This is a genomic window from Methylosinus sp. DMC45 (genome assembly GCF_056313885.1).
Map to the genome: position 1 here is coordinate 1 of NZ_JBQUZK010000055.1, position 103,553 is coordinate 103,553.

84 protein-coding genes and 5 pseudogenes are annotated in these 103,553 nt (G+C 61.5%); 38 read left to right on the top strand and 51 right to left on the bottom strand.

What is annotated here, in order from left to right:
• Positions 1-151: 151 nt before the first annotated feature.
• Positions 152-865, bottom strand: coding sequence for a helix-turn-helix domain-containing protein (locus ACT53T_RS18685; protein WP_476162375.1), 714 nt, complete (start codon positions 863-865; stop codon positions 152-154).
• Positions 866-1,022: 157 nt separating this feature from the next.
• On the opposite strand from ACT53T_RS18685, the gene ACT53T_RS18690 reads away from it, so the two are divergent.
• A complete protein-coding gene (locus ACT53T_RS18690) occupies positions 1,023-2,102 on the top strand; it encodes a bifunctional nicotinamide-nucleotide adenylyltransferase/Nudix hydroxylase (RefSeq protein WP_476162376.1) in 1,080 nt (359 codons plus the stop codon).
• A 61-nt stretch (positions 2,103-2,163) separates the two neighbouring features.
• Positions 2,164-3,549 (top strand): nicotinate phosphoribosyltransferase, encoded by a 1,386-nt coding sequence (locus tag ACT53T_RS18695; RefSeq protein WP_476162377.1) that lies wholly within the window; start codon positions 2,164-2,166, stop codon positions 3,547-3,549.
• 61 nt (positions 3,550-3,610) lie between these two features.
• On the opposite strand, the gene ACT53T_RS18700 is transcribed toward ACT53T_RS18695, so the two are convergent.
• From ACT53T_RS18700 to ACT53T_RS18840, 29 genes are all read right to left on the bottom strand, one after another.
• Positions 3,611-4,693 carry a Gfo/Idh/MocA family protein gene (locus ACT53T_RS18700; protein ID WP_476162378.1) on the bottom strand — a complete coding sequence of 361 codons (1,083 nt, stop codon included), beginning with the start codon at positions 4,691-4,693 and terminating at the stop codon, positions 3,611-3,613.
• A 2-nt stretch (positions 4,694-4,695) separates the two neighbouring features.
• Positions 4,696-5,709 carry a zinc-binding dehydrogenase gene (locus ACT53T_RS18705; protein WP_476162379.1) on the bottom strand — a complete coding sequence of 338 codons (1,014 nt, stop codon included), beginning with the start codon at positions 5,707-5,709 and terminating at the stop codon, positions 4,696-4,698.
• A gap of 39 nt (positions 5,710-5,748) precedes the next feature.
• Positions 5,749-7,023 carry a hypothetical protein gene (locus ACT53T_RS18710; RefSeq protein WP_476162380.1) on the bottom strand — a complete coding sequence of 425 codons (1,275 nt, stop codon included), beginning with the start codon at positions 7,021-7,023 and terminating at the stop codon, positions 5,749-5,751.
• Positions 7,024-7,065: 42 nt separating this feature from the next.
• Positions 7,066-8,415: an amidase gene (locus ACT53T_RS18715; protein ID WP_476162381.1), complete on the bottom strand. Its 1,350-nt coding sequence runs from the start codon at positions 8,413-8,415 to the stop codon at positions 7,066-7,068.
• Between the two features lie 4 nt (positions 8,416-8,419).
• Positions 8,420-9,622: an N-acetyl sugar amidotransferase gene (locus ACT53T_RS18720; RefSeq protein WP_476162382.1), complete on the bottom strand. Its 1,203-nt coding sequence runs from the start codon at positions 9,620-9,622 to the stop codon at positions 8,420-8,422.
• Positions 9,623-9,672: 50 nt separating this feature from the next.
• Positions 9,673-10,554, bottom strand: coding sequence for a hypothetical protein (locus ACT53T_RS18725; RefSeq protein ID WP_476162383.1), 882 nt, complete (start codon positions 10,552-10,554; stop codon positions 9,673-9,675).
• Positions 10,532-11,098 carry a GNAT family N-acetyltransferase gene (locus tag ACT53T_RS18730; protein ID WP_400770546.1) on the bottom strand — a complete coding sequence of 189 codons (567 nt, stop codon included), beginning with the start codon at positions 11,096-11,098 and terminating at the stop codon, positions 10,532-10,534. Before ACT53T_RS18730 ends, ACT53T_RS18725 begins: the two co-directional genes overlap by 23 nt.
• 644 nt (positions 11,099-11,742) lie before the next feature.
• A complete protein-coding gene (locus ACT53T_RS18735; protein ID WP_476162384.1) occupies positions 11,743-12,450 on the bottom strand; it encodes a sugar transferase in 708 nt (235 codons plus the stop codon).
• A complete protein-coding gene (locus tag ACT53T_RS18740) occupies positions 12,447-13,265 on the bottom strand; it encodes an aldolase/citrate lyase family protein (RefSeq protein WP_476162385.1) in 819 nt (272 codons plus the stop codon). The genes ACT53T_RS18735 and ACT53T_RS18740 overlap by 4 nt, the downstream gene beginning before the upstream one ends.
• Positions 13,266-13,375: 110 nt before the next feature.
• A complete protein-coding gene (locus ACT53T_RS18745) occupies positions 13,376-14,620 on the bottom strand; it encodes an alanine racemase (protein ID WP_476162386.1) in 1,245 nt (414 codons plus the stop codon).
• Positions 14,617-15,579, bottom strand: a complete 963-nt coding sequence (gene ilvE, locus ACT53T_RS18750; RefSeq protein ID WP_476162387.1) for a branched-chain-amino-acid transaminase — start codon at positions 15,577-15,579, stop codon at positions 14,617-14,619. The genes ACT53T_RS18745 and ilvE overlap by 4 nt, the downstream gene beginning before the upstream one ends.
• Before the next feature lie 84 nt (positions 15,580-15,663).
• Positions 15,664-16,467, bottom strand: a complete 804-nt coding sequence (locus tag ACT53T_RS18755; RefSeq protein ID WP_476162388.1) for a class I SAM-dependent methyltransferase — start codon at positions 16,465-16,467, stop codon at positions 15,664-15,666.
• A 15-nt stretch (positions 16,468-16,482) separates the two neighbouring features.
• Positions 16,483-17,142 (bottom strand): SAM-dependent methyltransferase, encoded by a 660-nt coding sequence (locus ACT53T_RS18760; protein ID WP_476162389.1) that lies wholly within the window; start codon positions 17,140-17,142, stop codon positions 16,483-16,485.
• A gap of 108 nt (positions 17,143-17,250) precedes the next feature.
• Positions 17,251-18,018 (bottom strand): glycosyltransferase family 2 protein, encoded by a 768-nt coding sequence (locus ACT53T_RS18765; protein WP_476162390.1) that lies wholly within the window; start codon positions 18,016-18,018, stop codon positions 17,251-17,253.
• A 16-nt stretch (positions 18,019-18,034) separates the two neighbouring features.
• Complete coding sequence (locus ACT53T_RS18770) at positions 18,035-19,255, bottom strand: hypothetical protein (RefSeq protein ID WP_476162391.1); 1,221 nt, start codon at positions 19,253-19,255, stop codon at positions 18,035-18,037.
• Between the two features lie 137 nt (positions 19,256-19,392).
• Complete coding sequence (locus tag ACT53T_RS18775; protein ID WP_476162392.1) at positions 19,393-20,481, bottom strand: hypothetical protein; 1,089 nt, start codon at positions 20,479-20,481, stop codon at positions 19,393-19,395.
• Between the two features lie 670 nt (positions 20,482-21,151).
• Positions 21,152-22,471, bottom strand: coding sequence for a DegT/DnrJ/EryC1/StrS family aminotransferase (locus ACT53T_RS18780; protein WP_476162393.1), 1,320 nt, complete (start codon positions 22,469-22,471; stop codon positions 21,152-21,154).
• Positions 22,461-23,471 carry a Gfo/Idh/MocA family protein gene (locus ACT53T_RS18785; protein WP_476162450.1) on the bottom strand — a complete coding sequence of 337 codons (1,011 nt, stop codon included), beginning with the start codon at positions 23,469-23,471 and terminating at the stop codon, positions 22,461-22,463. Before ACT53T_RS18785 ends, ACT53T_RS18780 begins: the two co-directional genes overlap by 11 nt.
• A 23-nt stretch (positions 23,472-23,494) precedes the next feature.
• A complete protein-coding gene (pseI, locus tag ACT53T_RS18790; protein WP_476162394.1) occupies positions 23,495-24,532 on the bottom strand; it encodes a pseudaminic acid synthase in 1,038 nt (345 codons plus the stop codon).
• A gap of 39 nt (positions 24,533-24,571) precedes the next feature.
• The gene (pseG, locus tag ACT53T_RS18795; protein ID WP_476162395.1) at positions 24,572-26,023 is read right to left on the bottom strand and encodes a UDP-2,4-diacetamido-2,4,6-trideoxy-beta-L-altropyranose hydrolase; all 1,452 of its coding nucleotides are present in this window, start codon (positions 26,021-26,023) and stop codon (positions 24,572-24,574) included.
• The gene (gene pseF, locus ACT53T_RS18800) at positions 26,020-26,715 is read right to left on the bottom strand and encodes a pseudaminic acid cytidylyltransferase (RefSeq protein ID WP_476162396.1); all 696 of its coding nucleotides are present in this window, start codon (positions 26,713-26,715) and stop codon (positions 26,020-26,022) included. Before pseF ends, pseG begins: the two co-directional genes overlap by 4 nt.
• Positions 26,712-27,869, bottom strand: a complete 1,158-nt coding sequence (pseC, locus tag ACT53T_RS18805) for a UDP-4-amino-4,6-dideoxy-N-acetyl-beta-L-altrosamine transaminase (protein ID WP_476162397.1) — start codon at positions 27,867-27,869, stop codon at positions 26,712-26,714. Before pseC ends, pseF begins: the two co-directional genes overlap by 4 nt.
• A gap of 4 nt (positions 27,870-27,873) precedes the next feature.
• Positions 27,874-28,878 (bottom strand): UDP-N-acetylglucosamine 4,6-dehydratase (inverting), encoded by a 1,005-nt coding sequence (pseB, locus tag ACT53T_RS18810; protein ID WP_476162398.1) that lies wholly within the window; start codon positions 28,876-28,878, stop codon positions 27,874-27,876.
• A gap of 40 nt (positions 28,879-28,918) precedes the next feature.
• On the bottom strand, positions 28,919-29,641 hold the full coding sequence (locus ACT53T_RS18815; RefSeq protein WP_476162399.1) for a phytanoyl-CoA dioxygenase family protein: 723 nt from the start codon (positions 29,639-29,641) through the stop codon (positions 28,919-28,921).
• Between the two features lie 191 nt (positions 29,642-29,832).
• Entirely contained in the window at positions 29,833-31,020 is a 1,188-nt protein-coding gene (locus tag ACT53T_RS18820) for a UDP-N-acetylglucosamine 4,6-dehydratase (protein ID WP_476162400.1), read from the bottom strand.
• Positions 31,021-32,097: 1,077 nt separating this feature from the next.
• Positions 32,098-35,397: an autotransporter outer membrane beta-barrel domain-containing protein gene (locus tag ACT53T_RS18825; protein ID WP_476162401.1), complete on the bottom strand. Its 3,300-nt coding sequence runs from the start codon at positions 35,395-35,397 to the stop codon at positions 32,098-32,100.
• 151 nt (positions 35,398-35,548) lie between these two features.
• Positions 35,549-35,911 (bottom strand): MmcQ/YjbR family DNA-binding protein, encoded by a 363-nt coding sequence (locus tag ACT53T_RS18830; RefSeq protein ID WP_400770514.1) that lies wholly within the window; start codon positions 35,909-35,911, stop codon positions 35,549-35,551.
• 20 nt (positions 35,912-35,931) lie between these two features.
• Positions 35,932-37,296: a sensor histidine kinase gene (locus tag ACT53T_RS18835; RefSeq protein ID WP_476162402.1), complete on the bottom strand. Its 1,365-nt coding sequence runs from the start codon at positions 37,294-37,296 to the stop codon at positions 35,932-35,934.
• Entirely contained in the window at positions 37,293-37,982 is a 690-nt protein-coding gene (locus ACT53T_RS18840) for a response regulator transcription factor (protein ID WP_476162403.1), read from the bottom strand. Before ACT53T_RS18840 ends, ACT53T_RS18835 begins: the two co-directional genes overlap by 4 nt.
• Before the next feature lie 222 nt (positions 37,983-38,204).
• Here ACT53T_RS18840 and ACT53T_RS18845 point away from each other — a divergent pair, with 222 nt between their 5' ends.
• From ACT53T_RS18845 to ACT53T_RS18855, 3 genes are all read left to right on the top strand, one after another.
• A complete protein-coding gene (locus ACT53T_RS18845) occupies positions 38,205-38,609 on the top strand; it encodes a hypothetical protein (RefSeq protein ID WP_476162404.1) in 405 nt (134 codons plus the stop codon).
• A gap of 81 nt (positions 38,610-38,690) precedes the next feature.
• Positions 38,691-40,952 (top strand): TonB-dependent siderophore receptor, encoded by a 2,262-nt coding sequence (locus ACT53T_RS18850; RefSeq protein ID WP_476162405.1) that lies wholly within the window; start codon positions 38,691-38,693, stop codon positions 40,950-40,952.
• A gap of 55 nt (positions 40,953-41,007) precedes the next feature.
• Positions 41,008-42,258: a PepSY-associated TM helix domain-containing protein gene (locus tag ACT53T_RS18855; protein ID WP_476162406.1), complete on the top strand. Its 1,251-nt coding sequence runs from the start codon at positions 41,008-41,010 to the stop codon at positions 42,256-42,258.
• A 135-nt stretch (positions 42,259-42,393) separates the two neighbouring features.
• On the opposite strand, the gene ACT53T_RS18860 is transcribed toward ACT53T_RS18855, so the two are convergent.
• Positions 42,394-43,029, bottom strand: coding sequence for a GntR family transcriptional regulator (locus ACT53T_RS18860; protein WP_476162451.1), 636 nt, complete (start codon positions 43,027-43,029; stop codon positions 42,394-42,396).
• A gap of 271 nt (positions 43,030-43,300) precedes the next feature.
• On the opposite strand from ACT53T_RS18860, the gene ACT53T_RS18865 reads away from it, so the two are divergent.
• Genes ACT53T_RS18865 through atzF form a run of 8 tightly spaced genes read left to right on the top strand, consistent with a single transcriptional unit; the run spans position 43,301 to position 51,555 of the window.
• Positions 43,301-44,413 carry a BMP family ABC transporter substrate-binding protein gene (locus ACT53T_RS18865; protein WP_476162407.1) on the top strand — a complete coding sequence of 371 codons (1,113 nt, stop codon included), beginning with the start codon at positions 43,301-43,303 and terminating at the stop codon, positions 44,411-44,413.
• Between the two features lie 31 nt (positions 44,414-44,444).
• Positions 44,445-45,566, top strand: a complete 1,122-nt coding sequence (locus ACT53T_RS18870; protein ID WP_476162408.1) for an ABC transporter permease — start codon at positions 44,445-44,447, stop codon at positions 45,564-45,566.
• Positions 45,567-45,570: 4 nt separating this feature from the next.
• Positions 45,571-46,497, top strand: a complete 927-nt coding sequence (locus tag ACT53T_RS18875; protein WP_476162409.1) for an ABC transporter permease — start codon at positions 45,571-45,573, stop codon at positions 46,495-46,497.
• A 15-nt stretch (positions 46,498-46,512) separates the two neighbouring features.
• The gene (biuH, locus tag ACT53T_RS18880; RefSeq protein ID WP_476162410.1) at positions 46,513-47,211 is read left to right on the top strand and encodes a biuret amidohydrolase; all 699 of its coding nucleotides are present in this window, start codon (positions 46,513-46,515) and stop codon (positions 47,209-47,211) included.
• A gap of 7 nt (positions 47,212-47,218) precedes the next feature.
• Positions 47,219-48,754 (top strand): ABC transporter ATP-binding protein, encoded by a 1,536-nt coding sequence (locus ACT53T_RS18885; protein ID WP_476162411.1) that lies wholly within the window; start codon positions 47,219-47,221, stop codon positions 48,752-48,754.
• Positions 48,754-49,422: a cysteine hydrolase family protein gene (locus tag ACT53T_RS18890; RefSeq protein ID WP_476162412.1), complete on the top strand. Its 669-nt coding sequence runs from the start codon at positions 48,754-48,756 to the stop codon at positions 49,420-49,422. Before ACT53T_RS18885 ends, ACT53T_RS18890 begins: the two co-directional genes overlap by 1 nt.
• On the top strand, positions 49,415-49,768 hold the full coding sequence (locus ACT53T_RS18895; protein ID WP_476162413.1) for a cupin domain-containing protein: 354 nt from the start codon (positions 49,415-49,417) through the stop codon (positions 49,766-49,768). The genes ACT53T_RS18890 and ACT53T_RS18895 overlap by 8 nt, the downstream gene beginning before the upstream one ends.
• Positions 49,765-51,555, top strand: a complete 1,791-nt coding sequence (gene atzF, locus ACT53T_RS18900; RefSeq protein ID WP_476162414.1) for an allophanate hydrolase — start codon at positions 49,765-49,767, stop codon at positions 51,553-51,555. The genes ACT53T_RS18895 and atzF overlap by 4 nt, the downstream gene beginning before the upstream one ends.
• 9 nt (positions 51,556-51,564) lie before the next feature.
• Here atzF and ACT53T_RS18905 read toward each other — a convergent pair whose 3' ends face one another.
• Positions 51,565-52,467, bottom strand: coding sequence for a response regulator (locus tag ACT53T_RS18905; protein ID WP_476162415.1), 903 nt, complete (start codon positions 52,465-52,467; stop codon positions 51,565-51,567).
• Positions 52,457-55,852 (bottom strand): hybrid sensor histidine kinase/response regulator, encoded by a 3,396-nt coding sequence (locus ACT53T_RS18910; protein WP_476162416.1) that lies wholly within the window; start codon positions 55,850-55,852, stop codon positions 52,457-52,459. The genes ACT53T_RS18905 and ACT53T_RS18910 overlap by 11 nt, the downstream gene beginning before the upstream one ends.
• 312 nt (positions 55,853-56,164) lie before the next feature.
• Between ACT53T_RS18910 and urtA the strand changes: the two genes are divergently transcribed.
• The 7 genes from urtA to ACT53T_RS18945 all read left to right on the top strand — a co-directional run bounded on the left by urtA (position 56,165) and on the right by ACT53T_RS18945 (position 62,535).
• Positions 56,165-57,364, top strand: a complete 1,200-nt coding sequence (gene urtA, locus ACT53T_RS18915) for an urea ABC transporter substrate-binding protein (RefSeq protein ID WP_476162452.1) — start codon at positions 56,165-56,167, stop codon at positions 57,362-57,364.
• Positions 57,365-57,435: 71 nt separating this feature from the next.
• Entirely contained in the window at positions 57,436-58,362 is a 927-nt protein-coding gene (gene urtB / locus ACT53T_RS18920; RefSeq protein ID WP_476162417.1) for an urea ABC transporter permease subunit UrtB, read from the top strand.
• Positions 58,359-59,507: an urea ABC transporter permease subunit UrtC gene (urtC, locus tag ACT53T_RS18925; protein ID WP_476162418.1), complete on the top strand. Its 1,149-nt coding sequence runs from the start codon at positions 58,359-58,361 to the stop codon at positions 59,505-59,507. Before urtB ends, urtC begins: the two co-directional genes overlap by 4 nt.
• A 5-nt stretch (positions 59,508-59,512) precedes the next feature.
• Positions 59,513-60,259: an urea ABC transporter ATP-binding protein UrtD gene (gene urtD / locus ACT53T_RS18930; protein ID WP_476162419.1), complete on the top strand. Its 747-nt coding sequence runs from the start codon at positions 59,513-59,515 to the stop codon at positions 60,257-60,259.
• An 8-nt stretch (positions 60,260-60,267) separates the two neighbouring features.
• A complete protein-coding gene (gene urtE, locus ACT53T_RS18935) occupies positions 60,268-60,957 on the top strand; it encodes an urea ABC transporter ATP-binding subunit UrtE (protein WP_476162420.1) in 690 nt (229 codons plus the stop codon).
• A gap of 26 nt (positions 60,958-60,983) precedes the next feature.
• Complete coding sequence (gene fmdA, locus ACT53T_RS18940) at positions 60,984-62,213, top strand: formamidase (RefSeq protein ID WP_476162421.1); 1,230 nt, start codon at positions 60,984-60,986, stop codon at positions 62,211-62,213.
• A 7-nt stretch (positions 62,214-62,220) separates the two neighbouring features.
• Positions 62,221-62,535, top strand: a complete 315-nt coding sequence (locus ACT53T_RS18945) for an FmdB family zinc ribbon protein (RefSeq protein ID WP_400770470.1) — start codon at positions 62,221-62,223, stop codon at positions 62,533-62,535.
• Between the two features lie 164 nt (positions 62,536-62,699).
• On the opposite strand, the pseudogene ACT53T_RS18950 reads toward ACT53T_RS18945, so the two are convergent.
• Positions 62,700-63,103, bottom strand: a pseudogene (locus ACT53T_RS18950) (transposase); the annotation flags it as partial.
• 207 nt (positions 63,104-63,310) lie between these two features.
• On the opposite strand from ACT53T_RS18950, the gene ACT53T_RS18955 reads away from it, so the two are divergent.
• Positions 63,311-65,437 carry a DUF6165 family protein gene (locus ACT53T_RS18955; protein ID WP_476162422.1) on the top strand — a complete coding sequence of 709 codons (2,127 nt, stop codon included), beginning with the start codon at positions 63,311-63,313 and terminating at the stop codon, positions 65,435-65,437.
• A 62-nt stretch (positions 65,438-65,499) separates the two neighbouring features.
• Here ACT53T_RS18955 and ACT53T_RS18960 read toward each other — a convergent pair whose 3' ends face one another.
• Genes ACT53T_RS18960 through ACT53T_RS18970 form a run of 3 tightly spaced genes read right to left on the bottom strand, consistent with a single transcriptional unit; the run spans position 65,500 to position 70,252 of the window.
• Positions 65,500-66,003: a hypothetical protein gene (locus ACT53T_RS18960; RefSeq protein ID WP_476162423.1), complete on the bottom strand. Its 504-nt coding sequence runs from the start codon at positions 66,001-66,003 to the stop codon at positions 65,500-65,502.
• On the bottom strand, positions 65,975-69,223 hold the full coding sequence (locus tag ACT53T_RS18965) for an efflux RND transporter permease subunit (protein WP_476162424.1): 3,249 nt from the start codon (positions 69,221-69,223) through the stop codon (positions 65,975-65,977). The genes ACT53T_RS18960 and ACT53T_RS18965 overlap by 29 nt, the downstream gene beginning before the upstream one ends.
• Before the next feature lie 30 nt (positions 69,224-69,253).
• Entirely contained in the window at positions 69,254-70,252 is a 999-nt protein-coding gene (locus ACT53T_RS18970) for an efflux RND transporter periplasmic adaptor subunit (protein ID WP_476162425.1), read from the bottom strand.
• 441 nt (positions 70,253-70,693) lie between these two features.
• Between ACT53T_RS18970 and ACT53T_RS18975 the strand changes: the two genes are divergently transcribed.
• The 3 genes from ACT53T_RS18975 (at position 70,694) to ACT53T_RS18985 (ending at position 74,808) form a co-directional block, all read left to right on the top strand.
• Complete coding sequence (locus tag ACT53T_RS18975; protein ID WP_476162426.1) at positions 70,694-72,307, top strand: efflux transporter outer membrane subunit; 1,614 nt, start codon at positions 70,694-70,696, stop codon at positions 72,305-72,307.
• Positions 72,308-72,633: 326 nt separating this feature from the next.
• The gene (locus tag ACT53T_RS18980) at positions 72,634-73,248 is read left to right on the top strand and encodes a response regulator (protein WP_476162427.1); all 615 of its coding nucleotides are present in this window, start codon (positions 72,634-72,636) and stop codon (positions 73,246-73,248) included.
• 6 nt (positions 73,249-73,254) lie between these two features.
• Positions 73,255-74,808, top strand: coding sequence for a sensor histidine kinase (locus tag ACT53T_RS18985; RefSeq protein ID WP_476162428.1), 1,554 nt, complete (start codon positions 73,255-73,257; stop codon positions 74,806-74,808).
• A 221-nt stretch (positions 74,809-75,029) separates the two neighbouring features.
• Here the strand turns inward: ACT53T_RS18985 and ACT53T_RS18990 are convergent, their stop codons facing one another.
• The 5 genes and pseudogenes from ACT53T_RS18990 to ACT53T_RS19010 form a co-directional block, all read right to left on the bottom strand.
• Positions 75,030-75,575 carry an efflux RND transporter periplasmic adaptor subunit gene (locus ACT53T_RS18990; protein ID WP_476162453.1) on the bottom strand — a complete coding sequence of 182 codons (546 nt, stop codon included), beginning with the start codon at positions 75,573-75,575 and terminating at the stop codon, positions 75,030-75,032.
• Between the two features lie 426 nt (positions 75,576-76,001).
• A pseudogene (locus ACT53T_RS18995) lies at positions 76,002-78,293 on the bottom strand (heavy metal translocating P-type ATPase); the annotation flags it as partial.
• 60 nt (positions 78,294-78,353) lie between these two features.
• Positions 78,354-79,409, bottom strand: coding sequence for a DMT family transporter (locus tag ACT53T_RS19000; protein ID WP_476162429.1), 1,056 nt, complete (start codon positions 79,407-79,409; stop codon positions 78,354-78,356).
• Positions 79,410-79,424: 15 nt separating this feature from the next.
• Positions 79,425-81,065 carry an NRAMP family divalent metal transporter gene (locus ACT53T_RS19005; protein WP_476162430.1) on the bottom strand — a complete coding sequence of 547 codons (1,641 nt, stop codon included), beginning with the start codon at positions 81,063-81,065 and terminating at the stop codon, positions 79,425-79,427.
• A 175-nt stretch (positions 81,066-81,240) separates the two neighbouring features.
• On the bottom strand, positions 81,241-81,477 hold the full coding sequence (locus tag ACT53T_RS19010) for a hypothetical protein (RefSeq protein WP_476162431.1): 237 nt from the start codon (positions 81,475-81,477) through the stop codon (positions 81,241-81,243).
• 469 nt (positions 81,478-81,946) lie between these two features.
• On the opposite strand from ACT53T_RS19010, the gene ACT53T_RS19015 reads away from it, so the two are divergent.
• Both ACT53T_RS19015 and ACT53T_RS19020 read left to right on the top strand, forming a co-directional pair.
• A complete protein-coding gene (locus ACT53T_RS19015; protein WP_476162432.1) occupies positions 81,947-82,588 on the top strand; it encodes a methyltransferase family protein in 642 nt (213 codons plus the stop codon).
• Between the two features lie 935 nt (positions 82,589-83,523).
• Positions 83,524-83,931, top strand: coding sequence for a hypothetical protein (locus ACT53T_RS19020; RefSeq protein ID WP_476162433.1), 408 nt, complete (start codon positions 83,524-83,526; stop codon positions 83,929-83,931).
• Positions 83,932-83,968: 37 nt separating this feature from the next.
• Here ACT53T_RS19020 and ACT53T_RS19025 read toward each other — a convergent pair whose 3' ends face one another.
• From ACT53T_RS19025 to ACT53T_RS19035, 3 genes are all read right to left on the bottom strand, one after another.
• Positions 83,969-84,691, bottom strand: coding sequence for a hypothetical protein (locus ACT53T_RS19025; RefSeq protein WP_476162434.1), 723 nt, complete (start codon positions 84,689-84,691; stop codon positions 83,969-83,971).
• 215 nt (positions 84,692-84,906) lie between these two features.
• A complete protein-coding gene (locus tag ACT53T_RS19030) occupies positions 84,907-85,566 on the bottom strand; it encodes a TIGR02117 family protein (RefSeq protein ID WP_476162435.1) in 660 nt (219 codons plus the stop codon).
• A 153-nt stretch (positions 85,567-85,719) separates the two neighbouring features.
• The gene (locus ACT53T_RS19035) at positions 85,720-86,625 is read right to left on the bottom strand and encodes a LysR family transcriptional regulator (protein WP_476162436.1); all 906 of its coding nucleotides are present in this window, start codon (positions 86,623-86,625) and stop codon (positions 85,720-85,722) included.
• 179 nt (positions 86,626-86,804) lie between these two features.
• Between ACT53T_RS19035 and ACT53T_RS19040 the strand changes: the two genes are divergently transcribed.
• Genes ACT53T_RS19040 through ACT53T_RS19050 form a run of 3 tightly spaced genes read left to right on the top strand, consistent with a single transcriptional unit; the run spans position 86,805 to position 88,575 of the window.
• On the top strand, positions 86,805-87,146 hold the full coding sequence (locus ACT53T_RS19040) for a 4Fe-4S binding protein (protein WP_400770436.1): 342 nt from the start codon (positions 86,805-86,807) through the stop codon (positions 87,144-87,146).
• Between the two features lie 51 nt (positions 87,147-87,197).
• Positions 87,198-88,085 carry a pirin family protein gene (locus tag ACT53T_RS19045; protein WP_476162437.1) on the top strand — a complete coding sequence of 296 codons (888 nt, stop codon included), beginning with the start codon at positions 87,198-87,200 and terminating at the stop codon, positions 88,083-88,085.
• Between the two features lie 52 nt (positions 88,086-88,137).
• Positions 88,138-88,575 (top strand): DoxX family protein, encoded by a 438-nt coding sequence (locus tag ACT53T_RS19050; RefSeq protein ID WP_476162438.1) that lies wholly within the window; start codon positions 88,138-88,140, stop codon positions 88,573-88,575.
• Positions 88,576-88,774: 199 nt separating this feature from the next.
• Here the strand turns inward: ACT53T_RS19050 and ACT53T_RS19055 are convergent, their stop codons facing one another.
• A complete protein-coding gene (locus ACT53T_RS19055; protein WP_476162439.1) occupies positions 88,775-89,422 on the bottom strand; it encodes a TetR/AcrR family transcriptional regulator in 648 nt (215 codons plus the stop codon).
• 310 nt (positions 89,423-89,732) lie between these two features.
• Between ACT53T_RS19055 and ACT53T_RS19060 the strand changes: the two genes are divergently transcribed.
• On the top strand, positions 89,733-90,149 hold the full coding sequence (locus ACT53T_RS19060) for a hypothetical protein (protein ID WP_476162440.1): 417 nt from the start codon (positions 89,733-89,735) through the stop codon (positions 90,147-90,149).
• On the opposite strand, the gene ACT53T_RS19065 is transcribed toward ACT53T_RS19060, so the two are convergent.
• Positions 90,134-91,078, bottom strand: coding sequence for an IS630 family transposase (locus ACT53T_RS19065; RefSeq protein ID WP_476162441.1), 945 nt, complete (start codon positions 91,076-91,078; stop codon positions 90,134-90,136). The two genes, ACT53T_RS19060 and ACT53T_RS19065, sit on opposite strands and share 16 nt — an antisense overlap.
• A gap of 122 nt (positions 91,079-91,200) precedes the next feature.
• Between ACT53T_RS19065 and ACT53T_RS19070 the strand changes: the two genes are divergently transcribed.
• From ACT53T_RS19070 to ACT53T_RS19085, 4 genes and pseudogenes are all read left to right on the top strand, one after another.
• Complete coding sequence (locus ACT53T_RS19070; protein WP_476162442.1) at positions 91,201-91,518, top strand: cobaltochelatase subunit CobN; 318 nt, start codon at positions 91,201-91,203, stop codon at positions 91,516-91,518.
• A gap of 239 nt (positions 91,519-91,757) precedes the next feature.
• Positions 91,758-92,516, top strand: a pseudogene (locus tag ACT53T_RS19075) (efflux RND transporter permease subunit); the annotation flags it as partial.
• Positions 92,503-93,702 (top strand): efflux RND transporter periplasmic adaptor subunit, encoded by a 1,200-nt coding sequence (locus ACT53T_RS19080; RefSeq protein ID WP_476162443.1) that lies wholly within the window; start codon positions 92,503-92,505, stop codon positions 93,700-93,702. The pseudogene ACT53T_RS19075 and the gene ACT53T_RS19080, both read left to right, overlap by 14 nt.
• Positions 93,703-93,725: 23 nt before the next feature.
• Entirely contained in the window at positions 93,726-95,291 is a 1,566-nt protein-coding gene (locus ACT53T_RS19085; RefSeq protein WP_476162444.1) for an efflux transporter outer membrane subunit, read from the top strand.
• 100 nt (positions 95,292-95,391) lie between these two features.
• Here the strand turns inward: ACT53T_RS19085 and ACT53T_RS19090 are convergent.
• The 4 genes and pseudogenes from ACT53T_RS19090 to ACT53T_RS19105 all read right to left on the bottom strand — a co-directional run bounded on the left by ACT53T_RS19090 (position 95,392) and on the right by ACT53T_RS19105 (position 101,379).
• Positions 95,392-96,415: pseudogene (locus tag ACT53T_RS19090) on the bottom strand (c-type cytochrome).
• 652 nt (positions 96,416-97,067) lie between these two features.
• Positions 97,068-99,719, bottom strand: a complete 2,652-nt coding sequence (locus ACT53T_RS19095) for a TonB-dependent siderophore receptor (RefSeq protein ID WP_476162445.1) — start codon at positions 99,717-99,719, stop codon at positions 97,068-97,070.
• Positions 99,720-99,830: 111 nt separating this feature from the next.
• Positions 99,831-100,784: a FecR family protein gene (locus tag ACT53T_RS19100; RefSeq protein WP_476162446.1), complete on the bottom strand. Its 954-nt coding sequence runs from the start codon at positions 100,782-100,784 to the stop codon at positions 99,831-99,833.
• A 94-nt stretch (positions 100,785-100,878) separates the two neighbouring features.
• Positions 100,879-101,379: an RNA polymerase sigma factor gene (locus ACT53T_RS19105; protein ID WP_476162447.1), complete on the bottom strand. Its 501-nt coding sequence runs from the start codon at positions 101,377-101,379 to the stop codon at positions 100,879-100,881.
• A 617-nt stretch (positions 101,380-101,996) separates the two neighbouring features.
• Between ACT53T_RS19105 and ACT53T_RS19110 the strand changes: the two are divergent.
• From ACT53T_RS19110 to ACT53T_RS19125, 4 genes and pseudogenes are all read left to right on the top strand, one after another.
• Positions 101,997-102,156: pseudogene (locus ACT53T_RS19110) on the top strand (transposase); the annotation flags it as partial.
• A 515-nt stretch (positions 102,157-102,671) separates the two neighbouring features.
• Positions 102,672-103,097: a putative toxin-antitoxin system toxin component, PIN family gene (locus ACT53T_RS19115; protein ID WP_476162448.1), complete on the top strand. Its 426-nt coding sequence runs from the start codon at positions 102,672-102,674 to the stop codon at positions 103,095-103,097.
• Entirely contained in the window at positions 103,094-103,357 is a 264-nt protein-coding gene (locus ACT53T_RS19120) for a toxin-antitoxin system HicB family antitoxin (protein ID WP_476162449.1), read from the top strand. The genes ACT53T_RS19115 and ACT53T_RS19120 overlap by 4 nt, the downstream gene beginning before the upstream one ends.
• Before the next feature lie 44 nt (positions 103,358-103,401).
• On the top strand, positions 103,402-103,553 hold a 152-nt coding region (locus tag ACT53T_RS19125), incomplete at its 3' end, for a recombinase family protein (protein WP_476162454.1).

Here is a 103,553-nt window from a genome sequence, read left to right on the forward strand (position 1 = left end):
TTGTAGCTCACGGGCAACGGTCTCATGGCTTGAAGATCGCCCCACTTGGCTTACCCACCCGTTAATGTGACATCGCCCTCGATCGGTAGCGCTGCTGTGGCAAGAGTAGCCGCCGGGAAAGCCGCGACGCCCGAAGGGCCTCGGACCGGGCTCACGCGAAGCCGTCGCCTTGTTCGACCCGGGCGAGACGTTCCAGCTCCGGCGTCAGTCCCTCACGTCGTAGCCTCTGCATCGGCGTCTCGTTTCCGAGAACTTCGTCGGGCGTCAACAAAAAATCCATCGCGACCCAAGGACCGGCTTCGGCGAAGACGTCGAGAAGCTTCGGCAGCCCGGCGACGACCGTCCCCTTGGCTTCGTCGAACTGGCAACGCGGATAGCGCCAATCGCCGCCTATGCGCACCGCCAGCAACGTATTGGCGCGACGGCGCTTTTCGATCGCTTGCCGGCTGACTCCGAGCTGTTGCGCGGCCTCGGTCGAGGAAAACGTGCCTCCCGCCGCGTCGAGGATCTGGACGCGATGTTCCGCATTCCGCGCCACGAGCGGGGCCAGCGGGTCCAGATCGACAAGCGCGGCTTCGGTGGTCGCGGTGTCCGCCAGCACGCGCGCGAGGGCTCCGAAACCGGTCGAGGCGGCAAGCGCTTCAGAAAGTATTTTCAGATCGGCATGCGCGGCAATCCGCGTGATCGTATCCATGGAGCGACGGAGAAACGCCTCGCGCAAAGGGTCGGCGTTCGTGGCGTAGCGGAAGGCGCTCTCGTGCGGGGCTTTCATCGGCGTCTCGGTTGTCTTCAGGAGAATATAGCGCGATGCATACGTCGTCGACCACGGCTCGACCGACAACGGCGGGCCATGATGTGTCGACAATGGAATTCATTCTCCAGAACTGGACCGTCGCTTTGCCGCGCGTCATCGAGCCGAGGGGCTAGTCGAGACAAGGCCATTGACCGCCGCCCTAGTTTGCGCTAAGTCCAGCATGTTTCGGGGAGTCCGAGACCCCAAATCTTTCAGGGGAGACCTGAATATGAGCGCATCGGCGCAAAAGCACGATTATCTCGTGTTCATCGGGCGTTTTCAGCCCCTTCACAATGGCCATCTCCATGTCATGCGCCGGGCGCTCGCCGCCGGGCGCAAGCTCATCGTGCTGGTCGGCTCGTCGAATGCGGCGCGGTCTCCGCGCAACCCTTTCACCTATGAGGAGCGGCACGACACGATCCTGGCCGCCCGCGGCGCGATCGAGGCTGCGCCCGATCGCATTCTCGTGCGGCCGCTGCCAGATTTTCTCTACAATGACCGCGCCTGGATCGCCCATGTCCAGCGCAGCGTCGACGAGGCCATCGCCGAGGACGGCGGCTCGGAACGCGCTTCGGTCGGCCTCATCGGCCACAGCAAGGACAAGTCCTCCTATTATCTGCGCATGTTTCCCAATTGGGATGCGGTCGATGTGCGGACGCAGCATGGCACGCTCAATTCGACCGATCTGCGCGAGGATTATTTGCGCCGCGCGCCGCGCATTCCCGACGCGCCGCTCTGTCCTGCGGAGACCAGCGAGTTTCTAGCCCGCTTCATGCTGACCGACGCCTTCAAATGGCTGGTCGGGGAGACGGAGTTCTATCGCGATTACAAGGCCGCATGGGGCAAGACGCCCTACCCTGTCTTCATCAATTGCGTCGATGCGGTCGTCGTTCAGTCGGGCCATATTCTCCTGGTGGAGCGCGCTCGCCGTCCCGGCGCCGGGCTGCTCGCCCTGCCCGGCGGCCATGTCGATCCCAATGAGAGCTTTCGCGACGCGGCTGTGCGCGAATTGAAGGAGGAGACCAAAATCTCCGACCAGAAGGGCGAAATCCCTCCGGCCATGCTAGCCTCCTTCATCGACGAGACCAAGACGCGGCTATTCGACCATCCCGACCGCTCCGAGCGCGGCCGCGTCGTGACCCAGGCCTTTCTCTTCGACCTTCCGGCGCGCAAGCCCATGTTCTCGGTGCGCGGCGACGACGATGCGGCGAGCGCGTCCTGGCATGAGCTGGGCCGTTTGAGCGCCGACCAGTTTTTCGAGGACCACGCCGCCATCATCCGCGAGATGACGGGCGCGTTGATCGACTGATTTTTTACTTTGGCGTCCGGGGAGTCCGGGCGCCCGTTTCGAGCTGGAGGAGATTCCAGACATGACTCGCATCAGCAGAATTCTCGACGCCGATAGCTACAAAGCCAGCCATTTTCTGCAATATCCGCCCGGGACGGAATATGTCTCGAGCTATATCGAATCGCGCGGCGGCGAATTTGCGCAGAGCTTGTTCTTCGGCTTGCAGATCTTTCTGAAAGATGTGCTGACGCAGCCGATCACGCGCGCCGATGTAGACGAGGCGGAAGAGATGCTGCTCGCGCACGGCGAGCCTTTCAACCGCGCCGGCTGGGACCATGTGCTGAACGCCCATGGCGGCCATATGCCGGTGCGCATCGAGGCGGTCCGCGAGGGCACAGTGCTGCCGACCGGCAATGCGCTCGTGCAGATCGTCAACACGGACCCGCGCGTTCCTTGGATCGTCTCCTATCTCGAGACCGCGCTTTTGCGCGCCGTCTGGTATCCGACGACGGTGGCGACGCGCTCTTGGCATTTGAAGAAGATCATCGACGCCGCCTGGCGCGAGACGTCGGACGCTCCGTTGGAGCGCCTGGCCTTCGCGCTGCACGACTTCGGTGCGCGCGGCGCTTCGAGCAGCGAGAGCGCCTCGATCGGCGGCCTCGCGCATCTCGTCAATTTTCGTGGCACGGACACGCTCGCGGCGCTCGCTTTGGCGCGGCGCGTCTATCACGAGCCCATGGCCGGATTCTCTATCCCGGCCGCCGAGCATTCGACGATCACCTCCTGGGGCCGCGAGCGCGAGACGCAGGCCTACGCCAATATGCTGCGCAATTTCGGAGGAGCCGGAAAAACGCTGGCCGTCGTCTCCGACAGCTATGACGTCTATCGCGCGACAGCGGAGATTTGGGGCGGCAGCCTCGCCTCGCAGGTTCGCGAAATGGGCGGAACGCTGGTGGTGCGGCCCGACTCCGGCGATCCGACCACGACTCCGGTGGAGATCGCCGAGATACTCGCCGAGAAATTCGGCGCCGCGACCAACTCCAAAGGGTTTCGCGTGCTGCCGGATTGCGTCCGCGTCATTCAGGGCGACGGCGTCGACGAAGTCTCGATCGCGGCCATCCTCGCCAATCTGCGCGCGAAAGGTTTCGCGGCCGACAATATCGCTTTCGGCATGGGCGGCGCGCTGCTGCAGAAGCTCGATCGCGACACGCTGAAATTCGCGATGAAGACGAGCGCCGTCCGCAGCGGCGGAGAGTGGGTCGACGTGTTCAAGCAGCCGATCGGCGATCCCGGCAAAGCTTCGAAAAAGGGCCGTCTCGCTCTGGTTCTCAGAGACGGCGCGCCGCGCACCATTCGCGCGGAAGAGCGCCGCGAGGGCGAGGAAAATCTGCTCGAGGAAGTTTTCGTTGACGGTCATTTGATTCGTGACGAATGCCTCGAGGACATTCGTCGGCGATCCTGGCGGTGAACTCGGAACAGCTCATGGATGTTGCGAGCTAGCAACATCCATGAGCCCGCCCCTCGGCAAATTAGGCGCATCTTCCTGCAGTTTTCGCGAAGATAATTATGTTGGGATCGATAGAGCCTATGTTTATAAGTTTAGACTCTTGAATATGAGACTGCAGCATCGCAAATGTGATCAGCTGAGCATCAATTATATCTTGCTTTAGCAGGGTATTTTCATGAATACTTTTCTCTTCTCCTTCCAGGCAGTGAACCAATTGCCGGATGGGACTGAGCGACCCCTGTGGACGCTCGACTGGCTCGAGTTCCAAATCCGCGAAGCTCGCATATACGCCGCCATCTTTAACCGAATAAACATCCAGCCCCGCACCATTGGCGCGAACTGTGATTTCGCCATGCTCGCAGGAAAGGATGAAATCGTGACCCAACGCCTGGGTGATATGACCGACCAAGCCTCCTTCGAAATATACGCTCGCTGAAATCACCCGAGGATCGGACGTCACCGACGTGGCAGGTCCGTCTCTTACCACATTGTCCAGCACGGCGTGAACTCCAGCGACTCGGCGACCGAAAGCGGCGAACAGCAATAGATCTACGGAATGAGAGTGAGTCCAATAGAGCGGCGCCGAGCCGAAAGTGACCCGCACCTCCCGCAAGGCTCCGTATCGCCCTGACCTCGCCAGCGCCAAGGCTTGTCTGTAGACGTCAAGATGCCGCCGGATCGCTCCCCAGGTTACGAAAAGCTCCTTCGATGCAAACAGCGTCCGTAACTTCTCGAGTTCAGCCATGCTGTTGCAAAGCGGTTTTTCCGCGTGAATCGCTCTGGTTCCCGCATCCACGGCCTCGTGGATCAAAGCCGCCCGCCCGAATGTTCGCGTGGCGAGGCCAAGCAGAGCGGGTTTTTCTGCTTTGAGCAAGTCACTGGGATTAGCGTAGCGACGCTGCACGCCGAACTTCTCGCCGGCCCGGTTCAGGGCCTCGAGGCTGGTGTCGCACAAGGCCTTTAGCTTCAAGCGAGGGTGGGACAAAATGGCTTCCGCATGGCTCAGCGGAAGCCAGCAGGGCGGCCCGTGCGCAATCATGGTTTCACTGGTAAAGGCGCCCATGCGCCCGCATCCAATAACCGCGGCGTCGAAGTAATGCTCCATTTTCAGACGGCGCTCCATCGTAGAAGATACGTGGTCGGAGACGAGCGTCGGGAATCCAAGTCTCGGTATGCCGAACGGATATCCAAACCTTCATAGGCGCCCGACACAAGTAGCGAAGACCTCAAGTGGCCGCTCGCGATTTGTCTCGCCAAATAGTCCAGATTGGATCTTACGTTGAACCGACTGAAGCCTCGACTGTCGGGATGCTCAGGAGATAGGCCAACAGCTTCGATGCGAAGCTGCTTCATGTAAAAGTACTGACTAGCCAACGGATTGATGGTGGGTGCAGGCTCTCCGCGGCCCGGAAATCCCAAGACGCCGATAATCCCCATTTTTCCAGCCGCCGCTAGCGCCGTCTCCCAATCATTCCATCCGTTGGTGGTCGAAACGACCAAATCCGCCAGATCTGACCCGAGCGCCTCGATCATTGCGGCGCGATCATGTCGAGCAAAGACTGCCTCCGCCCCGAATTCTCGGGCGATCGCCGCCGGTCCGCCTTGATCGGACAAAGCGTAGACCTGCGCTCCCGCCACCGAAGCCATCGCGACCGTAGTCAAGCCCAAAGGGCCAAGTCCGATGACCAAGACACGACTTCCGGCCCGCGCATTCCCTCTCAGCACCGCATTGTAGCCCAAGTGGAACAAATAAGCGCAAACAATGTCATCCGCCGACGCCGATTCGGGTAACCGATAGAGAACCTCGTCTTCCGCGACAACAAAGGCGCTGCGATGCGACGTGAATGTGAGCACGCGGTCGCCGGTTCTGAAGCGGGTCACGTGGTTTCCCGTCTCGAGCACTCGAGCGACATTGCAGTAACCGACCAAGCGCGGATAGTTCGGCCCAGAGCGCAGCGCTGGCAGCCCTTTATACGCAGCGAGTTCGGTGCCCGGGGAGATTGCGGAAACAATCGTTTGACAAAGCAAATCCTTGTCGTCTGGCGCTCTCAAGGCTTCGGTCCGTATTTCCAGTTCGCCGGGAGCGTTGACCCAAACCACCGAGGCTTCAGCGGGCGTCATGTCGGATTTCCCTCGCCGATTGCGATACACTCATATCGGTTACGATTGTTCAATTCTGTCGACGCGTGAAGATCGACACATCGCCTCCGGGCTTTTCCAAATAAATGTCTTCGATTCATGTTGAAGTGATATCCCTGGGCCTCGGTAGGCGTCGCCATCGACAATGACGTCGGACGCCTCCGTCGCCAAGAATTCGAGAAGAGATGCATTATCGAGAGTCACATTAGCGGAATCGAACATTTCTGAAACGAAGTAGTCTGGCAGAATGCGCAATGCCGTCTTGAACATAAATATCTTCTTTCCAAAAAGATGAGCGACGAATATGGCCGTGCTGTAGTGGCCTACCAACACCCTGCAGGAGTTCACATGCTCTCGAAAACGTCCTATTTGAATATCGTACGGAATACGACTCGACGCCTCTGAGTAAATATCTGGGTGCGGACAATATACAGCATGAATATTGTTAGATTTACAAAACTCTATCAAAGCCTTGTCTTCGATAAAATGTTCAGTATCCCAGTAGCTTTTACCCGCGACCGCGCTCCCGACGATCAGCACATCTGTTCTTTTTTCTTCAGAGGGCGGGCTCCACGGCGCCTCATTCTGATAGAAAACCTCCAACGAATTGTGCCATAGAAGATGATCACGGATAATGGCCGGTTGCGGCAGTTTTGGCACCATATTCACGTAGCTAGCTTGTCCATCTGCTGCCATACTGTGTAATAATAAATAGTAACTCGAAAAAATATCTGAACATATTCCGTGCAAATATTCAGTAATTTGTAGGCCTTCTGCAATAGCTGCGATTCGCAATAACTCAATCGAGCGGCTGTTGGATGAGAACAGTTCCAGCTTCGTAATCTCATGCACGCGAAACATAGTTTGATAGACGCTTATCAATCCGGCAGCGAGGCATCGACCAGACAACAGCCCCGACACGAAACTTGGAAAGTGTTTCAGGATCCAAATCAACGTCGTGCGACGGAGCGAAAACCGATTTCCAGCATATCTGTCGATCCTAACGTCCGCGAAGATGAAACGGCTTGCCGACACGTCTTCTCCCGTGAGAAAATGCCGCCGCATCGACACGGAGCGAAGGATATCCGTGTCGGCCAATCGGCCTGAATTAAATACGGCTAGCAGATTGCCGGAGACAGACGTGTAAGCCGCGGGCTTCAGAGACACGAGCGTCGCCGCCAGGGCGCTCGTGTCGACCGACTTTCCACGTTGGATTTCCACATAGGCGTTCCAAAAATCGCGATAGACTTTAGCGCTCATCTTTTCAATTCGCTTGTCTAGCTTGCCATCCGGCATGCGCGCCACAACCACCTGGTAGGAGGAACGGGGCCGCGTCGTTTACCAGAACGACAGCAGAGGAGACGGACCGGCCGGCGCCACGCCGCTCATCCAAAGATCGTCGATCAAGTTCAGCAGCAGATGATCATTGTATTTTCTAGCCGCGATCTGAAGACCGAACGGCGCGCCTTGTGGCGACTGGAAGGCGGGAACGCTGATGGCGGGGAGATGCGTCAACGTCCACATCAGAGCCGGATCGGGCTCCTCGAGCACGTGACGCTTGGGGGCGGCGCCAGCCGTGGACAAGGAGATAATGGCATCGGTATCCGACAGGAATCGATCCATCTCAGCGATCAGTCTATTCTGCATTTCGAGCGCTGCATGAAATTGACCGCCCGTGATTTGCTCACCTCTGGCGATCATATTCCGCATAACTTCCGATATACGGCCCAGAGTTTTATACTCTTCCCTGAAGTAGTAAGATAGGCACTTATCGTAAATGACCGAATGAACCTGATGAGCCTGCTCCATTTCGGCTGGAAGCTCCCGTTCGAACATATGCACTCCGTGCTCGCCCAACTTCGTGGCGAAGCTCAGTAGAGCGTCTTTGGCGTAATCTGGGGCATGCCGCCATGTATGCGTCTTTACCAAAGCCACACGCCACGGTCGCTCCTTGGGCTTGTTTTGCCTTTTGTCGTCTTTGAGCGCGGAATAGCTGAACGGGAAGTTCGGGCCGTGCACCCGGGAGACTTCCAACACGCGCCGAAGATCAGACGGGTGCGACACGAAGAATCCGATCGTGTCGAGACTGTCCGTCGTTTTCAAGGCCCCAGTCCTGGGAAGCAACCCAAAAGACGGCTTGAAGCCGTAAATCCCGCAGAAACTCGCCGGACGGATGATGGAGCCGCCGGTCTGTGTGCCGAACGCCACGGGAACCATGCCGAGGGCGACCCCTACCGCCGAGCCGCTGGACGACGTGCCCGGCGTCAGTTCGACATTGTGAGGATTGAGTGTCTCATTGAGAGCATGCACCGCGAACTCGGCGGTCACCGTCTTTCCGGCGATCAATCCGCCCACCATCCTCAAGTAGTAAACCACTCGAGCGTCGTTGCCGGGAGTAAAGCCCCGCCAGATCTCGCTGCCCATTTCGGTCGGGAAGTCCGACGTGTTGAACACGTCCTTTATTCCTAACGGGATACCCTCCAAGCTACGTAGGGGTTGCTTTGACGCCAGCCTCTCCTCGACGGCGTCTGCTCCTCGTCGGAGCGCCTCGGGATCGAAGCAGACCCAGGGCCGGTAGCGATCGAATCGTTCGACACGGGAGATACATTCCTCCGCGACATCGATGGGATGCAACCTGCCCGTTTCCATCTGGCTATGAATTTCAGAAATCGAAAACCGCCTGAACATGCGTCTAGGCCTCTTCACGTGGGTCTTGACGGTAGCGGTGCTTAGCGATCAGTTGCTCGAAGAATGGCACAGTCACTTCCCGGTTCTGGCGCTGCTTGGGGTGAACGGGCGGATTAATGTCGATCAGCTTGAGATGTTTGAGCTGCCGCATCGTCTCGTAAAACTCGCTCTCGGAAAGATCTGTGATTTTCAAGTAATAGTCCAAAGCGCCCGGACGCTCCGAATCGATCGCCTGGGCGATCTTGAAACCCTCTTCGCGCGTCATGAGACCGTTGCGCACATCGACGCACGCCTGGAATGTCGCACGGCCATAACCGCGCTTGAGATAGCAGGTGAAGTCGTGAACGCCGGCCATGATGCATTCCGCGCTCTTGTAGCCTTTGTAGGCACCCTCCATCTCCGTTTCCTTCCAACCGTATTCCTGGCAAATAAATTCGGTCTGGCGCTCCTCGTCCCAAAATATGTAGTCGCCAAGGTGAATGCCGTGGACGCCCACCCGTTCAACGTCTTCGAGAGACGGCACGTTGAAAGGATACAGATCGCGTTCGGAAAGGGCGCCGCAGGTCATTTCCTTCGGCGATCGTTTGGCTGAAACCTTTGTAAAGTACTCGCGATCGAACTTGTGAACGGGATCTTCATATGAGGCTCTTCCAGAGGATTCCGCGACGGACTCGCCCCAGATGAGTAAAGGAATATTGAAACGAACAGCGGCCTGCAGAGGAAAGGCCCCGACGCCGGCGTGGCAATGCCAGCAGGCGTCGCCGATCATTCCCAGCGACCGACGAGCGAGCCGGTTCACCAAGCCTCGGTTCGGGGTGAACATGACGTGATCGACGTCGAACTGCTGCAGCGCGTTCTGAAGATTGTACCAACCCGTCTCGCTGTACCAGTTGTGGCTGAACGTGACGGTCAAAGGCTTCATGCCATAAACTTTGACCAGCACGTGCAATTGGAAGACGCTGTCCTTGCCGCCGCTGATCGGGACGATGCAATCGTAATTGTTCCCGGCCTTCGCCTTCGCGTTTTCAAGTAAATTCCGAAGGCGCTTTTCGCGTTCGACCCAATTGATATGGATTTTCTGTTCAGATGACTGACAAGCTTGGCAGATGCCCTGGTCGTCGAATTTTACGCCTTCTTGGGTTTCAGGCATGCAGCAACGCACGCAGTAGCGAAGGCTCTCAAAAGGCGTGGAGGTCGCTGTCTGCATAGAACTTGCTCCTCGTCAATCGCGCGGGCAAACGCCCCACGCGTAGAATTTTATTCCTGGGGCAGATGCCTGATTTGGATTATGCCCTGATGAGGTAAGCGCAGCGGCGGCGCCCAAGGCGGCAGCGTGCTGAACACTCGCCGACCTGCTCCGAGCGCCAGCGTCAGAGCAAACGATTCAACGCCGATCACTATATCGGCATCTGAAATGGCGGCCGACAAGTCCGGCGCACGGTCCAAACGAATGTATGGGTGCCGGTCCGCATACACTTGATACTTCTCCGCGGACTCCGCGGGATGGGGCCGCAAGGTGAGAATCGAGTTGGAAGCGGGGGCGAGCAGGGCGAGGCGCGACAAGGCGTAATCGAGCGCCTGGAATTCGCCGGGCGTTCCCTGGCCCCAATCGCTGCGAACCGGCTCCAGCACGTAAAGGATCCGCTCCTTTCCGGGAGACGGGCCGATGCGCGAGAGCTGCTCCCTGACATAGAGATTGGGCCGCCGGAACACTCGCGTTTGCGGAAACGTTCGCCGCGCAAGCGCTTCCGCATGGACGTCGGCGACCCATATTTCATTGGGCAACTGACGGAAGCCGTTCCGTTCAAATCGCGCCGCGTAGTTGGCCCAATGATCGATGACGCCGATGCTGTGGATTCCCAGGCGCGCGGCCTCGATACGGGCGAGATGCTCGATATCGCTGGCCCAGCCCGTGCCGCTCAACAGCACGGCGGCGCCGAGCAAAGCAGTCGGCATGTCTTCCTGCAAAGGCCGTTCTTGGAAGTAGTTCGCCCACAGCCTGCTGGCAGGTCCGAACATGCAAGCGCGCAGTTCTCCACGCCAGTCCTTGATCCAAGGCAAAATCAGATTAGCCGCGCCGGCGTCGTGGCACACCACGGCGAGCGGAGATGGAAGGTCAGGCGTCTTTGAATCGGCCATAGTAGACGATATCCGCAGGCTGCCCGTCGAGCAGTTCCTGCGCCCGGCGGGTCGCCTCCAGGCGCAGACCGGCGCGCTCCATGATCCGAATCATGCCGATGTTGTGCGCGAGCGTGCCGGCCGTGACTTTGCGGATGTCCGATCGGGCCAGCAACCAGTTCAGAACCAGCGAGAACGCCTCCAGCCCGAAACCCTTGCCCCAAGCTTCGCGTGCGCCCAGCATCACGCCGATGTCGGCGGTCTGGTGATGTTCGTTACAATACGCCGTCATTGTGCCGATCATGCGTCCACTTTCTCGTAGGACAATGGCCAGGAAGTAGTTGCTCGAGCCTTCGAAGCCGGACAGATAGATTTGGCAGGTTTCCTCGTCGTGCCGACGAAATCTTTGATTGCTGAACCGAACGACCTCAGGGTCGTTCAGCCAAGCTACATAGGTCGGCTGAATGTCGTCGACCGTGAAGCTCCGCACGAGCAACCGAGGCCCCTCTAGACGCAAGGGAAAAGCGCCTTTGGCCGCGACCGCTCGTTCGACTTCGCGGCTCACGTCATTACCTCGAGCTGCGACCACACCTTCCCGAACGCCTCGATCACCAGTTGCACTTCCTCGGTCGCATGAGCATGTCTGCGGTTTCGACTCCGACACCAACAACCCGTGTAAACAGGCACACCATACCGTTCGCTCTTTCCACGCAGGATTTCGCCTCGTTCAGGCGAGCGGCCCTCTGCTGTTCTTTGGTTCTGGCTGGCCCAGTTTTGGGGCGCAATTCACCACACCCGCGGACGTAACTCACTGCTGGATGAAACTTCGGGGGCGCGTCACGACGGCCATTCGAGCCGTCGAAAATTTTCTTCTCTGCGGGCGCGAAACGCTTCCAAGCTACCGCACAACGGGTGAGCATGGGCTCGATCCGTCGAGGAGGAGACCCCGCAGGCGCGGTGTTAAAATAGCCCGGCCTCGGATCGCGCATCTATCCGTTAATACCCGTATCGGATGCGGAGCAAATTTTGGGGATGGCCACGCGAAGGAGTTCTGGTGCAAACGGCGTGAACGGGCCATGATCCATGGGCGAAACCAAACGCTGGGTTGATGGGTCAACGGATATCAGGCCGTTGATTTTCACTGAGAGATGACCGAGACAGAACCCGATCGAAAGCGCATTCGCAACGGTGCAGCCTTAATTTTTTAGCTCAGAGAAATCGGCGGAGCGCCTCCGGCGGCGGCGGAAGGCGAATAAGCAATCTTCGATGATAGCCCCTCCGGGGACAAAGCACGACCAGCAAAGTCGAGAATATCAGTTCGAAATACAGAGATACTGACTGGTTACAAACGAACCATCGTTCGATCCGCCCCTTATAGGGCATGATGACCTCCTGGTCGAAGCGAATGGGATCGGCCACTTCGGAGAGGAGCTTCTCCTCGTCGCGAAACAGTACCGAGCCGACCCCCGAAAGACCCGGGCGGACCATGGACACATAGACCCGATCCTCCGGTCGATAAGAATTATAAAATCTCGACGTTTGCGGCCGCGGTCCGATAATGCTCAAGTCACCCTTCAGAATATTGAGGAGTTGCGGCAATTCGTTGAGCTTGGCGCGACGTAGGAAACGACCGAGCGGGAGAACCCTGGGGTCGTCGGCCAATGTCAGTTCGCCTGCACCGATGCTCGGGCTGTTCTTCAGCATCGTCGCAAATTTAAACAGTTCGAACTCTCGGCCTTCCTTTCCAATGCGTCGCTGCCGGAAAAAGACATCGCCCTCTCCCGTAAGCCGCAGCGCCAGCATGATCAGCGCCAACAGCGGAGCGAGCAATAGCAGCGCCAAGCCGGAAAGCAGGATGTCCGTCGCTCGGATAAGAAAGCGAGTTTGAATTGAGATCTGCGAAACTTTGTGCGTCACGGACTCTCCGAAAGCGAGTCGAGCACCGTTCGAACCTCGCGCTGTACCTGCAATCGGTTGAATTCAAAGAACGCCGCATCTTGATCGGCGAGCCACGATTCCATTGCGCGTATCGCACGCACACCGTCTGCGAAATGTCCCGCGAACTCTGCGTTCTGATCGCTTATAGGCGGTGAACAAAAGCTACGCGCGAGGATTACGCCGACGGATCCCAACCGATAGTGTTCGGCGAGAATATGCTCGGCAGGCGGAATCAGCTCGCCGATGCGCGCCATGCCGCCAATTCCGAAGGCCACTCCCGTCGCCTGGATCTCGCGCGCCAATGCATCCATGGAGCCGTCGACGAGAAATTCGAACATGAATCGTGTCTTGCGCTCGATGTGCAAATCGTTGAGCCCGACATGGACATAGTCGACACCCGGCGCCTCCAGAATTTTGTCTACGTCCCGGACAGCGTCTACCGTTTCGAGCAACAACCAAGCCTCGACGCGACCGCCGACGAGTCCGACGAAACGACAGACCTCATCTTTCGTCTTGAAAAACGGCAGCATCACCGCGTCCGCCCCGGCGGCGATCACGCTGTCGACTTCGCCTTCGCTCCACTCGCCGAGCGGGTTGACGCGGACGAGCAACCTCGATCTCGTCAGCACCTGTCGAATCCCCTCGACGTCTTCGATTGTGTGCGCCGAAATGACGGTATTCCGACCGACCTGACGGAGATTCTTGCCGCGATATTCGAGGTCGACGAAAATCCAATCCACGCCCGCCGCTTCTGCGATCAGGGCGACACGGGGGTCTTTGGTGATATAGAGCAATCGGATCGACATGTAATACGTTTTTCGGGCTGATTGACTCGAGCGATCGAGCGTCGTCTCCTCGGCCTCGAGAGGCTAAGGGCGGTGACGCTAATGGAACACCACGCCCTTCATGCGAAGGCATATGACTGAAATACGTCTTCGTACGTTTCTCGTCGCTTTATGAGCCGGTATGAAACGCCGTCTGGATCAGGCTCCAGGATCGCGACATTCGGCAGAATAAACGGCGGCTTCATCACAACGGAGTAGGAGCCGACGTCGTCGAACACCACATAATCGCCCACAGACAGCCGTCCAGTGTAGCCTTTGTAGAGATAGTCACCTTCGATACATGTATAGCCCGCAAAATTCGCTCTCTCCACCAAGTGCTCGCCCTCGGTGGCGGAGAATACCGTGATCGGCACGTTCTTACGATTCGGCGTCGGATTGATGTTGTACGAGCTTCCGCTGAGCGTCACGATGGATTGGCCGCGAACGTCCTTTATACTATTGACAGCGCAAACGAACCTCATCGCATCCGCGACCAGAGCGGTGCCAGGCTCGACCATCAGAATCGGAGACGGGTTTTTGCCCAGGCCGCCTAAGAACTCTGCGAAGGGCTTCGCCGCTGCGACGGCGTAGTCGTCGAACTCCGGAATGGGGACCGGAAACTGCGCCATCATTTCCGGCGGCATTCGCCCATACATTCCGCCGCCGAGGCTGACGAATTCGAAGCTCGCCACGCGGTTGCGAAAGAGTCGATCGATGACGCCGATCATGCCTTTCGTTCGGTTCTCCCAGCACGCCAGGCTGCGGGTCGCGAAATGACACTGAAGACCCGCCAACGCGAGCGACGGATTGGCGTCGATGAGCGAAATCGCCTCCGTGAACGCCGCTCCATGCACATCGAAGCCCAAGCGTGAAAGGACGCCATCCTGGACGTCGAAGTTGCAGCGTAGACCGAGCTTGAATGGCGCCCCATGGATTCCGTCCGTCATTCGACGGATCGCACATAACTCGTCCCAGGAATCGACATTGACGGTTCCACCACCTTCGAGCAAGGATTTCACATAGGCCGGCTCTTTGTAGGGGCCGTTGAAGAATATTTTCTCATCGGGAACGCCGATCCGTCGAGCTAAAGTCAGCTCCATGCTGGAGACGACCTCGGCGAAGCCGCCCAACTGATCGATGATCTGGCAAAACCTCGGCACATAGTTGGTCTTGTAGGAGTAGGCGACCCTCGTGCTAGGATAGTAGCTGCGGAAGGCCGCGCTGAGAGCTTCGAAATTTTGGCGGAAGCGCGAAGAATCCAGAAGATAGAAAGTCGACCCATGCTCTGCCGCTATGCGATCCAAAAGCTCATAGGACAATTTCATCGGCCGCGCGCCTCCGGCTCGTTTTGACTGCGGGAACCGGCTTTCGAGCGGTTCACTGCCGTTCGCCAGTCCGGGTAGCGCCCGTCCACGCCCGAAGCCACTGCGAGGTAGCGGTGCAGCATATCGACCGTGAGAGGCCCCGGCTCGCCTCGACCCACTTCGAAGCGGTCGACAGATACGATCGGGGAAATTTCGGCCGCGCTTCCACAGAGAAAGATCTCGTCGGCGAGATAGAGCTCCGTGCGATCGATCGTTCGTTCTCGCACCTCGATTCCGATATCGCGCGCCATGCGGATTACCGTGTCACGTGTGATGCTGTCGAGTACGGAGGAGGTAGTCGGCGGAGTGATCAGCTCGCCTGACCGGACCATGAAGAGGCAGGCCCCGGCGCCTTCGGCAACCTTACGATCCGCTCCGAGAAAAATCGGAAGATCGTAGCCGTCCCGACGCGCCTGCAGATGAGCGAAGCGTCCATTTATATAGTTTGCGCCGACCTTTGCGCGCGGGGGAAGCACATTGTCGTTGATCCGTTCCCAGGACGACACGCATGCTGCGAATTTAGGGATTTTGCGCAGGTCGGTGCGCGCCCTGGGCATTGGAGCGATAAACATCGAAATCGGCTCGCAAGAGCTCCAAGAGCCTTCGCCATCGCCAAATAGCGTAAGTCGTACAGCTGTGTCGCAGAGAAAGTCATTCGCCTCGATCGCATGTCTGAAGCTGCGTTCGATTTCCGCCACGGAGTAAGGCGATTCGAAACTCACTATGCGTGAAGACTGCAACAGGCGATGCAAGTGATCCTGCAGCCTGAAGGCGTAGAGCATGCCTTCTTCCGCGTTCCAATAGCAACGGATGCCTTCGAAAACGTTCAATCCGAACTGCGCCGCGGGAGACAGAACATTTACGAACGCCTGGCTCTGCCGAACGATCTCTCCGCGCAGCCAGATGAAGTTGTCCGCCATCACATTCCTCTGCAATTTTGTTGGCGCGGCGCCCCAGATCGCCTCTGCCCTCCAGCGGACGCCGCAACATCCGCCACACATCGGTCAGCCCTTCGTGAGCATCAACCATGTGTGCGTCGTCCTCAAATCCTCTGGGGAGAAGCGCGCAAATTGCTCGGCAATTTGAAAGGGCGGCGGCGTTGTGAAACTCGTCTGCCTTTCGATCACAAATCCGTAGCGAGCGAATATTTCGACGTATTGACTGCTGAGGAGACGATTTTGGTGGAGCAGTGGCGGGTTGAAACGCCTCCATCTGCGTTCGTCGTATCTCAGATAGTTGAGGTCATGTAATGATGCGTCGGAATCGGACCAGTGATCCTTATGTGCGATATGATGGGTCGAAACCCCACCATGGCGCAAAACTCGGTGCAATTCCGACGCCAATCGTTCGACTTGCCCCGAGGGCACGTGCTCGAGCACGGACGTCGATGTAATCAAATCGAAGGAGTTGTCCTGAAAGGGAAGGTCCGGTGGATCGTAAACAATGTATTCGACGCCAAGCTCGGACAAGGAGCCTGCGTCGACACGAAGCAATATATCATTTTGCAGTCGCTCGGAGGCGAGCGGCTTGATGTCCGCGGCCGTCACTGCTCTCCCTCTGGCCGCCATCAGAATTGGGATGGCCAAGTCCGATCCAGACCCTAGGTCCAATACTGCAACGGGAGGGCGTCCGACGATCCTTATGTATGATGAGAGGTGCTTTTGCGCGATCGCTCTGCGCGCTGCAAGCTGGGTATCCGAGATCGGAAGAGACTTGGTGACATAGAGTTGCATGTAGCGATTTAGCTCGACCGAGCCAGGCGTCATGGACAAGACCCACTGAACAGCGCTCTTGAGCTTGAAATTCATGAGGCGACCTATCGATCATAAACCGGAACGAGCAGATGCGTTTTTAGACTTCCACACTCGCAATAGGTTTCCACGATATGGGCATATCTCATCTATGAACAAATCAAATATAGCGCTACTGCTTATCGCCTCCATGTTGGAAGCCCCGTAACACAAAAGCCAGACCGGCCTCTCTTCACGCTCCCGCGATTCCATCGTATTGAATATCATTTCCAAGACGGTAGCATATATATCTAGATCAAACGGATTAAATAAAAAGAAGACATTGAAATTTTCATACCTATCAAATTCCACCGCATCCTGATGTATAATTTCTACACGATGCTCTAGATTCAGATTTCTTACATTTTTCCGAGCAATATCAACGAGCCACGACTCGACTTCGACACCCGCGACCTTATTGAACGGGAAATCCGCAGCATAACATACAACGCCGCCTTTCCCGCATCCAATATCCAAAAATTTATCCTCGGGCGAGATCGGAATCCGTCGTAGAATATTCGTCAGCGCATTTCGCGACGTCAATGCGTAACCATGGTTCCCCGGCGCCGTGATCCTCGTCGTTTTAGCACGCATCGAAAAGTCCAGACCTCGAGGCTTTTCGAGGAACGCCCATGTCAAAAAATACTCCAAGTAACGGAGAAATCGTTTGGACAAACGAATTGCTCGTCGCATCCGTCTGGCTCCTTTGGACCAATGCCACGCCGGTATTCTCGTTCACCGCGATCGCCGCTCGTACGATGGAATATTATTCGTGTGGATCATGCGAACTCCATTGTCTTTTCAACCTGAGGCTCGATTCCGCAGACCGCGGAGGAAAGGTCTCAAATAGTGGTTGGCGACGCCAGCCATCACATAGCTGGACAGAACCCTGCACCGCGGAACGAAGGATACCTCGTTGAGGGAAAGCACTTTGTTCAAATAGTTCAATTGAACCCACTTGTTTTTTGTGGATCCTCCGGTCGAATAGACAACCAATGGAGTGCTTATCGAAAGGAAGCGGAAATCAGGAGACTTGGTCAGTCGATGCCAAAAATCGATATCTTGAGCAAATCGGATGTTCCTGAAGCGGTGCGAACCGAGAAGCTCGCGGGTGATCAGAATCGTAGACGTCCCCAGGCCCCGCTTAAGAAATACGTCGTGTTGACCGTCGGAGAGCGACGCTGGCGGCCGAATGACCACCCTCCCCTTGTCGAACGTGTAGCCGGTCGCGACAAAGGTGGCGCCGGCGCGCACCGCGGCGACCTGAACCGCCAGCTTTCCTGGAAGCCAAAAATCGTCCGCATCGAGAAAGGCGACGAGTTCTCCATCCGCCATATCGAGCCCGATGTTGCGCGCGCCGCCCGGCCCTTTCGACCCGACATTCGGGACGACACGTACACGTCCACCGTCCTTCCGCCCGAGCTGCGCATAAATTTCTGCCTCTTGAAACGGTCCATCGTTACAGATTACGACCGACAGGTCGTCCACAGCGTTTGCATTCGCAAACACGGAATTAACTGCTCGAGCAATCAACGCGATTTCTTTATGAAACGGGACAACGACGGTCAATCGCACAATTCGATCCTCACCAACGCGTCGCGCGAACCGTCAAGGCGCTCAGGAGCGCAAACCGCCCGACGAACAAGGCTGACAAGACACCGAGGGCGGCAATATAATCCGCACCAACGACACGCAGGCCCGTTAGGATAGCGAGCACTGCAATGACGAATGCGGCCTCCCATAGGGTCAATTGCAAAATGTCGTGATTCCAGAAAATGATCTCCCTGATGACCATGCAAAAGGCCAGACTGAGCTGACAGATCAGAATGAATGGAATCAGCCCGTATTTGTCGATCGACCGTCCTGAGTATTGATCTAGAACTATAAAACAGAGCGTGACGCCGACGAAGGCGCTCACACCGACAATTGCATACATATTCCGGCTGAAAACAAGCTCTTGAATTTTAAATTTAGATTGAAGTATGTCTCTACGTCGTAGGCTATAAAAAAAGTACTCAACTGCATTTTGTACAATAGACAGGCATGACACCAGCAACACGAACAACGCCATATCCGACTGATTATAGATCATCACCACGATCCGATCCATGTATGCAATCGGCGCAGTGACTGCGGACAATATCCAGAAATTCGTCTGTTCGCGGCTCGCTCGCCAACCTTCGAGCAGCATCGACCATCGGCTGGGAAAATACAGCCACCGGAAGTGTCCTGCATATGGAATTATATTGCCGAGCGCTAGCGCCGCCACGGCGCCGGTCGCCGCTCGCTCGTTTGACGCCACTGCGCAGAGGACCCCCACTCCGAGCACCTGAATGAGGGCTTTGAACAAAATCTTGCGCCCCCATTCCGCGCGCGCGCCAGAGAAAATCAGGAATCTTTGCGATTCATCGGCGAGACGTTCCGAGGCGAAATAGGCTACGACGACGCACACCAGAAGAAACTGGCCGTTCTGCCAACGCATATATAAACTTATCGGAATTGCGGCTAAGACTATCTGACATACGACTGCATTTACATAAGAACGATAGCTTAGTTTTAGACCTGGCTGCTTTCGTTCGCCGAAGTAGAGCTTATAGAAAACACGATGGCTATTGAATCCAGAAGCCGCCATGGCGAGATTGACGACGACAAGCACCACGGCGATGAGCGATGCTGTCGAATTGCCGATCAGTTGGTTGACGACCAGCAATATTGCCGGCTTAGAGCCTAGCGCCGCTGTGCGCCCCAGAACATAGCTCCCTTCCGCCTCGAGTTTGGAGATGATCGCAGGAAAAGCAATGTTCATGAATCAAAGGCCTCGCCGCCACTCCAAGATCGACCATCACAAACGAGCGCTTCTCTCAGCGCGATGGCTTCCCGCCCGGTAATTCGCGTCAGATCGCGAGTCCGACTTCGCGACACGATCGAAGGTCCGAATGGCTTTCAAATTACCTTGGCGCGAAGTCGCTCGACATCCTCAGCATCGCATCGGGCATCCGGCGCCGCTTCTCTCGAACCATATCCCAAAGCCACCCATCCGATGGCGGTGAAAACCATTGGATCGAAAATCAACAAAAAATCCACGGGCGAATCGAAGAAAATCGACGTGAACTCGAGCAGCACGGACTCGCCCACCCAACTCAGCCGCCCTGCCATTCGCTGTCGCAATCGCTTCTGTATGCCATTGTAGACCGCCAGATAAGTCGTCAGCGCAAACGGCGCGAGCCAAACCGGAAATGCGATGAGAAAGCTGGCGATCAATCCGGGCGACGAGCCTTCACGCTCGCTGAGCGGGTAACGGTTGATAAGATTGTAGTTCAGGCGCCCGAGCGATCCGTTGAGGGGACGCTCGCTCGGCATCCAGCCGCCAGTCAACGCCGAGAACCGAAACCAGGCGTTGCCAAGCGGCGCCATCAGATGATCGAATTGACCGCCGACATCGACATCGACGAATTCATGAACCGCCACCACGAGGGAGTACCAATGCACCGAAAGCCTGCCGATCAGGTACTCGGCGAACGCGCCTTTTCCCCCCGCCTCCATTTCCGCGATCACGTCCAAAGGAGCTACGTCTCTCTTGATCGCATCGCCGATCACATAAGCGCCGCCTCCTAGGACGACCGTGATCGCTGCAAAGAGCAGCTTCCTAACTGTGATACCTTCGAAGACGGCAACGCTCGCTCCGTCGCTAACGCGGAACAACCAACGCCTCAAGGTATCGGGCGCCAAAAACGCGACGCAAGCCAATAGCACCGAAACCATCGGACCAATGCCCGTCGCCGTGAGCGACAAACATGCGACCACCAACACCAAAATGACGCGAATAGAAATCGGCCGCGCGACGTAGCGGAAAAAAATCAGAATGAACAACAGCATCTCGACGAAATTCGGGGCCAGGACATACAGCAAGGTCGTCAGATCCAACGACGAAGAGAGCGCCTCTCCCGAGTAACGCCATCTCGCAAGCCCCAGCGCCGCACCCGTGATCCCCACGCCGAGCACGATCGACAAGAATACGATCAGCGTGGGCACTGGAAGGTTCCATGCGGATGGGAGCACGCGAGGGAGAGAACGAGGGCCTATGGTCAGAAAATCAAAATCAAAAGCGAAGGCTCCAACGATCCCCAAGAGCAGGACAGCGTAGAGCCAACTGAACACGCCATTGCTCGGATTGAGATATATTTCTGATTCGTATCCAGTAAGAAAATTCAGCGCAGCCGGCCCTATATACGTATATAATAAATATAGGAGAAGAACAGGATTCGCGAGACGGATCGTTTTCATGAAGCGCCTTCCATGAGCCAACGCAGTTTCCGCATCCTCGCTTCCGCGCCTGTTCGGGAGACGTGAGAGAGTCTCGCGAGTTCACGGTCGATCACGTCGAATATGTTTTCCTCCCCGCGCGGAGGCGCAGAACGCTCAAAGTATCCTCGTCGAAGCGTCGTAGTCCGTTTGCACACGGATGACGACATCACATCCGATGGCTGGGGCGTCCCGCGGCGCCTCGTCGAATTCGAATATTGCTTCAACCGACGATACGATCTCGGCAACATGATCCCGCGCCTCGCCGTCATCGCGACAACAACAGCACCGCCGCCCTATCGCCTTTTCAAATTGGCTGATTTTCAGGAATATGCAGGAACGCTGTCGCCGAGCTCATCAGCGATGTAAAATTCGGCGCCCAAATCGAAATCGCGCCCGATCAAAAATCCACCGCTTGATTCACGCGATCGCCCACATTCCGGCATAGTTCCTCGCCCATCGCGTTCCACACTTTTCGAAACGCCTCGATCACGAGTTGGACGTCCTCGGTCGGAAACTCGTGCATGCACAGATTGAGCCCCAAAAAAGTCTTTCCATGCAGTTCCTCCGCTACCGGACATAGGCCCGGACCATATTGGATATCATTCGAGCAATAGGACGAACTCCAAGGGAACCCCTTCGAGCCGTAAGCGATCTTGTTGCGGAAGAGGGGCAGCAGATGGAGGTTCTGATAGCCTTCGAAGACCGGCGCGCCTTCCGCGCGCAGCGCGGCGGCGATTGCTTCACGCGACACACCGAGGCAGTCGACATCCAATGTGACGCCGTAGACGTAATAGACATGCGTCGCTCCCTCGGCGACGGTCGGGGTCGTCAATCCCTGAAGACCTGCAAGACCGTCGTTCAGCTGTCGTGCGATGCGCTGACGACTCTCGACACGCCGCGCGAGCTTCGAGAGCTGAATGGAAGCGATCGCGGCTTCGATCTCGCCCATTCGAAAGTTGAACCCCAGCATATTGGCGAGCTCTAGCGGATCGTCAGTGTCGACCACCGCTTCCGCGTGGTTACGGATGAGACGGAGGCGCTGCGCCAACCTGTCGTCATTCGTCACCAGCACGCCGCCTTCGCCGCAGTGGATATGCTTGTGATAATTCAAGCTGAAGCCACCGATATCCGCGAGCGTTCCGGCATAGGAGTCTCCCACTCTGGCGCCGGGAGCTTGCGCGGTGTCGCTCAGAAGTGCCAGTTGATACTTGTCCGCCAGCTTCCTAAGCGCCGCCATATTGGCCGACTGCCCGAAGATGTCGACCGCCATGATCGCTCTCGTCCTAGAGGTGATCAGCCTTTCGACGTTCCGCGGGCAAATGTTGAACGTCTGCGGATCGATGTCGGCAAAGACCGGAATACCGTTCCAGTGCAGAATTGCTGTGGCGGTAGCCGCCATCGTCCATGGCGTCGTGATGACCTCGTCGCCAGGGTCCAAGCCGATCGCGCCAACTGCGGCGATCAGACCCGAGGTCCAAGAGTTCACAGCAATCGCATGCTCGACTCCGAAATGGCCCGCTGCTTCCGATTCGAACCGTCGGACATTGAGACCGCCCAAGAAGCCGGGCCCCGATGCACCGATGTAAGCTGACAAGACGCCGCCACGGACAACGTCGCAAGCCACGCCCACTTCGTCCTCACCAATGCTCTCGAAGCGCGCCAGAGGCCGGTCGATCACCGGTGCGCCGCCATGGATCGCTAGAACTCTACGCGTCATGACCTCTCACCTCGCGGCATGCGTTTGCGGCGGAGGACGATGTGGCGGCGTCCAAAAGGATTTGGCAAACGCGCTGCGCCTCTAGCGCTTGCTCTCCTGAGCCGCCGATCGCTCGTCCCTCGACGAGATGGAAATAAATGTCCGACACGGCCCGGGACATCGCCCTCGGATACGAACCCTCGCGCTCCGACGACTGGCCCAGCGATGTGTAACCTTTGAACTGCTCGCTCGCCACGATCTCGCGAAGACGCCAAGCCATCCCCCCGGACTCCATACGCACGACACCCTTCTCGCAAACCAGCTCCAGCTCGAAAAACGCGTAATCCCGAGCGTCGGCGGGGCTGAGATAGACTGGCGCGCCGCCGTTCTCGGTGACGAGCAAAGCGGCGACCGTCGGATCGTCACTCCAATGGTCATAGCGAACGCCCGCTGTCGCTATCAGTTCCATCGGCCCGACCAGCCTGAGAAGCAGGTCGACGAGATGCCCGCCATTATTCATTATTCCCTTGTTATAGTGGCCGACGACAGATCGAATCGCTCCCCAACGGCCTTGACGTAGCTCTGTCGCAAAAGCGTCGACAGCGGGATCCCAACGGCGAGTGTGATTGACCACGAGAGTGACGCATCGCTCACGGCACGCTCGTATCCAACGGTTCGACGCCCCTTCGCTCGACGTCAACGGCTTCTCGCAAAAGATCAGCCGTGGCTCGAGTCGCAGAGCCGCCTCGATATGCTCCTGGTGCAGGGCTGTCGGCGAGCAAATGCTAACGACGTCGAACGCCCCGCGCTCGTCAGGCAAATCGGCCATGGACGCCGCCGAGAAGGGAACGCGCCAGTAATCGGCGAACTCGGCGAGACGGCGCCTGTCTGGATCGACGCACGCCTCGATCCGAAAACCGGCATGGCGGGCATAGGCGCCGGCATGGGTCAACGGCGGCGCATCCACGCAGCGAGTCATATCGAACCCGCCGGCGATGTTTCCGCACCCGACAATCAGCACTCGCAACGGCTCTCCGCCCGAATTCACGTCGGCGATCCTCGCAAAAGCGTCCAGGACAGTGGCGTGCCGCGCACGACATCCGTGGCCAAGACAGCGCCGAGCACTTCTTCGAGATGTTCTGGCGCCAATCCGAAACCAGGACGTATCGCCCGCACATTTTCTTGCGTCAGGCGCTCCCCGGCTCTGAGATCCTTGGTGATATAGAGAGACCGGCGAAATTGAAGCGATTGTCGTTCTGCCATTGTCGCGCCGTAATGAACCCGGCCGACCGCTCGCCACGCGCGTTCTGTCTCGATCACGAGCCGATGAAGCTCGTCGGGCTCTAAGGAAAAGGCGCTATCGACTCCGCCATCGGAGCGCGCCAGCGTGAAGTGCTTTTCGATCACAGTCGCGCCGAACGCCACACTGGCAACGCTGACACCTGTTCCCATTGTGTGATCCGACAGACCGACCTGACATTCGAACAATTGCCGCATGTGTGGAATCGTCGAAATGTTCGAATTGTCCGCCGTCGCGGGATAGGTGCTCGTGCATTTGAGAAGCACGAGATTCTCGCAACCCGCTTCCCGGGCGGCGGAAACCGACTTCGCCAGCTCGCCGACAGACGCCATCCCCGTCGAAATGATCAACGGCTTCCCCGTAGCCGCGACGCGTCTGATCAGCGCGATGTCGGTATTCTCGAAAGATGCGATCTTGTAGCAAGCGGAATTCAAGGTTTCCAAAAATTCGACCGCTGTGGCGTCGAACGGCGTGCTGAACGGGATCATTCCCAGTTCCCGCGCCCGCGCGAAGAGCGGGGCATGCCATTCCCATGGCGTCCGCGCCTCGTCATAGAGCCGATAGAGCTGCGCCCCGGCCCAGAGGCTATTCGCGTCTTCGATCACGAACCCCGGCTCGTCGCAGTCCAAGGTCATCGTGTCGGCGGTGTATGTTTGCAGCTTCAGCGCATGAGCGCCCGCCTTCGCCGCGGCCTCGACCAACGCCAGCGCCCGGTCGAGCGATTGATTATGGTTGCCGGACATTTCCGCGACGATGAGCGGCGGATGATCTGGTCCGACCATGCGCCCAGATATCACGAAGTTTCGAAATGCCGGCAACGTTCAAATCCTCTTCTCGAAAAATCGCATCCGAGCTTCGTATTCCGCGCGGCGAAACAAGCCCTCCGAAGCGACATTGCCCTCGTTTACCCAGGCCTCGATTCGCTCCACCTCGGGTATCCGTTGCGCGAGATGCCGCTCTCCAGCTCGAAGGATCGCGAGGCCGAGACCGCGCCCCTTCTGCTCTGGATCGACGAATATCGACACTTCGGCCTTCGATTCCTGTAGATCGAAACGTATCGCGCCAATGGCGCGACCTTCGCTTTCGCCTATCAGCAGCATACGACGAGAATCCGCTAAGACGCGGCGCATCCACGCGCAATGTTCATCATAGGAAAACAAAGCAGCGTCACGAGACGCCCGCCGAACCGTTTCGTCCGTTCTCCATGCGTAGATCGATCTCGCGTCTTCCATTCTAGCCGCGCGAACGATCACTGTCGGCGGACACAATATCGTCGCCAATCGATCGACGCCATGCGCGTCTACAATGTCGTAACCGCGCCGCGACATGGCCTCCAGCATCGTCGGGTGGCGGACGAATAGACGAATATCTTCCGCCAATTGCTCGGGGGTGGGAATCGACTCGACTCCGAGCAGAAAGCCCGCTCGGGCGCCCTCCCGGACGACTTCTCGTTGGTTGTTCGCCACACAGATCGCTATGGATGGCAACCCGACCGAACAACGCTCCCAGGCGCTCTGCCCGCCGGCGCCGATCGCCAGATCGGCCGCGACCATCAATTCCGCGATATTGCTCACCTGCACGTGAAGATTCGAGCGCGCTCGAGTCGAGCACCATTTCCGAATGCGCGCTGACGCCGGATGCATCGCGCCGATCACGACATCGACATGCACGCCGGAAATATTCGCCTGGTCAATGGCCTCCAGAGCAACCGAGGTGACATCGTCCCGATCAACTCCGCCGAGCGACACCAATATCCGTCCAACACCTCTATCACGGAAAGACGCAACCGATCGTCCCACGCCGAATTCCGGTCGCAACAAGGCATAGCGAGGACCGAGCAAGGAAATTGTGCCTGGAGCCAATCGTCCCTCATACCGCGCCTGCGGCTCGAGATAGAAATTCTGATCGAGCAGCAGATCGGACTCGTGGACACGGCCTATATCATCGATCGCCAGAACCCGGGCATATGACCGCGCCACGCGCTCCCATGCCGCCCCTAAGCCGTAATGATCCACTATGATCAGATCCGCGGTATCGATTCCGCGAAGAGTCTCGTCGACATCGGCAACCTCGCTCGTGCACGATGAACTCGACAGAGAGATCGACCGATGCCCACCTGCCTCCAATCGCCGCTGCAGGAAGGCTGGCAGGTCGCGGCTAACGAACACTGTCTCCACCCCCGCCGCCGCCAGACGGTCGGCCAGACAGAGACACCGCATCACATGGCCCGATCCGATATCAATAGAAGCGTCCGCTCGAAAGATCGCTCTCAAAGAAGGCGCCTCTCCACCAAGACGGAATACAGCATTTCCGCGCGCTCCCAATCTGCGTGAGTATCGATATCGACGACCCGCCACTCAGGTAGAATGAGAGCACGACCATTCTTGTGAATATCGAGCCCGGCTTCCCACGCCGACGCTCGGCCCCAGTAAAACTGGCCGGCGTCGAAGTAAGCGAGTTCGAGATCCTGGGTCCGCACACTGGAATTTTCTGGAAAGAACGGTGTCACCGTTCCATTTTCCAACCGCCGAAGCGCGCGTTGAATCGGTGAAGGAAAGCTCGCGACTGGAAACACATAGGCGCACGATCCCTCCGCCAACAATTCACAGCCGGAACGAATGTCCTCGGCCACGACGAAGGGCGCGCTGGGATACACACAGCATACATCGCCGACTTCCCACCCCATCTCCTTGCAGACGCCGATCGCATGAGCGATCACCGGAACGGTCGGCGTGTGGTCGTCCGCCAGCTCTGCGGGACGCGCAAAGGGTGTCTCCGCCCCGAAATCACGCGCGATAGCGGCGATCTCGGCGTCGTCCGTCGAGACGATCATCTTATCGAAGACCCCGCTTCGACGGGCCGCCATGATGGCATATGCGATCATCGGATGGCCATGGAACGGCTTGACGTTCTTGCGCGGAATTCGCTTGCTGCCGCCGCGAGCGGGTATGATGGCGATTCTCATCGACGCAAAGCTTCGATCAGAACGGAGATCACGTGATCCTGATCCGCCTCGCTCATATCCGCATAGAGAGGGAGGCTGATCGCCCGGCTATAGTAGCGCTCCGCCAGCGGAAAATCGCCGACTTCGAAGCCGAGGGCGCTATAATACGGCTGCGTGTGAATGGGAATGTAATGCACGTTCACCCCAATCCCCTCCTCCCGCAAGCGCTCGAACAGCTCCATTCGTCCGATCGGAGCGTGATCCTCGATCTGGACCACATAGAGATGAAGCGCCGAATAGCTATCGGGGTGGCGCCATGGCAACACCAGAGGCAGGCCTCTCAGAGCCTCGTCATAGCGGGTCGCGAGAGCATGCCGAGCGACGACAAAGCGAACCAGTTCCTCGAGCTGCGATAGCCCCAGCGCCGCCTGCATCTCGGTCATGCGATAGTTGAAACCCAGCCCGATCTGCTCGTAGCGCCAAGCCCCACCACCTGGACGAACCATGCGATCGGGATCGCGCGTCACGCCATGACTACGCAGCTCGATGGCCCGGGACGCGAGCGCGGCGTCGTTCGTGACGATCATGCCGCCCTCGCCCGATGTGATGATCTTCACCGGATGGAAACTGAAAACGGCGATATCGCTGTGCGCGCAAGATCCCACGGGACTGCCTCGCCACGAACCGCCAATGGCGTGGGATGCGTCTTCGATCACCCGAAAGCCGAACTCTCTCGCCAGTTCGCCGATCGCGTCCATGTCGCACGACTGCCCAGAAAAATGAACAGGCACCACGATCTTCGGCAGGCGACCGGCTGACCGCGCCGTCTCCAATTTCCGTCGCAGATCCCGAGGGCACATATTATAGGTTCGCGGATCGATATCCACGAAGTCCACGCGCGCACCGCAGTAGAGCCCGCAATTGGACGATGCGACGAAACTGTTCGGGCTGGTCCACAGAGCGTCGCCTGCGCCGAGACCGAGGACCAAGCACGCGAGATGCAGCGCCGAAGTCGCACTGTTGACGGCCACGGCATGCTTTGCGCCGACATGCGCGGCGACGGCTCGCTCGAATGCGGGAACCCTCGGCCCCTGCGTCAAGAAGTCCGAACGCAGGACATCGACAACGGCCTGAATATCCTTCTCCGAGACAGACTGGCGTCCATAAGGAATCACGTCCTCAAACCTCGAGATGCAGCTTCTCGCGCATCAAGCGACGCAACTGCTCTACCGACAAGAAATCCTTGTTCGTCCCGCTGTTGTATGCGAAGCCGGCTGGTGTCGGACTGCCGCCCTCTTCTCTCGCGTACCTCTCCACAGACACCTCGCCCGCCGAAGAGAGAATGGCGTAATATGGGCCGAGATCCACTGTATTGAAGCTATCGCTCACCGTTATCATCTCCTCATGAATCTTCTCGCCCGGACGGACTCCGACCACCGGATGTTCACAATCCGGCCCGATCGCCTCGGCCAGGTCGGTGATCCGATAGCTCGGTATCTTCGGAACGAAAATCTCTCCCCCTCGAGCATGCTCCAGAGCCCACAGCACCATTTCGACGCCGCTTTGAAGGCTGATGTTGAAGCGAGTCATCCGCGGATCAGTGATAGGAAGCACCCCGGACTTGCGGCGCTCCATGAAGAACGGAATCACCGAGCCTCGTGAACCCATGACGTTTCCGTAGCGCACGACGGAAAAGCGAACGTTGCGCTTGCCTTTGATGTTGTTCGCCGCTGTAAACAGCTTGTCTGAGCACAGCTTCGTCGCTCCGTAGAGATTGATCGGCGCGGCCGCCTTGTCTGTCGACAAAGCGACGACTCTGGTGACATCGCAGTCGAGACACGCCTCGATGAGATTCTGTGCCCCTAGAATGTTCGTTTTGATGCACTCGAACGGATTGTACTCCGCCGCCGGCACCTGCTTCAATGCAGCCGCATGAATGACCACGTCGACGCCTTCGAGCGCGCGCGTCAAACGACGGAGATCACGAATATCGCCGATGAAATATCGAATGGCGGGAAATTCGCTCAAAGAGAGCTCCTGCGCCATCTCGAATTGCTTGAGCTCATCGCGAGAGAAAATCACGAGTCTTTTGACGTACGGATGCTTCGTCAGGATCGTCCGAGCGCACTCCCTCCCGAACGAACCGGTTCCGCCGGTGATCAAGATATTCTTACCGTTCAACATATCGGGTCCTGACCTTGACGACATCGTCGCTCGGAAATCTCTAGAAATACGCTACCGCCAGATAGCGACGCCCCTCCCAGAGGGGAGCTGCGCGGTGGAGCAGAGCGGACGGATTGACGATCAGGATCGAGCCCTGCTCGGCGAGCACGGGCCTCGTAGGGAGTCCGCTATCGATGATCGTCTGAATTCTTTCGTCCGAGATGCTCTGATAGGGACGCTTCCTGGAAAGAAAGTGAGTAAACGGATTGAACAGCCACCAAGGCCTGGTCAACGCCAGTCGCTTCTTGAACCGACCATTCGTTCCTGGAATAAACTCGAACGGCCCGTTCTCGGGACCGATATCCCGTAGAAACAAGAATATTTTGTATTGATCGCTCCACGAATCGTAATGCCAGCGTCCCTTGACGAACTTTTCCCTGGTGGCGTCATCATCCAAAGCGATCGTCCGATCACGCATCGCCAAAATCCATTTCACAGCGAGGCGCTCGGAAAAGATCGAACTCAGAATTTGAGCGCACTTGGATTTGAAATCCTCGACGATATCCGCGTATTTTTCGGCCGCATAAATTCGTTGCATGGACCCGAGCTGCCCGAGCTCGCATTCGCCTCCGGCTTCATCGAGATGACGGTCTATGAACGAAACAATGTCTTCGCAATAGTCGCGAGGCAAGGCGTCCTCGATAAGCAGAAATCCGTTCTTCTCGAGCTCGTTCCGCTTGTCGCGCAACACGCTCAGATCAAATCGCAGATCGGCATAGCTCATCGTCTTCTCCGATTGGCTCGAAGGTCGTCTTCCGCCGCCAGTTCGAGAATTCGGCGACATGATCGTTCGAGCGCCACGCTCACATCGCTCGGGCGACGAGTCAGAAGCATAAGCGGCTCCCCGCGATTGACGAGGCGCGAAGCGCGAGCTTCTTTCGCCGTTAGATCGTCGATCGAGGAGGCGCTCGACGCCTACATTCGTGATTCGAGATATCTACCGGTCTCAAGATGGCCAAATTCTGGAACAAGCGACTCGAACAATGCGACAATCGCCTTCTTGTCCCAAGCCCCCGATTGTCGCATTGTCTCGATCCGTGACCAGAACTCGTCTAGCGGCACGTAATCCTCCGTGTCGCAATTCTTGATCACCCCGACGCTTTCGAACCGGTTGAGGTCGAGCGTTTCACTCTCGGTATAGAATTCCTCGACCTCCTTCTCCCCCGTCGTATTGCTGGAGAAGAAATAGCACGGCCAGCGCTTGGTCGCGATGAGCGCCGCCGCACGCTCTCTCGCTTCGTGTTCGCTTTCGCAGACGTGCGGCTCGAAGCCCATCGCGCCGACATAGCGTATGGCGATGTCCGAAAATGTCGTTAGCTTCAGATCGCTGCATTCCCTCGGGAAAAATATGTCTCGATTGTCGCCGAGCAGGCACGACAGCAAGCAGAGCTCTCCCGACTCTCGTGGCGTGATGAAATACCGTTGCACGTCCTTCGGCGCTGAAATCGGCTGCTGCTTGGCGAAGCGCTGATTGAACCCGTGCAGTAGCGAGCCGTCAGAGAATGCGACATTGGCGAACCGCGCCATAGAAATCGGGAGAGTGCGACTCTCTCGCATCATATACATTTCCATTATGCGCTTGCTCGCACCCATCATATTGGCCGGGTTGGCGGCCTTGTCGGTGGAGACGCAAAAGTAGCGCTTCGCTCCACGTTCGCGAGCCATACCCACGGTCTTTACCGCATGACGGATATTCACGTCGATCAAACGCATCAACGTATATGGATCCCTCTCACTCCGAACATGCTTCAAGGCGGAGAGGTTGAGCACATAGTCGTAGCCGCCGTCGGCGGACATGAATTCTTCGAACTCGCGCCCGCCGCAATCGATCGAAAACGTTCGAAAGTCTCCGTCGATATAGCCGAACGTGCTGCGGAGATCGCGCACGAGCTCGACCATATTGTTTTCGCTGATGTCGACAACATGGAGCACTCGGGCGTTTCGTCTGAACAGCTCGCGCGTCACAGCCTGTCCGATCGACCCCGCGCCGCCGATGACGAGAAAGCGGCCGTCCGCGACAAGATCACGCAAATGGTCGTCGTGCGCGCGGATATCGCCGTCGAAGAGGGCTCGCGTTCGCCCAATGAGGCGCAGCACATCCATCACTCCTCCCGTCTTCGATTCGAGACTGCATTCGACATTTCGATTTCATCCGACGTCGACGTCGAGCCTCGCAGTGCATGCCACGGCCGACGACCGTTTCGGATCAGAGGGTGAGGGCGAACGCGCCCATGGGCGCATCGACTCACCTTGCTGTCTCGAGGGACGAAGGGCGCCGCCGCAAGCCCACGGCGATCAGTTCGGAACCGCGGAGCGACTTCGTCGCATCCAGTCGTGTGTCGTCCAACGCCTTCGTGGCGCGAGACGCTTCCAAGCTACCGCACAACGGGTGAGCATGAGCTCGATCCGTCGAGGAGGAGACGCCGCAGGCGTGGTGTTAAAATAGCCCGGCCTCGGATCGCGCATCTATCCGTTAATACCCGTATCGATATACGCATTTGGGTCGATCGATACGACACGACATCGCTCGTCGTGTCACTATGATTTTCGTGCGCATCGTCTTGGCGGATCGCGTGCTTGCGGGCGCCGAATTTTCGCGATGGTCGTTCCGTTTCGTCATGAGCCGAAGTTTGAAGAAAAGGCATTTCGTCGTCGCCCGTGTCGTGCCGTCTGGAGTCAGCCATCAATTGGGCAAGGGGCCCGGCGGATAGGCCTGCCGATTGAACGAAGGCACTATCGTGGCGGGGGTCGATTACCCTCCGGTAGTGTCGCAGTTCGTGAGCGAGCGGCTCGCGGCGGCCGCAGGCGCTTCTCTGGTTAGGGTCGGTTTGCGAATCTCGACGCAACCGAGGAGCCCACCGATGACCGACGAGACGATGAGCCTACGGGCGCTTCTGGAAAAGTCTCCGACGCCGATTTCCTGCGCGAGATGGATCAGCCGAGCGGCGGATGGAGCTGGACGTCCCCGCCGCCTCGCTATCCGAGCTACGAGGCTTCCGACTCTTACCCCGGCAGGTCTATCCCCTGCTGAACGCGCCAGCCTTCGCTGGACTTACGAACCGATCGAGAATGTCGCGCGTGATCGCTGAAGGACCCTCGAGCACGCTTACGATTCGGGACAATCGAACCCGTGATCCCATTCGCTGTGCGCCCTTCTCGTCGCAGCAGCGCGTTCGCGCTTCACCAATTGTAGCGGAGTCCCGCGCTGCCGACATAATTCTGCGAGCGCCGCGCGAATTCGCCGTCGAATTTGGCGAAGAGCGCCGCGCCGCGCGGCAGGCGCAGCTCCAGTCCTGTCGTCGCCAGCGACGCATTTTTGATCGGCCGCGCGCCTTCGACCGAGAAGCTCGAACCGGGCAGCAATGCGAAGGACGCTGCGAGGATCGGATTGCCGACCCAGTCATGCGCATAGGCCGCCCGCGCCCGCAGCAGCAGAACCGCATCGCCGAGGGCTGCGACGATCCGATCGAAACGCGCGCCCGCTTCGCCGCGCGTATCGGACGAGGTTCGTCCGCGATAGCTCAGAGCGAAGCCGCCGGCGGCGCCGTCGCTCTCCGTATAGCCCGGCGTCGATAGGCTCTGCGCTTGCGCGGCGACATAAGGTGTCACGCCGCCGAGCGAAGTCGCGACGCGATAACCGCTCTCGACGCGCCCGCCATAGCTCTGCGCATTCGAGGCGCCGGCGAGCCTATCGCCGAATGCCGATGTGCGTTGCGTCGAGAGCCAATGTTCGGAGAAGGCGAAAGCGGCCGAGACATGCAGCGCATCGAAACGCGTCGACGCATAGACGCCGGCATGAACAAAGTCTCCATGTCCGCCGCCCAGCCCTTCCGACAAATCCCAATTCTCGCCGCCGCCGCCCATGGCGACTCCCAGCGTCGTCTGCGGATCGACGCGATAATCGAGGCCCGCCGCGACGCCGAACAGATTCGCAGAGACGTCATGGCTGCCGGTCCTGTCCGCATCGCCGGCGAGATGGCCGCGGCCGCCGAAGGATGTGGCCCATATGCTCGACTGCCGCGCGGCGTCCGGCGCGGCCCGTGTCGACGCGGCGGCAATGTGTGAAATCTCATTCGCGATGCGCGGCTCGCTCTCCGCATAAGCGAGCGCCGGCGCGAGAGAGCCGACTCCGCCGACGTCGCCGCCGTCACGACCGGGAATGGAGGGCTCGAGCATCGTGTCCAGGAATCGGCCGCCGGATTGGAAGATCGTCTGCTGCGCGCCTGTCGCGGCCTCGCCGGAGAGCGGGGCGAGCGCCCCGCCGCCCAACCCGAACACTTTGATGAAATTCGGCGGCAGCAGGCCGCCCGCGTTGAAATAGCGGTCGAGCCCGCTGGCGACGCCACGCTGATCGCTCGGCAGCATGGCTGCGCTGGCGAGGTTCGCATTGAGGCTCAGAGAGACCGCATTCGTCGAATAGCTCAGGCTCTGTGTCAGGCCGGGCGGCAGATTAGGGGAGGCGAGGCCCGTGAAGCTGGTTCCGCCGAGCCCATTCGCCGCCGTCAGAATCGTGTAGCTTCTGGCGAGGTAGCTTCCCGGCGCATAGGAGGCGACCACCGCGGCGCCAGTCAGCGACGCCTTGCCGGCGACCGCGGCGCGCGAGGCCGTCGTCGGATCGATCCGCACGAGATAAGTCGAGCCCGCGGCGAAGGCGAGATCGCCGGCGACGGTCGTCGCGCTCGCCGCCGCGCCCGATCCCGGCGCAAAAACGCCCCCGCGATCGACGGCCGATGCGCCGACGGTTCCAACGCCGGACAGCGCAGCGCCGGCCCGCACCGTGGTGAGAGACGACGAGGCGATCGAGCCGTCGACGATCAGCGTTCCGCCATCGACGGAGGTGGGGCCGAGATAGCGGTTTGCGCCCGAGAGCGTCTCGACGCCCGCCTGCAGCGACACTCCGCCCGAGCCGACGATCGCGCCGGCGTAGGAGCCGCTCGCATTGGAGAGAGTGAGGGCATTTGCGCCGAGCGCGACAGCGCCGGTCGCATCGCCCGAGAGCGACGCGATCTTCGCGGGCGCGGTCGCTCCCGAAATATCGAAGAGGCCGCCGGCCGAGACCGAGACGCCGCTCGACGTCGATATGGAGCCGGGACCGACGAGGGCGAGCGCGCCGCCGGCGATCGTCGTCGCGCCCGTATAGGCGTTCGCGCCGCTCAGAGTGGCGGAGCCGCCGGCGGTCACTGTGACGCCGCCCGGTCCAGAGATGACGCCGGCGAGACCCAGAGGCACGGAATCCGAGCCGATGACGAGCGGCTTGGATGCGGTCGTCGAAATAGCCTGATCCGTGACGAAATTCGGCGTGTAGCCGACCGCTTGGCCGGCGAGATCGTACAGCACCGAATTCTGCAGGAAAAATCCGACGCCATTGATCGTGAGGTTGCTCGCATTATTCAAAGCGACCCTGTAGGGGCCGGTGGAGAAGAGCTGGTCCGTCGTCGGGGCGGCGCCGATCGCGCCGCCCACGCTCGTCAGCGTCGACCCCGTGGGCAGGCTCTGCGCGCCGTCGAGGCTCTTGCTGTTGAGCTGGACGATGAGCGTCCCGGTGTCGAGAAGCGTCGGCACATTCCGCAGCGATGTCGTGACGCCGGCGTTCACGAATGTGTAATTCATGTTGACGCCATATTCCCAGGAGCTCGGAGCGTTCGAGTTCGGGAAGTTCCGCGGCGTATTGCCGGGAGGCGACGTCCAGGCGAGCCTATTCACGGGCCTGAATTGCGCGAGCAGCGCCGGCGTCAGGCCCAGCATCACGCAAGGGCTGCAGGCGGTCACGCTCTGCCCGACCTGCGGCCCGTTCACGGACGCCCCGGGGATCCCGGCGTTCAGCGAGGAGAGCGCCTGACCATTCGCCGCGACGATATATCCTGCCGTGGTTCCGGGCGCGACCGCCTGGCCGAGCACGCTGCCGACGACCGTCGTGCTCGAATTGGCGCCGGTTCCCGTTCTGAATTGCGCGAAATCCCCGGCGCCGAAGATGCCGTAATATCCCTGAAACGCGCCGAGCCCCTGCAACGGAACGACGTTGTCGATCGCGACACCGTTGCGCGAATAGATCGCATTGATGACAAAGCCCGATTGCGCGCCGCTCGAAGTGGTCGCGTTCAGCGTCACGCCCGCGCCCGCCTGTGACGCCCCGGCCGGATAGAAGGTGAGAGACGGCGCGCTCACGAGATTGCCAGTGAAAGTGTTGCCGCCCGTATAGCTGTAGGAGACGCCGGTCGGCAATGTCGAGGCCATGCTCGACGGAACCGCGCCGAAAGCGTCGGCCGAATAGGCCGCATTGAACAGCGACGATCCGGTGTCGAAGAGATATCGCCGCGGCGCCTGGCCGCCGATTCCGACATCGATCGTCAATATGACGCCGGTTTTCGCTTGCTCCAATTGGAGCGGAATATCGACCGATTGCGCCGATGCGGCGGGAACGAAGGCGAGGCCGGCGACGAGCCCTCTCGTCGCGGGACCGGAGAATGAAGCATACGCCACGACGCCACCTGCCATTTTTTTTAGAAAACGACTTCGCTGTGAAACTGCAAATCAGGCCGGCGACTCGCGGGCGAGCGTCGTCGTTCGCCCTATGGCCGGCAGAGCGATTATAAGCCGAGTTTCAGCTCGTCGCTAGAGGAGGTCGATAGGCCTATAGGACATCCAGTCCGAGCTCGACGCGCTTTTTCCGAGAGAAGCCTCGCGAGATGATCGCATGCGACTCACGAATATAGTCGCGCAATGTTCCGTCGGAGAGGCCGGGCTCGGCGAAATGCTGGATCCACTTCATGCCGCGCGACGCGAGATAGGGCGCGGGACGCAGACCGGGCTGATCCTTCAGCATCTCATAGGCGATGTCGCCGACCTTGAAGGTGAAGCGCGGCTCACCCTCGTCCCACCCGCCGATCGCAAACACTTTTCCTCCCACCTTCCAGACATGTGATCCGCCCCACTGGACGACATGGCTCGTTGCCGGCAGAGCGGCGCAGAAGGCGTTGTACTCGTCGTATGTCATGCTCGTCGCCTCCCGAAGCCTCAGCCGCGCCGGAACGACAACCGAAAAGTCGCGCCGCCGCCGGGCGTCTCCGCGAAGTCGCTGCGCCCGCGCATTTTCTCCATCAGCTCCTTGGCGACCGCGAGGCCGAGGCCGGTGCCCCGAGTCGTCTCGCTCTTGCGCCAGAAGGGCTCGAAGATCATCTCGCGATCCGCCGGCGCGACCCCAGCGCCATGATCGACGACTTCGACCACCGCATCGTCGCCCACGCTCACGACGACGGCTCCCCCCTCCGGCTCGGCGCGGAGCGCATTGTCGATGAGATTGGCGACGACGCATTCGACGGCGCGCTGATTGCCGAGCGCGATGACCGGCTCCGGGCCCGCCTCGAAGGCGATCTCGCGGCCGCATTCCACGATGAGCGGCATGTAATCGGCGACGACACGACGTATGACGCCCACGAGCTCGATGCGCTCATCGGTGGAGTTCTGGCGCTCGTTCATCCGCGCCGAGACCAGCAGCTGCTCGACGATCGCCTGCAATTGGCTGGCGTCGCGCATCAGATCGCTCTTGAAGCTCGGCTCTTCCGTATCCTCGAGCCGCGCGCGCATGATGGCGAGCGGCGTGCGCAGCTCATGCGCGGCGTTCGCCGTGTAGCGCCGCATGCGCGCGGCGCCGGCGTCCAGCCGCTCCAGGGCGCCGTTCATCGACTCGACGAGCGTCATGATCTCGGCCGGCACGCCTCCGATCGGCAGGCGCTGATGCAGCGAATCCATATCGATGCGCCCCGCCTTTTCGGCGACCGCATTCAATGGCGACAGGCCTTTCCGAACGGCGAGCCAGGCCGTGCCGGCGGAGACGAGCATGGCGGCGGCGAAATAGGCGCCGAACCAATAGAGATCGCCGCGAAGCGAGTAGAAGACGTCGTCCCAGCGAAACTTCATCCGATAGGTGGCGACGTGCAAGCGGCCGTACGGCGTTCGCTGCACCCCCATGAAGCCGAGCTCCTCGCCTTTCGGATCGCCCGGCAGCACGAAATGCGCATGAGTCGTGCTCATATCGACGACGCTCTCCAGAACCGCGACCAATTCGGGCGTCGAGCCGGCGAGCGCCTTTCCCTTCGCGGCGTTGAAGGCGGCGAAGCGCATCGCTGGAGCGCGGCCCAGTTCGGCGCGCAGCTCCGGTATGGGCTCGAGCCGCATGACGCCGTCCTCGTCGCGAACGACCGAACGCACCACGAGGTCCGTGACGCGTGTGACGGCGAGCGAGTCGAGCGAGGCGACGAAATCGCCCCATCCCAGAAATCCCAGGATCGTCGTCGCGGTCCAGCCGAGCACGAAGGCCGTGAACTGCGCGACGATCAGGAAGCCGACGATGCGCAGGGCGAGCGAGGGAGCTTTTTTCAACTCGGCCCTTTCGGCTTCGCCTCGACGATCATGTAGCCGAGCCCTCGCGCGGAATGGATATCGACATCGGCGCCGAGCTCGTGCAGACGCGCGCGCAGGCGGGAGGCGAGAGTCGTCAGCGTATGCTCCTCCACCTCTTCGTCGAGGCCGTAGATGCTGGAGATCAGCGCTTCGCGCAGCACGACGCGGCCGGCGCGGCGCGCCAGCGCCTCGAGCAGCGCGAGCTCGCGCCGCAGAAGCCGCGCGGGCTTGCCGGCGATCGTCACCGCCCTCGTGTCCAGATCGAAGCTCAGCGCGCCGATCTCGACCGCCGGCGTGCGCTCCCCGCCCGGACGGCGCAGGCTCGCGCGAATGCGCGCCATCATCTCGTCGAGATTGAACGGCTTCGTCAGATAATCATCCGCGCCGGCGTCGAGCCCCTCGATACGGTCGTCGACGGCGTCGAGCGCCGTCAGCATCAGAATGCGGCCGCCGGGCTGCTTCTCGCGCACCAGCGAAATGAGCGACAGGCCGTCGCCGTCGGGCAGCCGTCGGTCCAGCAGCGTCACCGCATAGGGGCCGCCGTCCAGCGTCGAACGCGCGGTCTCGATCGTGTCCGCCCGATCGACGGCGTAGCCGGCGCGCTGGATACGCCGCGCGATGCGACTCGCCAATTCCGCATTGTCCTCGACCAATAATATTCGCATGGGCGCCGCTCCCCGCCGCCGCCGGCTCCGCGGCCCGGGCGTTCAAAAAACGAAACTCCGGGCTTTGCAAGAGGGGTAGCGATTGTGATGTTTCTGCCACAGTCGTCGGGGTTTTGGAACTCGGCCGTCAAAACGTAACTCTGCGGGGACATTTTCCCCTTACCCGGGACGGCGGCACCCTCTCGACGAGAGGACCGGCGCTGTTTGGCGGAGACCGGCGGAGTGTTCGAACGAAAAGGCGCAAATCGCCGCAGCTCGGGCGCAGCGCATTCGGCCGCGGCCGTCGTCGCTGCGCTGCTGCTGATCCTGCAGAGCCTTGTCACGATCGCCGCGCCGACGCATTCGGCGCGTCTCGGGGCAGCGGCCGGCCTCGCGCCGATCTGCGCACTCGACGCTCCGGCCGACCCGAAAGCGCCCGCGCGAGACCATGCGCGGTCACATTGCTGCCTCCCGGGCGAGAGCTGCGACGGCTCGACCCCGCCTTTCGTCGTCGAGAGCATCGCAGCGCCGAGCCGACCGCCTATTCTGGCTCTCGCCGCATTCTCGCGGCTCTCCGCGCCGCCGCGCGGGCCGCCGGAGGGCTGGGCCAGTTCCTGGTCGTCCAGAGCGCCTCCCGCCGTCTCCTGATCCCCCGCCGAACGCCGCGCCAGCGGCTCCTTCGTCACGGTCCGAGCCGGCGCGCGCTCGCGCGGCTCCAGGAGAATTTCCATGCTTCGTTCCAAACTGTCGCACGGCGTTTCCGCCGTAGCCCTCGCCTTTGCTCTCTCTTCCGCAGCCGTCGCGCAGGAGGCCCTGCCGACGATCGATATTTCCGGCGCCGGCGCCAAACCCGACGCCGCGCGCGGCGCAGCGGGACCGGCCAAAGAGACCGGCTATGCGCGCAAGGTCTCCTTCGGCGCCACGAAGACCGACACGCCGCTCCTCGACACGCCGGTCGCCGTGCAGATCGTCCCGCATGAGGTGATCGAGGACAAGCAGGCGCTCAACACGATGGAGGCGGTCAAGAATGTCTCCGGCGTGCAGGCGCAGGGCGGGACTTATTACGACCAATATCTGATCCGCGGCTTCAAGAGCGGCTACGGCGTCACCTGGCGCAATGGCCTGCAGCTCGAAGGCCTGCTCGGAGCCGAGGAGATCGCCTTCACCGATCGCGTCGAGATCGTGAAGGGGCCGGGCTCCGTCCTCTATGGGCGCATCGAGCCGGGCGGCTTCGTCAACACCGTCACCAAGCGTCCGCAGGAAGAGTTCAAGGCCGAGCTGAACGAGCAATTCGGCAGCTGGGGGCTCTCGCGCACCACGGCCGACGTCACCGGGGCCTTCGACAAGGAGAAGACGGTGCTCTACCGCGTGATCGGCGTCTTCGACCACGCCGATTCCTTCACCGATTACGACCATCGCGACAACGCGGCCGGCGCGCTGTTCCTGACCTTCCGGCCGACGCAGAATTTCGAGCTCAACGTCGGATTCGAATATTACGCGAAGAAGCAGACGCAGCCCGACGGTTCGGGAACCGTTCCCGTCAATCTGCTCTTCGACGGCAATGGAAGACCGATCGTGGTCAAGGGCATGAACGACCGGCCCTATAATCTGCCGCGGCATTTTTCGATCAGCGATCCGTCGATCTGGTCGGACTTCCCCTACACCGTCAATCGAGCGCTCTATTCGTATGATTGGACCTACAAGTTCGACGACAAATGGCGGATCACCAATCGCTTCCATTATGTCGACGACAATGAGAACCAGACCGGCCTCGGCAATTTCGGCGGCTTCGACGGCGTCAATCTGACGCGAGCCTTCACCCATAATCCGCTCACCCGTCAGATATTGTCGACCAATCTGGACCTCGCGGGCGAGATCGTCACCGGCCCGCTCGACCACAAGGTTCTCGTCGGCGTCGATTGGTACAAATATCAGGACGATTGGGTCGGCGATTATGGCTTCTCCCTTCCCTTCGTCGCGCCGATCAACGTGTTCGCGCCTGGGCCGACGGGCTATTTCGCGCCCATTCTCCACGCCCTCGCCGACAGCGCGCGGACCAATGTGCTCTGGCGCTCGCGCGAGCAGGATTTCGGCGTCTATGCGCAGGACCAGATTTCGCTGCTCGATGGACGCGTGCAAGTGCTGCTGGGCGGCCGCTGGGACAAGGCGTCGCTCGGCTACGCCAGCACTTACGGCGCGGATGGCGCGAGCTGCTTTCCGCTCTGCAGCGGCTATCCGCTGAAATCCTATCCCGATTCGCCGAAGCTCTCGCCGCGCGCCGGCGTGCTGGTGAAGCTGACCGACACGATCTCCGCCTATGGCTCCTATGTTCGCTCCTTCGGCGCGAACAACAGCTCCTCGACGGCGGATGGACGCATCATTCCGCCGGAAGAAGCCGTCCAGTGGGAGGCTGGCGTCAAGGCGCTGTGGTTCGACGGACGGCTCTCGACCAGCGTCACGCTCTTCGACTTGACGAAGAAGAATGTGCTCGAGAACGATCCCTTCAATCCGGGCTTCAGCGTGCCGGCCGGCACGGTGAACAGCCGCGGCGTCGAGGTCGACGTCTCTGGACAGGTGACGGAAAATCTCAGCGTCATCGCCAGCTATACTTTCGACTCCGCGAAAATCGTCAATGACAATGGCAATGGCAATATCGGCAAGCGCTTCAACAGCGTCGCGCCGAATGTCGGAAACATCTGGGCGAAATGGGACACGGCGCCCGGCGCGCGCGAGGGCTTCGAATTCGGCTTCGGCGTCTATGCGATGGACGAGCGCTGGGGCAGCGACGCCAATACGTGGAAAATGCCGGGCTATGTGAAATTCGACACAATGGGCGCGTATCGCACCGTGTGGGACGGACACGAGGTGAAATTCCAGCTCAACGTCAAGAACCTCACCGACAGGCGCTATTTCGAGAACAGCGACTCCTATGGCTTCGCCTATTATGGCGCGCCGCGCACCTTCATGGGCTCGGTGAATTTCAAATTCTGATGGAACGGGGCCGTCGCGGCGGCGGCCCCCTTCCCTTTTCGTCGGGAGCGCATCCATGACGGACCAGCAGATTTCTTCCTTTGCCACATCCTCCGACAAAGGCGGCGCCCGAGAGGCGGCGCGTCGACGCGAGAAAATGAAAGCCCGGCGCAAGCTCTGGCTGGATATCCATCTCTATATCGGCCTCATCGCCGGAGCCATGCTCGCGCTCATCGGCCTCACCGGCAGCGCGCTGGTGTTCTGGAGCGAGATCGACGAGCTCCTCGACCCGGCGACGTTCACATCGACGGCGGCGCCCGGCGGCGAAGCCGCCTTCGCGCCGCTCGGCCGCATACGCGAGGCGCTGGACGCGGCGCTGCCGGCCGGCGCGAAAGCCGACGGCGTCCGCATGCCGCGCAATGAGAATGGCTGCTACAAGGTCTATTACGACGACGCCGCGAATGGCGACACACGTCGTCTCTGCATCGATCCCTATACGGCCAAAGTGCTCGGCGATCGCGTCTACTGGTCGAAGAGTGGACCGACGCAGCATAGTCTGATGAGCTTCCTGTTCCAGCTGCATTGGTCGCTGCTGCTCTATGACCTCGCTGGCGATCCGGGCGTCGTCGTCGGCGTTGCGGCGCTCTTCCTCGTCGTCTCCGTGGCGACCGGCGTCTATCTCTGGTGGCCCTCGCCCCGCAAATGGCTCGCGGCCATCACGCTGAAGCGAAACGCCAGCAGCGAAAGACTGAATTACGATCTCCACAAGCTCGGCGGCGTCTATACAGCGGCGGTGATGATCGCCGTGCTGATTTCTGGCGTCTCGATGAATCTCTCCACGCAATTCCAATGGGTCGTCGCACTGTTCTCTCCGCTCAGCGCGGCGCAGCGCGGCGAGATCGTCTCCGGCCCGGCCGAGGGACGGACCCGCATCCCCTTCGAGCAGGCGGTCGGCGCCGCCGCGCGGCGATATCCCGAAGGACGGCTCGAGGACATCGGCTTCCCGAAAGAAGCGAATGGCGTCTACGAAGTGTGTCGTAAGGACATAGCCGAGGTCAGCCGCTTCATCGGAACGCGCTGCGTCATGGTCGATCAATATTCGGGCGAGATCCTCGGCGTTCGCGATCCTACGCATGGGACCGCGGGCGACGTCTTCATGCAATGGCAATGGCCGCTGCATTCGGGTCGCGCCTTCGGCTGGACGGGCCGCATTCTCGTCTTCGTCACCGGCCTCGTCTGTCCGCTGCTCTTTGTCACCGGAGTGATCCGCTGGCTCCAGAAGCGACGCGCGAAGCGCTTCCAACGCGGCGCAAAGGCGCCGTCATGACCGCGGACCGCCTCGGCCGCCGTGAAATATATGGATCGAAACCAGGACCTCGACTCGAATGTCGCGCCGAAGAACACGAGATCGGTCACTCGCGCCTTCGACGCGAGGAAACGAGGGCAGGCGCCGGCGGCACGATCAAGAGTTCGTGGCGATCGCGTCGTCGTTGACAAAAATCACGCTCGCCTCGCCGACGACGGTCAAATGATCTCGGGCAGCCGATCCGGCGGCGGCGGCGTCGCGCGCGAGTATCGACTGGACGATGCGGTCGTGCTCGCGCCAGGATTTTTGTAGCCGCCCGTCGAGCCGAAATTGCGCGCGGCGAAACGGCGCCAGCCGGCGGCGCGTCTGTGACGCGAGCTCGCACATATGCGGCGAATGCGCGCCGCGATAGAGACGCGTGTGGAAGTCGGAATTGAAAAGCTCATAGTCGGCTTCCGCCTCTCGCGTCACCAGCTCCGCGGCCGCTCTATGCTCGATCTCCAGAGAGCGCCGCTCTTGTTCCGTCATGCGCTCGGCGCAGAAACGAGCGCAGATCGCTTCGAGCTCGGCCATGCTCTCGAACATGGATGCGAGATGCGCGCGCGAGACGACGGCGACGATGGCGCCGCGATTGGGACGACGTTCGACGAGACCCATGGCCGAGAGCCGGCTCAACGCCTCGCGCACCGGCGTGCGCGAGACCTTATAGCGCTCCGCCAACGAAGCTTCGTCCAGCTTTTCGCCCGGATGCATGCCGCCGGTGACGATGCGATCCGAAATGGCGCGCACCATCTGGTCGACGGTCGTGCCTGTCCGCACGAGCTTGCGTCGGCCGCCTCTCGGCGTCGCCTGCTCCTCCTCCGATGTCAACGAGCCGATCCTCCATCGCCGCTTCCGTGCGCTGATGACCAAATCTTCGGCATAAACTGCATGCAATTGCCGAATGAAAAGGCAGCGAACCCGTTATAACTTATTATGTTAGTTGAAACAATTAGATTTTCACGTATGGACTATCAATTGCATACACATTGCGAAGCCGCCGCGGGGCGGAAGGGAGTTCTCCATGACGCGACGCATGATTTTCGACAGGCGGCATCTCCTCCAGGGCGCGGCGACGGGGCTCGCGGCTTCGGCGCTGGGCGCGCGGCCCGCGGTCGCGGCGACCGTGACGATCGGCTTCATCTATGTCGGCCCGAAAGACGATTATGGATATAATCAGGCGCATGCGGAAGGCGCCGCGGCGGTGAAGAAGCTGCGTGGCGTCACCGTCATAGAGGAAGAGAAAGTCCCGGAGACAATCGACGTCATCAAGACGATGGAGTCGATGATCAATCTCGAGGGCGCGTCGCTGCTGTTTCCAACGTCCTTCGGCTATTTCAATCCCTTCGTGCTGCAGGTCGCGAACAAATATCCCAAGACGCAGTTCCGCCACTGCGGGGGGCTGTGGACCGAAAAGAATCCGAAAAACGCCGGCTCCTATTTCGGCTATATCGGCTCCTGCCAATATCTGAATGGCGTCGTCGCCGGCCATATGACGAAGACCAAGAAGCTCGGCTTTGTCGCCGCCAAGCCGATTCCGCAGGTGCTTCTCAACATCAATTCCTTTCTGCTCGGCGCGCGCTCCGTCGATCCCGACATCACCTGCCGGGTGATCTTCACCGGCGAATGGTCGCTCGCGGTCAAAGAAGCGGAAGCGACAAACGCTCTGCTCGATCAGAGCGTCGATGTCGTCACCTGCCATGTCGACAGCCCCAAGGTCGTCGTTCAGACGGCGGCTGCACGCGGCGCCTATGTCTGCGGCTATCATGCGGACCAGCGCCCGCTCGCGCCGGAGCGTTATTTGACCGGCGCCGAATGGAACTGGGCGAGCGTCTATAAAACCTATGTCGAGAAGTTTTTGGCTGGCCAGCCTTTGCCGAATTTCACGCGCGGCGGCCTCGCGGAGGGCTTCGTCAAGACGAGCCCCCTCGGCGCCATGGCGCCGGACGCGGCGAGACGGCAATTCGAGGCGAAAAAAGCCGAAATGTCCAAGGGCGGCTACGCGATCATCGCCGGTCCGCTGAAGGATAACAAGGGCTCGCTGGTCGTGCCCGCGGGCGAGAAATATGTCGAGACCGCCGTCGAGCTCGAGAGCATGAATTACCTCGTCGAAGGCGTCATCGGAGCGACCTCCTGACATGGCCTCTGGCGCGCAGGGAGCGGACGACATGACCGAGACGATCGCCGACGACCCGACGAGACGGGGCGAGCGCCGCGACTTTACGGCGCAACGCGCCTGGATCGCGCGCCGAGCCGAGCCCCTCGTCATCGTCATCGCCTCCTCGCTCGCGGGCTGCGGGCTGTTCAGCCTGCTGCTTTTGGCGCTGGACAAATCGCCGGCGCAATTTTTCGAGCTGCTATGGCGCGGCGGCTTCGGCAGCTGGTTCTCGATCCAGAACATGCTGTCGCGCGCCGCGCCTCTGCTGCTCGCCGGACTTTGCGTCGCTCTTCCGGCGCGGCTCGGGCTTCTCGTCATCGGCGGCGAGGGCGCTATCGCGCTCGGCGGCGTCGCCGCCGCGGCGACGGGCTCGGCTCTCTCATCGGCGCCGGCGCCGCTCGTCGTCACGGCCATGGCGCTCGCCGGCATGGCGGTCGGCGGCGCTTGGATCGGCGCGATCGGCGCCCTCCGTCATTATCGCGCCGTCAATGAGACGATCTCCGGCTTGCTGATGGCCTATATCGCTATCGCGCTCATGAATCATCTCGTCGAAGGACCTTTGCGAGATCCTGCTTCGCTCAACAAGCCGTCCACCGCGCCGCTGCCGGACGCGGACCGCATCGGCGCCATTCCGGGGACCGACGTGCATTGGGGATTGGCCGTCGGCATTGCTTTTTGCCTTCTCGCTTCCGTCCTGATCGAGAAGACCTCCTGGGGCTTCGCCGCGCGAATCTCCGGCGGCAATCTCCGCGCCGCGCGCATACAAGGATTGCCGGTCGGCGCGCTGATCGTCGCCTTCTGCGCGCTCGCGGGCGCCGCTGCGGGCCTCTGCGGCATGATCGAAGTCGCGGCGGTCCACGGCGCCGCCAATGCGTCGCTCGCCTCCGGCTATGGCTACACGGGCGTCCTCGTCGCCTTTCTCGCGCGGCAAAATCCGCTCGCCATCATTCCCGTGGCCATGCTGCTCGGCGGAGTCGGCGCCGCCGGCGGACTTATACAGCGCCGCATGGAGCTGCCAGACGCCACGATCCTCGTCCTGCAAGGCATGGTCTTCATCGTCGTTCTATTCGCCGAGACGCTCTACGGGCGATTCCATATTTTTACGCCCGAGCGCTGGGCGCGGAAAGGCTGACGCGATGCAGACGACCGACATTGGATATTGGAGCGTGCCGCTCGCCATCGTCGGCGGCGCGATCCGCGTCTCGACGCCCTTCATCTTCGTCTCGCTCGGCGAGACGATCACCGAGCGCGCCGGGCGCGTCAACATAGGTCTCGAAGGCATTCTGATCTTCGGCGCCATGTCGGCCTACGCGACAGCCGTGCTGTCGAATTCGCCCTGGCTCGGCGTCGCGGCCGCCGGCGTCTCGGGAATCGCCGCGGGCCTGCTGCATGGCTGGATCTGCAAGTTTCCGCGCGTGAACGACATAGCGATCGGCATTGCGCTCATGCTGCTCGGCACGGGGCTCGCCTTCTTCTTCGGCAAAGCGTTCATCCAACCTTCGGCGCCGCGCTTGTCAGCCATTTCCTTGGGCTTTTGGTCCGACATTCCGCAGCTGCGCACGGCGCTCGACGTGAACGCGCTGTTCGTCGTCGGCGCGGCGCTCGCCGTTTTCCTGCAATGGGCTTTCCGCAACACGCGCGCCGGCCTCATTCTCAGAATCGTCGGCGACAGCTCGGACGCCGCGCGCGCCATGGGAATCGACCCCGATCGGGTGCGCCTGCTCGCGACAGCGGCGGGCGGCGGCCTCGCGGCGATCGGCGGCGCCTATCTCTCGCTCTATTACCCCGGCAGCTGGAACGAGAGCATCTCGTCCGGCCAAGGCTTGATGGCCGTGGCGCTCGTCGTCTTCTCGCGTTGGAATCCGCTCGGCTGCTTCGCGGCGGCCCTGCTGTTCGGCGGCGCCGGGGCGCTCGGCCCGGCGTTGCAGTCGGTCGGCGTGACCCATGGCTATTATCTGTTCTACGCCGCGCCTTACGCGCTGACGCTCGCGATCATGATCGCGACCTCTTCTCCCGGACGAGCGCTCGCCGGAGCGCCGTGCGAATTGTCGATCACGAGATGAACAGGAGACGACGCCATGAACGAGCGCGCCGCCGCGGAACGATATATCGCCGCCGACCCTTATCCCTGGCCCTATAATGGCGCGCTGCGTCCCGACAATACGACGCTCATCGTCATCGACATGCAGATCGATTTCTGCGGCAAGGGCGGCTATGTCGATGCGATGGGCTATGATCTCTCGCTCGTGCGCGCTCCGATCGAGCCCATAAAATCCGTGCTCGGCGCCATGCGCGCCAAGGGCTATCATATCATCCATACGCGCGAAGGGCATCGCCGCGACCTCGCCGATCTGCCGGCCAACAAGCGGTGGCGCTCGCGCCGGATCGGCGCCGGCATCGGCGATCCCGGCCCGTGCGGGCGCATTCTCGTGCGTGGCGAGCCGGGCTGGGAAATCATCGAGGATCTGGCGCCGCTGGACGGCGAGCCGATCATCGACAAGCCGGGCAAAGGCTCCTTCTGCGCGACCGATCTAGAATTGATCTTGAAGCAGCGCGGCTTAGAAAACATCATCCTGACCGGCATCACCACCGATGTCTGCGTCCACACGACCATGCGCGAAGCCAATGACCGCGGCTTCGAATGTCTGCTCCTCGAAGACTGCTGCGGCGCCACCGACTATGGCAATCATCGCGCCGCGGTCGAGATGATCAAGATGCAAGGCGGCGTTTTCGGCGCGGTGGCGACTTCCGCCGCGCTTCTCGCCGCGCTTCCGTGAGGCTCGCATGGGGGGCTCGGCGACAGGACGCGCAATCGAGGTCGAAGCGCTCGGCATGACGATGCGCTTCGGCGGCTTTCTCGCCCTCGACGACGTGTCCATGCGCGTCGCCGCGGGCTCCTTCCATGCTCTGCTCGGCGAGAATGGCGCGGGCAAGTCGACGCTCGTCAAATGCATGCTGGGCTACCAGAAGCCGAGCGACGGGCAGATGCTCGTCGACGGACGCGAGGCGAAGATCCTCGGCCCGCGCGACGCCGCGACGCTCGGGCTCGGCATGGTCTATCAGCATTTCACCTTGGCGCCGTCGCTGACCGGGGCGGAGAATCTCGTGATCGCGCGCGCCGATGGACCTTTCGTGATCGATTGGCGAAAGGAGCGCGCCGCGCTCGCGCAATTCATGGAGAGCATGCCCTTCCGCGTCCCGCTCGACCGGCCGGTGGGCGCGCTTTCCACGGGAGAGCGGCAAAAGCTCGAAATCGCCAAGCAGCTCTATCTCGGACGGCGCTTCCTCGTCCTCGACGAGCCGACCTCCGCGCTGACGCCCGACGAGGCGGAAGAAGTTCTCGGCCATGTGCGCGCGCTGACGCGCGGCGGCGGGCTCACCGCGCTGATGATCTCGCACAAGTTCCGCGAAGTCTTCGCCTTCGCCGACGACGTCACCGTGCTGCGCAAAGGCAGGCGCGCCGGCGGCGGCGCGATAAGCGCCCTCCACCGTTCCGCGCTCGCGGCGATGATGATCGGCGAGCAAAAGATCGCGACGCTCGACGCCCGCGCCGCCGTCGCCGAAACGGCGGAGCCCGTGCTGGAAATCAGAACGCTTCGGGCGCCGGGCGGCGCCGCCGGGCGGAACTCGATCGAGATCGACGATCTCGTGCTTCACGCCGGCGAAATCGTCGGCGTCGCCGGAATCGCCGGCAATGGGCAAAGGGAGCTGCTCGACGTCCTCGCAGGCCAGCGCGCGCCGGAAGCCGGCAAGATCAGGGTCAAAGGCGCGCGCTATGGCGCGACGCGCGCCGAAATGAAGGAGCTCAATGTGCGCTTCATTCCCGAGGAGCCGCTGCGTAACGCCTGCGCGCCGCTGATGAGCGTCGCCGAAAATCTGGCGTTCCGAACTTTCGATCTCGATCGCGACGGCGGGCCGCAACGCTGGCTCGACGGCCGGGCGATCCGTCGCGACGCGGAACGGCTCGTCGATCGCTTCGAGGTCAAGGCCGCCTCCATCGATGCGCCGATCGCGACGCTCTCCGGCGGCAACGTCCAACGCGCCGTCCTCGCGCGCGAGCTGACCGGCGACGTCGATCTGCTCATCGTCGCCAATCCTTGCTTCGGCCTCGACTTCGCGGCGGTGGCGGAAATTCGCGCCCGCATCATGCAAGCCCGCAACGCCGGCGCCGCCGTATTGCTGGTTTCCGAAGATCTCGACGAGCTTCTTGAGCTTTCGGACCGCATTCTCGTCATGTCCGAGGGCGCGATCGTCTACGAGACGCCGATCGCGGCCGCCGACGCGCATGAGATCGGCCGACATATGGCGGGGAGAGGCTGATGACGAAAATCGCGGCGGAGCCGTTCGCCTTCGAGCTCGAGCCGAGCGCGCTCGCGCTGGTCATCATCGATATGCAACGCGACTTCATCGAGCCCGGCGGCTTCGGCGAGAGCCTCGGCAACGACGTCTCACGGCTTCGCGCCATTGTGCCGACCGTGCTGCGCTTGCTGCTGAGCTTTCGCGCGCGCGGCCTTCCCGTCATCCATACGATGGAGTGCCATCGCCCCGATCTGTCGGACTGCCCTCCCGCCAAGCGCGACCGCGGCGCTCCGCGCCTGCGCATCGGCGATCCGGGTCCGATGGGCCGCGTGCTGATCTCCGGCGAGCCCGGCGCCGCCATATTGCCAGAGCTCGCCCCTCTCCCCGGCGAGATCGTGATCGAAAAGCCGGGCAAGGGCGCCTTTTACGCGACGCCGCTGCAAGAGGAGCTGACGCGGATCGGCGCTCGGCAGCTCGTCTTCGCCGGCGTCACCACGGAAGTCTGCGTGCAGACCACGATGCGCGAGGCCAATGACCGCGGCTATGAATGCCTCCTCGCCGAAGATGCGACCGCGAGCTATTTTCCACAATTCGAGACCGCGACGCTGGAGATGATCCGCGCCCAGGGCGCAATCATCGGATGGACAGCGACGACAGAGCAAATTCTCGCGGGGTTGCGCGATGGCTGATCGATGCTACGCCGATCTCCTCGCCGGCGGCTGGCGAGCGCTCGCCTTCTCGCCTTTTCGTGATGGCGTCGACATTTGTTGGCTCGAACGCGGCGAGACGCCGAACGACCCTTCGCTCGCCGTGCTCCGCTACGCGCCGGGCGCGAGCGTCCCCAGACATAGGCATTCGGGCCTCGAGACCATCGTCGTTCTCGACGGCGCGCAAAGCGACGAGACCGGCGAGCTGCGCGCCGGCGCCGTGGCGCTGAACATCCCCGGCAGCGCGCATTCGGTCTGGTCGAAGGACGGCTGCGTCGTGCTGATCCAATGGACGAAGCCTGTCGAGATTCTCGACTCGGAGCAATGATGCTGCAATTCGACATCGAAAGCCTTCTCGACGCTTATGCGCGCGGCCTCTCGCCTCTCGCCGTCGTCGAGACCGTCTATGACCGGCTCGAGGCGGCGGCCGATCCGGGCATTTTCATTCATCTCGCGCCGAAGGAGGCGCTGCTGCGCGAGGCGGCCGCGCTCGGCGCCTTCGACCCCGCCGTCCCGCTGTGGGGCGTTCCTTTCGCCGTCAAGGACAATATCGACGTCGCCGGAATGCCGACGACCGCCGCCTGCCCGGCCTTTTCTCATGTCCCGCAGGTAGACGCGACCGTCGTCGCGCTGTTGAAGCGCGCGGGAGCGCTCTGCATCGGCAAGACGAACATGGATCAGTTCGCGACGGGCCTCGTCGGCGTCCGAACGCCCTATCCCGTTCCGCGCAATGCGATCGATCCGAGGCTCGCGCCGGGCGGCTCGTCTTCGGGCTCGGCCGTCGTCGTCGCGCGAGGCATTGTCGCCTTCGCCCTCGGAACGGATACTGCGGGCTCGGGGCGCATACCTGCGGGATTGAACAATATCGTCGGCTTGAAGCCGACCCTGGGCGCGCTGTCGACCTCGGGAGTCACGCCGGCCTGCCGGTCACTCGATTGCGTCTCGATCTTCGCTCTCACCGTCGAGGACGCCTATCGCGTTTTCGAGATCACGGCGACGCATGACGTCAGCGATCCGTTTTCCAAGAGAGTCCCGAAAGCCCCGCTCTGCGCGCGGCCGCCCAGGCTGCGCGTCGGCGTCCCAGCGGAGCTCCGCTTCTTCGGCGACGCGCTGATGGAAGCGGGCTATGAAGCCGCGCTCGGGCGGCTCGTTCAGCTCGGATGCCAGATCGTCGCTCTGCCTTTCGAAGATTTCCACGCCGTCGCCGATCTGCTCTATCGAGGCGCCTTCGTCGCCGAGCGCTACGCCGCGATCCGCGAGTTCATCGAGACCAATGAGGCGGCGCTGCATCCCGTCACCCGCGCCATCATCTGCGGCGCGACACGATTGTCGGCGGTCGACGCTTTCGAGAGCGTCTATGCGCTGCGGGCGCTGCAGGCGCGCATCGAGCCGCTGCTGGCGTCGGTCGATCTCCTCTGCGTCCCCACGGCGCCGACCCATTACACGCTCGCGGAAATCGCGGCGGAGCCGATCGACGCCAACACGCGGCTCGGAACCTATACGAATTTCGTGAATTTGCTCGATCTCTGCGGCGTCGCCGTTCCCGTCGGCGCGCTCGCCGACGGCCGACCGGCGAGCGTCACCTTATTGGCGCCGGCCAATCGCGATGCGCTCGTCGCGTCGCTCGCGCGCGATTTGCACGCAGACAATGGGCTCGGCGCGACCGGCTGGCGAAGGCGGCCGCGCGCCGCGCCGCCGCCCGACGATGGCGAGCGCATCGAGATCGTCGTCGTCGGCGCGCATCTCTCCGGCATGCCGCTCAATGGCGAATTGACGACGCTCGGCGCGAGATTCTCACGCGCGGCGCGCACCGCGCCCGGCTATCGGCTCTATGCGCTGGCGGGGCAGACCCCGCCGAAGCCGGGTCTCATCCGAGACGAGACGGGCTCGGGCGCAGTGGAGATCGAGGTCTGGACGCTGGACGTCGCCGCGTTCGGCCGATTTGTCGCATCCGTTCCGCCGCCGCTCTGCATCGGAACGGTTCGTCTCGCGGACGGATCTGCGCCGAAGGGATTTCTCGTCGAGCCGGCCGCTCTGAACGGCGCGGCCGACATCACGGTCCATGGCGGATGGCGAGCCTATTGCCTCGCGCTCGCGGAGCCGCGCTCCACATGATGACGCTTCTCAAAGGCGTTCGATAATCTGAATCGCCATGCGAACGGCCGCCGTTCTGTTCTCGACGCCCATTTTTTTGTAGATTTGCTCGAGGTGCTTGTCGACGGTTCTCGGGCTCAGTCCCAAAATCGCGGCGATATCCGCATTCGATTTTCCACGCGACAGCCAGAGCAATACTTCGGATTCGCGCGGCGTGACCGACAGAGCGCGCGACAGCGCGCTTTCCGCGCCGCTCTCATCGGCTTCCGTCACGCAGAACAGCAGCTCGTCCCCGCTGACGAGGCCGAGATAGAGAATGCGGATTCTGACCCCGGCCCGGGTGGTGATGATCGCCTCCTTCTGCACATTCGTGCGCTGATCGGGCATTAGCGCGCGCAATTGCGCGGCTCGACGAGAGGCCGTGACGTCTTCGTCTTCTATGTCGAGATCGAGCAGCGAGCGCGCTTTCGGCGTGCTCCAAATGACCGAGCCGCGCCGGTCGGTCGCCAAAAGATGACGGCCGGAGGCGTCGAGCGCCGACCTGGCGCGCAGAGCCATCCGGGACGTCGCCATATGCGCGCTCAGCCGCACCAGCAATTGCTCGACGACGATCGGCTTGGTCACATAATCGACGCCGCCGACCGTAAAGCCTTGCACGACGTGATCCGTATCGCTGAGCCCGGTCATGAAGATGACGGGCACGCCGGCGAGACGGTCGTCCCGCTTGAGTCGGCGGCAGACTTCGAATCCATCCAGCCCCGGCATCACGGCGTCGAGCAGAATAATGTCGGGCGTCAAGCGCTCCAAAATCGCGAGAGCCGAATCGCCGCTTCGTGCGACCAGCGCCGTCGCGCCGCGATCCTCTATCGCGGTCGAAAGGAAGGCGAGCGCGCCGGAATCGTCGTCGACGATGAGGATCACACTAGACTTCATCTTTCGCTTCCATCTGATCTCGCTGATCGGAGCGGATCTGCGACCTCCGCGCGACGGTCACGAGCTCGTCGAATTTCATCTCGATCGCCAGCCGGCTCAGCGTCTCGACGAACGAGTCTTCCTCTGGAAACTCGGCTCGATATTTCTTCAGCAGCGCCGTCACTCCGCGCGCATGGCCGATCTCGGCGAGCGCGACGAGATCATCGACCGGCAGCCGCCCTCTCGCCCCGGAGCCGCGGCCTTCCGCGCCGGATATCGGCGCGCCGAACCGCCAGACGAGATCGCAAGTCGCGGCGATGAGATCGAGCAGATCGCCGAGCTTGAACGGCTTCACGAGATAGCCTTCGCATGCGCATCGATCGATGTCGACATCGAGCTCCTTCTCGGCGTCCGCCGAAAGCATGACGATCGCGACATCCCGACCTTTGCGACGCCTCACCGTCTGCGCGACCTCCCAGCCGGACGGCCCGGGCATGTTGATGTCGAGCAATACGAGCTGCGGAGCGACGCGCTCGACCAGCTCGAGACAGGCCGTTCCATCCCGTGCGGCAAAAACGACGAAGCCGAGCGGGGCGAGCAGACGCGTGACCAGTTCCCGATGACTCGCCTCGTCATCCGCGACGACCACGGTGACGCGCGCGCCGTCATAGCCGCTGATCTGCGAATAATCCGGCCGTGATGGAACGATCGGCGGCGCCGATTGCGGAAGATAGAATTTGACCGAGAACAGGCTGCCATGGCCGACGCTGCTGCGCAAAGAGATGTCGCCGCCGAGCACCTCCGTCATGAGCTTGGTGATGGTGAGGCCGAGTCCGGTTCCCGGCGCCCATTTACGTCCAACGGATTCGAGTCTCTCGAACGGACGAAATATTCGCTGGTGCTGATCCGCTGGAATTCCGGGACCGGTGTCCTCGACCTCGAAGGTCGCCATGTCGCGATCATAGACGATCGTGAATCGCACTTCGCCGACCTCGGTGAATTTCACGGCGTTCGACAGGAGATTGAGCAGGATCTGCCGAAGCCGCTTCTCGTCGATCCGCACCCATTTCGGCAATGAGCCGCGAACCTCATAGCGAAACGCCACGCCCTTGGCCTCCGCCTGCAGCCGAAACATGTCGACGACCTGCCGCAGCACGGCCGGCAGACGCACATGATCGCGATGCACCTCCATGCGGCCGGCCTCGATCTTGGCGATGTCGAGCAGCCCGTCCACCAGACCCGCCAGATGCTCCGCCGAACGACGAATCGTGCGCAGAGCGTTCGGATCGGAGGGAGCCGAATGCGGCCGTCGCTCGAGCAGCTGAACATAGCCGAGAATGGAATTGAGCGGCGTGCGGAACTCGTGGCTCAAGCCGACCACATAGCGGCTCTTGGCGATATTGGCGGCCTCCGCCGCCTCCTTCGCCTTCTGCAATGCGCGATCCGTGTTCTTGTGCGCCTCTATCTCCTGCATCAGCAGCGTCGTCTGACGCTGCGTTTCCTCTTGCGCCACCAGCCGGCTCTCCTGCGCCAGCACGAAAAACCAGGAGATGATTCCCGAGATCAAGCTCAAGATCACGAACGCCTTGAGCAGAGGCGGACCGATGAGCGCGGGCGCGATGCGCGCGTCCAGAACCGCCTGCCAATAGACGAGCCAAAGCGCGCCGCCCAGCAGGCAAATGATGAGGGCGAAAATCACGAGGTAACGCCCGACATTCGAGCCGAGCATCATCGCCGCACGCTCGGACAGCACGCGCGAAAGAGAGCGTCGCAGCTGGTCCGCGAGCCGCGTGTCCGGCTTGCAGGCGTCGCCGCAGCGGGCGTCGAGCGTGCAGCATAGCGAGCAGATCGGGCCGGCATAGGCCGGACAGCTCGCCATGTCCTGTGGCTCGAACTCATGCTCGCAGATGCAGCATTTTTGCGCTTCGGCCGAGGCCGGCGTCCGCTCACGCCGGGCGATGTAGAATCGGCCTTTCGTCGCATAGGCGATAAGAGGCGCGGCGATCAGCGCCGCGGCGAGAGCGAGATAGCAGGACATGGCCCGCGCCGTTTCGCCCAGCGCCCCGGCATGCGCGGCGATCGACAAAACGCCGGCGAAAAGCGTCGCGCCACAGCCGACCGGATTGATCTCATAGAGATAGGCGCGCTTGAACTCTATTCCCTTCGGGCTGAGGCCGAGAGGCTTGTTGATCGCGAGATCGGCGAAGAGCGCGCCGATCCATGCGACCGCCACATGCGAGTAGAAGCCGAGAATGCCCTCGAGCGCACGATAGACGCCGAGCTCGATCAAAACGACCGCAATGACGATGTTGAACACGAGCCACACGACGCGGCCGGGATGGCTGTGCGTCAGCCGCGAGAAGAAGTTCGACCAGGCGATCGATCCCGCATAGGCGTTGGTCACATTGATCTTCAGCTGCGAGACGATGACGAAAGTGGTGGCGAGTCCGAGGCCGATCGTCTCGTCTCGCACCACATAGCCGAAGGCGACGACATACATTTGCGTCGGATCGCCGGCGCTCTGCGGCGGGACGCCGTGCTTGAAGGCGAGATAGGCCAGAAACGATCCCGCCAGCATTTTGGCCGCGCCGACGATGATCCAGCCGGGGCCGGCGGCGATGAGCGACGCCCACCACCTCGCTTTTCCGACCGTCGCGGTCCCGGGCAGGAAGCGCAGAAAATCCACCTGCTCGCCGATTTGAGCGGCGAGCGCGAAGACGACGCCGGACGCGGCTCCGAACAAAGTGAGATCGAGCTTCCCGTCGAGCGGTCCGATGCGGCCGGTGAACTTCGTCCAGGCGGATAGCGTCGCGTGATCCTGCAGCGCGATCGCCGCGAAGGGCGCGACATGGAGCGCGATCCAAAGGGGCTGCGTCCACATTTGGAATCGGCTGATCGATGTGAATCCATGCGTCACGATCGGCAGCACGGCGAATGCGCAGATGAAATAGCCGAGAGCGTCCGGCACGCCGAATCCCGCCTCCAGCGCCTTGGCCATGATCGCCGCCTCGATGGCGAAGAAGATGAAGGTGAAGCTCGCATAGATGATCGAGGTGATGGTCGATCCGAGATAGCCGAAGCCTGCGCCGCGGGTCAGAAGATCGATGTCCGCGCCATAGCGCGCGGCATAATAGGCGATCGGCATGCAGGTGATGAAGATGATCGTGCTGACGACGACGATCGCCGCCGCGGCGTTGGTGAATCCGCAGGTCAGCGTGATCGCGGCGCCGATCGCCTCGAGAGCCAGGAAGGACACTGACGCGATGGCGGTGTTGGCGACGCGAAACGGCGACCATCGGCGCGCCCGTTCGGCTGTGAAGCGCAGAGCGTAGTCCTCGAGGGTCTGATCCGCGACCCATTTGTTGTATTCGCGTCGAACCCGAACGATCCGCTGCTGTGCCGTCATCTCCGATCGCCTCTGCGCCCCAGCCTCACCGGGCGCTGACGAAGCTACGCCTCGCCACGGCGAATCCGTCGCCCGTATTTCATTCGCGACGCCCATTTCCGCGGCGCCGACGCTGAGCCCGCGCCCCTCGCCATTCGACCCGATCAAGAGGATAGCGGCGCGATATGCGTAGGCGAATACGCGAATCGACGTATGGCCGCGCGGCCCGGCGGAAGGCCAGTCTTTGCCTCAGGACGGGCTCGTCCCGACAGTGTGAGGGGAGACTAAATGACCACCAAATCCGGCGACGCGCGCAATCTATCCCGCCGTCAAATGCTTTCCGCGCTCGCGGCGACACCGGCGCTCGGCTTCATCGGACGGCCGGCTCTGGCGGCCTCCGCCGCCAACACCACTGGGCTGGCGGTGACGGATAGCGAGGTCACTGTCGGAATATTGCATTCCGTCACGGGAACCATGGCGATCAGCGAGACCGGCTCGGTCGAGGCGGAAAAGCTGGCGATCGAGCAGATCAACGCGATGGGCGGCGTGCTCGGCCGCAAAATCAAATTCGTGCAGGAGGACGGCGCCAGCGACTGGCCGACCTTCGCCGAAAAGGCCAAGAAGCTTTTGGTCAACGACAAATGCGCGGCCGTGTTCGGCTGCTGGACCTCCGCCTCCCGGAAGGCGGTCCTGCCGGTGTTCGAGCAGTACAATGGCATGCTCTATTACCCGACCTTCTATGAGGGGCTCGAGCAGTCGAAGAACGTCATCTACACGGGTCAGGAGGCGACGCAGCAGATCATCGCCGGCTTGAACTGGGTGACCAAGCAGAAGGGCGCCAAGAGCTTCTATTTGCTCGGATCCGATTACATCTGGCCGCGCACCTCCAACAAGATCGCCCGCAAGCATATCGAGAACGTGCTGAAAACCAAGGTCGTCGGCGAGGAATATTTCCCGCTCGGGCACACGCAGTTCAATTCGGTGATCAACAAGATCAAGCTGACCAAGCCCGATGTGATCTACGCCATCATCGTCGGCGGCTCCAATGTCGCCTTCTACAAGCAGCTCAAGGCCGCCGGCATCGATCTGTCGAAGCAGACCTTGCTCACGATCTCCGTCACCGAAGACGAGATCGACGGCATCGGCGGCGAGAATATCGCCGGCGCCTACGCCTGCATGAAATATTTTCAGTCCTTGGACAACGCCAACAACAAGGGCTTCGTCTCCGCCTTTCAGAAGAAATGGGGCGACAAAACCGTGATCGGCGACGTCACCCAGGCCGCCTATCTCGGTCCCTGGCTATGGAAGCTCACAGTGGAGAAAGCCGGCTCGTTCGATATCGACAAGGTCGCCGCCGCTTCGCCCGGCGTCGAATTCAAAGGCGCGCCGGAAGGCTATGTGCGCATTCACGAGAACCATCATCTCTGGTCGAAGACGCGCGTAGGGCGCGCGCGCGCCGATGGACAATATGAAGTGATCTACGAAACCGCCGAGCTCGTTCAGCCGGATCCGTTCCCGAAAGGCTATCAATGAACGGGCGGCGGACCGGACGTCCGGTCCGCCGTGTCCGCCGCTCACTTTCCTCACGACATATGGAGGCTCGGATGCTCGGCGACTATTCGCTCGGCGATCTCGGCTCGATTTTCGTCATGCAGGGATTCGCCGGACTTATCCTGTTTTCGGTGTTCCTGCTCATGGCGCTCGGCCTCGCGATCATCTTCGGTCAGATGGGCGTGATCAACATGGCGCATGGCGAGTTCATGATCCTCGGCGCCTATATGACCTATCTCACCTCCAAGCTGTTCGAGACGTATCTTCCGGCGCTGTTTCCAGGCTATTTCTTCGTTGCGATGATCGTCGCCTTTCTCGCTGCGGCGCTGCTCGGCGCCGTCGTCGAATGGGCGCTGATCAGTCGGCTCTACAAGCGCCCTCTCGATACGATGCTCGCGACCTGGGGCCTCAGCCTCATTCTCCAGCAGCTCTATCGCTCCATCTTCGGCGCGCGCGAGGTCGGCGTGGAGCTGCCGCCCTGGATGCTGGGGTCGTGGCAGATGACGTCCACGATCGAGGTGCCGATCAACGGCATGTTCGTGATGGCGCTGACAGCGGTGATCACCGCCGGAGTCGCTCTGCTGATCTACAAGTCTCGCCTCGGTCGCCAAGTGCGCGCGGTCGTTCAGAACAGAGTAATGGCCGGCGCTGTCGGAATCGACACGCAGAAAGTGGACCGCGCGACCTTCGCGCTCGGGTGCGGAATCGCGGGAATAGCTGGGTCGGCCTTCACCATGGTCGGATCGACGGGGCCGACCGCCGGTCAGCTCTACATCGTCGACTCCTTCCTCGTCGTCGTCTTCGGCGGAGCGCAGAGCCTCATCGGCACCATCGCATCCGCCTTCACGATCTCGCAGTCGCGATCGACGCTCGAATTCTTCACATCCGGCTCCATGGCGCAGGTCGCGACGCTGATCGGCGTCGTCGTCATTCTGATGCTGCGTCCGCAGGGCCTGTTCGCAACCAAGGTGCGGCGATGAAACTCCGTGGAGACAATGCGCTTTTCCGCCGGTCCGAGCTCTTGGGCCTCCTCGTTTTCGCGACGCTGATCCTTGTCGTGCTGCCGGCCGCTCTCGACATCTTCCGGCTCAATCTCGTCGGAAAATATCTCACCTACGCCTTCGTGACGATCGGCCTCGTCGTGTGCTGGGGCTATGCGGGAATTCTGAGCCTCGGCCAGGGCATTTTCTTCGGTCTCGGCGGCTATTGCATGGCCATGTTCCTGAAGCTCGAAGCGTCGAGCGTCGAGAACACGAAAATCCAATCGACGCCGGGCATTCCCGACTTCATGGACTGGAATCAGCTCACTGCGCTGCCGTGGTTCTGGAAGCCGTTCGAGAACCTCGGCGTCACGCTCGCCGCGGTGGTGCTGGTTCCGACGCTATTCGCCTTCATCATCGGCGCGGCAATGTTCAAACGCCGCGTCGGCGGCGTCTACTTCGCGATCATCACTCAGGCGGTGGCGCTGATCCTCACCATATTGATCGTCGGCCAGCAGGGCTACACCGGCGGCATCAACGGCATCACCGATCTGCGCACGCTGAAAGGCTGGGACATCCGCTCGGATGGAGCGAAGCTCACGCTCTATTATGTGGAATGCGGGCTGCTGCTCGCCGCCATCGTCGCAACGCAGCTCGTCACGCGATCGAAGCTCGGCCGCATTCTCGTCGCCATGCGCGACAAGGAGGACCGCGTGCGCTTTTCCGGCTACTCGGTCTCGAGCTTCAAAATATTCGCCTTCTGCTTCGCGGCGGCGCTCGCCGCGCTCGGCGGCGCCATGTTCACATTGCAGGTCGGGTTCATGTCGCCGTCCTTCGTCGGCATTGTCCCGTCGATCGAAATGGTGATCTACACGGCGGTCGGCGGACGCTCATCGATCCTCGGCTCCGTATGTGGGGCGCTGCTGGTCAATTTTGCCAAGACGCGCCTGTCCGAAAGCTTTCCCGAGCTTTGGCTGTTCGGACTGGGAGCGCTGTTCATCATCGTGGTGCTGTCGTTCCCGGAGGGGCTCGCGGGCGTCTATCGCAGCTCCGCGCCGCGCCTCGCGAGAAGCTTGGTCGCAAAGCTGCGGGCTCTCTGGCGCACGCCGATGACGCGCTCTCTCGATCATGAACTCGCGGAGTGACGCCATTGTCGACACATCAGGATTTCCTTCTCTCGGTCGAAGCATTGTCGGTATCCTTCGATGGCTTCAAGGCTGTGGACGACGTGTCGCTCTATGTCGAGCCGAACGAAATTCGCGTCATCATCGGCCCGAACGGAGCCGGCAAGACGACGGTGCTCGATCTCATCTGCGGCAAGACGCGCGCCACCTCCGGGTCGATTCGCTTTCGCGACAAGGAGCTGACTCGCATGAGCGAGAACGGCATCGTGGAGGCGGGGGTCGGACGCAAATTCCAGAACCCGTCCATTTATGACGATCTCACCGTGTTCGAAAATCTGGAGATTTCCTATCCGCGCGGCCGCTCCGTGCTCGGCGCGCTGCTGTTTCGTCGTGATCGGGCGGTTCGCGAGCGCATAGAGGAGATCGCCGAGACGATCTTTCTCGCCGATCAATTGGCCGAGCGCGCTGAATATCTCAGCCATGGGCAGAAGCAGTGGCTGGAGATCGGCATGCTGCTGATTCAGGACCCCGAGCTCTTGATGCTCGACGAGCCGGTGGCAGGAATGAGCGTCTCCGAACGGCGCAAGACGGCGGAGCTCTTGAACAAGATCATCGTCGGCCGATCGGTGCTCGTCATCGAGCACGATATGAAATTCGTCGAGGAAATCGCACATCGCGTCACCGTTCTGCACCAGGGAAAGGTGCTGTCGGAAGGCTCGATGGAGCATGTGAAGACGGACCCGAAGGTCGTCGAAGTCTATCTCGGACATTGAGGAGCGCCATGCTGGCCATCGAAGGATTGCGGGTCGCCTATGGTGAGAGCGAGGTCATTCACGGCCTCGAGGCGGAGGTCGCGCCGAATGAGATCGTCGCGATCATGGGACGCAACGGCATGGGCAAGACGACGCTCATGAAGGCGCTGATGGGCATTGCGCGTACGACCGCCGGCGCCGTGCGAATCTCCGATCGCGACATCACTGCGCTGAAGAGTCACCAGCGCGTCGCCGCCGGCCTCGCCTATGTGCCGCAGGGCCGGATGATTTTTCCGGCGATGACGGTCGAAGAGAACATCGAGACCGGATTGACCGTCACGGGCGAGCGCGAGGTTCCCAAAGACATATATGAGCTGTTTCCCGTGCTGCTCGATATGAGACGTCGCAAGGCCGGCAATCTTTCCGGCGGCCAGCAGCAGCAGCTCGCAATCGCGCGCGCGCTCGCCTCACGACCCAAAGTGCTGCTGCTCGACGAGCCGACGGAAGGCATACAGCCTTCGATCATTCGCGAGATGGCGCGAATGCTGAAGAAGATCCGCGACACCCGCGGATTGTCGATCGTCGTCTCCGAGCAGGTCCTGTCCTTCGCGCTCGACATCGCTGATCGCGTTCTGGTGCTCGAGAACGGCGAGATCGTCCATTCCGAGAGCCGGGCGACGATCGACGAGGCGAAGGTGGCGAATTTTCTGTCGGTCTGACCGGCTAACCACGAAGGGAGAGAACAATGGCCGAAACATTGATCAAGGTCGATCTGACCCAATCCGCATTCGAAAACGATATGGTGCACAATCGCTGGCACCCGGACATTCCGATTGTCGCCTGGGTGAAGCCGGGTGACGACTTCATCATCGAGACCTATGACTGGACCGGCGGCTTCATCAAGAACAATGACGACGCCTCGGACGTGCGCGACATCGATCTATCGATCGTGCATTTCCTGTCGGGACCGATCGGCGTCAAAGGCGCGGAGCCCGGCGATCTCCTCGTCGTCGATCTCCTCGACATCGGCGCGAAGCCGGAGAGCCAATGGGGCTTCAACGGATTCTTCTCCAAGCAGAATGGCGGCGGCTTTCTGACGGATCAGTTTCCGCTCGCGCAGAAATCCATATGGGATTTCGAGGGGATGTTCACCAAATCGCGTCATGTGCCGGGCGTGCGCTATGCGGGCCTCATCCATCCGGGGCTGATCGGCTGCCTGCCCGACCCCAAGCTGCTCGAGACATGGAACACGCGTGAGGAAGCGCTGATCGCGACAAATCCGACGCGCGTTCCGGGGCTCGCCAATCCGCCTTTCGCGCCGACCGCGCATCTCGGCCGGCTCGAAGGCGAGGCCAAGGCGAAGGCCGCGGCGACGGCGGCGCGCACCGTGCCGCCGCGCGAGCACGGCGGCAATTGCGACATCAAGGATCTGTCACGCGGCTCGAAAATCTACTTTCCCGTCTATGTGCCCGGCGGCGGATTGTCGATGGGTGATCTGCACTTCAGCCAGGGCGACGGAGAGATCACTTTCTGCGGCGCTATCGAAATGGCCGGCTGGCTGCATTTGAAGGTCGACGTCATCAAGGACGGAATGTCGAAATACGGAATCAAAAATCCGATCTTCAAGCCGAGCCCGATCACTCCCAACTACAATGATTATCTGATCTTCGAGGGCATTTCTGTCGACGAGCACGGCGGCCAGCACTATCTCGACGTGACGGTCGCCTATCGCCAGGCCTGCCTGAACGCGATCGAGTATTTGAAGAAGTTCGGCTATTCGGGCGCGCAAGCCTATTCGATCCTGGGCACGGCTCCGGTACAGGGGCATGTCTCGGGCGTCGTCGACGTGCCGAACGCCTGCGCGACCCTATGGCTGCCGACACAAATCTTCGAGTTCGATATCTCGCCGTCGCCGGCGGGTCCGATCAAATATCTCGACGGCTCGGTCCAGATGCCGATCGTTCCCGACAAATGAGGCCGCCATGCCGATCTATGAATATCTCTGCGACGCCTGTGGACCGTTCACGACGATGCGCCCGATGGCGGATTATCTCGAGCCTTGCGACTGTCCCGATTGCGGCGCCACGGCGCCGCGAGTCGTGTTGACCGCGCCGCGCACGTCGCTGATGAGCTCGGCGAGTCGCGGCGCGTTCGAGGCGAATGAGCGAAGCCGTCATGCGCCGCGGCGGTCATCGTCGCACGGCGCCGGCTGCGCCTGTTGCGGCGGGGCGTCGAAAACATCTAGGGAGGGGGCCAAGTCTTTCCCCTCTGCGAGGCCCTGGATGATCAGCCATTAATCACAAGGCTTCTTCATAAACGAGCTGGCGCGGTCGCATGGCGAAGCCACGGCGACAACGCCGGCTTTTGCGTTCACGCTTCATCGAGAGGGGATCATGCGCTTTGTATCCTGAATTCTGCGGCGCGCTCGAGCGTGAGGCCAGCGAAGGCGAGGACGTGAAAGCCTGCATCTGGCCGCCCAAGCGAAAGTTCGTTCGAACACCCGGCGCTCGGGCAGGAAAACCAAGCCTTTCTTCGCGTCCGAAAGTTTGACGACGCACAGCGCTCTCGCGGCGTCGGCGGCTCTGTCCCCCATGTATGCCGATCGACATAGTTCAGCTCGACGCTCTCGCCTATCGCCTGCTGTACAACCTCGGCGCGGTTGTCCACATTCGCCGGCGTGACATGCAGCGCCTGCAGATGGCCCAGAGTGTCGACCGCCTTATGGAGTTTCGATCCGCGTTTGCGCTCGGCGCCGTCGTAGCCTGCGCGCGGACCGCTCTCGGTCGTCGAGCGCAAAGTGCAGCTGTCGACGATCGCCGCCGTCGACTCCTCTTTGCGCCCAGCCGCCAGTCGCAACGCCACCCGTTTGCGAAGCGGAGCCATCCGATGCTATTAGCGCAATCGATCGCTAAAGTACATAACACTCTCTAGCCGGCGGCAGAATAGGATTGATCTTGGCGGGTGCGATCCATCTGATTTGGCGCGGATCCGCCTCTACAACAAATTCGTTCAGTAAATCAGCGATTCGAGCTACACAGTCAGCAAGGCGGGTCGGGCTTTGGAGCCATCGAGATGTCGGATTACATACAGAATACGCCGTCGACTCAGATCTCGGAGCGTCTGTTCAGAGCCTTCGGCTTTCATCAAAGAGGTCTTCTATCTCATGCAGAGAAAATATACCTTTTGATTCTTGCCGAAGATCCGATGCAGGTCACAGCATTGCATCTGCTCGGCGTCATCATGATCCAAACAGATCGTCTGGAACGCGGCATGGAGCTGATTGAAAAGGCGTTGTCGATCACGCCCGACGACCCCGATGTGCTCTACATCCATGGCAATGCGCTCCAGATGCTGAAGCGGTTCGACGAGGCGTTGGCGTCCTACGACAAGGCCATCGCCATTTCGCCCGACTACGTCGACGCGCACTTCAATCGCGCCAACACACTCCAAATACTGGGGCGGCTCGACGACGCGGTGATGTCCTACGAGAGAGCGTTGTCGATAAAATTCGACCATATCGACGCGATCATCAATTACGGCAACGCTCTCCAGGAGCTCGGTCGGCTCGGCGAGGCATTGGCGGCCTATGACAAAGCGTTGTCTATAAATCCAGGCAATGCTGTCGCCCTCATCAATCGCGGCCGCGCGCTCCAAGAGCTGCACCGGTTCGCCGAAGCGTTGGCGTCCTACGACCATGCGCTGTCGATCAAGCCCGACTTCACGGAGGCTCATTATAATCGCGGTAACGCGCTCCTAGAGCTCAGACGCATCGACGAAGCGTCGGCTTCCTACGACAAGGCGCTGTCGATTCGGCCCAACAATGCCGACGCCCTCTACAATCGCGGATTGCTCGCGCTGCTCCGAGGCGACTTTGTCGCAGGATGGTCTGGGTATGAAAGCCGATGGAATCGCAAAGGAGCGCCACGGAGAAGCCTGTCGATTTCGTGTCCGATATGGCGTGGCGAGGATCTCGCTGGCAAGCGAATCGTCGTGTACGATGAGCAGGGCCTAGGAGATGTAATTCAATTTTGTAGATACCTCCTGCATCTCGCTGCGTCTGGAGCGGAGGTAACCTTCGTTGTGCGCTGCAGCCTGCTGCGTTTGATGAGCCACTCTATCCCCGGCGCCAGGATCTTGCTGAGCTTTCCTGAAGGCGAGGCCTTCGACTATCAATGCGCTTTGTTGAGCCTTCCACGCGCCTTTGAAAGCCGTCTAGAGCTTCCGCCTGGGGAGACTCCTTATCTGCGCGCGGAGCCGGACCGCTTATGGAAATGGAAAGCGAGACTTGGAGACCAAGGCTTTAAGATCGGGATCGCTTGGCAGGGAAGCAAGGCGGGGAAGATCGACATCGGCCGATCATTTGCGATCTCGGAGTTTCTGCCAATATCACGGTTGCCGAACGTACGGCTCATTTCATTGCAAAAGAACGAGGGCGTCCAACAGCTACGCGAATTGCCCGAAGGAATGAGTGTCGAGACGCTCGGTGAAGACTATGACACAGGCGACGATGCGTTTGTGGATACGATGGCGGTCATGGAAAGCTTGGACCTTGTCATCAGCTGCGACACATCGATCGCGCATCTCGCAGGCGCATTGGCGCGGCCAGTGTGGCTGGCGATCAAACACGTTCCCGACTGGCGCTGGATGTTGGACCGAACAGTCAGTCCCTGGTATCCGACGATGCGTCTCTTTCGCCAACGGACACGGGACGACTGGAGTAGCGTCTTCTCTGATATTGCAAGCGCATTGCGTGAGCTGATGGACGAAGAGCGTCAGCGAACAAAGAGGCGCGAACTCACGACGCCGAGAGCGCCAATTTCGTGGGGCGAGCTCATCGACAAAATTACGATTCTCGAAATCAAGAGCAACGAGATATTTGAGCCCGCGGCCCGCGCCAACGTGCTGAAGGAACTTCGCCTGTTGCTAGAAGTCGTAGATATGCATGGGGGATACGACGAAATTTCGAATTTCAAGGACGACCTGAAAACGGTCAATAGCGCATTGTGGAAGATCGAGGACGCGATCCGTGAAAAAGAGCGGAGACAGGAATTCGACGCGGAGTTCATCGAACTCGCTCGATCGATCTACAAGCTCAACGACGAGCGCGCGCTTCTCAAACGACGAATCAATGATGTTCTCAAGTCGGAAATCGTCGAGGAGAAAAGATTCGTCGGAAGCATTGCAACGATGTCAGATTGAACATGTGCGTCCGTCACGAGCCTCTTCGTGGCGACCGATCGAATATAAAGCCGCCTTTCTCGTCAAAATTTCAAATTCACTCCCGCCCCGACGTGCTTATCGGGGCCACCGCCGCCCCAATTGTCCTCGTTCCCGTAAACGCCGCGTCTCGCCGAATTGATCATGGGAATGCTGCCGTAGCCATGTTGCGACGGATTGTTGCTCGCGCCCCATTTGACGCCGACTTCGACATCCTCGGCGACCGGCGCCGCATGATTCGAATATTTGCGCGCTACCGTCGGTCCGGTGGAAGAGGGCGTCGGAAGCGTGTGCTCATCCGGCGCATCGAAGCAGACGGGATCGTTCTTCCAAAGGGCGCGCGGGCAAGGGCGCTCGCCCAGCGCCGATTTCTCGCGACCTCGCCTCGCGTTTGTGGGCTCTTTTTGCTTTCTACGCGCGTGGATATCGGAGCTTGCAGCGGGAGGTCCGTCGTCAGCCAGAGACCCGCCGGTAAAGAGGCAGGCAATCATCACGGAGACAGCTGCCGAATTTCGACTTCTATGCATCGAGACGCGTTTCTTCAGCATGTCGAGGCTCTTTCGCCGGACGATAGGTTCGCAAGAACTTTTGACGAAGCGCCGGCGCGACGACGAGCAGCATGATCGGGCCGAGCAGCATGCCGCCGACGACGACCGTCGCCAATGGTCGCTGCACTTGTGAGCCGATGCCGTTAGAAACGGCCGCGGGAACGAGCCCGACGCCCGCGGACAATGCTGTCATCAGCAGCGGCCTCATGCGTTGTTCCGCGCCATGGAATATCGCCTCGCTGAATTCCATGCCCTGGATCGTGAGCTCGCGGAAATAGGTGATGTTCAATATCCCGTCCATCACGGCGACTCCGAACAGGGAAATGAATCCGATCGCCGCCGAGACGCTGAAGTTCTCGCCGGAGATATAGAGGGCGATCACGCCACCGACGATAGCGAAGGGAATGCCCGCGAGCGCCAGCAGGCTGTCCCGCAGCGAATTGAACAGGCTGTAGAGCAGCGAGAAGATGAGCAGGAAGGACAGAGGCACGACGACGGCGAGGCGCGTCTTGGCCTGTTGCAGATTTCCGAATTCACCGGCCCAGAGAATTTGATAGCCTGGCGGAAGCGTGACCGCTTTCGTGACCTTCGCCTGCGCCTCCGCGACGGTCGAGGCGAGATCGCGGCCACGGATGTTGAATTTCAGCGGCACATAGCGGCGGCTGCGTTCGCGATAGATGAAGGATGCTCCCGTTTCGAGCGAGATGGTCGCGAGCTCGCGCAAAGGAATATAGGCGTTGATCGTGTTGCCCGGAGGCGTATAGCCGACCTTGATGTCTCCGATCGCAGCGAGCGTCGTCCGATATTGCGGCGCGAGGCGCACAACAACCGCAAACTGTCGATCGCCCTCGAGCACGGTAGTCGCGTTCGTTCCGCCCATCGCAGCCTGGACGATCGTATTGACGTCGCCAGAGTTGAGTCCGTAGCGCGCGGCGCGTTGACGGTCGACTTTGATATTGAGATTGGGCTGCCCGAGCGTGTGGAGAAGCTCGAGATCCTCGACGCCTGCGACGGTTCGGATCTGCTCGCGCACCTGGTCGGCCAGCTTTTCGAGGGTCGTGAGATCCGCGCCGACGACTTTCACCGAATTGGCGCCCTTCACGCCTGACAGAGCTTCGTCGACATTGTCCTGAATATACTGCGAAAAGCCGAAGACGACGCCCGGCAGCTCTTCTTCGAACTCCTTCTGGAGCTCGGCCGTGAGCTTGTCCTTCGTGAAACCGCGCGGCCATTCGTCGAACGGTTTCAACGGCGCGAAAATCTGCACGTCCGAGAATGCCGAGGCGTCGCTGCCATTGTCGGGACGCCCATGTTGCGTCACGACGGTGATGATCTCGGGATGTCGTAGGAGAATCTCGCGCATCTTGCGGGTCGATTCGACGCCCGCGTCGAGCGACATGGTGGATGGAAGCGAGGCGCGAATCCAGTAATTGCCTTCTTCGAGAGCGGGGAGGAATTCGCTGCCGAGGCGCGTCACAAGAAGCGCACCGATCGCGAGGAACAAAAGACCCGCGCCGATCGCGAGTCGTACATTGCCGAGCGCCCAGCGCAGCATGGGCGTATAGGCGGCGCGCAATCGCCGAACGATCGCCGTCTCCGTCTCGGCGACGCGTGCGGGAAGGACGATCGACGCGAGTACGGGAGTCACGGTGAAGGTCGCGAGCAGCGCGCCCGCCAGCGCGTAGGCGTATGTCCGCGCCATCGGTCCGAAGATCTGACCTTCGACGCCGGTCATGGTGAACAAGGGCAGAAAGGCCGTGACGGTGATCGCCGCCGTGAAAAACACCGCCTTGTCGACCTGTAGCGCGCTGACGAAGATGAGCCGTAGCCGATTGGTCCAGCGCCGCACGCTGCCGTGGCTGCCGGTCGGCGCGGTGGGATCGGGGCCCCAAAAGCCTTCCGTGAGATGTTGCAGGAGACGATTTCGCGCCGGTCGATCCGCTTGAAAGTTACGGAAGATGTTCTCGACGAGGATGACGGCGGAATCGACGATGATTCCGAAATCGACCGCGCCGAGCGACAGGAGATTGGCGTCCTCCCCCTGCGCCACGAGCAGGATTATCGCGAAGAACAAAGCGAAGGGAATATTGACGCCGACGATTATCGCGCTGCGCAGATCGCCGAGAAAAATCCACTGGATGAAGAAGACGAGCAGGCAGCCGAACACGAGATTATGAAGCACGGTATGCGTGGTGACGGCGACGAGCGAGCCGCGATCGTAGAAAGGAACGAGCTTCACGCCGGGCGGAAGAGATCCGTCCGTATTGATCTTTTCGACCTCGGCCTCGACCTTCGGCAAAATCTCGTTGGTATGCTGTGTGCGGCCCATAACGACGATCGCCGCCGCGACATCGTCCTCGTGGTCGCGTCCGAGTATGCCGAGACGCGGAACATGCCCGACAGTGACTTTCGCGACATTCTTGATCTGAACCGGCACGCCGTTCGATTGCGTGAGAACGACATTCTCGATGTCCTCCGTCCGGTAGCCTTTCGTCAGATCGTCATTGCCGCCATCATCGATGAGACCGACGCCGCGAATATTCACGGACTGCTGGCCGAGTTCGATCTCACGTCCGCCGACATTGACATTGGCGTTGCCGAGAGCTGCGATGACCTGCGGAATGGTGACATTGTAGGCCTCGAGCTTGCCGAGATCGATCTCGACGCTGAACTGTTTCGTCGTCCCGCCCCAGGAATTGATTTGGACGACGCCGGGTATGGTGAGCAGCCGCCGCGTGGCGATCCAGTCTTGAACGGTTCGAAGATCGGTCAGGCTGAAATGCGACGGCCCGACGATCTGATAGCGAAAGATTTCGCCGACGAGACTCGACTGCTGAATGATGGGAGAGACATTGTTCGGCAGTGATGCGCCTTGCTGCAGGGCGATCGCCGCCTGCGCATAGGCGAAATGAAAATCAGTCCCATATTCGAAAGTGACTCGCACGAAGCTCAGGCCGTAGAAGGAGGTCGAGCGGATGTTCGTCACGCGCGGGGTCGGGTAGAGCGCGATCTCCATCGGAATCGTATAATATTTTTCCATCTCCTCGGCGGAGAGCCCTGGCGCCTGGGCGGTGATTTCCAGAATGACGGGCGCAGGATTGGGGTAAGCCTCTATATTGAGCCGCGTGAAGGCTGTCACTCCGGCGATGATAAACACGCCGACCGCGAGAACGATGACCGCGCGCCGCGTCAGCCCGAATTCGAGAATGGATTTCAGCACAGATTCGACCTCGGTTCGAACGCGAGCGCGCTATTCAGCCGCGCTGATCGCGGCGAGGTTGTCGAGAAAAACCGCGCCCTTCGAGACGATGAGATCGCCGACGGAAAGGCCTTCCTCTATCTGGTCGAAGCCCTGCTGCCGCAGGCCGATCTTGATTGTCTTCTGCTTGAAATGTCGACGATCCAGCGTGGTCCAAGCGGTCATGGCTCCATCACTTTCTCGAACGACCGCGCTCTCTGGAACGGCCGGAGCGCGAAACGGCGCGCCGACGCGAATGACGAAATCGGCGAACATTCCGGCGCGAAGCAGATGCTCCGGGTCCTTGATCTCCGAGCGCACGAAGATGCGCCGGGTGGTCGGATCGACAGAGGGCCCGAGCACGGTAATGGCTCCCAGGAATTCTCGATCGGGATAGGCGGCCACGCGGACACGGACATCCTGTCCGACCTGCAAAAGCGGGGCGTCGGCCTCCACGACATTCGCCAGCATCCACATGGTCGAGGTATCTGCAACGGCATAGGGCGCCGGAGCGACGCCGGGCTGGACGAAGAGGCCAGGGGCGGCGGCTCGAGCGGTGACATAGCCGGCGATCGGGTTCTTCACGATGAGACGCGGATCGGCGCGCCGCTCTGCGACGATCTTGTCGATCTCTTCATCGGTCTTGCCAAAGATACGAACCGCGTCCCGCGCTGACTTCAGAGTCCCCTCCGCCGTCTGCTGGTCGGAGGTCGTCTGGTCGACCGCTTGCTGCGAAACCCCGCCGATCTTGACAAGCGACTTGACGCGGTTGAGCGAGCGCGTCTGGAGCGTGAGCACGGCGGACGCGGCGATCAGATTGGACTCCGCCTGCAACAGGTCTGGGCTGTCGATGGTGAAGAGGATCTGATCCTTCTCGACGCGGTCTCCGATGTTTAAATAGGCGTCGATGATCCGTCCCTGATAGGGTGTGAAGACCTGAACAAGTCGATTCTGGTTAAAGTCGATGCTCCCGACGGCTCGTCGTTCTTCGACGAAAACGCGCTCTTCCACTTTCCCGATCTCGAGCGCGCCGGCTTGCTTATCGTTGAGCCCGATCTCCGTTTCCGCCGGTTCTTTTACCTTGGGGCGCGGATCTCCGTCGTCTTGCTTTCGGAGCGCCCAGATCGAGAGGGCGAGAGCGACGAGGATCGCGGCTGCGAGGGCGCTCGCCTCGATTGTTCTTTTGCCCAGACGCATATGAGGCCCTTATGAAACGGACTCTCGTGATCGGATGCGCATGTGGCGATCCCGATCATCCCCAGCTTTTCTATGGGGATCGACGGTCGATCGGTCTACTGTGATTTATGACAGTAGACCCCGGGCGGGAGGAGAACTACCTAGGCTGTGAAGTCTCGCGGTGGCCGTGTTCCTGTCTTACCGGTCTCACGGAGCGACAGGGCCGAGCGAAGCCGCTCGATTAGAGAATGATCGTGGGCGGAAACTCGGATAGAGATGAAAATCTTCGGCTCGTCCACTTCGAAAACTCGCTGGGGGCGCCCGATATTCACGCTCTTGCCGATATTTCCCGTGCTGGCGGGTTGCGCGGTCGGACCAGACTTCGTGTCGCCTTCCCCGCCGTCGATGGAAAAATTCGCTTCGAACAAGACTCCGGGTGTCGCCGGCGCGCCGAGATATATCCCAGGCTCTGAAATTCCGAAGCGCTGGTGGCAGGTTTTCCATAACCGGGGCCTCGATCGGCTGATCGAAGCCTTGATCGAGAGCAATCCGACCTTGCAGTCGGCAGAAGCCGCGATAAGGGTCGCCTATCACAACGCCGAGGCGCAAAAAGGCGCCTTTCTCCCCACCGCCATTTTCAACTCCACGGACAGTCTCAATCTCCAATCCAATAATCGATCGCTCGAAACGATCAATCAGAGCCTCTTCAACCAGGCCTTGAATTCGCCGACGACCAACATCGGTCCTCCGAATTCACCCTATGGCTTGCTGTTGAAGCAGCTCACCGTCGCTTATACGCTCGACATCTGGGGGCAGAATCTCAGAAGCGTCGAGGCGGCGGAGGCGCAGACGGATCAGCAGCGCTACCAGCTGGAGGCCGCCTATTTGGCCTTGACCGGCAATGTGGTCGCAGCGGCGATGCAGGAGGCCACTTTAAGGGGACAAATCGAGGCAGTCCGCCGATCGATCGCGATAGATAGAGAGATGCTGGGGCTGCTCCGCAAGCAGTTCGAGGCCGGCTACACGGCGCAGGCGGACGTTCTCACCCAAGAAGCGGCTCTGGCGCAGGCCCTGCAGCTATTGCCGCCGCTCGAAAAGCAATTGTCGCAGCAGCGCGATCTGCTGACGGCGCTCGCCGGCCGCTATGCGCCGGACGAGATCGCCGAGACTTTTCATCTCGGTTCTCTCTCGGCGCCGCGCGAGCTGCCGCTCAGCCTGCCGGCGCAACTCGTCCGGCAGCGGCCCGACATTCGGGCGGCCGAAGCCAATGTGCACGAGGCGACCGCACAAGTCGGCGTCGCCATCGCCGCGCGGCTTCCGAATGTCACGCTGAGCGCGAATGGCGGATACAGCGCCTATCGACTCGCGCAACTCTTCACGCCCGGCACGGAACTCTATACGGCGTCGGCAGCCGTCACGCATACGATTTTCGACGGCTTTTCGCTTCTCAACAAGCAGAAGGCTGCAGAGGCGAGCGTTCTCCAGGCGGATGCTCAATATCGGTCGACCGTCATTGCTGCGTTCCAGAACGTCGTAGATGCGTTACGCGCGCTCGAGGCGGACGCCAAAGCAGTGAGAGCCGCCGCCTATGGCGAAGCGACGGCGAAGAAGAGTCTCGACATCGTGCGAGCCGAGCTGCGTCTCGGGGCGGTCAATGTGCTCTCTGTATTGAATGCCGAGAACACTTATCTGGTCGCATCGGTGGCGCGCGTCGTCGCGGAGGGGAGCCGTCTTTCGGACACAGCCGGGCTATTCATGGCGCTCGGCGGCGGTTGGAAAGACGAAAATCTTCGGGACCTCCCGCCGAATGGACCAGACGGCCCGACCAATGAGCAGATCAAGAAATTGAGCACGCCGGTGAACGCCGGCCTGATGCCGACGATCGATTAATTACTGAGGCGGCGCCGATACTGTTTACAAGGAGCGCGCTTCGATGTCGTGTAACTCGTTCGCCGGCGAAATGGGCGAAAGCCAAAGCGCCGGTCAGGCTGGATCAGGCGGCGCCTTCCAAGAAAACGAGATCGCCGGGAGGAATCTCGATCGAGCGCCGGCGGCTTTCTGGAAGGCCAGATTGAGACCGGCTGCACAGCGGCCATGTTCGCGCCCTATTTACAAATTGTTGTGCGCGCGCCCATTGTCGAACTTTGGTGGAACGGCGCGATGTCTCGGTCTATAATAGGCTTCTGAGATAAAGCGAGAGCTCGGAAGCCAATCAGATGTCTACGACCGACCGCTCGGCGACGATCCTCTGCATCGACGACGATTTCGAAACCTCATCTTTGATCGCTGAAGAGCTCGAGGAGCGTGGCTTCAAAGTCGTTCTCGCGAACAGCGGCCAACAGGCATTGTCGCTTCTACCGGGGCTTCGACCGGATCTCGTTCTTTCGGACATCAGCATGCCATCGATGTCGGGATTCGAAGTTCTAGAAAATTTTTTGCGATCCGCCCCCCATGTCGCGCGAACTCCTTTCGTGTTCCTGACGGCCTTGAGCGATCGCGAGACCGAACTCAAGGGAAGAAGACTCGGCGCTGATGATTACGTCACCAAACCGATCGACTTCGATCTGCTGCATGCGATCATCGACGCCAGACTGAGAGGCGGCGCACGATTTGGCGGATCAGAAACGTCGCAGCACGAACTCAACGAAAGAGAGATCGAGACTTTGCTTTGGGCGGCGCGCGGCAAGACGTCCGATGAGATCGCGTCGATCGTGAGCATCACGAAGCGAACTGTCGATTATCATCTCGACAACGCACGAAACAAGCTCGGCGTCGCGACCCGCATCGAGGCGGCGGTCAAAGCTGCGCTAATCGGACTGATCGAGCCTTAGAACGCGATGAAGCTGACGCAATCGATAAAGTTCCGCATGGTCGCATCCTTGTGGCTCTTGTTCGCTACGATCGCGGGCATCGGCATCTTCGGATTGGGCCGCCTCGAAGACGTCAATCGTGAATCGTCAGATATTCGCGAGCGATGGTTGAAGAGCACGCGATATATCGGGGACCTCGACAATTTCACATCGGATTTCCGCGCGGCGGAGGGCGCCTTTCTCATTGCAGCGAAAGATGTCGACGCCATCGCCATAGAGCGAGAGATGGAGTCGCTCGACGAGGCGATTTCAAAAGCGCAGCAAGGATATGAAAGCATCCTGCACGATGAGATCGAATCAGCGGATTATCGGATCTTCGAAAAGAGTTGGGATTCATATCGCGCTGAAGCGAAACACACGCTCGAGATCATGACGAAGGGAGACAAGGCGGCGGCTGGATCTCTCTTCATGTCGGCTTCCAGAGTCGCATTCGCTTCGACGAGCGAGGCGCTGGGAAGGCTATCCGACCGAACCAATACGCAAGCTCGCTTGGCCAGCGAACGGTACGACCACGCCATTCGAGAAGCTCGCGCGTTGATTATCGCCGCCGCCATTCTAGGCGCATCTATGGCCCTCGGGATCATGCTTTACGTAACTCGGCAGATAACCGACCCTCTATTAGAACTCGCCGCCAGCATGCGGCGTCTGTCGAGGAATGAAACGGACATTCAGATCTATAACACTGAACGGCCTGATGAACTGGGAGAAATGGCGCGCTCTGTCGTGGTCTTTCGTGAAAATGCGATCCAGCTTCAAGTCAGTCAGCAGGCCCTCGCGACCGAAGCCTCGATGCTCGAAGAGAAATTGGAGCATGAACGGCGCCTTGGCGAAAATCAGCGTAATTTCATCTCTATGGCGTCGCATGAGTTTCGCACGCCAATGACGATCATCGATGGGCATGCGCAGCGCTTGTTGAATGCTCGTCCGGCGCCTCGGAACGAGGTGATTATAGAGCGAGCCAACAAGATCCGCGCCGCCGTGAGGCGGATGAGCATTATGATCGAAGGATTGTTGCAAACCAGCCGTGTGGTCGAGAGTCCCCGTCTCTACTTCCATCCGACCAATCTCGACATGTCCGTGGTGCTGAAGGAAGTTTGCGATCTGCACCGCGAAATTTCATCCAACGCCTCAGTGATCGAAAAATACAGCGCTGAAAAATTGCCATTCTATGGGGACAGGAATCTCATCAGTCAGGTATTCAGCAATTTAATCGGGAATGCGATCAAATATTCTTCCCCGGGGGGCGCGGTCCGAGTTGTCGTCCGCAGCAGGCGGACTGCCTTGCAGGTCTTCGTCTCCGATAGCGGAATTGGGATTCCGCGCCGAGATGTCGATCATATATTTTCGAGATATTATCGGGCGAGCAATGCTTCCGGCATCACGGGCACGGGAGTCGGCCTCTACCTTGCAAAGGTCGTTGTCGAATTGCACGGTGGCGTCATTAAAGTGAAAAGCCGAGAAGGAAGAGGCTCGATCTTTTTTGTCTCACTTCCTTTTGAAGCTGCTGGTCGAGCAAGATGAATCTTCAGCGGCGACGGCAGGCGCGCGATTCGATATGTGAGCATGAGTTCGTTCGACGCCGCCGCGTCCATGGATGCGCTCTAGGCGGCGAATGACGAAGTGGCCGGCGGCGGCTGAATTGTGAGCCGAGAGGTGATGCGGCCGAACAGCAGCGAGCGAATACATCGGGCGCGAGCCAGTCCTAGAACCCCGATGCGCAATCGAAGGCCACTGCGCACCGATCACCTGACTTCCTGCCCAGCGAACATAAGCGTCGCGTCCATGCCCGGTTGCAGCAGCAGATCGTGATTGTACGCTTCTATGACGACACGATACGTCGAAGCGTGGTCGGCATCCGGGGTCGAACGCGAAACATGTTCGACGACTCCCGAAAATGCGCGTCCGGGTAGAGAAGCGACGCCGAAAGCGACCAGACTGCCGATCCTCGGTTGCCGCAGCGCGCTCGAATGTATCGTGACGACGATCTCGACGACGCTGAGATCGGTCGCGATCGTGAACAGTCGCGCTGGCGTATCTCGCGCTTTGATCGTGTCGCCCGGTTTCGCCTCGCGCGCGATCACCGTCCCGTCGACTGTCACAGCGACGGCGGTCTGCGCCAAACGCTCCTCGGCTTCGCTCAGCCGAGCTCGGCGCAGAGCACGCGAGGCTTCTTCCCGATCCGCTTGCGCTCGCGCGCGCGAAAGAGCGACCTCGGATCGAGCGAGCGTCTTTTTCGACAAGGCTCCATGATCCGCCTCGGCTCGTTGGCGCTCGATCCGCTTTTCCATCCGGGCGAGGACCGCTCTGGCTGTTTCGAGGCGGACGTCGGCGAGAGCGAGATCGGCCTTTGCTTGCTCGACGGCGGCGCGATAAGGTTGCGGATCGATCTCGGCGCAAATCCGGCCTGCCGTCACCTTTGTCCCGACGTCACAATAGACAGCGCGGATCGTCCCAGATAGGCGCGTGGAGATCGGCGTGGCGCTCGCCGCCTCGATGACGCCTGTAGCCGTCACGCCGCTTCGCGGCGCATCGCGTGTCGATCGAAAATAGAGCCATCCGCCTCCCAGGAGGAGCGCCAGAGCCGCCAGCGTCGCGACAGCTGCTCGTCGAACCCGATGCGCGCCGGCTATCGGGCCTATCGCACGATCGAAAGCGGATGCCGCTTCCGATTTGCGCGTCTGCGTCTCGCGGAGCGATCCGCTTCCGCCGAGTTCCGACGCGGCCTGCTCATAGACGTCCTCCTCCTGAGCAATATGAACTCGAACGAGCGTCTCGATCGCTTCGATGATCCTCTGCGCGTCGCGGATCAGATATCTGTCGGGCTCGTGCGGGCGCTGTCCCTCGGCGAGGCGCGCCAGCAGTCTCGCCTGATGGCGAATCTCTCGATGCGCCCGGCTCATGGCGCCGAGCCCTTGCCCGCTCGGCAGATAATGCGAGATGCGCGGATAGATGTCGCTCTCGTCGTCGCGCTCGTGCTCCAATATGACGTCAGCGACCAGACGATCGGCTTCGTCTATGTATTCTGCGGCGCGTCGCGGAGAGGCCGCGTCCAATGCATCGGCGATCTGCCGTAGGCGATCGAGGCTCTGCTCGACTTTCTCATGATCTTCGCGCAACGCCCGCGTCGCTGTCTCCGGCAGAGGGCGCCGAAACAGGGTCGAGCCGCCGCCGAGCGCCCGCAGAGCGTTGAGGATGACGGCGATGTCGATCGCCTCTTGTATCAGCGCGCCGCCCACCGGGCCGATCCAGCCGAAGGCCGCCGCTCCCATCGTCGCGAAAGACAGAGCCATTCCGGCAATGATGCTCTGCAGGGCGATGCGGCGGGTTCGGCGCGCGATCGCCACCGCCTCCGAGACGCGGTCCAGCCGATCGACGAAAATGACGACATCCGCCGCCTCGGAGGATGCGCTCGCGCCGCGCGCGCCCATGGCGACGCCGACATCCGCGGCGGCAAGAGCCGGGGCGTCATTGATTCCGTCCCCGACCATCAGCGTCGGATGCAGGCGTCGCTCGATGGCGACGGCGTCGACCTTGTCAGAGGGGATTCGGTCGGCGAGGACGGCGTCGAGATCGAGCGCTGCGCCGATCGTTTCGGCCGCGTCGGCGCGATCGCCCGTGACCATGACGATGCGACCGACACCCACGTCGCGGAGCGTCTGGATCGCGCGCGGCGTCTCGCGCCGAAGCTCGTCGGCGAGAAGGAGGACGGCGATGAGGCGTCCGTTCGACGAGACGAAGACGGTGAGCGCGGAGCGCCAGGAGGCGCGGCGGGCGGCGCGCGCGGCCCAATCCTCGAGGACTTCATCGCCCTGCACGAATTGCAGCGCGCCGACGCGAATGTCGCCGCCATCGACCTTTCCCTCGATCCCGGTTCCGAACGTCTCGCGGACCTCGGTGGGAATGTGCAGAGAAAGGCCCCTCTCCGACGCCGCGGCGACGATGGCGGCGGCGACGACATGATGGGACGCTTGCTCGAGCGATGCGGCGAGCCGCAGGGCTTCGTTCGCGTCGAGGTCCGGCCCCGCTTCTATCGCGACGAGGCGTGCGCCGCCGACGGTGAGCGTGCCGGTCTTGTCGAACATCACCGTATGCACCCGAGCGAGCGCCTCGAGCGGTCCGCCGCCTTTGATCAGCACGCCGCGTCGCGCGGCGCGCGAGGCGCCTGCGACGAAGGCCGCCGGCGCCGCAAGAATCAACGGGCAGGGCGTGGCGGCGACCAGCACCGCCAAGCCGCGAATAGCGTCCTGCGAAAGCGCCCAGGCGGCTCCCGCCGCCAGCAGGGCCACGGGCAAGAACAGCAGCGCATAGCGATCCGCCATTCTGATGAATGGAGCTTTCGCTGTCTGTGCGGCGGTCGCGAGCTCGACGATGCCGGCGTATGTGCTGTCGCCCGATGCGGCGGTCGCCTCCATCTCGAATGTCTCGCCGGCGTTCACGGTTCCGCTCGAGGCGGCCTCTCCGCTGCGTCTTGCGACAGGAAGGGGCTCCCCGGTCACCGCCGACTCGTCGAGCAGCGCATTTGCCCCGACGATCCGGCCATCCGTCGGCACGACCTCGCCGGCCCGAACCAGCAGAAGATCGCCGACCGCGACATCGTCGATCGGAATATCCTCGATCCTGTCGTCGATCCGTCGATGAGCGATGCGCGGCGCGCGATCGATCAGCGCTTTCAGGTCGCGTTCGGCGCGACCGACCGCCATATCTTCGATGACGCTGCCGCCGGCGTACATCACCGCGACGATCGCCGCCGCCAGCGCTTCGCCGAGCGCCAGCGCCGCCGACATGGAGAGAAGCGCGATCACGTCGACGCCGGCTCGCCCGGCGAGGAGATCACGCGCGATTGCGACGGCGAGGCTCGCAGCGACCGGAATGGTCCCTGCGGCCCAAATCCACCCGGCCAGATCCGGGCGGCCGAAAAAGGCGGCACAAAGCCCCGTCGCAAGAGTCGCGATGGCGAGCAGGATCAGCGCTCGGAGCCAGATCCGTCTTTTCGCCGTCGGACTCATCCTCGTTCCGCTCTCGACGCCCTCGGCGCGGGAAGGCGCGCGGAGACGTTCGGTCTTCGATCAGTGATCGTGTCTGTGATGCGTGTCGGGCGTATGAGGATGCGCATGCAGGAGCGGCTCGTGCGCATGCCAATGAGTGTGCGGCTGGCCATTCTCATGATCGGAGTGGTCTCCGTGGCGATGATGCTCGTCATGAACATGCGAATGCGAATGTTCGACAGCCTCGTGCGAATGCTCGTGCTCATGGCTTTCGGTCAGATGCAGCCAGACGCCCGCGCCCATCAGCCCCGCTCCGGCGACGAGCTGCAGAGTCAAAGGCTCGCGCAGCGCCACGACGGAGACGGCCGCGCCGAGGAAGGGCGCAGTGGAGAAATAGGCGCCCGTGCGCGCGGCGCCGAGATGGCGAAGGGCCAGCACGAACAGCGCCAGGCTGAGGCCATAGCCGAGGAAGCCGACGACGCTCGCGGCTCCGATCAGCGAAACGGAGGGCAGATGAGCGCCGGCGAATAGTCCGATCCCGAGATTGACCGCGCCGGCGACCATTCCCTTGATCTCGACGATTTGTAGCGGGTCGGAGAGCGAGACTCTGCGTGTGAGGTTATTGTCGACGGCCCAAGCGAGACAGGCCGCCGCGATAGCGAGAGGGCCGAGCGCGCCGGAAAGGCTCGGCGCTCCCGACCAGGCGAGGCAGAGCGATCCAGCGACGATGAGGGCCATGCCTAGGGCGATGCCACGATCGAAAGGCTCGCGAAACACGAACCATGCGATGGCGGCGGTGAAGACGCCCTCGAGCGTGAGCAGCAATGAGGCCGTCGCAGCCTCCGCATGCGCGAGGCCGAACATCAGCAGCAGAGGGCCGGCGACGCCACCGGCCAGCGTCGCCGCTCCCATCCACGGCCAATCCGATCCAGTAAGCGTCGCCTCTTCCGCGCGGATGGCGAGGCCGAGCCGAAGCGGGAGACGGCGCAGCAAAGCGACGCCGACGCCGGCGCCGCAATAGAGCAGGCCGGCGAGGATACGCTGATCTATGTCCGCGAGAAGCAGCTTGGCGGCCGGTGTCGAAACGCCGAACAGAGCCGCCGACAGCAGCGCATAGGATATGGCTTTCGTTTTCATGTTTGGTGCAGACATTCAGTGTGCGACCGCAAGCGCGACGATGCGCGCGAGAACGAGGCCTCCGGCGAGCAGAAGATAGCAGCGTAGCACGCTCATCCATATGCGGCTCGCCGTCGAAAGCTTGGCCGGCGGCAGCGCGTGCAGCGGCGGCATGCGCCAGCTGTCGCGGGCGTGACGGCCGATCGCGCCCCGCGCGATGCGCCGCTTCGTATGGAGACTGCCCGTCGCGACAGCGATGGCCGCGGTCGCAATCGAGCCGCCGCCGAGGATCCACAGAATTACGGTCTCGTTCGTCTGCTCTGGAAACAAGACGGAAGCGGTCAAAATGATCGATAGCATCACGAGAATCGCGACGATCGCGCCGGTGAAGAGATTCATGCCCCAGCCATTGACCCAGGGGCCGAGGACCGCCTCGTCATTGCAGAGAAGCAGCAGAAACACGGTCGCGCTCGGCAGCAGGACGCCGGCGAGCGTCTGCACGGCGTTGGTCAGCAGGCCGAGCGGCGCGCCCGGCGTCAGCACGAGGCCTGCCGAAACGACGATGAGCGCGAAATAAACCCCGTAGAAGCCTTTGGCGTCGGACGGCTTGCGATGCAGCGAATGTTTCAGCGACAGCACGTCGCCGAGCGCATAGGCCGTGGAAAGCGACACCGCCGCGGCGCCGATGACGCTGGCGTCGATCAGCGCCAGCGCGAATAATATGCCCGGCAGGCGCCCGGCATATCGGCCCAAGCCTTCCGCCACGGCGCCGGCGTCGGTGAAGTTTCCGGCCTCTGGACGTCCGGCGAAGGCCGCCGCCGTGAAGGCCATCATCGCCGCCGCGCCGATGACGACGAGCGCTATGCCGAGCCAGAGATCGACGCGCTCATAGCGAATGAAGCGCGGCGTGATGCGCTTGTCGATCACATAGCTCTGCTGGAAAAAGAGCTGCCAGGGCGCGATGGTCGTGCCGACGATCGCTATGATCAGCAGCATCACTTCGCTGAGCTTGCCGTCCTTCGGCAGCTGCACCAGGAACATGTCGCGCGCGACCTCCGCCATCGGCGGATGGATCATCACGAAGATCGGAATGAGAACGAGGCTGCCCGCGCAGAGCGCCAGAGCGAAGCGCTCGAAGCGACGGAAGTCGCCCGTGCCGACCGCCGCCATGATGACGACGGCCGACAGCGCCACGCCGAGCTCCCGCGAGACGCCGAGATAGGAGAGCGCGAGTGATATGCCGATGAATTCGGTGACGATGGTCAGCGCGTTGAGCAGGAAGAGATCGATGACGCTGAAAGCGCCCCAGAATTTGCCGAAGCGCTCGACGATGAGCCTCGCGTGTCCGACGCCCGTGACGGCGCCGAGGCGCAGCACCATCTCCTGATTGACGTAGAGCACGGGAACGAGCAGCAGCAATGTCCACAGCAGGCTCGTGCCATAGTTCTGGCCCGCCTGAGCATAGGTTCCGAAGGCGCCCGCGTCATTGTCGCCGACCATGACGATGAGGCCGGGACCGAGAATGGCGAGAAGCGTCTGGAGACGGTGCTTGAAGCCGATGCGCGGGCCGTGATCTGCGTGATGAATCGTGCCCAGCGCGCCGTGAATATGGCCGATATGGGCCTCGTCGAGAACGGCGCTCTCTGTGGTTTCGGTCGGGTTGAAATGCAGGGTCATGGCTCGCCTTTTCTCCAGCGGAGGGCGAGCCTTCCCGAAAGCTCACGCCCTCTGGACCGCTCGCGCTCTCGCGCCCGGGCAAATTCGGATCGGAATGGATTTCAAAGCGCCCGCCGGGTCGAGCTCACGCTCGCCGGCGGGCCTGGTTGGGCCGGGGTTCATTCGCACTCTCCGTTCAGGCGGCGAGGCGCGAAGGGGGCGGCTCGTCATTGTCTTGGGTGAGGCGAGCGTCGGCCTCCGTCTCGTCGGTCCACACTGACAGAAGGCGCCCTGAGGCGCCGTCGAGCGTCCAGATGCAATGCGGCGCTTGCCGCGCGCGACGGCGCAGCGCGACGATCTGGGTCTCGGCATGGAGCGAAGGCGCGCTCTGAGCGAACGGGCGCGCGAATGCGATTGCGGTGAGCTTGTTCATCGCTCATCTCCTATCGGCCATTGTGATCCACGGCCCGGAGCATGAGCGGCAGGCAGGAGCCTCTAGGCCCTCGTGACGCCTCTCACGCGGTCTCCGAGACCGCGGGTGGTTTCGATGTCGAGTGGCGTCGCGAGCGCAGACGAGGCTGCGGGCGCGGCGCCGAAGCGGCTACTGCCCATGTTTCTTTCTTGGGTTGTCGGAGTCGACGGCGGGGGCGAGGCCCCTCCATCCGAGGGCGATATCGGTCCCGAAGCTGTGGTTGTCAAGCACAAATCACAGGATAGACGATAGTGCTTACCAATCGATGAAACGAGACGCCGAAGGAGCGTGCGCCGAAGCCGCTCTCTGGAGACGCCCGAACTCGCTCGCCGGATAAGGTCACGTCGACAAGCGGAGATCGATCGGCTAAGCCGACGCGGTCGAGCATTTCCGGGCGGCGAAATTATATCGAGCGGATTGGCGGGGCCGAATGACGCGATCATACATTAAAGCGAAGCTGCTCGATCTCGTTTTCACGAGCCCTGTCGTCGCATGGTTCTCTCTCGGCATTTATGGCTCGTCCCAGATGATGGGCCCGTCCGAAGGACTGCTCGTGAATTTCTCGCTCGCGGCCAATATCGTGCTTCTCTGTCTAATAATATGCGTGATCTTGCTGCGGCCTCCGTCTCTGCGGACCGCAAAAGGCGTTCTGCCGAAACTGGCGGGCGCCGCTGGCTTTCTCTTGCCGAGCTTCATAGTCGCCGTCCCAAAAGTCGACTTGTCGCCTTCGACGGAGGCCATTTCGGTCGGCATGGCCCTCCTCGGAACGCTCGTCTCCATCGCGGCGACGATTTGGCTCGGTCGCAGCTTCAGCATTCTTCCGCAAGCTCGCGCGCTGGTGACGGAAGGACCGTATAAGCTCGTGCGTCATCCGCTCTACGCGGGAGAATTATTGGCTCTGATCGGCATCATGTTTCGATATCAGCAGCCGTGGGCGCTGTGCTTGACGCTGCTATCGATCGCCATTCAATGGCCGCGCATGAATTTCGAAGAACGTGTGCTCGAAGAAACATTCCCATCATACAAGGAGTATGCGGGTCGCACCGCGAGGCTGATCCCCGGCGTTTACTGACCTTTCGCTCACGATCGGGGAGCGGGAGACAAGCGCTCCCGCCATTGCCGAGAAGAGAGATCGGCTCAGGAGTTCCCTCCGAAAAGTTCATCGAGCTCGGGCGGCGGGGCGTTCGACCCGACCAAAAGACCGAGGGCGCCGGGCTCGGGCTCTCGATCTCGTCGGATTTCGTCGACGCCTATGGCGGGCAAATTCGTTTTGGGACTCGCAGCCCTCACGGATTTCAGGCAGATCATCACTCTGCCGGCATGATTGCCCTCAGAAGCATTTGTTCGTTTTCAGCTCGTAGACCCAGGCGGCGCACTCGTTCTGGCGTCCGCCGTGCTGCCTCATGCAATTATTGTAATTCGTTTCGATCGCCAGGCACAATGCGACTTTGGGATCCGCCTGCGGGACGAAGCGACGCCTATTTTGGTCTTCGTCATAATCCCGCGGCCTTTCTTGGCTTCGGCGCCATTCTTCATATTCGCGCCGGCGCTGTCGCTCGCGCCATTCCTCCCGCATCTCGTCGAGACGGGCGCAAGCTTCTTCATCGCCATGCTCGCAATCCTCGTGAAGGCGATGCATATAGTCTCTTCGGCGGTCCTCATCTTCCTCTTGGGCGCGCGCCAGAGTCGGGGCCATCGTTACGATCAACCCGACGACAATCGCTTGAGTCAATTTCATAGATCGGCCTTTTCCATCATACGGAAGGGACCACGCGACCCTCCTTTGAAACCATATAGATGGTGTCCAATTGACGAATTATTAAGGATCGCATTTTTGGGTCATTCGTTGTGACGCAGCCATCGTCGCGCAGCCATCTGATCCGCTTGCAGTCATTCACGCGCAGTTCATGCGCGGAGGGCGATGTTTGCCTTGGTCGTTGCCGCGCCACAATGATTCCGCATCGATTCCGTTGCCGAATAGTGTGAGTCGCGCGCCGGCGGAAAGGAATGCCCATGGACAAGAAGACCGTCGGACTTTTCGGTGTGATTTCGGCCTTGCCGCTCGCTGCGGCGACGCCGGCGGCCGAGGCGAAGACACTCGACGAAGTTATGTCGCCCCGCTCCTATGCGGAGCTTCTGCAACCAATTCCCAATGCGGGAGCGCTCTTGAAAGAGGCCGTGGCGCGAGAGACTTCGCAGCCCGAGCCGCAGATCCAGACAGCCCAATATTATTACGGCGACGGCGGTTACGGTTACGGCTACCCCTATTATCGCCGCTGGCGTCACCACCATCACCATCATCACCACCACCACCATCATGGCTGGGGTTGGGGCGGCGGGGGATACTACTACGGACCGCCGCGCTACCATCATCACCATCACCATCATCACCATTGGAATGGCGGCTGGTGGTAAAAAGTGTCGGTCGCGCCGTTCACGCAACGGGAGCCTTTTATTTCTTCGGCGCGACCGAACGCGCCGCGCCATGAATGTGGCGATAGGTTCCGTCGAAAACCGTGTCGGTGGTCGACAGCCATTGCGAGTCGGCGCCGAGCGTTGCGCGACTTGCGTGGATGCGCCGCGATTGCAATTCGCGTTCAGCGGCTTCGTCGTAGCTCATGGGCTCCAGTTCGACGTCGCTTTCCGCCGGGATCATCGTGAATTGGGCTATCGGCATGTCCGCCCGGAAGACATGAGTCTGCCCTTCCGCCGGTGATTTGAACACGAGAAAATAGATCATCGGCCACCATTCGCGGATGATCGCCGGCACGGCGATCGGCGCCGTGGCGGTGCTGTCCGTATAGAAGCTCGGATGCGTCTCGACTTTGATCGCGTAACCGGGCTCGGGCTGAAGATCGAGCAAAAGCTGATAGGTGTAATAGCTGCCGCCAAAATCACGGAAGGGCGGCCAACTGCGGTCTGGATCGGGCGGCGAGCCGAAGTCGCCGTCGAAAATCAGCCTTCCGTTCTGCATCGAAACGCGCAGCTCGTTTTTGTAGGGGTAGAAAATTTCGACGCCATATTTGGCGTATTCGGAAAAAGGCACGCAGTGCCAGGCGTGCTCATGCGAGCCATCCGTGCGCTTTTCCGGCTGGCCCGCCCAGCCGGGAATTTCCATTCGGGTGCGGCGGGGTTTGAGATCGTCGCCGCTCATCCGAAATTTGATTTTGTGCAAGACGATCTCCCTGCGCTTGTGCTCGCCGGCGATAGCGCCGCGCGCTGTGGTCCGCCGGCCGCAGTTTTTTTAGTCGGGCACCGGTCGAACGGAATGCCGGCGCATCGCTCAATACGCAGCCACTTCGGCTTCATTGCGGCGCCGAGCTCGACGAAATCGGGAAAGAGACCTTTACGAAGAGAATTCACCAGAGGCCCGTCGCGCCGGCCCCTTCTCTATCGTGAAGCCCAGCGCATGACGCCATCGTCGAACGGGCTCCATTGAGCCGTTCGAATCCCGGCGGCGCGCAGCGCCTCGCTCGTCCAGACGTTGCAGGTCCGAAACGCGCTGTAATGGCCGCGCGCGCCGTAAAAGACGTCGCTCGGGCCGTAGCCGCGAATGACCTCGCGCCGATCGGCGAATGTGGCGTCGATGAAGGCGGCGAGCCGGTGATATTGCTCGGGCGTTATCCGCAGCGGACGGACCGTCTCGCGCGGTCGGACGTCCTCGAGGAGGTCCACATGCACCAGCGTCGACCCCTGCCCTGTCACGGCCTTCAGTCCGCGCAGAAGCGAAAACTCCGCCCAGGTCGGCGTGTTGAGATAGAAGTCCCGATCACCCCAGCCGAAAGCGAGCCAGCGCGGCGTGGTCGACCATCCAGGCGCATCGCCCGGATGGATGCGATTGCTCCAATCGACGCCGGCGGCGTTCGCCGGGACGACGACGCCGGTGTGCACGCCATTGGTCTGCACATAGATGGTTACGCCGCCATCCGGCTCACGCCAGTCGTCATTGGCAGGAATGCGGCTCGTGATCGCGGCGACAATGAGATAGAGCGCAGCGGGGACGAGCGGCGCAAGGAGGATGAGGACGAAGGTGCGCGCGGCGCGGCGCATGGGCTCTTTTATCCAGGGTTATAATCCCGGCATTCTCGCGTAGACGACCTCTGTCGTCTACGCGAATTATGCCGCCTTCGAGCAGCATCCTCTCTCGCGGAATCATATGGCGCGCGCGCCGCGCCCCTCTCGAAATCCGCCGTCGACAGACCTTCAATCCCCGCGCGTCTCGCCGATCCGCTGCAGACGCTCGATGAGCCAACGGCCGGCCGGGCCGGGCGGGGAATCCTTGCGGTAGACCGCCGACATGGCCATCTCGGAGCCGACGATCATTTCGGCCAAATCCAGCCGGACCAGCGCGCCGCTCGCCAAATCCGCCGCGACGAAGTCGAACGGCATGCCGCCCCAGCCGAGCCCCGCACGCAAGAACGCATGCTTCACGCCGAGGTCGGAAAGACGCCACGTCTTTTGGGAGAATACACGGAAATCCCGCCCTTCCGTCATCCGAGAGCGATCGCTCAAGACGAGCTGCACATGCCGTGAGAGCTCCTTTGTCGGGATCGCGCCGCGGTGCGCCGCCAATGGGTGGCGAGACGATGCGACCATCACATAGCGGATGTCGAGCAGCGCCTCGCTGGCGAGCTCGGGATGGCCGATCGCCAAGGGACCGCGAATTCCGAAGGAGCAATGGCGGCCGAGAACGGAATCGATGACGGCCCCCAATCCCTCCACTGCGATCCGCAATGGCGTGTCAGGAAACTCGGCTTGGAAGTCGACGACGGCGCGGGTCAGCGTTTCGGTCGGGAACAGCACATTGACGATGACGCTCAGCTCGGGCTCGAGCCCGCCGGCGAACCCTCGCGCTCTGGCTTTGAACAAATCCATGCTCGCGGCGACGGAGCGGGCTTCCGACAACAACGCCTTTCCCTCGGCGGTCAGCTGCGGGTAGCGGCCTTTGCGCTCGAACAGCCGCACGCCGAGCTGGCCTTCGAGATTGGCGAGCGTCTGGCTGACCACCGACTGCGCACGGCCGAGCCTCCGTCCGGCCGCCGAGAAGCTGCCCTCATCGGCCGCGGCGATGAAAGTGCGAAGCTGATCTAGAGAGACGCCGTCGAGCATGCATCCAATTACCAGATGGATTGTATCGAAATATATAGGCTGCAACGATGCAAGGCAAACGCATATCACTGAGGGCGTCGGCGCGTCGACGCCCCCGCGCTGCGGGGGCCGGCGGCGATGAAACCCACCGCCTCGACACATCGTCGGGAACGCGCCGTCGATCCTCAGGAGAAAGCCCGGTGAGCACCAATCCGATGAAAGTGAGACGGGCCGCCGCCCACCCCGACCGGCCGGGCGAGGCATGCAAGGCGGAACCCGGCGCCTATCGCCCCGAGGTCGACCCGCGCCGCTGCGAAGGCAAGGGCGATTGCATCGAGGTCTGTCCATATGCCGTGTTCGAGCTCGGCCGTCTTCCCGACGAAACCTTCGACGCTATGCCGCTGCTCGCGCGGATGAAGTCTTGGGCGCACGGGCGAAAAACGGTCTTCACCCCCAAGGCCGACGCCTGCCGGGCCTGCGGCCTGTGCGTCGTGGCGTGCCCCGAACGCGCGCTCCGACTTGTCCGGGCGGAGGTCGGCTGAACGCGGAAGCGTTTTTCGCTCCGCCGCCCGAGAACTGCAAAGGAACCTTCTATGTCTACTCGCATTTCTCGCGTCGTCCCCGCGACGACCCGGACCCTCGGCCTCGGTCTTTCCGTCAGCAGCGTCGATTGCGGCGCGCTCGGCGTCGCGGCCTCGCCCATCATGCTGCTGGACCACTTTCGTATAAGCACGTCGCCGTTCCAGCCGCATCCGCACGCCGGCTTTGCCGCCGTCACCTATGTGCTCCCGGATTCGGATGGAGGCCTGCGCAGCCGCACCTCGCTCGGCGACGATCTCGTGATCGGCCCGGGTGGAATCGTCTGGACGCAGGCGGGGAGCGGCCTGATCCATGAGGAGGCGCCGTCCGAAGCGGGTCGTGAGCTTCATGGCGTGCAGATTTTTGTGAACGCGAGCTCGAGCCGCAAGCTGACGGCGCCGCATGTCCTCCATCTCGAAAGTGGTGGAGCGCCAGAATGGCGCAGCGCCGATGGCGACCATGTGCGCGTGATCGTCGGATCCTTCGAAGGACTCTCCTCACCGCTCGTTCCGGTCGAGCCTTTCCGCCTGCTGGATGTCGAGCTGCGTCGAGGATTCTCATTCGACGTCGCGGCCGGCGACAATGCGCTCGTCTATGTTCTTCACGGCGAAATTCTCGTGCGCGCCGAAGACGACGAACGACGGTTAGCTGAAGAGCAGGCCGTCACGCTGCGCGGCGACGATACGCCGGCGGCTCTCGAGGCCCTGCGCCCTGCCCGTCTGCTGATCCTCTCGGGCGCAGAAATCCGCGAGCAGGTCGTCGAGCAAGGGCCGTTCATCATGAACGAGCAATCGCAGATCGACGCCGCCTTCGCGCGCTATCGAGCCGGCGAGATGGGCCGATTGACGCCCATGGCGAAGATCCGAGCGCCCTTGAACGAAGCGTCCATCGAACGAGCGTGAATGCGCGCGGTTCGTCCGCCGCAAATCCCTCACAAAGCAAAGGAGAAATCTCATGACTGAAGCTGGAATCGCGACAAGCGCCGTTCGCCCGTCTCTGGGCTGGCGAGCGGCTCTCTGGATCGCGCAGATTCTGCTCGCGCTTCTGTATGGAGCCGCAGGCGCAATGAAGAGCATCGCAACGCCCGAGGCGTTGGCGACGATGGGCGTCGCCTATGCTACCGACATTCCGTTCTGGCTGCTGCGCTTCATCGGCTATTCCGAGCTGGCGGGCGCAGTCGGAATCGTCCTGCCCGCATTGATCGGCGTCAAGCCGGGCCTCACGCCGCTCGCTGCGGCGGGATTTTCCATCATCCAAGTCTTGGCGATCGGCTTCCATATCACGCGGGGCGAGACGAACGCGTTGTCGATGAATCTTCCTCTCCTCGGCCTATCGCTGTTCGTGCTGTGGGGCTGGATCAGGCGGCCGCCTGTCGCGTCGCGCGGCAGGTGAGGCGCTCGGGATCGAGACGCACGCCTCGCACACTGCAACGCCGAGCCATACGCGCCGCCCTTTCGCTTCCGAAAGGCGGCGCGCGTCGCGTTTCATCGGCGACGTTTCGACCCGTATCGCACAACTCTCCCCAATTGTTCGTAGGCGATGGTGGGCGCAGGAACGGACGCTGTCGTGACGTTCGCGGAACGCCGCGGCGTCACGCGCTTTTGTCCGGCGCCGCCCGATAGGCGCTCAAGAATACGAATACTCCCGCCTCCATCACTCTCTCCGCCTCCGCCTCGTTCGGCAGGTCGAGGCCCAGAGCGACGCGCATCGGCAGATCGGACAATATGAGATTGAGGAATTGATTTGCCGCGAGATGGGCGTCGCCGAAGGTCAACCAGCCTTGCGCTTTGGCGTCTTCGAGAAAGGCGGCGACAAATTCATTCGCCTTATTTTGACCAGTGCGGAAATAGAGTTGGCAGAGTCCAGGAAAGCGGAGCCGCTCGCTGGACACGGTCTGGAAAAATTTGGTTTCGTCCTGTGAGAGAAAATGGAGAATGAATTCCTTTCCCAAACCTCGAAGAGCCGAGTCGATGCAGCTTCCGATCATGGGCGCAGGCTCGAACATGCGCTTCTCATCGCATTCCGACTGGATCAAATGGCTGAACAGCGCTTCCTTGCTTTGGAAATAGGCGTAGAGCGTCGTTTTCGACACGCCCGCAGCGCGCGCGATCGACTCCATGCTGGTTTCTCCGAATCCGCGCTTCAGAAACTCGCTTCGGGCCGCAGAGACGATCTGGGTCTCTTTCCGACCCGCCGAAGATTCCAGCGCTTCCGTCGGCGCAAGGGGTGACGGTCTCATAGCGATCGATCCAAAGCCCCTTTGCCCCCGCTGGATGCGCAAGCGGCGCTCTTCCAGGACGCGCGCCCTTCGACGGGGCGATCCCATTGGTCGATCGAAACGACGAGCGGCATGATCCTGCGTTCCTCACCCGGCGGCGGACTAGACTGAACGGTTTAGTTTACCACCGCAGCCGCCGTCGTAAAGCCTCGAAGGAGGCCCAAGCGTTCGACCGAATGGTCTCCACGTAAGATTCGACGCTCGAACTGCGTCGACACGGGTTTCGGCCGCCTCGGGGCGCCCCGCCCGACGCTTTCGCGCGTGACCACGAATGATGGCAGGTCTCCTAGCTCGCGGGTCGCTGCCTTGGACCACCTTCCCCGGGGAACGATTCGAGAACGACGCTGCGCTGATCGCCTATCTCACCGGCGTGATCGGCGGCGCGAAGATAGATAGCGAAATCGCGCCGCCCGTCGTCTATCCGAAACATGGATTCGATCATCCAGATGCTCCGAAGCTGGCCGCCGCCAGTCCAGAATCCGACAATCCCATCCAAATCCATGGCCATTTCGACCGCCAAGCAACGCGCGAAGGGAGAAAACGATATCGATGCGCGATTGCTCGCCGCGCATTCGATTTCTCGCCCAATCCAGCGAATAGCGGAGTTGTTCATGCCTATGGCGGCGGACACTATGGGCGTTACTCGCAAACGGCCTTTAGAGCGGAATCCGATCAAGCTGCATCATAGCCGGATGCCGCAAAGTAATTCGCGCATTCGTTCGGCGTGACGCTTCGCAGGGCCTGGGCGACCGCCGCGTCGAGCGCATCGACGGTGCGCGCCGCGATGCGCTGGAGAACCGACTTGATCTTGGAGAAGGACTTTTCGATCGGATTGAAGTCCGGCGAATAGGGCGGAAGATAAAGGAGCTTCGCGCATTTCGCTTCGATCGCCTCGCGCACGCCCACGACCTTGTGGGTGCTCACATTGTCCAGCACCACGATCTCTCCTGCGCAGAGCGTCGGCGCCAGAACCTGCTCGACATAGGCCAGGAACGAGCGGCCATCGAGCGCGCCGTCGATCATCATCGGCGCGTCGATGCGATCGACGCGCAGCGCTGCGATCAGCGTCGTCGTCTCCCAATGTCCGAACGGGACCGACGCCCGGCAACGCTCCCCGCGCGGCGCCCGGCCGAAGCGCCGCGCCATATTCGTCGAGACGCTCGTCTCGTCGATGAAAACGAGCTTTTCCGGGTCGAGATCGAGCTCGCCCTCGAACCATTCCTCTCGCGCCGAGGCGACCTCTTCCCCGTCCTGCTCCGCGGCATGGCCGGTCTTCTTCTTCCGCGTGATCCCATGGCGCGCGAGGAACCGCCACACCGTCTCATAGCCGACGGCGAGCCCGTGGCGCTCCCTGATCTTGTCGCGCAGCTCCATGATCGTCATGTCGGGCTTGTCCTTTATCTGCGCGAGGATGAAATCCGCCTGCGCCTCGATGCGCCGCGAGCGGCGGTCGCCGCCCATCTTGGCCGGCGCGACCTCGCCGGTGATCTCGACCCGCTTGGCCCAGCGCACGGCGGTCGCCGGACCGATATCGAACCGTGCGGCCGCCTGTCGGCGCGACATCCCGCCCCGGATCGCCTTCATCACCTTCTCGCGAAGATCCATAGACAGCGTCATGATCCCCTCCCAGCCGATCGCGCCGCTCGATGCCGATCAGCGCTCCGCTTCAGATATGGGAATCCGCCTCGCTTTATTGAATCGCCATGCTCGGACCACGCTCTAGGCTGAATCTCGCGAAGATGGATGCGGCGACACCGCCGCCGACGAGCGATGTAAACGCGCGGCTCGACAATCCGATGCCGGCCGCTTTTCTCGGCGGCTTGAATCTGGCGGCGAAGCAAATCACCGGCAGAGAGACGCCGCTCTTCGTCAACGACCTTCGAAATCTCGCGAAGACCAACATCCAGTCGGCGGAAAAGACGCTCCAGACGGAATTGCGCACGCGCTATTTCAATCCGAAATGGCTACACGAAAATCAAGCTCACGGCTATGACGCGCGCGGACACCGCCTCTCCAGGATTCCAATTTGCACCGAGAGTGAAGCAGAGCCCAATTAAGATTTATCCCGACAGTGGAGTTAAGGGCAACGTGACATCTGCCGTGGCGCTGGAAAGCACAGCGTGCGTCCACCCCGAAAGCGGCCGACGAAATCGCCGCCTAAAGATTCCACCCTCGCCGAAAAGCTCTATGGCCTTCGTCGGAAGAATACGCAGGACGTGAGGAAGAACCAGTTCATTCTCCCTCCATCGTTTCGTCTAGCTCATTTCGAGCCATTCGCGGAGCGGTTCACCATCATGCTTTTATTCGACGCGGCTGGAGTTCCGGCGTCGTCACCCATTTCAATAGTCAGTCGGCGTTCGACATCTATGCCGGCGTCCGCGGCCGCGACCTCGGCGCGATCGCGGACGACGTTCAAAAAATATTGGACGACACCCGCAACGAAGCGCCGGCGGCTTCCAATCTCGTGCTGCGCGGCCAGATCGCCACGATGCGCAGCGCCTATGCGGATCTGTTGCTCGGCCTCGCCCTGTCGATCGTGTTCGTCTACCTCATCATCGTCGTCAATTTCCAATCCTGGCTGGATCCCTTCTTGATCGTCTCTGGACTGCCCACGGCTTTGGCCGGCATCGTCTGGATGCTCTTTTTGAGCGAGACCACCATTTCCGTGCCGGCGCTGACCGGAGCGATCATGTGCATGGGCGTCGCGACGGCGAACAGCAATCTCGTCATCGCCTTCGCGCGCGAGCGGCTCGATCACGGCGACACTCCGCTCCATGCGGCGGCGGCGGCGGGCGTGACGCGCTTTCGCCCGGTCATCATGACAGCTCTCGCGATGATCATCGGCATGGCGCCTATGGCGCTCTCAGCCGAGCAGAATGCGCCGCTCGGTCGCGCAGTAATCGGCGGCCTGACCTTCGCGACCCTGGGCACGCTGCTGTTGCTGCCAGTCACATTCAGTCTCGCGCATGGCTTCCTCGCCCATCGCCGAGCGCAGCGCGCGCAAGGCGACGAGCGGAAGAACACGCAATTGGAGCAAGCGAATGTCGCACCCTGAGCCGCCCCATCTCCATGCGCCCGATCCGCTGGCGCAGGCGGAACTCTTGCGCAGGCTACGTCCGAGAGGCCTCATCGCTATCGGCGTCATTCTCGCGCTCGCCGGCTTCGGCATCCTCTCGCGGCGCGCGCGTGACGCCGAGCTCGCGCGCGTCACGCAGGATGCGGCGATTCCGACGGTCGAACTATGTATGCCGACGCTCTCGACCGCCACCCGAGAGCTCGTGCTGCCGGCCAATGTCGAGGCGTTCGTCGACGCGCCGATCTATGCGCGCGTCAATGGGTATTTGAAGAGCTGGGCCTATGACATCGGCGCGCAAGTCAAGGCGGGCGACGTGCTGGGCGTTATCGACGCGCCCGACCTCAACCAGCAGGTCGAGCAGGCCAAAGGCCTTCTCGCGCGCAGCAAGGCGGAGCAAAATCTCGCGCGGGCGACGGCGAAGCGCTGGACCACGCTCCGTAACGAGGCGGCGGTGTCGCCCCAGAGCGCGGACGAAAAGACCGGAAATCTGGAGGCGGCGGCCGCCTCTCAGAACGCGGCTCAGGCCAATCTCGATCGACTCGTCACTCTCGAAGCCTATCTCAATCTGACGTCGCCTTTCGACGGCGTCGTCACCGCGCGCAATGTCGACGTCGGCGCCTTGGTCGACGCCGGCGCCGGGCGGCGCGAGCTGTTTCGCGTGGCGGACATCCATAAAATGCGCATCTATGTCCGCGCGCCGCAGGCCTATGCGGCGAAGATCACGTCGGGACTGACCGCGCGGTTGACGCTGCCGCAATATCCGACGCGCGAATTTTCGGCGAAGATCGTGACGACAGCCAGCGCGATCGCCGCCGGCTCCAGAACATTGCTCGTGCAATTCGAGGCGGACAATCCCGATCGCGCGCTGTTGCCGGGCGCTTTCGGACAGATCAGGATCGCTCTTCCTCCCGAAGGGGCGCCGCTGCTCCTGCCGGCGAGCGCGCTCGTATTCATCAATGCGTCGCCACAAGTGGCGACTGTCGACGACCATGGGGTCGTGCGCATGAAGACCGTCAAGATCGCTCGCGATCTCGGACCGTCGCTCGAAATATCGGCGGGTCTCTTCGAGACCGATCGCGTGATCCGCACGCCATGGCAATCCGTGCATGACGGAGTCGCGGTGAGAATCAAGGACAGCGAGCGGAAGGAAGCGCAGGCGAGATGAAATTTTTGCGTCGATTCTTCCTAATGACGGCATGCGTATCTTTGAGTGGCTGCGATCTCGCGCCGTCCTATGTCGCGCCGACCTTGGAGACGCCGGAGAGCTTCAAGGAAGCGAAAGGAGACGGATCCGCCGCCGAGAAAAAGCGCGCCCTCCCGAGCGATGGCGGCTTACAATGGTCTTCCGCCGATCCGTCGGATCTACGTCCGCGAGAATCATGGTGGCGCGCCTTCCGAGACAAGCGCCTCGACGCGCTGGAGCGCGACCTCGACCAATTCAATCCAGACCTCGGCCAGGCCATGGCCGTCATGGACCGGGCGCGCGCCTTGGCCGCGAAAGCCGCCGTCGGCCTTTCGCCGACGCTGACGGCGAGCGGCCAACTGACCGAGAACAAGGAATCATTGCACCGCCCGTTTCGATTGGCCAATTCCTATCCGAGCGGCTCCGATTTCGCGCGATCGGCGCAGTCCCATGGCCTGCCCATAAACGCGCCGACCTTTTACGGCGACAATCAGCTGTCGATGCAGTCGAGCTATGAGATCGATCTTTGGGGGCGCGTCCGCAATCTCGCCGCCGCAGGCGTCGCGCAGGCGCAGGCGTCCGAAGCAGATCTCGCGGCCGTCGCCTTGAGCCTACATGCCGAGCTCGCGCGCGACTACATCAACCTGCAAGGCGCCGACAATGAGATCGCGCTGCAGAAGCGCATCGTCGCGGCCTACGGCCGCTCGCTTTCCCTCGTGCAGAAACGTGTCGGCGGCGGCATCACCTCGCCCGCCGACGTGACGCGCGCGCAGACCCAGATCGGCTTCGCGAAGGCCCAGCTCTCGGAGATAGAGGCGCGCCGCGCGCTGCTCGAACATGCCGTCTCCATTCTCGCTGGCCACACGCCGGAGAGCTTTTCTCTGCCGTCGTCGCAGACGCGCGTCGCCGCTCCGACGATTCCGCTCGGCGCTCCGTCGCAGCTGCTCGAGCGCCGCCCCGACATCGCCGCCATCGAGCGGAAGGTCTATGGCGCCAATCTTTCGATCGGAGTCGCGCGCGCCGCGTTCTTTCCACGCTTCACGATCAATCTTTCCGGCGGAACGCAAGACACGGGTCTCAGCCTCTTCAACGCGCGCAACAGCCTCTGGTCGCTCGGGCCAGCCGTGACGCTGCCGATCTTCGACGGCGGCGCGCATTCGGCAGATCTGCACGACGCCGAGGCCGCCTATCTCGAGGCCGTGGCGCATTACCGGAGCGTCGTCCTGCGCGCCTATGGCGAGGTCGAGGACGCGCTCGCGCTCATTCGCTATTTCGATCGTCAGGAAAAGGATATCGCCGCCGCCGTCATCGCCGGCAATAAGACGCTCGATATCTCGCTGAAGCTCTATGAGGAGGGCGTCGTGACCTATGTGGAGGTGGTGACGGCGCAATCCGACGCCTTCGCCGCGCAGCGTCAGGCGATCGCTTTGCGCACGGGACGCTTGCAAGCGGCATTGTCGCTGATGACGGCGCTCGGCGGCGGTTGGAGCGGCCCGGTCTCTCCGCCCCCCGCCGCGGAATCGCCCTGCGCTCTGTGCGAAATGGCGACGCAGGCCGCGACGAAGTCCTAGCACCCGCAAAAGAACGCGCGTGGCAGCAGAGGTCGTGACGGATCCCACCGTCTCGGCCTGCCCTCGCTCGATGTTCTCGAAATCGGCGTTCGGCGTCTTCCTATCGACCCTTCGACGCCGCCTCGCCGCTCGAGGACCCAGCCTGTCCGCCGGACTTCAAACGCTTCATCGCTTCGAGCTTGTCGCGGATCGGCTGAAATGGGCCAAATTTGTGCTGGGACGGAGAGAGCCCGTCGACATAGGGCCCATATCCAGCGTCGACGAATTTCTCGACGCCGACGGGAAAATCCTTGTCGATGTCGACCTTATGCGGCCGATCCATCGAAACCATATAGGCCGCTATGTCCCAAGCCTGCTCGATCGTCAGCGCCGGATGATCGTAGGTCGCGCCGAAGGGCATGTTCGCGTGGATGAAATTCGCCGCAGCGATCAATCGCCCCATGCCGGCGCCATCGTTGAAGCTGTCGGAACCCCATAGCGGCGGAAACTCGTAGCCTTCGGCGTCGCCGACGACGCCTCTGCGCTTGCCCTGCCCGTCGGCGCCGTGACATGCGGCGCAATTCTCGGCGAAGGCCTTCGCGCCCTCCTTCGGATCGGCCGGGCGCGTCAGCTCTGCCATTTGGCCAGCGCCTCGCCTCGCTTACTCCACGCCGGTCGAAAGAAAAGCGATATAGGCGACGATCGCGTTCATCTCTTTGGAGTCGACGGGTAGAGGTCGACCGTCGAGGCTGCGTGTCAGACAGTCGTTGATGCGGTCTTGGATCGTTTCGATCGCCCCTTCACGCGCCGCATAGCGCGGATAATCGCGGAAGACGCCGACCAGAGAAAGCCCATGCGGCTTCGCGCCGGCGTCGAGATGACAATTCTGGCAAGATAGATTGTTGCCGGCAGAATCGGCTCTGCGGATCGCGGCTTTCCGGTCCGATAAGCTTATAAGTTTCGATGATGAGGGCGCGGCCCATTCGCACCTCGCGCCCTCTGGAATCGTCGGGGAGCCGATCTATATCGGGCGCAATCCTGGCCCCGTCTCGGGTCGACGTTTCCGCCCGCTCGGCGGCCATCGCTTTTTCGGAAGCGCGCGCCGACGCATCGATGAGTTCGACGCAAGACAGAGCCGCCACTATGGCGAAGGCGCCGGCATTAGCCCAATTCACGCGACCTCCTCGGCGCTCTTTGCTCGACTTTTCGTCGCCACTCCGTCGCGGCCGACGCAGGACATGGAGGCGTTCCGAATTTATCGACGCGGGTCGGACGAGAGGATGCGCGATCGTCGGGAACGCCGCCCCGGATCACTTTCTGGATGAATGTCTTCGCGTGGAAAAATAGGCAATTAAATTTTCGATTAATGGGGCGCGCGAGCACCGGCTGCGTCGCAAATTTTGTCTATCTGTTGACGCGCTTTCTGCGTCTTCTGGTCCACGACCCGCGAACGATTTTGTCGCCATTCGTGCGGGAGAGAATGACCGTCATCGCGCCAGGACCGGGCCACGGCTTTTTACATTGGAACTCGCGCGCCTCTTAGGTCCCACTGGAAAGGTTGTCGCGTCAGAACTCCGTTCGGCGCCGATCTTCTCATCGAGCCAGACGGCTGCGCTGCGCCAATCCGCGTTCGCCTGCGGTTTGGACGAGATCGCTTGTCCGTCCATAGACGGGAGCCATGTGGCGCTACTGCAACGGACAAGACCTTCGTCCTGACTTTTTGGATTCGGCGCAGCCTTTTCGACCTCCTTCGATCTGGCGAGGCTCGAAGGCGAGAGGCCTTCGAGCCTCGCGCGCTCAGAACTCCACCCGTAGGGAGCCGAGCACATTGCGGGGGAGTCCCGGCGTCAGCGAATATCGGTTGGTGAAGCTGGTCGCGCCATAGAAGTAGGTCTCATTGGTGAGGTTGTTTACATTGACCTGCGCGGTCACATGCGTCGGGCCGAGCGCGAAGCGATAGCCCAGCATGGCGTTGAGGATGGTATAGGCAGGCATCTGGAAGGAGTTGGCGGGGTCGCCTTGCGCCGTGCCGACACGTTGCACGCCCGCGCCGGCGGTCAGCCCGCGCAGCACGCCGTCCGCATCATATTTGATCCAGACCGCGCCCATATTGTCCGGCACGCCGGGCAGGCAATGACCGGCGACCGGCGCCTCCTTGGAGAGATCGAGCGGGTCGGCGGGATTGAAGGGCTCGCCTTTCGTCACGCGCGCTTCGGTGTGGGAGTAATTGGCGATGATGCTCCAATTGTCGTCGACATAGCCGACGAGGTCCATCTCGACGCCTTTGCTCTCGGCGTCGAGGAGGTCGTAAATGCCTGTCGGCGCGACGACGCTCTTCTGCGCCACATTGGTTTTTTTGATGTCGTAGTAGGCGAAGGTCGCCGACAGACGTTTATCGAGCAGCTCCATCTTCACGCCGCCTTCCCATTGCGCCGCTTTCTGTGGTCCGAGCGGCGCGAAGGTCACGGAATTGAGGCCGTTGTTGAGGCTGAAGGACTCCGTGTAATTGCCGTAGAAGGAGAGCCAGGGCAGAGGCTGGATCAGGAGGCCGACGCGCGGGCTGAAGGAGTGATCGGAGATGTGCGCGGCCTTGAAGCTCGCGAGGTCGAGGGCGTTGTTGATGAGAGCGCTCGACGAGAATTGCGTGCTGCTCGTCGCCGAGGCCCAATCATAGCGTCCGCCGAGAAGCAGGTGAATCCTGTCCTCGTAGAAAGAAACGAGATCCTGCGCGTAGATTCCCTGCCAGTCCTGATTCTTGATGAGCGCGAAGCCAGAGCCCGGCTTCAGCTGACCCCAGGCTCCGGTTCCGGCGTAATAGGGGTTGAAGACGTTGAACTGCGGCCAGCCGGACCAGAAGGGCTGCGAGCTGAACACATAATAAGCGTTGTTCGACGAAGCGGAGTTGATGTGGTCCGTTCCGATCATCATCTCGTGATGAAGGAAAGCCGTGTCGAACTTGCCTTTGAGGTCCAGGCTGGTGGAAATAGAATGCAGATTGTTGCGTCCGAGAATGAGCGAGTTCACGCCGTCGCCGACTGCCTTCGCGCCGGCGCAGCCGGTCGGATAGGGCGGATCATAGACGCAATTGAAGAATTCGCCCGACGATAGAAGCCGCGCGTTGGAATAGGAGAAGCGATTGACGAGGCTCCAAGTCTCATCGAGCTTATATTCCCAGTCGAAGCCGACGAAACGCCGCATGTAACGGCTGGGATTATTGACCGTGACGGTCGGGTCCTCGAAATAGCGGCTGATTGGAACATTGGCGGGACGATTGCCGATCGCCGGAAAATTGGCGGCGTTGTCGGGGCCATAGAGATCCGTATATTCGAGATCGAGATTGACCTTCAGCCGCTCCTCGGGACGATAGGTGAGCGTCAATCCGCCGAAGCCATTCTGGCTGGTGACGTAATCGACGAAAGAGCCGGCGTGCTGATACTCGCCGGTCAGGCGGTAGAGCAAGGTCTTGTCGGCGGTGAGCGGCCCGGTCGCATCGACCGTGGTGCGTGTGCGGCCCCAGGAGCCAGCCTGCTCCTCGATGGAGTAATAGGGCGTCGTCAGTGGGCGCTTGATGATCATATCCACGAAGCCGCCCGGCTCGACTCGACCATAGAGGACCGCGCCCGGCCCCTTCACGACCTCGATCGACTGCACATTGGCGGTGCTCGGATTCATGACGAAGGGCTGCATCAAGCCATTGCGATAGGTCTGCGACATGCCGTAGCCGGAGACCGACGTCGTCGTGAAGCCGCGGATCGTCAGCGTCTGCCAATAGCTGTTGCCGCCGGGCGCCGGCGCGACGCTGCTGACATTGCCGACGACGGCGTCCTGGACGCTCACCGCCTGCTGATCGTCCATCGTCTGTCGCGTCACGCTCTGAACGGCGATCGGCGTCTGCATCAGCGGCGCGTCGAGCTTGGTCGAGCCCGCCTTGTCTGTCTTGTACCCCGTCATGCGGTCGCCGGCGCCTGCAGCCAAGCGCGCAGGCCCCCCCGGCGTGCGAGCCCCCGCTGCGCGCGCTTCGGCGCCGATCTCGATGGGAGGCAGAGATTCGAGGCCGGATGCGCCATCGTTCATCGTCGTTCCGGCCTGCGCGAGCACGATGGCGATCGTCTTGCCAGACGGGTCGACTTCATAGGTGAGGCCCGTGCCTGCGAGCAGCTCGTCTAGCGCCGCCTCCAGTGTCCGCTTTCCTGCGACGCCGCGCGTGCGGGCATGTCGCGTGAGCGCCGCATCGTAGACCAATTGCGCGCCGCTCACGTCCGCGAGGCGGTTCAACGCATCGGCGACCAATCCGGCGGGAATCGCGAACGCTTGCGGCGCGATGTTGGCGCGGGCCGAGGGCGTGTTGATGGCCAGCGCCGATGGGGCGACGATGAACAGGCCGATGGCCGTGGCGGCCGCCGCTCTCCTGCGGCTCTTGTCGAATATCATCGTCCCCTCTCGCGCCATTTCGGCCTCCTTGCTCGGCAGCGTGGCTCACACGAGCCCGTTTCCCAAGACGCGGGAGATCGAAAAACAGGAGCTGGGGCGCAGCGCCTTTTTCTCACAGTGACATTTATGTCACATGTGGAGAACGATCAGATAATCGGAAAGCCGTGTCGATGCGAGGCCCAGAGACTTCTCGATCGCACGCACAGCCTCGAGCGGCTGATCTGTGCGGAACACGCCGGTCACACGGCGATCCTTGATCGCGCGGTTCGTGACGAGGACGAGTCCATGATGATAACGCCCGAGCGCGGCGATGACGTCGCCGAGCGGCTTGTCCTTGAAATAGAGTCGTCCACGCCGCCAGGCGGTGACGCGCTCGGGATCGACCTCATAGGGTTCGACGGCGGACAGCCCGGGGCCGAAAGCCGTCTGTCGCCCTACCTCGACTCGTAACGGTGCGCCTGCGCCCGAAATCTCGACGGCGTGCTCGGTCACGGTTACCTCGGTGCGCGCGCTGTCGGTCGCGACGTCGAAAGCGGTGCCGCGCGCGGCGATTTCCGCGCCCGCCGCCACGACGACGAAGGGACGAGTCGGATCAGGTTCGACCTCGAACCAGGCTTCCCCGGCGAGCAGCGACAGACGTCGTCGATCGCCGCCATAATCCATCGCCAGCGCGGTGTCGGCGTTCATATGGACGCGCGAGCCGTCTGGCAGGGTTATAGTCCTGAACTCGCCCGTCGCGGTGCGAAAATCCGCCCGCCACATCATCGACAGAGGCTCGAAGGCAAGCGCCAGCGCGAGGCAGGCGGCGGTGAGCGCGGCGACGCGCGGCGCCCATCGACGACCGGGCCTCGGCGCGCATGTTCCGACATAGGCCTCGGCGAGCGCCTTCGGGGCGCGCTCCCATGCTCCCCAAAGGTCGCAGGCCTCCTCGAAGGCGGCCTCGTTGCGGGAATCACTCGCCAGCCAGGCGCGGAAAGCGCGCAGTTCCGAGGCGGACAGGGCCCCCGCGTCGAGGCGAACCCACCATTGCGCGGCGAGGTCGTAGCGCTCGGAGTCTTCCTTGTCTATCTCGAGTCGGGTCATAGATTGAGCGTGCTTCTCGTCCGAGCCCCCGGAGGACGGGGCGATCCGACCATAAGACGCGCGAGGCGGCGAAAAAAGGAGGTCCCGACCTTTTTCAATCGAGCGCTCCACGCAAATGGCGGAAGGCGGCCCGCAGATGCTTCTCCACCATGTTCCGCGAGATGCCCAGCCGGCGCGCGATCTCCTCTTGATGCAGGTCGTCGAAACGGCGCATCACGAACACCTGTCGGCAGCGCGGCGGCAGCGTCTCGAGCGCCTCGGCGAAACGCTTCATGGACTGCTCCGCCTCCAGCCGCGCGCCCGGCGACTGCTCGTCGGGAACGAGGTCGTCGACCTCGAGCCCGCGCACCAGGAAACGGCTTTCGAGAACCGCTCGGCGGGCATGGTCGCGCGCGAGATTCGCAGCCACAGAGCGAAGCAGCGCCGAGGTCTCGCGAACGTCCTCGCGCTCGGAATAGCGAAGAACCCGCAACATCGCCTCCTGGGCGAGGTCGGGCGCAGCGTCCGCGCCGACGCGGCGGGTGAAAAAGCGAAGCAGCTCGCGCGAATGGCGCGCCAGCGCCGCGCCGAGCCTGTCGGAATTCTGCATGGCCATCGAAAAGCTCGAGAAATGCGCCAGAATGCGATTTCGTGGCTCGCGGCCGACGAATCGCGAAGGCAAGGGAACCCGAATAGGGCGCGCAGACAGGCGAGATCGAGCAACAGGGCGCCGACGGCGCGTCGCTCACGCCCTGTGAGGCGGCGCTTGCGATGACCAGGAACTCATCCATCCCGGCGGCCGCAACGCCAGAAAGACGCGCAGCGGCTCCCCGGTCGTGTCCTGCGCGACAGCGCGCCAGGGCGCGTCGAAGCCGAGCGGATCCGCTCGCCGGACGGCTGCACATAGGACGCAGAAGCGATGCGCAACATGCCCGGCGGCGGTGCCGGGAGGCGTGTCCACGGCAGCATTGGCGCAGAGCCGCTCGAACGCCGGTCCATCGGCGCTAATATGTCCAAGCCCAGACGCCGAAACGGCGAAGGACTGAAGCAAAAGAAGCACGGCGACGAGCGCGACCAATCCACGAGGACGGAGAGCAAAGCGCGCATCGGAGATAGCCATGCCAAAACCATAATTGAAGGCCGCCACCTGTCAATCCAATCGCCGAGCGACGGCGCGCCGGCTGGCAGCGTTGCGGGGCGCGCATCATGCACAACGCGCTCGCTCATAGCCCGTCGAAGATCTACTCGACCAATGGTCTCGAGCTGGTGAATGGCGAGATCAAACGCCGCGCCGAGGTCGTCTGCATCTTCCCCGACGAGGACGCCAATCACCCGGCTCATCGGCGCGATCCTGCTCGAGACGAACGATGAATGGGCCATGCAGCGAGGCTTCGCGATCTGGACGAATTCGCCCGCGCGCCACAAGTCCGCGCTGGCGTCATGGAAATACACGCGAAGAACGAAAGCTTCAGCGATGAGATTGGAGCGAAGCTGCTCGTCGAAACGCGCGAGGGCGTCCGACGCGCTCTCGAAGGGCGTTTGCAGGCGCTCGAATGAAACCGAGCCGGGAAGATCTAACCGCATTCTAATTCCGTGAGCATCAAGATACTTTTCAAGTTATTTCGATTTTAGCTTGAGTGATAGAATATGCCTTTTTCTCCTTCGCGGCTTGGATCGAAAAGCGCCGCCGCGGCCGCCGAAAGCGAGCCTCGTCACGGCTCTGGAGACGAGCTTTCGGCCAGCAAATCGACGAAAAGGCGTGTTTTTCAGGCCTTTCTCCTACTTTCCCCTGGGTGGCGGCGGCGAACCTCGGCCTTCGGCTGCGTTTTCAAACGACTGATTTGTAATAACTTGCACTTTTGGAATTATGGCCAGTGACACATCCCATAGGATGTATTATATTAGGCCATGAAGCGCCTCGTTCTCGACACCTCGGTCATCGTCTCGGCATTCCGCAGCTCGCGCGGCGCGAGTTTCGTAATTTTGAACCTCGTGGCCGAGCGGCGGCTCGTCCCGCTCGTCTCGACGGCCTTGTTTCTCGAATATGAGGACGTTCTCCAACGACCGGAACAGCGGGACGCGCACGGGCTCGATCCGAGCGCGGTCTCGAAAGCTCTCAAGGAGCTTGCGGCGCTGTGCGAGCCCGTGGAGCCCCATTTCAGCTGGCGACCACAACTGTCAGACCCGGCAGACGAAATGGTTCTGGAGGTCGCTTTGAACGGAAGAGCCGAGTGTATCGTGACGCATAATGTGCGTGACTTCCATCAAGCGGTCCCGAAATTCGGGATTCCGGTTTTGACGCCAGGCGCCGTGCTGGAAAGGATCGGAAAATGAGCAAAGCGACTTATCCCCTGAAGCTGCCCACCTCCCTCAAAAAGGAGGCTGCCAGACTCGCGAAACAGGATGGCGTTTCATTGAATCAATGGATTGCGACGGCCGTCGCCCAGAAAGTCGGCGTCGTCGAAACGACGGCCGAGTTCCTGAAGCGTCGCGCTGGAAACGCGAGCGGCTCCGGTTTGTCGGAGATTCTTCGGCAAGCGCCCGACCGCGCGCCGGATCCCGGCGACGAGTTGCCTCCTGATTGGATTTCGTAGTGAGGACGCCTCCTTCGCTCACCTCGAAGCCGGTCGCCTGACCCATGCCCCTGATCGGCTACGCCCGCGTCTCGACCGAGGATCAGGTCACCGACGCCCAGACCGATGTGCTGAAGGCGGCCGGCTGCGTCGAGATTTTTCGTGAGCATATGTCGGGGGCGAAAGCCTCGCGGCCGGAACTCGCCAAGGCGCTTTC

What these genes read in the sequence shown, in the direction of transcription:
- ACT53T_RS18690 (WP_476162376.1), top strand. Translation starts at nt 1,023, where the DNA reads ATGAGCGCATCGGCGCAAAAGCACGATTATCTCGTGTTCATCGGGCGT.
- ACT53T_RS18695 (WP_476162377.1), top strand. Translation starts at nt 2,164, where the DNA reads ATGACTCGCATCAGCAGAATTCTCGACGCCGATAGCTACAAAGCCAGC.
- ACT53T_RS18700 (WP_476162378.1), bottom strand. Translation starts at nt 4,693, where the DNA reads ATGGAGCATTACTTCGACGCCGCGGTTATTGGATGCGGGCGCATGGGC.
- ACT53T_RS18705 (WP_476162379.1), bottom strand. Translation starts at nt 5,709, where the DNA reads ATGACGCCCGCTGAAGCCTCGGTGGTTTGGGTCAACGCTCCCGGCGAA.
- ACT53T_RS18710 (WP_476162380.1), bottom strand. Translation starts at nt 7,023, where the DNA reads ATGCCGGATGGCAAGCTAGACAAGCGAATTGAAAAGATGAGCGCTAAA.
- ACT53T_RS18715 (WP_476162381.1), bottom strand. Translation starts at nt 8,415, where the DNA reads ATGTTCAGGCGGTTTTCGATTTCTGAAATTCATAGCCAGATGGAAACG.
- ACT53T_RS18720 (WP_476162382.1), bottom strand. Translation starts at nt 9,622, where the DNA reads ATGCAGACAGCGACCTCCACGCCTTTTGAGAGCCTTCGCTACTGCGTG.
- ACT53T_RS18725 (WP_476162383.1), bottom strand. Translation starts at nt 10,554, where the DNA reads ATGGCCGATTCAAAGACGCCTGACCTTCCATCTCCGCTCGCCGTGGTG.
- ACT53T_RS18745 (WP_476162386.1), bottom strand. Translation starts at nt 14,620, where the DNA reads ATGAAATTGTCCTATGAGCTTTTGGATCGCATAGCGGCAGAGCATGGG.
- ilvE (WP_476162387.1), bottom strand. Translation starts at nt 15,579, where the DNA reads ATGGCGGACAACTTCATCTGGCTGCGCGGAGAGATCGTTCGGCAGAGC.
- ACT53T_RS18755 (WP_476162388.1), bottom strand. Translation starts at nt 16,467, where the DNA reads ATGAATTTCAAGCTCAAGAGCGCTGTTCAGTGGGTCTTGTCCATGACG.
- ACT53T_RS18760 (WP_476162389.1), bottom strand. Translation starts at nt 17,142, where the DNA reads ATGCGACGAGCAATTCGTTTGTCCAAACGATTTCTCCGTTACTTGGAG.
- ACT53T_RS18770 (WP_476162391.1), bottom strand. Translation starts at nt 19,255, where the DNA reads ATGAACATTGCTTTTCCTGCGATCATCTCCAAACTCGAGGCGGAAGGG.
- ACT53T_RS18780 (WP_476162393.1), bottom strand. Translation starts at nt 22,471, where the DNA reads ATGACGCGTAGAGTTCTAGCGATCCATGGCGGCGCACCGGTGATCGAC.
- pseI (WP_476162394.1), bottom strand. Translation starts at nt 24,532, where the DNA reads ATGGTCGGACCAGATCATCCGCCGCTCATCGTCGCGGAAATGTCCGGC.
- pseF (WP_476162396.1), bottom strand. Translation starts at nt 26,715, where the DNA reads ATGAGAATCGCCATCATACCCGCTCGCGGCGGCAGCAAGCGAATTCCG.
- pseB (WP_476162398.1), bottom strand. Translation starts at nt 28,878, where the DNA reads ATGTTGAACGGTAAGAATATCTTGATCACCGGCGGAACCGGTTCGTTC.
- ACT53T_RS18815 (WP_476162399.1), bottom strand. Translation starts at nt 29,641, where the DNA reads ATGAGCTATGCCGATCTGCGATTTGATCTGAGCGTGTTGCGCGACAAG.
- ACT53T_RS18820 (WP_476162400.1), bottom strand. Translation starts at nt 31,020, where the DNA reads ATGGATGTGCTGCGCCTCATTGGGCGAACGCGAGCCCTCTTCGACGGC.
- ACT53T_RS18830 (WP_400770514.1), bottom strand. Translation starts at nt 35,911, where the DNA reads ATGACATACGACGAGTACAACGCCTTCTGCGCCGCTCTGCCGGCAACG.
- ACT53T_RS18840 (WP_476162403.1), bottom strand. Translation starts at nt 37,982, where the DNA reads ATGCGAATATTATTGGTCGAGGACAATGCGGAATTGGCGAGTCGCATC.
- ACT53T_RS18850 (WP_476162405.1), top strand. Translation starts at nt 38,691, where the DNA reads ATGCTTCGTTCCAAACTGTCGCACGGCGTTTCCGCCGTAGCCCTCGCC.
- ACT53T_RS18855 (WP_476162406.1), top strand. Translation starts at nt 41,008, where the DNA reads ATGACGGACCAGCAGATTTCTTCCTTTGCCACATCCTCCGACAAAGGC.
- ACT53T_RS18860 (WP_476162451.1), bottom strand. Translation starts at nt 43,029, where the DNA reads ATGGTGCGCGCCATTTCGGATCGCATCGTCACCGGCGGCATGCATCCG.
- ACT53T_RS18865 (WP_476162407.1), top strand. Translation starts at nt 43,301, where the DNA reads ATGACGCGACGCATGATTTTCGACAGGCGGCATCTCCTCCAGGGCGCG.
- ACT53T_RS18870 (WP_476162408.1), top strand. Translation starts at nt 44,445, where the DNA reads ATGACCGAGACGATCGCCGACGACCCGACGAGACGGGGCGAGCGCCGC.
- ACT53T_RS18875 (WP_476162409.1), top strand. Translation starts at nt 45,571, where the DNA reads ATGCAGACGACCGACATTGGATATTGGAGCGTGCCGCTCGCCATCGTC.
- biuH (WP_476162410.1), top strand. Translation starts at nt 46,513, where the DNA reads ATGAACGAGCGCGCCGCCGCGGAACGATATATCGCCGCCGACCCTTAT.
- ACT53T_RS18885 (WP_476162411.1), top strand. Translation starts at nt 47,219, where the DNA reads ATGGGGGGCTCGGCGACAGGACGCGCAATCGAGGTCGAAGCGCTCGGC.
- ACT53T_RS18890 (WP_476162412.1), top strand. Translation starts at nt 48,754, where the DNA reads ATGACGAAAATCGCGGCGGAGCCGTTCGCCTTCGAGCTCGAGCCGAGC.
- ACT53T_RS18895 (WP_476162413.1), top strand. Translation starts at nt 49,415, where the DNA reads ATGGCTGATCGATGCTACGCCGATCTCCTCGCCGGCGGCTGGCGAGCG.
- atzF (WP_476162414.1), top strand. Translation starts at nt 49,765, where the DNA reads ATGATGCTGCAATTCGACATCGAAAGCCTTCTCGACGCTTATGCGCGC.
- ACT53T_RS18905 (WP_476162415.1), bottom strand. Translation starts at nt 52,467, where the DNA reads ATGAAGTCTAGTGTGATCCTCATCGTCGACGACGATTCCGGCGCGCTC.
- ACT53T_RS18910 (WP_476162416.1), bottom strand. Translation starts at nt 55,852, where the DNA reads ATGACGGCACAGCAGCGGATCGTTCGGGTTCGACGCGAATACAACAAA.
- urtA (WP_476162452.1), top strand. Translation starts at nt 56,165, where the DNA reads ATGCTTTCCGCGCTCGCGGCGACACCGGCGCTCGGCTTCATCGGACGG.
- urtB (WP_476162417.1), top strand. Translation starts at nt 57,436, where the DNA reads ATGCTCGGCGACTATTCGCTCGGCGATCTCGGCTCGATTTTCGTCATG.
- urtC (WP_476162418.1), top strand. Translation starts at nt 58,359, where the DNA reads ATGAAACTCCGTGGAGACAATGCGCTTTTCCGCCGGTCCGAGCTCTTG.
- urtE (WP_476162420.1), top strand. Translation starts at nt 60,268, where the DNA reads ATGCTGGCCATCGAAGGATTGCGGGTCGCCTATGGTGAGAGCGAGGTC.
- fmdA (WP_476162421.1), top strand. Translation starts at nt 60,984, where the DNA reads ATGGCCGAAACATTGATCAAGGTCGATCTGACCCAATCCGCATTCGAA.
- ACT53T_RS18945 (WP_400770470.1), top strand. Translation starts at nt 62,221, where the DNA reads ATGCCGATCTATGAATATCTCTGCGACGCCTGTGGACCGTTCACGACG.
- ACT53T_RS18955 (WP_476162422.1), top strand. Translation starts at nt 63,311, where the DNA reads ATGTCGGATTACATACAGAATACGCCGTCGACTCAGATCTCGGAGCGT.
- ACT53T_RS18960 (WP_476162423.1), bottom strand. Translation starts at nt 66,003, where the DNA reads ATGCTGAAGAAACGCGTCTCGATGCATAGAAGTCGAAATTCGGCAGCT.
- ACT53T_RS18975 (WP_476162426.1), top strand. Translation starts at nt 70,694, where the DNA reads ATGAAAATCTTCGGCTCGTCCACTTCGAAAACTCGCTGGGGGCGCCCG.
- ACT53T_RS18980 (WP_476162427.1), top strand. Translation starts at nt 72,634, where the DNA reads ATGTCTACGACCGACCGCTCGGCGACGATCCTCTGCATCGACGACGAT.
- ACT53T_RS18985 (WP_476162428.1), top strand. Translation starts at nt 73,255, where the DNA reads ATGAAGCTGACGCAATCGATAAAGTTCCGCATGGTCGCATCCTTGTGG.
- ACT53T_RS18990 (WP_476162453.1), bottom strand. Translation starts at nt 75,575, where the DNA reads ATGGAAAAGCGGATCGAGCGCCAACGAGCCGAGGCGGATCATGGAGCC.
- ACT53T_RS19000 (WP_476162429.1), bottom strand. Translation starts at nt 79,409, where the DNA reads ATGAAAACGAAAGCCATATCCTATGCGCTGCTGTCGGCGGCTCTGTTC.
- ACT53T_RS19005 (WP_476162430.1), bottom strand. Translation starts at nt 81,065, where the DNA reads ATGACCCTGCATTTCAACCCGACCGAAACCACAGAGAGCGCCGTTCTC.
- ACT53T_RS19010 (WP_476162431.1), bottom strand. Translation starts at nt 81,477, where the DNA reads ATGAACAAGCTCACCGCAATCGCATTCGCGCGCCCGTTCGCTCAGAGC.
- ACT53T_RS19015 (WP_476162432.1), top strand. Translation starts at nt 81,947, where the DNA reads ATGACGCGATCATACATTAAAGCGAAGCTGCTCGATCTCGTTTTCACG.
- ACT53T_RS19020 (WP_476162433.1), top strand. Translation starts at nt 83,524, where the DNA reads ATGCCCATGGACAAGAAGACCGTCGGACTTTTCGGTGTGATTTCGGCC.
- ACT53T_RS19030 (WP_476162435.1), bottom strand. Translation starts at nt 85,566, where the DNA reads ATGCGCCGCGCCGCGCGCACCTTCGTCCTCATCCTCCTTGCGCCGCTC.
- ACT53T_RS19035 (WP_476162436.1), bottom strand. Translation starts at nt 86,625, where the DNA reads ATGCTCGACGGCGTCTCTCTAGATCAGCTTCGCACTTTCATCGCCGCG.
- ACT53T_RS19045 (WP_476162437.1), top strand. Translation starts at nt 87,198, where the DNA reads ATGTCTACTCGCATTTCTCGCGTCGTCCCCGCGACGACCCGGACCCTC.
- ACT53T_RS19050 (WP_476162438.1), top strand. Translation starts at nt 88,138, where the DNA reads ATGACTGAAGCTGGAATCGCGACAAGCGCCGTTCGCCCGTCTCTGGGC.
- ACT53T_RS19055 (WP_476162439.1), bottom strand. Translation starts at nt 89,422, where the DNA reads ATGAGACCGTCACCCCTTGCGCCGACGGAAGCGCTGGAATCTTCGGCG.
- ACT53T_RS19060 (WP_476162440.1), top strand. Translation starts at nt 89,733, where the DNA reads ATGATGGCAGGTCTCCTAGCTCGCGGGTCGCTGCCTTGGACCACCTTC.
- ACT53T_RS19065 (WP_476162441.1), bottom strand. Translation starts at nt 91,078, where the DNA reads ATGACGCTGTCTATGGATCTTCGCGAGAAGGTGATGAAGGCGATCCGG.
- ACT53T_RS19070 (WP_476162442.1), top strand. Translation starts at nt 91,201, where the DNA reads ATGGATGCGGCGACACCGCCGCCGACGAGCGATGTAAACGCGCGGCTC.
- ACT53T_RS19080 (WP_476162443.1), top strand. Translation starts at nt 92,503, where the DNA reads ATGTCGCACCCTGAGCCGCCCCATCTCCATGCGCCCGATCCGCTGGCG.
- ACT53T_RS19085 (WP_476162444.1), top strand. Translation starts at nt 93,726, where the DNA reads ATGACGGCATGCGTATCTTTGAGTGGCTGCGATCTCGCGCCGTCCTAT.
- ACT53T_RS19095 (WP_476162445.1), bottom strand. Translation starts at nt 99,719, where the DNA reads ATGGCGCGAGAGGGGACGATGATATTCGACAAGAGCCGCAGGAGAGCG.
- ACT53T_RS19100 (WP_476162446.1), bottom strand. Translation starts at nt 100,784, where the DNA reads ATGACCCGACTCGAGATAGACAAGGAAGACTCCGAGCGCTACGACCTC.
- ACT53T_RS19105 (WP_476162447.1), bottom strand. Translation starts at nt 101,379, where the DNA reads ATGGCCATGCAGAATTCCGACAGGCTCGGCGCGGCGCTGGCGCGCCAT.
- ACT53T_RS19115 (WP_476162448.1), top strand. Translation starts at nt 102,672, where the DNA reads ATGAAGCGCCTCGTTCTCGACACCTCGGTCATCGTCTCGGCATTCCGC.
- ACT53T_RS19120 (WP_476162449.1), top strand. Translation starts at nt 103,094, where the DNA reads ATGAGCAAAGCGACTTATCCCCTGAAGCTGCCCACCTCCCTCAAAAAG.